We start from the raw sequence: 100,251 nt of genomic DNA, 5'->3' as shown, positions 1-100,251 counted from the left end.
AGCTGTCTTCTGACTGATGTTGTGGATCAGCTTCATGAAGATTCCAAAAAAATCAATGTCGTTGACCGCTTATCAAAGCATCTTGATAAAGGTACTCTGGCATCTGCGGCTGCTTCTTACCTTCAGCAGGTGAGAAATTGGGTGCCTGCCGACCCCGTGATTCATATCGATGACAGCGATGTGGTAAAACAAGATGTTCCTGAAACTTGATGATTTGGAACAGGATTACGTCATCCGCCTTACCTCTAAAAGAAAACTTTTATACCACAACAAATGGACTCCTGCCACAGAATTGCGCGACCGCAGAAAAGGCAAGATCAAGACCAGTGTTTTCTACAGGGGAAAAGAGCATGAAGCTTATCTATCACACGTTAGAGTGCAGATCACTGCATCCAGAAAGGACATTTATCTGGTCCTCGTTTATGGCATTACGGAACATCCGATGATGCTTGCCACCAATAAGGAGATCAAATCAAAGGAAGATGTGCTCCGGGTGGCCCGGATATATTTTTCCCGATGGAGAATTATGCCGATATCTGCATAATGCGCCATCTCAAATGATAATTCGTATGTTTTATCACTTTTTCGTGGAAGATAATCAAACACTTGATTTACAGGCATCCACTTATAGTCTGCATTTTTTGTGGTCTTTGTATTTTTCCTCGAAAAAATCTGAGTGATATCTATATCAAACTCATCATTTGGAGGAAAATTTAACCCAGATGCAATTCCATTACTATTTTTATCTTTGATACGTATAGCGAATTTCCATCCTTTTTCAATTGCATGTGCAAAAATGTTATAGTTTTCATATCCTCTATCAGCAACAAGAATAACATTCTCTAGTTTCGATCTGTCAATCATTGTTGCACATGCTCTAAACTCGTTGTAATCCGCTGCTGTTTGCACTAAAACATCGGTGTATATACGATTCAAAACATCATAAAAGGCATTTAGATGTAGTTTATTAACAATTGAACCATGCTGATTACGTTCTCAAAAAGTTTCTGGATCCTTTTGATTGGTTGCAATGGTCAAGTTACTTCCATCACATGCAATTAAACGATAACCATGATAATTATTAGTAGTTGGAAGGTTGTCATCCGTAAAAGATTTAAGCAAATATTCAAAAGCCTCTGGAAGTACTTTTGAACGTTGTTGCGTAAATGCTGACACAGACGGAGTATTTTTGTTAAAATCAAAGAAATCAAGTAGTTCTTTACTCATAGTAGCTCCACCCGAATTCATCATGATTCCAATAAAAGTTTTGAAATCAATTTTCCGTTTTCGAGAGAAATCGACATTGGGATTTCGAAGAAATAAACATGGATTGTTAGCTAATTCCGAAATATGATTCTTTAGAGAATCTGAAACTTGATTGGTCATCTTAACTTAATGACATTGCCCTGATGGGTCTTTTTCCCATCCGCAGATATGGTTCCTTTCTCACGAATGGAGGTTTCTGCTTCATTTAATCTCGTCATTAATTCAATCTATTCGCATGTAAATTTGCAACACATTCTACATTTGTATTACGTTTTTGGAACGCTCACGGAGATATTCTATTCCTTCTCTCCCATCACTCCGCCATTCTTTTTTGCCTCTTCCTGCATTTCCTTTTTCACTTGTTTAAATGTTTTTCCCGACACATCCACATCGGTTACCGTGACTTTGAGAGAATCATCATCCTCAAGCACATACTTTTTGTCTTTTTGCGCTTTTTTTTGCTCACTGGCATCTGTCTCTTTAATTGCATCTGTTTTTGCACTTGCCTTTGATATATTGGCATCATCGTTGTTTGCCCCCATAAAACTATGGGCAAAATATCCCCCTGTCAAAAACAGCAGTGCCATAACAACTATGGCGATATGTACTTTCTTGCTTTTAATTTTATTCATATTACCCTGTCTCCTTTCATCATGATTTAGTCAACGAGAAAGAACACACACCCTTCGGAGTACATTTCGCTGTAAATACCCGGTGTTTAGTGTAAGATTTTTTCTTTGCTGACCATTTTATGTCTCCCGAAATCCAATATTTAGCCAACGATCTGCTTTTACTCGCTGAAGATGTATACCCTGATTTTCTATTGACAAAAGATGCGCCATTATAACGATAATAAATGTATTCCTTATCCGAAACATACGCATATGTGCCATTATACTTAAATTCCGTAGATTGCTTTAGTCTTAATAATTTTTTCCCTTAAGATGATGACACCTCATATATATGAAAACTAAATCCCGTTTTGTATCCAGCAGCCTTCGCTTGAGCACTAACCATACTACTTGTTAAACTAGTCGGAAACAACTGTTGATATGTAATTTCCGTTTCAGTAATAACTAAATCATCCTCATGTATAACATTAGACCTTTTACTTGTTGGAACCATACCCTCCTGTACTATTTTACTCAACAACATATCACTGTTTGTTGAATAATTACTTGCCACCTTATCGGTTGATGTCTTTATGCTCTCAATAGTTATAACATCTCCTTTAGCAATTTCTGCCGCCGAAACATCTGTAACTTGAAGCATCGTCAATGCACACATTAGAGCCATTCCTATTACTTTTTTCTCATTCTTACTTATCCCTTCTTTATTTTTTGTTTTATTATAATACTTTTTTATTATTTTAACAAGAAATATTTTTATAGCCTTCCTTATCTATGAAATATTTTTATAACCTTCCTTATCACAAAATCCTAAAAAACATGTGGGAGCAATGTCATTAAGTTAAGATGACCAATCAAGATCTTAGCATCAGAAATGATGCTAGGGTCTTTTTATTTTGTAATAAATGCTTGACATATGATTCGAAATGTGCGGCCGCTTTCGCTATTGAATGATAATGAGGTAGCGAAAGCGGCCCTTGTAATTAAGAACATCTTGATTGCAAGGAGGTAACGCATATGAGCAATTACTTTTGTATAACTATTGTGAATTGATAACAACACATGTAATAAAACAAATGAAAGACAATGATAAAACAAAACAGGTGAACTTTACAATCGCCATTTATATTTGTAGAGAATATCTCCGTAATAAACGCAATCTTAGTCCACCTGATGTGATTAACCTAATAGAAAAGCATGTATTACCAGTAAGACCTGGTCGAAAAGACCCTCGCAAAGTCAACCCCCAGGCATCTGTAAGCTTTCCATATAGAGTGGCTTAATCATAGATAATTATAAGTTTTTTTGACAGATAAACAATCTGTCTTTTTGTTGTGCTGCAAAATAGACAAAACAAAAAAAGTGCAAACGAACACTTGCCACAAACTTATGCTATTTTTTTTGACTATTCTCCCACAAAATGATAAAATACAATTATATCTTTGTTTTGAGGAAAAAAACTATATACTTACGTCGGGAGGAGGTTACTTAAGATGAATTATGACGAGAGTATCTATAAAGAAAAAGCGAACAGGCGGGCGCGGAAAATCTGGCTTGTTTTCGCCATTTTACTATCAGCCAATTACGGCTCTGACACAGCAAACGGACTACGGACCGGTCCTTATTATTTAACCTTTTTACTTCTATGCTGGGTTCCCTTTATTATCGGACAAATTCTATTAAAAGTAAAAGGTATGTCAACCGATTGGTACAAATATGGAATTGCCGTTGGATATGGTATCTTCTATTCCTTTGTACTGATTACCAGCCCATCCAACATTGCATTTACCTACATACTGCCGGTAACCAGTCTTTTGGTTTTATACAAAAACCAGAAATTTATGATTCAATACGGCGTTGCCAATGCGTTAATCATCATAGCCAATGCAGTTGTTAAATATATGAACGGATTCAACACCGATGCCGATGTCAAAGAATTTACTTTGCAGCTTTCCTGCATCATTCTCTGCTACATCTGCTATGTAATGTCCATCCGTCATTTGAATGAATCGGACGGCTCCATGTTAAACTATGTAAAAGATGATTTGCACCGTGTTGTAACAACGGTTGAGCAGGTAAAAGACGCAAGTAATTCGATTGTTGACGGCGTTACCGTTGTCCGCGAGCTTGCGGTTGAAAATAAACACGGAGCGGATGTCGTTGTACTCGGCATGAATGAGCTGACCGCAAACAATCAGACCTTACAGGATAAAACAAATTCGTCACTCGATATGACAACGGATATCAACACGCAGGTAATCAATGTTTCTTCCTTAATTGAGCAGATGGTTGAACTTACCAAAGAATCCGGCGAACATGCTGCTACCAGCAGTAAAGATTTGGACGGCGTAGTTGAGACCACTTCAACGATGGCGTCATTATCCGCAGAGGTAGAAAATGTATTAAAAGACTTCAAATCCGAATTCAAGCGCGTAATTACAGAAACCGGAACGATTGAGGATATTTCAAGCCAGACAAATCTTTTAGCACTGAATGCTTCGATTGAAGCGGCTCGCGCCGGTGACTCCGGTCGGGGATTTGCTGTTGTTGCCGACCAGATTCGAGTGCTGAGCACTGAAACACAGACCTCTTCCGGACAGATTCGCGATGCGCTGACCCGCTTGTCAGAAACTTCTTCAAAGATGACTTCCGCAGTCGAGCAGACGCTTGAACTGATTCAGCAGTCGCTAGAAAAAGTTACGCTGACAAACAAAAGTGTCGAAAAAATCACAACCGATTCCAAAGAACTCGGTGACCACATTCAGGTAATCGATTCCGCCATAAAAGAAGTAGAAACATCGAATACACAGCTGGTTTCTAACATGGAACAGATTTCCTCCATTGTGGATAAGATGACAAAAAGCATTTCTCATTCAGATGGAACAACCCATGCAATGCTTAGTAAATATGCAGAAACAGCAACAAATATCAACAGCATTGAACATATCGTAGAGGGCTTGATGACAGAACTTGGTATCGGTGGCTTTATGGGTGTTGAAGATTTGCGTGCCGGCATGAAAGTTATGCTTTTGCCAAACGATAACAGCAAACATCCAAAAGAGTATCACGGTGAAATTGTAAAGCGTACAGACCAGAGTTTATTAGTCGCCATCAATCCGAAAAATCCTCTGCCAGTCACCAAAACAACCTGGCAGATGCAAATTACGGCAGGAAATATTTTGTACTGCTGGGAATCCGTAAACTGGAAAATGGTAGAACAAGATGGCAGGAATTTGTGTCTGATTGAGCTCCGCTCACTTCCAAAAATTCACAATCGCCGTAAATACCCTCGTATGGATTTATATAATTTCTGTCAGATCACCGTACTGGAAACCGGCGAAAGTTATATGGGTAAAATGGAAAATATCAGTGCCAATGGTTTTGCTTTTGTATCCGGCAATGAATTTTTCGCTGACTGCAAAGGTCAAAAAATCCGCCTTGAAATTGAAAACTTTGAATTAACATCAGAGAGCATTTTGGAGGGTCGTATTCTCAGAAGTTCCGACAACAATGGCATTTACATTGTCGGCTGCCAGATGCCGGAGGACAATCCGTCAATTATGAAATATGTAGCAGGCAAATTGGAAAAGCAGAAAAAATCTCCCCATCGCTAACGATAGGGAGATTATAAGGGGAGGATAAGTATTCAACGCTTTATCCGCTGAATACAGCAAATCAAGGCAGAGGGGGAATCGACCTCGATTTGCCGGTACTACTATTGTTGCCGCTTTTTAGAAACTTATACATATTTTTTGATTTTTTATAAAAAATGTGATATAGTCAGTAACGTACTATTTATATCAGGAGGAAATTAGCATGGCTTTATTACAGGAATGGCGCGAATACGCCTATAGCGAAGAAATGCAGAATTCAAAAGAAGGACAGAAGTTGTGGGAGAACTATTTCACTCTGGAAAAGGGTATCTATGAAAAGTTATTAGCAAATCCATCTGAAATTGTAGAAGGTACCGTACAAGAATTAGCAGACCGCTATGAAGTACCGCTTTCCATGATGGTTGGCTTTTTAGATGGTATTAATGACAGTTTGAAAGAAGCAAATCCAATCGACGAAATGGAAAAAGATACCAAGGTAAAACTTGACATTGATTTAGAAAAATTGTACTACAACATGGTTGAATGTAAGGCAGAATGGCTTTACACACTTCCACAGTGGAACGATATTCTGCCGGAAGATAAGCGCAAGGAGCTTTATAAAAAGCAGAAGAATTCCGGTACGATTCATAATGAGAACCGTAAAGTCGGAAGAAATGATCCATGTCCATGTGGTTCCGGCAAAAAATATAAGCAGTGCTGCGGACGCTAATTAAACCACACCAATTTATTTGAATGTTTTGTAATGAAAAGAACATGAAAAATTAATAGATAATACATTGACGATTGACTTAGAAACGAGTATATTAGGAATTCGAAATTTACAAAAAAAGTGAGGTATATTCAGTATGAAAGGAAATCGTTCGATGCAGGATATGACAGAGGGAAGACCAATTTCACTGATACTGAAATTTTTCTTTCCTCTTTTATTTGGAATGTTATTCCAGCAATTTTATAACCTAGTGGACACTGCCATTGTCGGAAAGTTTTTAGGTCCGGATGATTTGGCGGCAGTTGGTGCTACGGGTTCCGTGAACTTTTTAATTCTCGGATTCTGTATGGGTGTCTGCAATGGCTTTTCCATCCCCGTTGCCCAGAAATTTGGTGCAAAAGATGAGAGCGGTCTTCGCCGCTTTGTAGCAAACAGCGTTTGGCTTTCTGTCATTTTTGCAGCCGTCATGACCGTTGTTGTCTGTATTTTGTGCCGCCAAATTTTAATTTGGATGGACACCCCGGCAAATATTTTAGAAGGTTCGTACCGCTATATCTTTGTGATATTTTTAGGAATCCCTGTCACCTACTTATATAACCTGCTTTCAGGCATTATGAGAGCACTTGGTGACAGCAAAACCCCACTCATTTTCCTCATTCTGTCCTCGGTCTTAAATATTGTTTTTGACCTTGGTGCGATTTTGATTTTACACATGGGTGTCGCAGGGGCTGCATGGGCTACCGTTACAGCTCAAGGAATTTCGGGCGTTTTGTGTTTGATTTACATGAAAAAGAAATATACGATTTTGAAAATTTCAAAGGATGAATGGAAATTAAACGGAAGCTGTATTGCCAGACTCTGTGGTATGGGAATTCCTATGGGGCTTCAGTATTCGATTACAGCAATCGGCAGTGTCGTTTTACAGACTGCCGTAAACCGTCTTGGTTCCACCGCAGTTGCAGCTGTTGCCTCCGGCGGAAAACTTGCCATGTTCTTCTGCTGTCCGTTTGACGCAATGGGTTCCACAATGTCCACATATGCCGGACAGAACTTAGGAGCCCAGAAACTTGACCGTGTAGACAAAGGGATTTTTGCATGCAGCGGATTAGCTCTTGTTTATTCTGTGATTGCCTGTGCTGCCCTTTTGTTTACCGGACAATATTTAGCACTTTTGTTTGTCGACGGTACAGAAACCCGGTTAATTGAAATGATTGCTGCATTCCTTCGCTGGAACTGCATTTTCTATTTCCCATTAGCACTTGTAAACATTGTCCGCTTTACGATTCAGGGCTTGGGATTCGGAAAATTGGCTATTTTAGCCGGCGTGTGTGAAATGGCTGCCAGAAGTATTGTCGGATTCTATTTTGTTCCGGTATTCGGCTTCACCGCTGCCTGTCTGGCAAGCCCAATCGCCTGGATATTGGCAGATGTGTTTTTGATTCCGGCGTATTTTCTTGTGGTGAGGCATTTAAAGAAGGAACTTTGCATAAGCTAGGTTTTTAATTTCATAATTGTTTCTCCTAAATAAATTGGTATCTCTTGTGCCGCTCCCGCTTAGCAAACGCGTAAGGGTATCGACATGTAAACTACACATGTCTCATACCCACGTGTTTGCAGCACAATCAATACCAATTTATTTAGGAGAAACTATCAGAAATTAAGAACCTCTCCTCAAAGATTCCAGCCATTCAGCCATTTCTTTTTCACCGCAATTAACCTTCTAATATTTGGTTATGATGCCTTTGCGATCGATATTTGCAGATATTTCAGGATTCGAGTAATTTATCAAAAAAAAGATGGATGGAGAGTGGGTTTGAACGCGTCAGCAGGAGACACTGGTATTTTCAGTGTCCCTGCTGCTACGCAGTTCAACAAACGGGAGTGCCCACTCTCCATCCATCTTTTTTTGATAAATTACGGAAACCAAATATGTCCCTCTTATTCATAAATTGCCTTAGCAATTTCTACTTTATTCATAGAGTACAAATGGATTCCGTCTACGCCATGCGCAAGCAGATTCTCCATCTGACGTTTGGAGTAATCTAAGCCGGCTTTTTTCAAGTCAGCCGGATTATCTTTATATTTCTCAATGGCATCTGCTAATTCTTTTGGTATTTTGGTGCCTGACATTCCGATGATGTTTTTGACCTGTCCGGCGGATGTAATCGGCATTAAACCAGGAAGAATCGGTACTGTGATTCCGGCATTACGAGCCTCGTCCAAGAAACGGAAAAATGTTTCATTGTCATAAAATAGCTGTGTAATCAAAAAGTCTACACCTTTATCCACCTTGATTTTCAGGTTTGCAATGTCTTCCGAAAGGCTTGCTGCTTCCTGATGTACTTCCGGATAGCACGCTCCTGCCACACTGAAATCAAACATCTCTTTTACATCGGTAACCAAATCCGATGCATGGTCATAATAGCGGGCGTCAAACTGCTCATCGCTCATCCACTGCGGTTTATCGCCACGCAGCGCTAACAAATTGTGAATTCCATTGCGGTACAAATTTGTCAAGAAATTTTTCAAGAATAACCGGTCCGGAATGGCTGCACAGGTCAAATGGGTAAGTGCCTCAATCCCACACTGATTCTGAATATAAGAAGCTATGGCAAAGGTGTTTTCTGCTGTGTTGCCACCAGCTCCGTAAGTCACACTGATAAAACTTGGGTGAAGTGTTTTAAACTCATCTAATGCATCATAAATAACGGATACATCGGCGTCCTTTTTCGGTGGAAAAACTTCCAAAGAATAGGTTGGCCGGTTTGTATGAAATAAATCTTTAATCATGTCTTTTTTCCTCGCTTTCGAGACATTAGTATAACATAAAAAAGTGCGCCTGAAAAGCGCACTTTCTTAATTTTCAGCCATAGCCTTATACTAAATATCTATCACTTGGTATAGAATCTAACTATATTGTATGAATGAGGTTCTAAAATAACGACACCGTCTTTGACACCGGTTCCTTTTTTCGGCACTACATTTTCAGGATTTTCCGGTGAGTTTACTGCTTTCATATCGTCATTGTTAAGTACCATATGTTCTGCCAATGTCAGTTCGCCAAAGCCCTCAATATCAAGGGAAACCTCTGCCGCTTCATCCATATTACGGTTCACAGCAAATACAGTCAGTTCTTTCTTCTCTTCATTCCAGACAACAGAACTGTCCACATATGGAATCGCATCACGCTTGCCGGCTGCATAAGTGCCACACTCGACATCTGCCTTTAGTGCAACACCCTGTCCGTAACGGCAGGCATACATAAATGGATAGAAAATCGTCTGAAGCCACATTTTGCCACCATTTACTGTCATAATCGGTGCAATTACATTGACAAGCTGTGCCAGACAGGCAATTTTTACACGGTCCGAATTATTAATCAGCGTGTTCAATAGACATCCGACTGCTAACGCATCTTCCATCGTGTAAATATCCTCTAACAGTGGTGGCGCAATCTGCCATTTCTCCTGTTTTTTATCCTGCTCCTGTGAATGGAACCAGATGTTCCACTCATCGAAAGAAAGGAAAATATCTTTATCACTTTCCTTTTCTTTCTTAATCCTATCGCAGATGGCTCCGACTTTTTTAATAAAATCATCCATATCCATCGAGCAGCTTAAATACTTCTTTGTATCATTATCCGGATTTCCGTAATACTCATGCATCGACAAATAATCAATGTGGTCGTATGCCTCGCGAAGCACCGTTTCTTCCCATTCGCCAAAGGTCGGCATGTTCTGATGAGAACTTCCGCAGGCAACCAGCTCAATGGAGTCATCGATCCATTTCATGATTTTTGCTGCTTCACATGCAGTACGTGCGTATTCAGTCGCTGTTTTATGTCCAATCTGCCAAGGACCATCCATCTCATTGCCAAGACACCAGGTATGAATGCCAAAAGGCTTTTCAAAGCCATTCGCGCGGCGCATATTAGCATAATAAGTATCGGTTACGGAATTGCAGTATTCTACAACATTACCGGCTTCTTCCGGCCCACGTGTTCCGAGATTTACTGCCATCATAATGTCCGTTCCCACACGTTTTGCCCATTCCTGAAATTCATCGATTCCAACTTCATTTGTCTCCACAGAACTCCATGCAAGCTCCATTTTCTTCGGACGCTTTTCTTTTGGCCCTGTTCCATCTTCCCAACGGTAACCCGATACAAAGTTACCACCCGGATAACGAACCATAGGAATGTTCATCTCACGGATAACCTTAAGAACATCCTGGCGAAATCCCATATCATCGGCAGTCTCATGTCCCGGCTCATAGATACCATGATAAACGGCTCTTCCCAAATGCTCAATAAATGAGCTGTACAATCGTTTGTCAATCGCACTGATTTGTTTTTCTTTGTCTGCTTTAATTACTGATTTCATACTTACCTCCATCGAACTCTTTTTCCCTATTGTATATCAGTAGTTTATCTTTTACCATGTACTATTCTAACCTAACACTGGACAATCATTTCTATTTTGATTCGCCTACTTCCCGCACACGATAGAACGATTCCTTAGGTTTTGCATTCTTATCCCAAAGGTACAAACACTGTACTAAATCATCATACAGTGGATAATCATCACAGATACCAAACACCGTCACACTCGTAATATTACATGGTCCGCCACTCGCCGTATCCATCTTTTTCAACAGCTCAAACATTTCCTGATAGCGGTCTGCCTGGCGTTTTAAAGATTTTTCGTCTCGCTCACCTGTCTCCTCATCAATCTTGAAACTCAATTCCGTAATCTGGATATCAACATTCAATTCAGCATATTTTTTCAAACAATTTTCAAAACTGTCGTAAGAATCGCCCTTCAATTCATCCGGATTATACAAATCTACCGTTGGCTGCAAACCGATTCCATCAATCAGATTTTTCTCTTTCAGTCCCTTTACAAGATTGTAAATATTCTGCTCTTTTGCAGGAACATAAACATTGTAATCATTGTAAATGAGTTTCATGCCCTTCTCTGCATATTTTCTTGCGTAAGTAAATGCTTTTTCCACATAGTCGGTTCCCATTGTGGCATACCAGAAATTATCGCCGCCGTTAAATGTAGTCCGGCAGTTCCAGTTCACAGAATCATCGCCCGTTCCGTCATCCACACACTCATTCACAACATCAAAACAATAAACAACACCCGGATAATTTTTCTTGCAGAACTCCAAAACACCCTTGATGTAGTTCTCCATGCGCTTTGCCATCACTTTTTTACTGACGTAGCCCTTCTTTGCATCATAATTCTTTTTAAAGAACCACTCCGGTGTCTGATTATGCCAGACAAGCGTGTGACCACGCATTTTAATTCCATTTTCTTTGCAGAAATCAAGGCTTTCTTTGCAGGAATCAAAATTCAGTGAAACATCTGTGGCATTTGCATTCTTTTTGCCCTTTTTCACACATGCCTTTTCGTCCAGTAAATAACATGGCTTCATCAGATTACTTAAGGTTGTTGAATTGTAATGTTTCTTCAAAATATTTGCCATGCCCTCATGGTGAATTGCTGCGGTACTCTTATCACTGCCGTTAATTGCGGCACCCATCATAAAATATTTTGCGTACAAATCTTTCAGTGCCGGACCGTCCACATCGCTTACATCACGACTTGTCTTTTTATTTCCCGTGACCGCAGAACCGGAAGCTGCTTTGTTTGAATTTGTCTTATTTTCTGTACTATTATTGCTGCCACATGCTGTCATGGACAACATCAGGCAAAAACACAAAATTAATGCTGTTATTTTACTGCTTTTCATTTTCTAGCTCCTTTTTTTCTCTTTTCTTCTGATACCATTTTTTTATTACCTTCGCTGCCGGAAGTTCAACCAGATACGTCATAGCAATTGCCACCACCAGAGAAAGCACAAAACACAAAATAGTATACTGCCACTGCCATTTAATATCTCCTGTCATATTTGGCAGTTCATCTCCCGACCAGTTCGGAATCCGAAACTCCTTTAATTTGACGGCAATGTACTGATGACAGATATAAAATTGGAACGAAATTCCTGCTAAAAATTTCATGACGCGGTTGTCAAGAATTTTGCGGAAATACTTGTGGGAAAGAATCATTCCAATCACAAATAGGGCAAACACAAGGGACAACAGAAAGCGGTTATCTAACTGCCACTGTGTTTCTCTGCCACTTGTCGAGCGCGCTATGCACATCTGATAAAAGAACATGACGGCACCAATTGCCATCACAATCCCGGCAAGACCTTCTGCCAGCGTTTGCTTTTTCCTCATTTTTGTATATTTCATATACAGCCAGGCTGCCATCATACCGTTAGCAAAAACGGAAAAGAACGTAAGCGTCTGATTCACTACTAAATTCTGGTCAATCGAATAGAATCGGCTGCTAAAATACCACGCACTTCCCACACCGATTGCCGTCATTCCAAGATATGTACCCACCGGACATTTGCGAAACAGCCACACAAGCAGTGGGAAAATCAGATACAGCTGCATTTCTACCGCTACCGTCCACAGAACGCCGTTTAGATGCGTCATACAATTTACATCTCCAAATAAATTGTTCGTAAATGTCAGATGCGTAATCAGATCTTTCATCATAAAACCGGTATCGCCGCCGTACTCCGAGAGTGGAATAGCAAAAGCAAACAATACGATTAACACCGACAAATAATACGATGGAACAATACGCGCCACTCTTTTTACGTAAAAGCCGGAAACCGTATCCGTTTTGTCGCCATACACCATGTCTCTGGCATATGGTAAAAAAAGACAGAATCCTGAAAGCAAAATCATCATATCTACTAAAATACTTCCGTTTCTTACAAGCCAGTCCAAATTTACATGTTCTGTAAGTGGCTGCAACCAGGACTGCTGCCAGATATGATACCACGCAACTAGAAAAATTGCGATTGCCCGAATTCCATCTAACACACCAATGCGATAAATTTCATAGTCACCTGCCAGTTCGGCAGGTGACTGTTTTCTTCTTTTTTTGTGTTGTCTTTTTCCCATAAAAACTCTCCGCTAAGCTAACGCAGCTGTAACGATTGCCATCGAGTATACTTCCGATGCGTTACATCCACGTGACAAATCATTAATTGGAGCATTCAAACCAAGCATAATTGGTCCGTATGCATCAAAACCGCCAAGGCGCTGTGCAATTTTGTAACCAATATTTCCTGCATTGATATCAGGGAAAATAAAGGTATTTGCAGAACCGGCAACCGGGTCTCCCGGACATTTTGTACGGGCAACTCGTGGTGATACTGCTGCATCAAACTGCATTTCTCCGGCAATCAAAAGATCCGGTGCAAGGTCTTTTGCTTTCTGTGCAGCATTTCTCATCTTGTCCACATCCTCGCCGGCACCTGAGCCGTAAGTTGAATAACTTAAGAATGCAATTTTCGGGTCAATTCCAAAAATCTTAGCACACTCTGCACAATCAATTGCAATTTCTGCCAACTCGCCCTCATTTGGCTTAATATTAATCGCACAATCACCCATTGCAAGTACCGTGTTACCACCGGTAGCGGACTCACGAACCAGAATAAAGCAGGATGCTACAATATTTTTACCGGGTTTTGTCTTAATAATCTGCAATGCCGGACGAACCGTATCCGCTGTCGAGTAGGTTGCACCGCCAAGAAGTGCATCCGCTTTACCCATCTTCACAAGCATCGTACCAAAATAATTTGCCTGCTGACAGGTTGCTTTTGCTTTCTCCAATGTCATACCTTTATTCTTACGAAGTTCATACAGGCACTCAGCCATCTCATCAATGCCTTCATACTCCATCGGGTCTATAATTTCAGCTCCACGAATATTAAATGCACTCTCTTCTGCTGCCTTTGCAATTTCATCTTTGTTTCCAACCAAAATCGGTGAAAGGAAAGTACTTGCCAAAAGGCGGGATGCCGCTTCCAAAATACGTGGGTCACTGCCTTCTGTAAAAACAATCTTCTTCGGATTTTCTTTCAAGATATTAATCAACTTGCCAAACATACTACACGTTTCCTCCTAAATATTATTCTCTCTTAATCATACTATTTTTTGTACAAAAAACAAGGGGGTAATTAAGAAAAAATGTTAATAATTTTTTTAATTACGTAATTTGGTTCAAAAAGTTTCCGTCACATGGGCGCTCCCGCTCAGACAACTACGCAGGGGTATCGACATGCACAAAACGCATTGTCTGATACCCGCGTAGTTGTACCCATGTGTCGTAAAACTTTTTGAACCAAATTACTGCAAATCAAAAAATTAGTAACTATTCTTACTTATTATGAAAAACTCCTCCCTACATTATACCAAAAAGCACCAAAAAGCGTCGGTTCGTTTTGATTGGTGCACTTTTCTTTTTCTTATTTTACACAAAAAAAGATTTGTATCTCATGGGTACGAACACGCGGGTATCAGACAATGCGTTTTGTGCATGTCGATACCCCTGCGCGTTCGTCTAGCGAAAGCGCCCATGAGATGCAAACTTTTTTATGCAAAATATTAGAAAAGAAAAACCTACTCCAGACGATACCCCACATTCCTAACGGTATGTATCCGTTCTCCCGCCTCTCCCAATTTCTTGCGCAATGTTTTGATATGCATATCCAGTGTGCGGGATTCCCCCTCAAAGGTTGTTCCCCACACACGATCCATCAAAAGATTTCTTGGCATAACATTTCCGGCGTTACTCAAAAATACACGGAGCAGTTCGAACTCTTTATATGTCAGTTCAATAAGTTCATCATCCACATAAACACGGTGTTTCTCTACGTTCATCCGAATGTTTCCTGCCGATAATTCTTCAACAGATGCTTCCTGCGATTTGCTGCGGCGCAGTACGGCCTTCACGCGGGAAATCATCTCCAAAATACCAAACGGTTTCGCAATATAGTCGTCAGCGCCTGCGTCTAGCCCTCTTACCTTGTCAATTTCCGTGCCCTTCGCGGTTACAAGAATCACAGGAACATCGGAAAGCCTTGCATTTTCCCGCATTTTTTTGACAATCGAAATACCATCCTCATCCGGAAGCATAATGTCAAGAAGAACAAGTTCCGGAACTTCATTTTCACACAATTTCCAAAACTCTTTGGCACACGATGCTTCTTTCGTCTCCATATGACAATCTTTCATTGCGTACACTTCGATTTCCCGGATATTCGGGTCATCCTCTACAACACAAATCATTCCGGAACACCTCCTGCCTCATTTTCCTGCTCACTCACTAAACTCATGGCAATGTTTTCACAATGATCTGCCATTCTCTCATAATTAATCGCAAGTTCGTTGACATAAATTCCAATTTCCGGCGATGTTTTTTCTTTTTTTACCCGCTTCAGATTCTGCTTCTTAATGCGTTTGTTAATATCATCAATCTGTGTTTCTTTTTCTTCAATTACATTGGCAAGTGTGCCATCATCTTTTATAAAAGCAGAAACCGTTGTGCTTACAATATCATGCACCTGCTCCGCATAGAAATTCATTTCCTCCCTTAATTTCTTCGGCCATACGGCTTTGCTTTTTGAAATTTTTGCCGCTTCACTCATAATATTTATCGTATGGTCAGAGATACGCTCTAAATCACGAATACAATACACAAGCAAATTCCATTTTGCATACTCTTCCACAATCACGTTGCGGTTTGCAATCTGACGCAGATATTCACCTATTTCCTCTTCATAGCGGTCAATTTTTTCTTCCATTTCAATTACCTGATTACGCTTTTCTTCCGAGTAATCATGGATACCTTCTAAGGCAAGCGTCACATTTTCCAAAGTTAGATAAGCCATCTCATTTGCCGAGCGCTCACACTGCTCAAGAGCAAGTGCCGGACTATCTAAGAAACGGGAATCCAAACGTGCAAATTCCGACGTTGTTTCCTCCTCATCCTCTCGAATTGTAAGAGTTGCCAGTTTTTCAAGCATATTTGCAAATGGGAACAAAAGAATCGTTGCCCCAATGTTAAACAAACTGTGAATCACAGCAATTCCTGCGACTCCTGCTGCATCGTGCATAAAGGAAAAATCAATAAATGCATACAAAGAGTAAAATACAATCATAAATACCGTTGTACCGATTACGTTAAAATATAAATGAACAAGTGCGGCACGCTTCGCATTTTTGCCGGCACCGATTGATGACAAAAGTGCCGTCACACACGTACCGATATTCTGTCCCATGATAATCGGAATTGCTGTCGCATAAGGAACACTTCCGGTCAGACAAAGTGCCTGTAAAATACCAACCGATGCGGAAGAACTCTGAATAATCGCAGTAAGAATTGCACCTGCCAACATTCCTAAAATCGGATTGGAAAACATCGTTAAAACATGCGTAAACTGTGGCACATCAGCAAGTGGTTTTACCGCAGCACTCATCGTATCCATACCAAACATAAGGATGGCAAAACCAATCATGATTGCTCCGATGTCCTTACGTTTTTCCTGTTTGGATGCCATAATCAAGAAGATTCCGATAATTGCAAGAATTGGAGTAAACGATGTTGGTTTTAATAAAGTAACCAGTAAATTGTTTCCCTCAATTCCCGTCAGACTCAGAATCCATGACGTCACCGTAGTACCAATATTGGCACCCATAATTACACCAATCGCCTGATTTAATTTCATGATTCCTGAATTTACAAAACCGACAACCGTTACCGTTGTTGCAGATGAACTCTGAATCACTGCTGTAACACCGGCTCCAAGTAAAACTGCCTTAATGCGGTTATCCGTCAACTTTTCTAATATTCGCTCTAATCTTCCCCCGGATAATCTTGTCAGTCCGTCTCCCATCACATTCATACCGTAAAGGAAGAACGCAAGGCCGCCAATCAATGACAATGCCTGCAGCAAAAATTCTGTGTACATTTTTCATACCTCCATCTTTTTTCATTTCTTTCTACCAGTATTTACAATAACGTATCAAAGTAAAATTGAAATAGACGTTATGTAAAATTTATGTAAAAATTGAAAAATTTCTTTTCTTGTGCTAGGATAGGGCATGGAAAACAAGAATTGGAGGCATTATTTATGAATACATTAAAGAAATTTATTTCTTATTACCGGCCTTACCGTGCCGTCTTTTATTTTGATTTATTCTGCGCCGCCGTTATCAGCGTGGTCGATTTAGCCTATCCGCAGCTTTTGCGTAGTCTCACAAAAACACTTTTTACCGGGAACAAAAGCGCAATTTTAGGAGCACTGCCCTGGCTCTTCCTCATTTTGCTTATGATGTATACCATACAAAGCCTGTGCAAATACTACGTCACCTGCCAAGGACACATTATGGGAGCGAAAATGGAACGCGATATGCGAAAACAGCTTTTTGAACACTATGAAAAACTGTCCTTTTCCTATTACAGTACACACAACTCCGGCCAGATGATGAGTAAACTAGTCAGCGATTTGTTTGACATTTCCGAGCTTGCCCACCACGGTCCGGAAAACTTGTTTATTTCCTTAGTAAAAATTATCGGCTCATTTGTATTTTTGTTTTTGATTAATCAGAAACTCGCCCTGCCGCTTTTGCTGCTCGTCATTCTCATGATTTTATTTTCCATTCGGCAGAATAAAAAAATGCAGCAGACCTTTTTGGAAAATCGAATCCGCATTGGTGACATCAATGCCAGTCTGCAGGATACGCTCTCAGGCATCCGTGTCGTTCAGTCCTTTGCCAATGAGGATACGGAACTGCACAAATTTAATCACAGCAACGAGGCGTTCTTAGAGTCCAAAAAAGATAATTACCGATGCATGGGAACTTTTATGAGTTCTAACCTGTTTTTTCAGGGAATGATGTATCTCACAACGTTAATTTACGGCGGCTATCTGATTGCCATGGGACAAATGCAGGCGGCTGACCTTGCGATGTACGCTCTTTACATTGGTATTTTCATCAGTCCGATTCAAATCCTTGTCGAACTTGTTGAAATGCTGCAAAAAGGTCTTTCCGGATTCCGCCGCTATCTCGAAGTCGTTGAAACCGAGCCCGAAATTCAAGATAAAGAAGGTGCCATTGATTTAGAAAATGTAAAGGGTGACGTTTGTTACGACAACGTTTCTTTCCACTACAGCGACGATAATAAAACCGTTCTCTCGCAAGTGTCCATTCACATTCCTGCCGGAAAATCCGTTGCACTTGTCGGTCCTTCCGGCGGTGGCAAAACAACAATCTGCTCCCTGCTGCCTCGTTTTTACGATGTGACAGCCGGAAAAGTTACAATTGATGGCAAAGATGTGCGTGATCTCACGCTCAAAAGTCTGCGAAACCAAATCGGAATGGTGCAGCAGGACGTCTATTTATTTGACGGAACCATCCGGGAAAATATTGCTTACGGAAAACCGGATGCAACCGATGAAGAAATCAAAGAAGCTGCCAGACGAGCCAATATGGATGACTTCATCATGCAGCTTCCAAAACAATATGATACCTATGTTGGTGAAAAAGGCACCCGCTTATCCGGCGGTCAGAAACAGCGAATCAGCATTGCCCGCGTCTTCTTAAAGAATCCACCGATTCTTATTTTGGACGAAGCAACAAGTGCCTTAGATAACGAGAGCGAACGCTACATCCAGAAAAGTCTGGAAGAGCTGGCAAAAAACCGTACGACCATCACCATCGCCCACCGTCTCTCAACCATCAAACGTTCCGACGAAATCATTGTCATCACAGAAGATGGCATCGCCGAGCGCGGTACACACGAAACTTTACTTGCGAAAAATGGCATTTACGCCCGTTATTACAATTTATAATTATGCTGTCTGTTTTGTCTGCCGTTTCGCTCTTGCTAAAGCAAGTCCGAGGCAGACAAAACAGGCTGCAAATAACACTTCAATTCCCATATATCTCCACAGCAAGTCCGGTGAACTTTGATAATTTCCACTGTCAATCAGCCGTGCTCCCATGATATACCAGTAGGCCGGAAGAAAATGAGCAATTTTTATAATTCCATCTCCTAGAAATTCAATTGGCACAAATACGCCGGACAGAAAACTCATTCCCAATGCAATGACATTTGATACCATGCTGACAGTCTCCGCCTTTTTCATAACCTGACCAACTAAAAATACAATACCAAGTGCCACCATCAAAAATGCAAGCAGGTTTAAGCAGTGTAATCCGCCCTGCACGGTAAACACCTTTTCCCTTGCCCCAATCACGGCACACACAAGATATAAAATTCCAAACAACAATCCTGCCGATAAAGTACCTAAAATGGTTTCACGGTTTGTTTTGGCAAACGAGTACGAGGAGCACTGAATCCGTTCTCTAATCTGCGGTTTATGAAGCACTACCAAAACCGGTGATATTCCCACAATACACAAGCACAAAAGAATATACGGAACATACGCAAAGAAATAGTACACATAACTGTGTGTCGCTTTTTCTCCCGTTTCCAATACGTTCACATCAACTGTTTTCCCATCTGTCTTTCCCGCTTTTGCAAGTGCCTCCTTCACAGAAAATCCGCCGCCAATATATCCTCTTACCAGATTCATATATTGTGTAATCATCTGCTCAAACGATTCCTTGTAAATGGTTCCCGGAACACCGATAACTTCCATTTTTTTATTCTCGCTGCCACTCAGATAGGATTCAAAAAAACCGCTTGGAATCCGAAGGACACACGATATACTCCGGTTGTAAATCTCATCCTGAATGACTTCTTTTTTGTCCTCGATATGGACTTTTTCATTTCCCTGCTCCAAATAAGCAATAAGCGCCCGGCTGATTTCCGAATTGTCTGCATCCATCACAGCAAATTTATAAGTAGTTGGTGAAAATGCTGCTTCTCCTGTCTTTCCGCCCTGTGAAGCAGCCGCTAATGCTACCGACAAAAAGATAACTAAGTACATAATAATCTGCCCTTTTTGCTTGCGCAGCACTTGAAAAAATAGTTTATATACTTGCATAACGATTCCTCCTTACACGCCAGATACAAATACCGCCAAGAAGCACGGTTAATCCTGCCAGTGACAATACATCTACAAAAAAGCGCTCATATGTGTCATAGACGTTTAACGCGTAAAATGCATCCGTGATTAACGCTGCCGGACTGATATCATTGACAATCGGTGCTGCTTTTTCAATGACTCCTTTTATCCCGGAAATCATCAAATCACTCATCGCACAGAGCACTAAGTTACTGCTGACTAATACACCGATTTTTCCACCTTCCGACAAGTGTGCAATGCTTCCAATCAACATACCAAACACAATACCAAAACTGGTTCCTACAAACAAAAGCAGTACAATCGCCGCATACCGCTCGCCAATTTGTAAATTCAAAACAAAACGCATATAGATGAGAAGTGCACATGCCAGAACAAACTGAACCAGCTCTGTCGCAGCAAAATCAGCTACAAACATGGTACTTTTTTTCATTCCGCATACATTACGCCTCTGTCCAAGCGGTGTCAGATTCGCCTGCATCTGAAGAATTGCTGCACAGCCGGAAAAGGATGCAAACAAACAAGTCATCGCAAAAATCGCATAGAAATAATTGACTACATTATCCTGATTTCCCCTCGTATTTTCCTCCTTTGTAAAATACGACATTTCCTGCTGCATCGGTTTCACTGCCTGCTCAATTTTATCCGGATTTTTTTGTGCCGTATCCTGAATTAATGTTTCATATTTTGTAAACTGTTTTAAAACGCTTTGCAGCATCGTCTCATCCATGCCGCTTTCTTTCACCGCGAGAGAAAGCTTGTTTCCCATATAAATGATGCCTTTTACCTGATCTTCTTCTAACAGTTTTTTTGCTTCCTTTTCTCCGGTATAAGTCGTAATAAGAAGTTTTTTGTCTCCCTCTGCCGACACTGCATTTAACATCGCCGTAAGTGTCATGTTATCCTGCTCTTTCACAATCGCAACCGGAACCGGTTCAAATTTTTCTGTCCGGTCAAAGATATCGCCAAGCGCCATATACATAAATGTGGTCAGTGCAAAAGGAAATAACAGCGTCCAAAAAATGAGTTCTCTGCTTCTCAATGAACTAAGAAGCATATACTTAAATTCACGAAAAAACATGAAATCTCCTCCTCTCACACATCCCGAAGTTCTTTTCCGGTAATCTCTAAGAATACATCATTTAACGTTGGCAGTTCCGAATATACTCTGCCAAATACAAGGTTTTTATCCTTCAGATAATCAAGGACATGAATCAGATTATGTGTACCGCCGCTGAAGTTTAACGTAAGTTTTCCTTCATCATATTCCGTTTTGTACACATGCTCCATACTTCCGAGTGCCTCTAAATTTTCTTCCTGAAGTTCCGGAATCTCAATCGAAACCGTCTCCGTATTTTTAATCATTTTTTTCAGTTCATCTTTCGTTCCAATGGCAATCTGCTGTCCCTTGTCCATAATGGCAATCCGGGTACAAATCTGCTCTGCCTCTTCCATATAATGAGTGGTGTAAACAATCGTTGCCCCCTCCTCATTTAATTTCTGGATACCCTCTAAAATTTTGTTCCGGCTCTGCGGATCAACTGCCACCGTTGGCTCATCAAAGAAAATGAGCTTTGGTTTATGGGCAATTCCACAGGCAATGTTTAACCGGCGCAAAAGACCTCCTGACAATTTCTTTGGATAAAATTTGCGAAATTCATCAAGACCGACAAAGGCAATTGCATCTTCTACATACTGCTTGCGGAGTCCCTTGTCTCTGATATACAAACCGCAAAAATAATCTACATTTTCATAAACTGTCAATTCATCAAACACGGCAACATCCTGCATGACAACACCAATTTCTCTTTTAATGTCATAAGAATCCGGCTTCATCTCCCTGCCAAATACTTTTACCGTTCCCTTATCGTATTTAAGCAGTGCAAGAATACAATTAATCGTTGTCGATTTTCCGGAACCGTTTGGGCCAAGCAAGCCAAAGATTTCTCCTTCTTCTACTTCCAGATTCAAATGGTCTAATGCCACTAGTTCCTTATATCGTTTTACTAAATTTTCAATTTGAATAACAACAGCCATCCTTATCCCTCCTCTTTGTGATGTTAAACACATTGTATCATTTTATGTCAGCCACAAAAAGTGTCATCCATCATTTTTGAATTGTGACATTTGTCATTTACTTTTTTTGTTTTTTTCCTTTATAATAGAACATATCAAATGATGGAGGTTAAAGAGCATGGTGCATTTGGGAAATAAGGCAGTTCTTTTTCTGCTTTGCAGCTGTTTTTTTATAAATAGTCAGAACATCACACAAACAAGCATTCTCTTTTTGTTATGCGCCTTTATCATCGGATGCCTTTTTTCCTATTGGGAGGGTTCAAAAGGAGGAATTCTTTTTCTAACCGCTCTCGTCTGCCTGTTAATGCTCTGTTTTCCTGCTTTCGGTTTTTATCTGCCTGTCTTTATTTACGATATCATTCAGGCTAAAGATTATTTTTTACTGATACCGGCAGGAATTGGTTTGATACGTTTTTGCCCTGCCTTTTTATCCTCTGCTTTTATTCTCGTTCTACTTATGATGCTGTCAGCAATTTTATCGTATGCTTTTGGCAGAATTTCGGATTACAAAGAAAAACTGCACCATATTCTGGATACCAGCAAAGAGCATGCCATTATGATGCACGAACGGAATCAGGCATTGATTGAAAAGCAGAATGCAGATATACACGCCGCCACACTCTCGGAAAGAAACCGCATTGCCAGAGAAATCCACGACAACGTCGGCCATATGCTGACGCGTTCTCTCCTGCAGGTCGGGGCACTGAAAGTAATTGCCGGTGATGATGCTTTAGATGAACCATTGACTGAACTGCAAAATACATTAAATACCGCTATGACAAATGTTCGCACAAGCGTCCACGATTTACACGACGACGCAATTGACTTAGAAAGTACCCTCTGGGAAATTATCGATGGGGTGAACACAACAAAAATATCCTTGGAATATGATGTAGAAGGAACGCTCCCAAATCCGATTAAATATGCCTTTATTGCGATTGTAAAAGAGGCGGTAAATAATATTCAAAAACACAGTAACGCAAAAAATGCTTCCATCCGAGTCTGTATGCATCCCGGATTTTACCTGCTCTCGATTGCTGACAACGGCACCAAAATTTCCACAACGGATTCCCGCGGAATTGGACTGAGCAATATGGAAGAACGGGTTCGTGCCTTAAATGGCGTAATACGATTTGATACGGAAAATGGATTTAAAATAACAATTATCATACGGAGGTAGTTATGAACATTATAATTGTAGATGACGACAAATTAGTTTCTTTATCCTTAAAGACCATTTTGGAAGCCTCCGGCGAGGTTAATGTCTGTGCCATCGGAAACTGTGGGGAGGAGGCTCTTTCTCTTTATCCGAAATTCAAACCGGATATTCTTTTGATGGATATCCGAATGGATGGAATGAGCGGACTGACTGCCGGAAAGCAGATTCTCGAAACTTACCCGGATGCCAAAATTTTGTTTCTCACTACGTTTTCAGATGATGAATATATTGTGCGGGCACTCCGCATGGGTGCAAAAGGGTATCTACTGAAACAGAATTTTGAAAGTATTCTTCCTGCCCTTCAGGCGGTTCAGAAAGGACAGACGGTTTTTGGCGAGGAAATCACGGATAAAATTCCGGATTTAATTAATAAGACAACGGCACAGAGAGACTTTGCCAAGTATGGCATTACAGAAAAAGAATATGCCATTATTGAACAGGTAGCAAATGGTCTCAACAATAAAGAAATTGCTGAGACCCTCTACTTAAGTGAAGGCACGGTCCGCAATTACCTCAGTTCCATTTTGGAAAAATTGGAATTACGCGACCGCACCCAGTTAGCTATTTTTTATTACCGGTAATTTTTTGGTAACTTTTATCAGTTATTTTTATTTGTAACTTTCTGCAAGCGCCTTAAATGCCGGCAGTGCTTTTTCAATCTGCTCGGTGCTTACGCAGTAAGAAATACGGACAAAGCCCGGTGTTCCAAAACTGTCTGCCGGAACTAACAAAAGTTCATGCTCCTTTGCACGCTCAGAAAATGCATTGGCATCCTTTTCGAGTGCTTCAACAAAAAGATAGAAGGCACCGTCCGGTTTAATGCAGCGGTATCCATATTCCGTCAAAGCACGGTACAAGATGTCTCTGTTCTTTTCGTAAATCGAGATATCCGATGTTTGTCCAATGCATCGTGCTATAATTTTCTGGAACAGACTCGGAGCACACACAAATCCAAGGGCACGGCCTGCACCGCAAACTGCCGCATAAATCTGTTTCCAGTCTTTTGCTTTATCCGAAACCGCAATATAACCGATTCTTTCACCCGGTAAGGAAAGCGATTTGCTGTACGAATAGCAGACAATTGTATTGTCATAGTAATTCATAAGATACGGAACTTTTACATCCGAATAAACCAGTTCACGATATGGCTCGTCTGCAATTAAAAAGATTTCTTTTCCATATTCTTTCTGCTTCTTTTCCAATACGGCACAAACTTCTTTGATGCACTCCTCAGTAAGAACAACGCCGGATGGATTGTTTGGCGAGTTTAAAATAATTCCCTTTGTATGCTCTGTAATTGCATCTTCCAACAATTTGGTATCAATCTGAAAATCTTCTTTTCTGCTTGGTACAACAACGAGTTTTGAGCCTGTCATTTCAACAAACACACGGTATTCCGGGAAAAATGGAGCAAAGGTGATAAACTCATCGTCCGGTTCTGCCAGTGCTTTTAATGAAATCGTGAGCGATGCGGCTGCTCCAACGGTAACATAAAAATTGTCCGCCGTAAGATTTGTGCTATGCTGCTCATTTACGTAAGAAGCCAGTTTCTCACGAAGTGCTGCGTCTCCCTGTGCCGATGTGTAACCATGCAAGGCAACCGGGTCTCCGTTTGTGAGCAAATCAATAGCCGCTTCTTTTACACATTCCGGTGCCGGAACACTCGGATTTCCAATACTGAAATCAAATACATTTTCTGCTCCGATTTCTGCCTTTCTCTTATTTCCATACTCAAACAAATCACGGATTACCGAGCGATTTGTTCCTAACTGTACCATTTTTTCTGATAACATATCTATGTACTCCTTTCAATTTTTACTTGGGTTAAAGCGGAATGCATGGTTGAGCGGACCACTTCCCTGCCCTAAATCCATTCCATCCGCCAATGCGCCTGATATATATTCTTTGGCTTTTATAACGGCATCTGTTAATTCACAGTTCTGCGCCAGATAAGAGGCAATCGCACTGGAAAGCGTACAGCCGGTTCCATGCGTATTTTCATTATCAATGCGCTTACTCTCAAGCCAATTTCCACCATCCGCCCCATAGAGGTAATCGTTTGCATCCTCAATGCTGTGACCGCCTTTGCATAAAACTGCTGTCTCATATTTGTTATAAAGTGCCTGCGCCGCCTGTTCCATTTTTTCTTTGGAATCAATCTTCGTTCCCGTAAGCACCTCAGTTTCCGGAATATTTGGTGTAATCACAGAAGCCATCGGCAAAAGTTCATTTTGCAGTGCCGCAACGGCATCCTCTTCAATCAGCCTTGAACCGCTGGTTGAAACCATAACCGGGTCGACCACAATAAACTTTGGCTTGTAAAAAGACAACCGTTCCGCAATCACATGAATTAATTCCGCAGAAGCCACCATGCCGATTTTCACAGCATCTGGTTTTATGTCAGTAAAAACTGCGTCCAACTGCTTTTTTAAGAATTCAGGTGTTACTTCCATAATACCGCTTACTCCCATCGTGTTCTGCGCCGTCAATGCGGTAATGACACTCATGGCATAAACACCATTCGCCATCATCGTCTTTAAATCTGCCTGTATTCCGGCTCCCCCACTACAATCACTTCCTGCTATCGTTAATGCCGTCCTCATCTGTCATTCCTCTCTTTCATTGCCTTTACTATTGTAGCGGAAAGGAAGGTTGTTTGTCAAATTTTTAGGGTTCCGTGTTTGTGTCAAGTGTTCGCTGGCACTTTTTTGTTTTCCGTAATTCCGTAGAAAAGCTTTGCGTCTCGTGGGCACTTTCGCTTAACAAACGCGTAAGGGTATGGGCATGCAAAATACGCAAGCCTCATACCCACGTGTTTGTACCCACGAGTCACAAAGTTTTTCTACGGAATTACTGGAGTCCAAAGGAACTGACAACGAACATTTGTTACAAACACGGGAATCTAAAAAATTGGCATCAAATACTTCATATAAAGTTAAAGTAAGCCTTGCAATATAACTCTTCCAATGCGAGTAAGTGGCGTATGCAACCTTTTTCCTCTTAAATAGCACATAACGTTGCATATGTTTTATGAAACAGCCACCCAAAAGCAACCAAACAGGGAAAACTCAATCAAAAGCGTTGCATTGCCGTGTGATTTTCTCTAATGATAGCCGAAAATATGACAAAAATGCAACCTTGTAAGGCAAAACAAGTAAATAACGTTGTTTTAGAAGGTGAGCGGTTATGATGGAGGGGATTAGCTTTGATATGCATTGGAACACGTGGGTAACTGGCATGCGTGCTATGCATGCCGTTACCCTTACGTGTTTCTCAGTGAGAACGGTGCATATCAAAGCTAATCCCCTCCATCATAACCGCATATCTTCTAAATCACTTTATCATTCTCTTCCTCTTAACAACAAGCGGAACAGAAAACAGCACTGCCTTGCATACATTGTCTGCTATCATGCAATACCACACAGTTTCCAGACCAAAGTGCCAGATTTTGACGCAGAAAAAGGTAAACAAAATACGGATTCCCCACATACAGAAAGTTTCTACATAAAAAGCGTACTTTGTTTTCCCAAGCCCATAAAAGATTCCTTCGGTGACAATCATCAACCCATAAAACGGCTCAGAAAACGCGACAATACGCAGCATGCCGGCACCAATCTCAACCACACGGCTGCTCTCGGTAAGAAGTCCCATCAAGGGTCTTGCCACAAAAAACAAGATAACACCGCTGACACACATTAGGATCATTGTCAATTTTACACTCACTGACGCAACGGCTTCCATTTGCTTCTCATCCTCTTCACCAAGAGAAATGCCTATCAGGGTAGAGGTTGCCATTCGGAGTCCGTAACCGGAAATATAAAAAATAGTTTCGGCGGTAACGGCAATTGAGTGAGCAGCAAAGATGGTTGTTCCCATCCCGGAAACAAGACCAGCAAACACAACATAGCCAAAACAGGACGCAATGCTGCTAAAAAGGACTGGCAGACCAATTCGCATACACTCTTTCATCACTTTACCATCTACAGCAAAATGTTCCCACTTCCAGTGGAGATATTCATTTCTCCGGTACGCAGCAAACATCAGCAATCCGGCTGCCGTATAAGATATTGCGGACGCAATTGCCGCTCCTCTGACGCCCAAACCAATTCCATAAATAAAGACAATGTTAAAAAGGATATTGGTTCCATTAGCTCCCAGATTAATTAACATAGGCGTTTTTGTATCTTTTGTTCCCCGAATCGCAGCGCCCATAATCATCGTTGCCGAGCGGAAAATCATCGGCAGACTGACAATCAGGAAATAATCGGAAGCATCCTGCCAAATAGACGGCTCCGCCCCCATCCAAATCGGAATGTAAGGACTTAGGATGACAGAAATTCCACCGGCAAGAAGTCCACACGCAAAAACTAAAATTAAAATCTGCTTTGCGATTTTCTGCAAATACTCTCTGTCGCCGCTCCCCAGTGCCTTTGCTGTCATTGACAACACCGCCACACCAAGTGCCGCCGGAATACTGTTCACAAGCCATGTCACCGTTGTTGTAACACTAACAGATGCTGTCGCTTTTTCTCCCAGGTGTCCAACCATCGCCGTATCCACATACTGCAATAACGTCGATAAAATTTCCTCTAAGATGGTAGGAATTGACAACATAACTAACGTTTTTAAAATTTCACGGCGGTTAATTTTTTGTTCCTGCATTCCTTACACCTCGTTTCCTGATTCCAGCATAAGCATAAGTTTATCATATTCTATTAACCGATTTGTTTTTCTTACCTTTTTCCATACTTTTTTCCCGTTCGGGTACCAGTTTACGAGATAAGACCAGATTTCTTTCATCTTAAATAACACCGGCAGATCCGGCATACACGCCTGATAATCTGCTTTTAATTCTCGCAAAAATACGTGTAATTCATCTTTCTGCATCTTCTCCCCAGTCTGAATTTCACGGACAAGCCCCGGATTTGCAATCAACCCTCGTCCAATCATAATTGCCTCAATTGTCGGAAAACGCTCGCAAAAACGTTCATATTCTTCTACCGTTGTGATATCACCATTATAGCAGAGCGGATTCTTACTGTGTTCCACTGCATATTCAAACATATCAAGGTTCGGTGTATTTTTATAATAATCATCCCGAATTCTCGGATGAATGGTTAATTCCTCAATCGGATACCGGTTATAAATCTCTAGAAGTTCCGGAAACTCATCCGGTGAATATCTGCCCAATCTCGTCTTGACGGAAATCGGCACCTCACACTGTGAAAAAATATCATCTAAAAAGCGGTTCAGTTCCTCCGGTTTCGCCAGGAATCCCGAACCTCTCCCCTTCGACACAACTGTCCCTGACGGACAACCTAAATTCAGATTAATTTCATCATATCCATATTCAATCAGACGACTGGCTGTATAAACAAACTCATCACTGCGGTTACTGAGAATCTGAGGCACAACCGGTATTCCCTGATTATGCTCCGGTATCACATCCTTTTTTGCCCGGCTCTTAAAATCATGATTCGAAGTCGGTGACACAAAAGGTGTAAAATATTTATCCATACTGCCAAATTTTTGGTGATGTAAATTTCGATAAATATACGTTGTAATGCCCTCTAAGGGAGCAAAATAAAACTGCTTCATTCTGATTCGCTAAACTCCTTCATATATTTACGAAAACGAAGTGGCAGCATTTGTCTCTGCAATTTGGGATTTACACGCTCTTTAATCGCAATTGTGTCAACAAACAATTTCCATAATTTCTGAAGCTGCTTTTCGTCCTCGGAATAAGTCAGAGTAAGTTCATCCATATCTACTTCATCCATGGATAAATACACCGTTTTGTAATTTGCTTTATGAAGCAGCACCGTACGGTGCACGGTATCTGCAATCACCCACTGCTCACCGGCAAAGCGATCCGCAAAGTGGTCGGCTAAATATGGCAGAACTTCACTCTTAGGATTTATTCTACCAAATAATGTGCCATTTTCCAATTCCTCAAAACGAAGTATTTCAATAAAAAAATGTGATTCATTTGTAAAATTCCGCTCAATCGCAAATAAGGTCTGCATATAAGGGGCTGTGAGATGGCTCATAACCGCCCTTCCCATCCGAAGTCCTTCCTGCACAAACCGGTAAATAGCATCCGCCTTCTGCACCTCATAAGAGCCGCAGCAGCGATGAATAAAATCATATGCCTCCTCTGAAATTTTGCGACGGATGGTGCGCGCTACTTTCACCGCATGCTCAAAATTTGTCACAACTGTGTGATATTCGCAAAAAAGCTCCATATTCCGCCCCTCTGTATCAATCACAACTTCATTATGCTCGTGGGGATAACCCTCCTCATAGGCACGGTATATCGCCGAGAAAATCCCTTCTGCACTGTTTTCACACAAATAAATATGTCTTACCATCCCTGCATCACATCCTCTAACATCATCTGTCTTCCGGTTCCCTGCGCCTCAATTTCCTTTGGAAGACGTTCCTTCAAGCCAAGCAGGTTAGCAAGAATAAATGTGCGGTTTAAGCGGATTGGAATCATCATATGCCCGTGACAAGTGATAAAGTACATCGCCCGTTTTAATACAACACCAAATTTCTTTAACGCATTAAAATCGAGCGTTCCTCTTCTTCGTGCCATTATAATACGCCTTGCCGATTTCACGCCAATCCCCGGCACACGTAACAATGTATGATAGTCTGCCTTTTCCACCTCAACAGGAAATGAATCCAAATGATACAGCGCCCAGTTACATTTGGGATCTACGGAGACGTTTAAATTCGGGTTTTCTTTTGTAATAATCTCATCCGCTCGAAACTGATAAAACCGCATAAGAAAATCTGCCTGGTACAGCCGGTGTTCACGCAGAAGCTCCGGTCCCCTCTCTTTCGTATCGGGCAAACGAGAATCCCCTGTTGTATTCACAAATGCCGAATAGAATACACGCTTTAAATCAAACTGCTGGTATAACGCCTGTGCCATATGGACAATCTCATAATCCGTCTCCTTTGTAGCTCCAATAATCATCTGCGTACTCTGCCCCGCCGGCACAAACCTTCCATCCTGATGAAACTCCTGCAAAGTCCCACCGGAAACCGCCGGTAACACAGTCTGGCTTTCCGACTGATACAGAGAAAGACGCCGTCTTTTTTCAATTCTCGCATCCTGCAGTAAAAGGCTCTCACTTCTGCCAACCTGTATCTGGCGCATTGGTGTCAAAATTTTCTTCCGGCTCTTCTGCGGTGCCAGCAAATCAAGCCCCTTCGCCGTCGGCAGTTCCATATTTGCGCTCATGCGGTCAGCAAGCCACCCGGTCTTCTCAATCAAAAGCGGATCCGCTCCCGGAATCGCTTTGACATGAATATATCCATTAAATTTATACTTCGTGCGGAGCAGATAAATCGTCTGGTACATCTGTTCCATCGTATAATCCGGATTCTTCTGAATGCCGGAACTTAAAAACAATCCCTCAATATAATTGCGGCGGTAAAAGGAAATCGTAAGTTCCGCAATTTCCTCCGGTGTAAAACCGGCGCGTTTCACATCATTGGACATGCGGTTCTGACAATATTTACAATCATACACACACTCATTGGTCTGCAAAATCTTCAAAAGAGAAATACACCTGCCATCTGCTGCAAAACAATGGCAGATTCCCCCGGCCACGGTATTTCCCATCATCCCCTGTCTCCCTTTCCGGCTGCTTCCGCTCGATGTGCAGGCAACATCGTACTTTGCCGCATCTGTCAAAATTTCTAACTTTTCAAATATCTCTTGTGTCACTGCCATACCTGCGCCTCCTTCTATATCGAACGTTTGTTCTATTATAGCGCAGCTTTTTATTTTTGTAAAGTATATCTTTTAAATTTTCTTCTCATGTACGCAAAAAAGCCCCCTCGTCTCGTGAACATATCTCATCACAAAACGAGAGGGATTTCTTTTCTACATCATCAACAAATCGCCATATCGAATAAAAATGACAATCATTGAAATCAATACAACAATCAACGTCGCCGGTACTGCCGCTTTACAGTATTTTCCCCAGCCAATTCTATGACCTTCTTTTTCCGCCACGGAAATACCTACCACATTTGCCGAAGCGCCAATCGGTGTAGCACTACCGCCGATATCCGTCCCCATCGAGAGTCCCCAGGCAAGAACCGGCAAAAATCCAGCCGGGCCGCCGGCACCTAAACTCTTAATTACCGGAACCATCGTTGCTGCAAACGGAATATTATCCACAAGGGCACTTGCTACCGCTGACAGCCAGATAATAATTCCTATCATTAAGAAACTATTTCCACCGCTGATTGTTTTAATCGCATCGGCAATTAATTCCAAAACACCGGTTTCTTCCAGTCCACCAACGACAACAAACAAACCAATAAAGAATAAAATGGTCTCATAGTCCACTTTTTTCAAGATGGTAAGCGCATGTTTTCCCGCTGCCAAAAGCGTAAGAACCGCAATCAAAACACCAATAAACGCAACCGTAAGTTTCGTCTGCGCATGTGTCACTAAAAGAGCAACTGCCAGCAAAAAAATAGCAGTGCTGATTACAAAACCTTTCTTATCATGAATGGCTTTTGACGGGTCTAAATCCGCTTCCGTAACTTCAATTTTTCCTGTTTTCACTTTCAAATCCTTGCGGAAAACAAAGTAAAAATAAATCACAATTACAATCAGGGAAATACCGGCAATCACACCGGTATTCGACACAAAATCCGCAAAACTGTAATGAAGCGCTGTTCCAATAATAATATTCGGAGGGTCTCCACACATAGTCGCCGAACCGCCCAGATTTGCGCAGAAAATTTCTGCCATAATCATCGGCACCGGATTGAATTTCAAAAGCGATGACAATTCAATTGTCACAGCCGCCAAAAACAAAATCACCGTAATACTGTCGATAAACATAGCAAGAACTGCGGACATAATCATGAATGTAATGAAAATCGGAATGGTGTTGAAATGAACCATCTTTGCGATTCTCATACAGAGCCAATCAAAGAAACCAACTCTCGCCATACCTTCCACCATAATCATCATACAGGCAATGAAAATAACGGTTTCCCAGTTAATTCCAATCCCGGATTCCGCAGCCCCTGAACCCTGATACCAAAAGTCCGGTGTAAAAATGCTTCGCAGATTAATAATTTCCCATATTGCATTTACACTTCTCATGCAAATGCCAAACACCCCAATCAGGGTAAGTGCGCCGCAGCCAAGCGTAATATACTGCCTGCCGAATTTGTCCATCACAATCAAAACAAACATAGCGACAAAAATGGCTACCGCTAAGCCCTGTGCTACCATCTTCTTTCCTCCTAGTTTTTGCTTTCCCCAAAGTAAAAATTAAGCCTTCTCTTTTATCTCTTTTTTATCGTGGAACACCGGTTTCAAAAGAATCGGTGCAACAATTGTCGTAATAATAACAACGATAACGACCGGTCCCATCAGCTGCTCACTCATAAGACCAAGTGCTTCACCTTTGCTGGCAACAATCAACGCAACCTCACCACGCGAAATCATACCAACACCAATCTGTAACGATTCCCTTCCGGAATATTTACATAGTTTTGCGCCTAATCCACATCCAACAACTTTTGTCAAAATAGCTACAACTGTAAGCACAATGGCAAACCAGACAATTGTTGCTGACATCTGTGGAATTACCACTTTCAAACCAATGCTGGCAAAGAAAATCGGTGATAAGTACAAATACGACAAAGTTGAAAAACGCGATGCCAGATAATCTTCTTTCTGAATCATCGAAACAACCAGTCCGGCTACATACGCACCGGTAATATCAGCTACGCCGAAGAACTCTTCTGCCACATATGACATCAGCAGACAGAAAACAAAACTGATAATTACATATCGCTGCAAACCGTTTTTTGTACGGTTGCTGTAGTAATTGAAAAACTTGTAAAACAGAAAACCTGCCACAGCAGCAAATACAAAAAATCCAACAATTTTTACAAGTACAACCCAAAGTTTAACGGTCGGGTCTGCCATACTGGTAATAACTGTCAAGGCGATAATACCAAGAATATCATCAATGACCGCTGCACCAAGAATCGCATTTCCTGCTGCCGAATTTAATTTACCAAGTTCTTTTAATGTCTCAACGGTAATACTAACCGATGTTGCGGTAAGAATAACACCGATGAATACGTTCTGCAATACTAAACTGGTACTTACATTCGACTCAATCATACCCGGACGGTTAAAGAACCATGCAGTAGCAAAGCCTCCTGCCAATGGAACCAACACACCAATCACGGCGATAATCGTCGCTGCTTTTCCACATTTTTTTAATTCCTTTACATCTGTTTCCATGCCGGCACAGAACATCAGGATTACTACACCAACTTCTGCTGTCTGCGTCAAAAACTCTGTCTGTGGAATAATCTTAAACACAGCAGGTCCAAGCAGCAAACCGGCTAACAATGCACCAACAACCTGTGGCATACGTGCACGTCTTGTCAAAAGTCCTAAAAACTTCGTACACATCAAAATCAATGCCAGATAGAGTAAGTAGTTACATGTTTCCATGATAAAACCTCCTTTGACCATAAAAAAGGGGACAAATGTGACCACTCACCGCTGACCACATTGCCGCCTCATTCTGACCATAAAATTTTTATTGCTATTTTCTCATGTCAACATTATTATACTCTCAATTTTCGAAAAAGCAAGCACTTTATTTTTTTTGTTTTTTGGGTCAAAAATGTCCTCTTTTATTTAGTTTAATCCCGGTACTTTTGGAAGTTTTGCAATGCTTGCCGCAATTTCTTCATCCGTCAATGTATAGTTTTCCATTTTACCATCATTGAATTTCTCATAAGCATACATATCAAAATATCCGGTTCCGGTAAGTCCAAACAGAATCGTTTTTTCTTCTCCGGTTTCACGACATTTAATTGCCTCGTCCATTGCTACACGAATTGCATGAGAACTTTCCGGTGCCGGAAGGATTCCTTCTACTTTGGCAAACTCTTCTGCTGCCGCAAATACATCGGTCTGTGATACGCTGACTGCTTCCATCAATTTATCATCATAGAGCTGGGACAATACCGAACTCATACCATGGTAGCGAAGTCCTCCGGCATGATTTGGTGCCGGCATGAAGCTGCTGCCAAGTGTATACATTTTTGCAAGCGGACAAATTGCTCCGGTATCACAGAAGTCATACGCATAAGTTCCTCTTGTGAAACTTGGGCAGGATTTTGGCTCTACTGCAATGAAACGGTAATCTGCTTCTCCGCGAAGTTTTTCACCCATAAATGGTGCAATCAAACCTCCTAAGTTTGAACCGCCACCCGCGCAGCCAATAATGATATCCGGCTTTTCACCATATTTATCCAGTGCAATTTTACTCTCCAAACCAATTACCGACTGATGAATCATAACCTGGGCAAGTACTGAACCAAGTACATAACGGTAGCCTTCCTGTGTCGTTGCCGCCTCAACCGCCTCTGAAATAGCACAGCCTAAGCTTCCGTTTGTATCCGGGAACTCTGCACGGATTTTTCTGCCGACCGCTGTTTTTTCGGATGGTGACGGAGTCACATTTGCACCATAGGTACGCATAACTTCGCGTCGGAACGGTTTCTGCTCATAAGAAACTTTTACCATAAATACCTGACAGTCAAGTCCAAGGAATGCACACGCCATGGAGAGTGCTGTTCCCCACTGACCTGCACCGGTCTCTGTCGTAACACCTTTCAAGCCCTGATTCTTTGCATAATAAGCCTGCGCAATTGCAGAGTTGAGCTTGTGGCTTCCGGATGTATTATTTCCTTCAAATTTATAATAAATCTTTGCCGGTGTCTTCAAATATCTTTCCAAATGATAAGCACGTACAAGCGGTGCCGGACGATACATTTTGTAGAACTGCAAAATTTCATCCGGAATGTCGATGTACGGTGTTTTGTCATCCAATTCCTGCTTTGCTAATTCTTCACAAAAAATACCGCTTAACTCTTCTAATGTAACCGGTTTGCCGGTTGCCGGATTCAAAAGCGGTGCCGGTTTGTTAATCATATCGGCACGAAGATTGTACCACTGTTTTGGCATCTCGCTTTCATCCAAATAAATTTTGTAAGGGATTTCCTTTTTACTCATTTTGTTTCTCCTTCTAATTATCATTTATTTACAGGCTGCCTAAGCAAGTTACGCAAGCTGTCGGGCTGCCCTGTTTTCTTCTATTCAAACAAATATTGGTACTTTCTCATCTGTCTGCTTATCAAATCATAAACGCGTTCTTTTACATCGTTTGAATAATTCTGTTCCTCTGCAATGATTTTTTCTACAATTGCTCGATCAAAGTGAAAACGAATTTGTCTTCCATATAATTCTTCCACAGTATCTAATTGTTCATCAAAATCATCATGAAATGTCTTGGCTTTCACTCTTTTAACCAAATCTTGTATTTTCTCTTCCATCGGATAATCCTGTATCGTATCCGAAAGAAGTGATGCACCATTATCAAAAATAGGGCAATAATGAAATTGGTCACAATCATCTAACAAAACAGCAATATTATGGGTATGTCTATCTTCATTCAAAAACAACGCATCAATCGTCATCAATTTACTGATATACACACCAAATTCTCTCAATCCCGTCAACTGTTCTGTCTGTTCAACCATATAACGAATCCGTTCACGCACATCCGGCATATGATAAACGCTTTTTGTCAGACTTTCGCCCTTCATTGTTTCAAACAATCGTTCCAATGTAATTATCTTCCAGCCATCCGGCAGAAAATTTTCACTTTTACACCCAAGATAATCCTTGTATTTATAGTGGATTTTTTCTGTCTGGTAAAAAACATATTCGTTTTTTTTCAAGGAAGAATATCCTAAAAGACAGGAAATAAGATACTCAACTAAGCCCTCATAGCCTGTGTAATCTGCCTTATACCAAATGCCATTCTGACTTTGCCACTTTAATTGATTTCCCTTTGAGGACTGCCTGTCATTTAACAATATGTCCTGTTCAAAAAGTTCAATCATCTATCCTGCCTCTCAATCTCTAACCAAAAATCGTCATCAGCCATTCGCCCTTTTGTCTTTTCAATTATCAGCATCGGGTCATAAAATGGCAGTTCCAAATGCCTCAACATCAATTTCATTTTATCTCTGGTTCTAGGAAAACAACGAGATTCCAAAAATTTTTCATACTGTTCATAAGTTGGTTCTTCCACACAACCAAACGCACGATACAGTAGATTTTCCGCATAATTGTGAAGTCTAACCTTCCGTGAATGCTCATCCACATCAATAATAGTACATACCCCTTTCGGACACATATACCAAAATCGCAATGGATATTCTTTTTTCGGCGCAATGATTTCCTCACCGGATACTGCTATTCGTTTCTTCTCCATCATACACGCCCCCTTTTGTTTTCCTATATAATAAGTATACCCCAGAAATAGGGCAAACGCAATTATTTTACATATTCCTCCTGCTGGTACATCGCAAGCACCCGATTATAAAATGTTCGCACTGCCGGTGCCATGTTATCCGGATTCAGTGCAGCAATTCCAATAATGCGGCAGGCATCCGGTTTTACCGGAAAACAATCCACTTCATACGGAATATCTTTCATAACCATTTCCGGCATCAAACAAATTCCGAATCCATTTGCCACCATTACAACCGTAGACAAATCGTCAACCACATGGTAACTTGACCGGACATCCAAATGATTTTCCTTCATAAAATTCTGAATGTCGGCATCTGTACTTTCACGCTGTGTAACAAACTGGCAGTTTTTCATTTCCTCAATGCTCATCGGTTCTTTCGATGTCCTCCGCCCCTTTTGCACGACACATAACAGAGGGTCTTTGTACAACGGCTCAATTGGAATATCGGCGGCACTGGATACCGACAAAAATCCTACATCCACCACGCCGTTTTTTATCCAGTAAACAACATCATCATACGTTCCCTGAAAAATTTCCATACTGATATCCGGATATTCTTCATGGAAAGAATGAATCAGCTCCGGAATCCAGTTCGTACAGACGCTGGAAAAACATCCGACTTTTACTTTTCCCTGTTTTAATCCGTTAAATTCCGATATCGCCTGCTGTAAACTTTCATCACTGTTCAAAACTGCATTTACATAAGGAAGAAGCCGCTCTCCATAATTGGTAAGCGTCACGCCGCTTTTGGCGCGGTTTAATACGCAGAAACCAAGTTCTGCCTCCAGCGAAGATACCGCATGACTGACTGCCGATGGCGTAAGCCCCAGCAAATCCGCCGCCTTCCGAAAACTTCCCTGCTCCGTAACGGTTTTGAACACCTGGTAGGTAAGTAACGTCATTTACCTGCCTCCTCTCTTATCCTATCATACCAAAAGGCAGGGCAGGATGCAACTATGCAATAACGGCATTGTCCTTGATTTGGTTAATAATTTTCACGAATTCTAACTGCTCCTCACGTGTAAATATCACGCTGAATTTATAAGGACGATCAAATGGTGCTTTCATCAAATCCAGTACATTATTCACATATCCATTCTCAACCACATAGTCCACAACCTGTTCAATAAAATGAATCTGTTCCGCATTCGGCCGCTCTTTCGCAATAAACGCCGCAAACGCTGCATATGCTGCATCCCGGTCCATTTTTGCGATTTTACGAATCAGCAAGCCAAACGGCGTATCCTGATAATTCATTTCGTAATCCTCTACCGTTCCCAGTTCCTCCGTGAAAATTCTTTCCAATTCCTTATAATCATCCGCTGAAATTGGCTTATTATAAAGAAGTTTATTAATAGCCGGCTCATTTCTATGCGCTGCTATGTACTCATTTACTTTTTCTCTATAATCTTCAAAATCAGAGGTTCCCATATCCACCTTGCCGCCCTCACTCCAAAGCGTTTTTTCATCCGCAAAATTGGTATAGTGAATATCCACTTTCGCAGGCGGAATAAATTTCATAATATCACGCAGCGATTTCCTCGTTTTTTCAAACTTAAGAATATCCTTCTGATTCCAATAAGTTTCCTGCGTAAGTTCAGTCAGTTCCGGTATTTTCGCTTTTACATCCGGAATAGTCGCACTATCCTTCAACAGTATATTAGCATTTTTCACAACATAACGTTTTAATCTACCAAGCGACTTTGCTCCCGTCATTGTCTCCAACATGATACCATACATACTCACGTCAAACTGAATGGCGGCCTCGTCTTTTTCTCCTGACACAACAAGTTTTGCAAGGTGGTTGATAATCTCTTCTTTATTCATATCATCCAAACACTCATATTGCTGTCTGGCTTTATACTGCTCCACATAACGAGCCTCTAAACGCACTTCCACACGCTCTGTACTCATCGCCTGAATATCACCAACCACATGATCAACCAAATTCTCACGGATAATCTGATATTCTTCCTGTGCATAATTTGCATTCTGAAGCTGTCTAATAATCTGCACCATACGTATAAATCTTGCCGACACGGGAGCAATACTTACTCCCGGCTCTTTTCCCTTTGGATTCTCGCCAAAAAATTGGAAATTACGCATATAATCAAAGATATAAAACTCCTTCTTGTCTCTGCCCTCTCCAAAAAGATTCTCGCAAAGTCTGGTACCTCGTCCAATCATCTGTTCAAACTTAATTCTGCTATATACCTTTTTTGCAAATACAAGATTCGTAATCTCCGGAACATCCACACCGGTCTCCAGCATATCAACCGTCACCGTAATAAAAGGATATTCATCCGGCTTTTTGAAATCCTCCAAATTTTTCTCTGCATATGGCTCATCACAAACAACTAATTTACAAAAAGCTCCTTTGTACTGCGGATACAGTACATCGAACCGCTCAATAATATACTTTGCATGTCTTTTATTCTGTGCAAAAATAATCGTTTTGCCAACATGATTTCCATTTTTATGTTTGATTCCATGATTCATCAAATCTGAAATCATGATATCAACCGTATCCCGATTAAATATATAGGTATTAATTTTCTCCGGCGGAATATGGTCAACCAAGCCGTCATCTTCGCAGAACTCATCTTCATACTGCTCCCGCTCTTCTTCGTCAAGTTTCTCATAGGTCAATCCATCATCAGCAATCTTAGTCGATGTTTCAATCAAATGATATGGCACCAATACATGGTTCTGATAAACCGCCTCATTGTATTCATAAACATCCGTTGGCATATTATTTTTCATATCAAAAAACTCATACGTTGACTGATGAATCGTGTTTTTCGGAGTTGCTGTCAATCCCAAAAGACACGCATCAAAATACTCAAATATCGCCTTATATTTATTAAAAATACTTCTATGTGCCTCATCAATCACAATTAATGAAAAATGTCCCGGTGAAAAAAATCGCGAACCATCCGAATTTTTCATGTTATCAATCGCATTCAACATCGTCGGATATGTAGAGAACACCATATTTGCATTTTTCTCTTCTTTATTTACAAGCAAATTACACATCGTCATATCCGGCAAGCACGATGAAAATGAATTTTTCGCCTGCTTAACCAATTCTTTCCGGTCTGCCAAAAACAAAACCCGCCCCATAATCTGGCTTCTTGTCATGACATCCACAACAGAAGCCGCTGTTCTTGTTTTACCGGTTCCGGTTGCCATAACAAGCAGACATTTACGAATTCCTTTTTCGTAGTTTTCACAGCATTTGGTAACCGCCCGCAACTGATACAAACGATTCGTAATGTCCTCATTAATAGGAATTGTACTAACCGGCTTAACAATTGTTCTCCGTGAAATCATGGCATCAATATCTTTTTGCGGAAAAATACCACTGACCACTCTTGGCGCACTTGTTACATCATCCCATAGATATGTTTCAAATCCATTTGTATAAAAAATAACCGGCCGTGACCCCTGCATATTTTGGATACAGTCTGCATAAAGTTTCCCCTGATTGCGTCCCTTATCCGCACTTTCGCTTGCTCTTTTTGCCTCTATTACGGCAATAATTTTTCCGGTATCGCCCCAGATTACATAATCAGCATATCCCGTTCCTGTTACATTTGGCATCCCGGTAACCGGGTACTCTTCTTCAACACAATTACGTTTAGCAGTTTGGTCAAACACATAACCATTTGCTTTCAAATCCGCATCAATATATCTTTTTCTGGTCGTCCATTCTGACATATCCGGATTATAACTATATTCGCGCGTTTTCAAGTTCTGGGATTTCTTTTTCTGCATCTCCTGCTGAAGTTCCTCATTTGCCTTTAGGAGACGAGCAATTTCTTTGTCCTTTTCATCTACAATCTTGTCTGTATTTTTCTGGACATCTTTTAAAACCTGTTTGTAACGGTCCTCTATATTTTCTGCTACTTTTGTCTTGTTTGGAATTTTATTCTCTGCAAATTCGCGTTCTTCATAATCACGTCCATAACAATAATCAATCCACTCTACAAAATCAAACAAAATATTTAAAGAAAGAATGGCATCATCTTTGGAAAGACCTTTGGATGTATGCACGGATTGATTTCCGTTGCGGACAATGTACTGCAATCGTTTCCACAAAGTATAATCCATCAACGATGGAAACCCATTATTGTGCAGCAAAGACTGTAAACCTTCCCGATACCCAATTGGTTTTAATGCAGAATCAATCGAATAAACCCACTTCACCCCAAGTTCCAATGCTTTTCTCGATGCCACGGCACTCATAACCGGCGAAGATTCTAAAATGCACTCTGCATCAATACACGCCCCTGCAAATAATTCATATTCTTTTTTTGATTCAAGAAAAGAAAAATTTGTCTCCATTTGTAAACTCCTCCTCTCGGAATTTTATCCATTCCGTCCTCTGCTTTTGACTACCTTATTCGGATATCATAACTTGTTTCCCTTTGTGTCATTACTATCTCTTAAATTTTACCATTTTTTAGGGTATTGTCAATTATTTGGGTGGATTTTATGAGTATTTTGTGAGCTTAGTTTATTATAGATTTTGAATAAAACTATATAGATTGTTGATTTTTATTCACATGTTTGATAAAATATTGTCAGTGCTACCCTATTCGGTAGGCGGTTCGCCTTCGTCGCAAGAGTATTAGCTTGCGTTTACATAGAAATCCTTTGCGGAAATCTCCTGAGGAGGATTGTGCTTATGCTTACAACGGAACTCTTTATAGCCATAATCAGCTTATGTATTACTTGCTTTGCTCTTGGTTATACCGTTGGTTCTAAGAGCAATGATAAAACACAAAAATAACCGCCCAGTCTGATGAACTTGCAGTTATTTTTGACGAAATAATATCAGGCTAACCGTCTATCGGTAGCACTTTTTCTATCACCATATTAACATCAAACTATGTTTATGTCAAACATCTGTATTCATTTGTTTGTGTCAAGTGTTCGTTGGCACTTTTTTGTTTTCAGTAATTCCGTAGAAAAACTTTGCGTCTCGTGGGCACAAAGTTTTTCTACGGAATTACTGGAATCCAAAGGAATCGGCAGCGAACATTTGTCACAAACCCAATCCTTCCAAACTTAGTTTTTCATTGTATTTGAGAATATAGAACCGCTTACTTTCGCACACAAAAAACAATTTGTATTGCATCTATCAAATTATATGACTACAAATTTTGATTTGTACTTAAATATTTCCTGCTTTTTGCCGTAAAATGTTTAATTTTTGATGTAACTTTTGAAACATCAATTTTGATTTGTCGACTTGGCGAACGAAGTCGGCAAATTGGTTTTGTAAATCCATCGGCGGAACATGCACATAAATCTGTTTTAATTTGGTAACATTCACTCCCGCCATAATTGCACCAGAACTCACTAATTCAATCTGTCTTGTAACAAATCCGCTAAAATGTAGCTGACACACCATAAATGCAGGATTTAGTCTTTCACGATCCACACGAATTCTCAAAACATCTGAATGAATAATTCCATCTGGATAATCATTAGGAAAAAGTGCACATTTTCCAACATTTCCCTTTCGTGACATCGCAATATCTCCAGGAATGATTGTATATGAATTTAACTGCTCGGCCTTCTCTTCTGTTAAAAAATGTGTCGGCTCAGACAAAAACGCTGTGTTAATCTGTGGAATCTCCCATACAGCAATTCCAGATGTCGTATATTCATCCTTGCTTAATTGAGTACCAAATGGTCCACATTTTATATCATCTTTATCCGCACAAGCATCTACAAATTTACACTTATCCCATGAACATTCTGGATTTGCCAGATCCCCAAACATCTCGACAAATCGGGCTTTGATAAGGTCGTCAAGTAGTTCTAATTCTCTTTTCCGACATGCAATTACATTCTCTACCCTTGATAATGTTGCAACGATTTCATTTTGCTTTTGCTCGTTAATATCAAATTCAAATTCAAACTTGCCCAAATCAGACTTTTTAATATTGGGCATGCAAGCACCAGAACGAATAGCTAACAGTCGATCTTGTTGACTTTTCAATGCATAATACAGGTATTTTGTATTCTTTGGTCCGTTGAACAAATAATAACAATGTGCCCCACACCAAAATGGTTCAGTAATATAATTTATATAACCAGAAGAATTACCACCTTCAGAAATCGTTACTGTATTGGCACCAACATTGGATTCCGTCCATCTTCCAGATGGATTAATTCCGCCATTTAAATAGATATAATCTCCATTATCTACAAGTTCGTCACCATTTATCTGGACTCCCTTGGAATATTGTGTTATATCGCTTAACTTAACTCTCATCTACACATCCCTGCAAACCTCAATTTGTCTCTTGCAGCTAAAGGAACTTCTCATTATTAATCTAAAAACAAGCGTGACCGCCAAACAGACCTATATTTGTGCGGTCACTACTTATCAAATACTTCTGCCCCCCACTTCCCCAGATTTCCATTTATCCCATATACTTCTGGTGTGATGTCTTCACATTGCTCTGATTCACCATCGCGTATTGCATCGTTGTATCAATTTGCGAATGTCCCAAAATTTTCTGCACCTGTTCAATTGGCATTCCTTTGTCAATTGCTCTCGTTGCCATAGTCCGCCTAAATTTATGTGGGTGAATTCTTTCCAAATCAAGCCGGCGTCCGAGTTTGCGAAGCCGGATTTCTACACCACTTATTTTCAATCTATCATGCGGCGCATCAAGCGTCACAAATAATGCCTCATTTTGGTCGGTTCGCCTCTCTATGTATTCCTTCAAATGAACCTTCGCCTTTGCATCAAAATAAACTTTTCGCTCTTTGTCTCCTTTTCCGTACACAACACATTCCCGCCCTTCCAAATCAATATCATCAATATTTAAATTAACAAGCTCTCCCACTCGAATCCCCGTTGAATACAGCAAATCGATAATTGCCAAATCGCGAATTTCTTCACAATTATCTCTTAGTTTTTCGATTCCTTCATCTGTTATTACATTTTTAACAACAGTCTTGGTTTTAATTTTATGTATCCTTCGCATCGGACTTTTCAGAACATAATCCTCTTCTTCCAACCACGAAAAAAAGCTGGATATATTTCTTCGGATATTGTCAATTGTTACATTAGAGCAACTATTTAATCGCTGATAATCTGCCAAATACGCTCTTATTTCTTCTGTTGTTATTTTACGCACTTCTGTTTCAATGCAAGACAACATATGCTCCACCGTCACACGATAATATTGAATTGTCCGCTCTGAACACCCCTCAATCTTTTTTGCATCCAAAAACATCTGCAAAAATTCTTTGTTCTCAATTTTCTTGGTGTCTGCATGATTTTCCGCAAATGTGTTAACCATTACTTCCTGTAGCTTTTTCATCTGCGGTATCGATAGATACTCCGACATCTCATTTAAAATTGTAACTACTTTCTCTTCCATATTGGTACCTCCTTATTTTGGTACCCACATCCATCCCCTGCACTTACAATTCATATTTGAAATTCCATGTTTTGCGCTTATATTATGCGCAAAATAAGCACGAAGGTCAAGTATCCAGAAAAAACAAATGTGCTAATATTACAAATAATATTAACACACTTGCATAATTCCAGAATTTAACTATTTTATTTTCTTATACTCATCCAAAGTATTCCTGCATTAATGAATCAAACAATGTTTGCGTTTCATCCAATGCCTTTTGCACTGCAACTTTTGATTTGTCGACTTGGTGAACAAACCTAATATAATCTCTTTGCAACTCAATAGGTGGAATAACCTGCATATATGCTTTCATAATTGCAGTATTCAAATTAGGCTGTGTTCCTGCTGGAGCTATTGTTCTAAAATACTCTGTCATTTGATTTAAAGCTTGCAATAAGAAGACTCTGTCAAGTCTTTCATCTATATCTTCCATTGCTAGCCAACCATCGTGAATGCAACCTTCAAATGTAATTATTCTTGCAAATCCTAATGAAACTCCGCAGTTTGCAAATATCAAGCTACCAGGCTTAACAAGTCTGCTCTTCTTTACACCTTCTTGAATAATATGCTCCTTTGTTGAATTTAAATAAATATTGTCTCCATCAGTAGCATCTCCTATCTTTATCCACGGAACATCTCCACCTAAAAATTGTTCTATCGGTCTTGGCGAACCGCCTCTAACAATAGTACAAAGTTCTCCCAATGGCTCACAATTCCAATTCTTATCGTTTATATTTATATCCCCAAACATCTCGACAAATCGGGCTTTGATAAGGTCGTCAAGCAGCAAGAGTTCACTCTTTCTCCCAGCCAAACTGCCCATTATTTTATCTAATACCTTTACAATTTCCTTTTGTTTTTCTAGAGAGCACAACTCTATTTCAATCTCCGACAATGTAGCCTTATTTAAAGTTTTTCCCATTACAGCTTTATTACTTCCTTTATCCCAATCTCTGTACTTAAACAAATAAAAAATGTATTTAGGTAACATATCAACAACATGCTTGTCATGAAAAGCCATTATTGCTTCGTTAGAATACATATCCTCTGCTGTTATCGCAGTTTTTCCAATAGATAATTTAAAACTCATAACTACTGTATTTCGAGGAATTAATTTTATTCTACTTTCCTGAACAGCTTTTTCAGAAAGATGTTCTTTAGTATTTGAAATATACATTTCGGTTGTAGATAAATCTCCAATTGAGATCCACTTATAACCATTTGTATTCCAATAATCTACATTATCCCTTGATGGCGTTTTTCCCATCTGCAAATCAAATATATCTTTCAATTTATATTTCATCTTCCTCATGCCTCTACAGGCTACGAACAATATTCTTTACCGTTTTATCAAATTGTATTGTAAACAGAACATATGTTTGTTATAATATAATTGGTGCTACCTTTACGGTAGGCGGTTAGTCCTTTTGCAGAGGACTGTGACCTCTGATTACATAGAAATCTTTTTACAGAAATCTACCAAAGGAGGATTTTATTATGCTTACAACGGAACTTTTTATAGCCATCATCAGCTTATGTATCACTTGCTTTGCCCTTGGTTATACCGTTGGTTGTAAAAGCAATGATAAAGCACAAAAATAACCGCCCAGTCCAGTAAACTTTGGCGGTTATTTTTATAAAACCAAATTGATATTGGGCTAACCATCTATCGGTAGCACCTCTATGTTTATATTAGCATCTAACCGCTTTTATGTCAAACATGTATTCTGTTTTTTAACTTTTTTGATAACTACTCGTAGCACTGCAAACCTCAATTTGTGAGGTCCTTTCTTTCTTATTTTGCAAGCATTTCGCGCAATTCTTTCGTTTCCTTCGCAATCTGCTCGTTCAACTGTTCAATCTCAGCAAGAATCTCCTCTGTCGGCGGATATTCCACTGGGATATACTCAATTTTCTTATATTTATTAATCGATAAATCATAATCATTGTCGGCAATTTCCTGCTTGTCAACCAAGAAGCTCTGCTCCGTTCTTTCGCGAGTTTCCTCGTTATCTTTATGATGGAATCTCTCAATAATATCCGGAATGTCATTTTCCTCAATTGGCTGACGCTTATCATCCAGCGAATGACCATCAGCCTTCATATCGTAAAACCAAACTTTTTCGGTACCCCCGGCATTTGTTTTCGTAAAAATCAAAATAGCGGTAGACACCCCTGCATACGGCTTAAATACACCGGATGGCATGGAAATAACACCTTCCAAGTATTGATTTTCCACCAATTCTTTACGTAGATTTTTATGAGCCTTTGAAGAACCAAACAAAACACCATCTGGCACAATGCAGGCACATCTGCCACCTACCCGAAGCAGACGAATAAACAGTGCAACAAACAACAATTCAGTCTTCGTTGTACTAGTAATTGCAGACAGTGATTCACTAATATTTTCCTTGTTTAATGTTCCCTTAAAAGGTGGGTTGGCAAGGACTAAATCGTAGGTATCTTTCACCATGTAATCTTTTGACACACTATCCTGCTTATTCAACTGTGGATTCGTAACCGAATGAAGCATCAGATTCATGCAGGACAAACGACACATAGTTTCATCCGTATCAAATCCCGTAAATGTTTCCGTTGCGTATTTTTTCCATTGCTCCTCGGTCATTTTATTTCCATAGTGAGTTCGTATGTATTCTGCCGAAGAAATCAAAAAACCTGCCGTACCACACGCTGGGTCACAAATTTTCATATCCGGTGTTGGCTGCATAAGATTTACCATCATATCACGAATATGCTTCGGTGTTCGAAATGCACCAAGCCGCCCCGCAGAATTTAATTTTCCAAGCATATGCTCGTATAAATCTCCCTGCATATCTAAACCTTTAATGTCATTTTCAAAGAGGTCATCTAAGCCAATAATAACTTTTTGTAATGCCAATGGTTCATTAATTTTGAATGTTGCATGTTTCAAATATCTTGAAAACGCGGAATTTTCATCCTGATTCAAATTGATTAGAAAAATAAAGACATGTTCAACAAAATGTTTGTGAAGTTCTCTAGCTTCCATCCCTTTAAAATTTCTCCACCGCAATGCCTGTTCTTCTTTAGAATCCCCAAAAATATGTTTCTGTGGTTCCCCTGAAAGCAATTCGGCAGTTTCAATATCTGCTTCATGCTCATCAAGTTGTTTTGCAAACATAAGATATGTTAACTGCTCAATAACTTCGGTCGGCTGTGATACTCCTCCCGCAATGACATCAAGCCATATCTGTTCAATTTTGTTTTTCACTACTGCTGGTAACATGTTTTCCTCCTCACGTGTTCTTTCGCTTTACTCGATTTTTATACTACTATATTAACGATTTTTAACAGTAACGTCAATTATTACTTCATTTTCGTCGCAAGCTACAGTTATCTCATATTATAAATAGAATCACACAAAGGATTGATTTTTATTCACATGTTTGATAAGATATTGTCAGTGCTACCCTATTCGGTAGGCGGTTCGCCTTCGTCGCAAGAGTATTAGCTTGCGTTTACATAGAAATCCTTTGCGGAAATCTCCTGAGGAGGATTGTGCTTATGCTTACAACGGAACTCTTTATAGCCATAATCAGCTTATGTATTACTTGCTTTGCTCTTGGTTATACCGTTGGTTCCAAGAGCAATAATAAAACACAAGAGTAACCGCCTGGTCTGCAAACTTTGGCAGTTACTCTTGTAACCAAAAAATCAGGCTAACCGTCTATATGCGGTAGCACATTTTCTATCACTATATTAGCATCAAATTATATTTATGTCAAACATTCCTGCAAGACAATTCTCCACCCAAAGCAACGCTTTTCCCAAACTTTCTGCCTTATGGTTGCTTTGCTTACAACTATTTTTCCATTTCATGCAACTCTTTCTTAAAAGTCCAGAAAAAAGCGTTGTTTTTCTCGGAAAAATTGAGATAAATCCGACAAAATGGGGGTGAATATGCAACGTTTTTTGGCTTTGGAGCAAGTTAGCGTTGTTTTAGCAAGTTGCCAGCCCTTCTTCCGGCGAACATGCCTTGTAATGACCGCCAGAATCCTTCTTAAGCCGTGCAGCGCCTATCTCTTCGCGATAGGCGCTCACGGGCTGCGCCACCTGTTTTTCCTCGCCTTAAGCCGCATAAGGGATATCGCTTCGCGATATCCCTTATCACGGGCTGCGCCCTATGCTAGATGAAACGATCCTTCTTAAGCCGTGCAGCGCCTATCTCTTCGCGATAGGCGCTCACGGGCTGCGCCCTATAATAATAAAAATACCGACACCTACACATTTTTGTGCAAGCACAAGTATGCAGGTGACGGTATTTTCCTTATTGCACGGCTTAAGCCTAACGTGCACATTTATACTGTAGGTCTTCCCAGCGGCGGTCTACTTCTGCCTGGAATTGCTCGATTAGGTGTTCGTTGCCTTTTTTGAAGAGGTGTTTGAAACGTCCCTGAACACGAAGGAAGTCTTCGATTGGAAGTTTCTTCTTTGGCTCATAGGAAAGAATCCATTTGCCATGGTCTACCTCAAAGAGTGGCCAGTAGCAGGTTTCTACGGCAAGTTTACAGATGTTCATGATATCTGCTGTGTCGTAACGCCAGCCACGTGGGCATGGTGTCATTACATTCAGAAAACTTGCGCCTTCTGTGTAGATGGCTTTTTCGGATTTACGATGCAAATCTTTAAAATCCGTTGTCATTGTTGTCTGTGCAACATAAGCAACGTCATGGTCAGCAATGATGCTTGCCAAGTCTTTGCGGTTCTGCATTTTACCTACGGACTGCTTGCCAACCGGCGTTGTCGTTGTGTCCGCATACATAGGTGTTGCCGAAGAACGCTGGATACCGGTGTTCATATAGGCACCATTGTCATAGCAGACATAAACCATGTCATGTCCACGCTCCATCGCACCGGACAAGGACTGGAAACCGATGTCGTAAGTTCCGCCATCTCCACCAAATGTAATAAATTTAAATGTTTCGTCTTCCGGCAGTCTGCCGCGTTTTTTCAAGGCACGGTAAGCAGTCTCAACACCACTCAATGTGGCACCTGCATTTTCAAATGCATTATGTATGTAACTGTCCTCCCATGCGGTGTATGGATACATAAAAGAAGAAACTTCCAGACATCCGGTCGCATTACCAATGACTGCGTGGTCTCCCTCATGCAGAGCACGAAGTACGGCACGTACAGCGATTGTTGCACCACAGCCGGCACACATACGATGTCCCGGAGCCAATCTCTCTGGTTTTTCCATCATAGTTTTTAAACGATAATCACTCATACTATCCTCCGTTTATCCTCTCAGTCTGATATACTGGTACTGTTCTACTGTCTTGCCATTTTCAATCATATCCTCTAATTCCGCGAATACATCTTTTACATCTTTGATGGTAAAATCACGTCCGGCCAGACCGTATATGTAATTTACTGCTTCAATCATAACTTTATTTTTGAACAAGGCTGCCGGCACCTCACTGCCAAGCGGTCCGCCATTGCCATTGTAGCTCTCACAACGGTCCATAACGGCAACTGCTTTGCAATTTGCTAAAGCTTTTGCAATTTCCTCTGAAGGGAATGGACGGAATACACGAAGTTTGAGTACACCGACTTTTTTGCCTTCTGCCCGAAGTTCATCCACAGCCTCTTTCGCAGTTCCTGCTGCCGAACCCATAATTAACATAATGTAATCGGCATCTTCCGTTTTATATTCCTCAAAAAGCTCAAAACCACGTCCGGTCAGCTCTTTGTATTTCTTGGCAACTTCCTTGATAACTTCTTTTGAATTTTCAAGAGCCACTTCCTGATTTTTCTTTGCTTCCATCGCATAATTAGAAATGGAATACGGTCCTACCGCAATCGGTTTGCCGGGATTTAACAAAAATTCTTCCGGATGATACTCACCGACAAAATTTTTGACCGCTTCATCTTCCAAAAGCGTAATATTTTCCACAGCGTGGCTTGTAATAAATCCATCCTGGCAAATCATAACCGGAAGATGCACTCTCGTATCTTCCGCAATCGGATATGCCTGAATAAAGTTGTCATACGCTTCCTGATTATTTTCTGCGTAAATCTGAATCCAGCCGGTATCTCTTGCGCCCATACCATCGGAGTGGTCGCAGTTAATATTAATCGGACCGGATAATGTACGGTTTACCAACGCCATAACAAGTGGCAGACGATTCGATGCGGCAAGAAGAAGTTCTTCCCACATAAGTGCGAGTCCTGCAGAAGAAGTAGCCGTCAAACTTCTCGCACCTGCTGCCTCGGCACCAATCGTTGCACTCATGGAAGAATGTTCACTCTCCACCGGGATAAACTCGGTATCCATCTCACCATTTGCAATATAGGTAGAAACCATCTGTGGAATCTCCGTCGAAGGAGTAATTGGAAATGCCGGCATGACATCCGGATTAATCTGGCGGATTGCATACGATACCGCTTCATTTCCTGACATACGTTCTTTAATTGCCATTAGATATTTCCCTCCTTCATCTCAATTGCGCCAAATGGGCATACTTTAGCACAAATGCCGCAGCCCTTACAATGGTCATAGTCAAATTCGCCACGCTTTCCATCTTTAACCGGAATACTGCAGTCCGGGCAAACCGGGGTGCAGAGCAGGCATTGTTTACATTTATCTGCAACATAAATCGGGGTATTCGTGCGCCACTCACCGGTATTAAAAAGTTTTGAAGTGCCACCCGCAAAAACCATCAAGCCTTCTGTCAAATCCTGATGTGGTGTTTTTTCGTTGATTTTTGTAACATCTGTTCTCACGCCATTGCCTCCTTATCTTTCTGAATATCGATGGAAACAACGTCAAAGGCACGCTCCAACGCTTCCATATTACCGTCAATTACTTCCGGTTTCTTTGCAAATTTATGTTCATAAGAAGCTCTCATTTCATGAATAAAAGTCTCTTTTTCCATTACTTCACTGACCGCTACCGTTGCTGCTAACATCGGTGAATTCGGAAAATTCTTTCCTAATGTCTCCACGGAAATATGTCTGGCATCAATCGCATAAACACGACCTTTGTAGCCATTGAGTTTCGGAATCATGTCCTCTCTCTTTTTCGGTGTATTAATAATAATTGCACCGGTTTCCTTCAAACCGGCTGTCACATCAACCGAATCCAAAAGCGTCTCATCTACAACTACCACATAATCCGGGTGGTAAATGTTTGAATGTACGCGAATCACATCGGAACTGATGCGGTTGTACGCCGTAATCGGTGCTCCCATACGCTCCGGACCATATTCCGGAAATCCCTGCACGTTCTGACCCGTTTTGAACGCTACATCCGCAAGCAAAAGTGCTGCCGTCTTGGCACCTTGGCCGCCGCGGCCGTGCCATCTGATTTCGATACCGTTCTTCATCGTTCTCAAATCTCCTTCTATCCTTCATCCATTGGGTGCAAAATTTTCTCAATAACGTTTTGACCCAGCATATCCTATTATATCGTAGGAAAAACAAATGTAAAGCGAAAATGTTTAATTTTGTTCACTTTTGAAGTGAATTATTTTCATTATCTGTTTTTTTCAACTTTCTCCGGGCAAACAGTTGGAACAAGCCCCCATTTATGTTATACTACTAACAGAAACATTAAAGGAGATTGGATTTCATTGATTAAGCGATTTTATGTACCAACTTCCAAACTAGAAGAGGGCATGCAGATTGACCAGGTTATCAAAGACAGACTGGACCGTACACTCATTGCCCGTGGCTCTGCTTTGGATGCTTATTTGATTGAAGGCCTGAAAAAACGAGGCATACACGGAGTATACATAAAGACAGGTGAGGAAGACCCGGAGGAAAAACCGGAGGAAGAAACACTCACCCCTTTTGTACGCAATAAAATCGAAAAATACCGCACAGAAGATCCAAGAAAAGTTTATTTATCAGAGAGTGTTAAAAAACGCGTGTCCGAGGGAATCCAGTATTTATATAACAATTCAGACTCACCGGAATTCACAAACACTTCCGCAAAAATTACAAATGACTTAATTCACGCCATTGACCACAACGACGCTTTGGCGGTTGATATCAGTGCACTCAAAACAAGCGATGAATATACGTTTAAGCACAGTGTGGATGTCGCTACCATCTCCATGATTATTGCCAGAAACTTGGGCATGTCAAGCAAAGATGTTTATAATATCGGTATCGCCGGACTTTTACACGATATGGGAAAATCAAAAATCCCATCCGAAATTTTAAACAAGCCGGCTCGCTTAACCGATGAAGAATTTGCTATTATGAAACAGCACTCCGAACTTGGCTATAATATCTTAAAAGAGAAAAAAGAATTTCACGGTGCTATTTCACTTGCCGTACTGCAGCATCATGAAAAAATGAACGGAACCGGATATCCATTTGGATATGCTTCTGATAAAATTGTACCTTATGCAAAAATTCTGTCCATTGCGGACGTTTACGACGCTCTAGTAACCGAGCGTCCTTACAAAAAATCATTTTCCCAGCGCACCGCCGTGGAAATGATTATGTCAATGACCGCCGAGTTAGATATCACTGCCATGCGCAGTTTCATGGAGAGCGTCATTCTCTATCCGGTTGATACAACGGTTTCACTGAGCAACGGCGAACAGGCCCGCGTTGTCGAAAATAAACCAAATGCCGTCCTTCGTCCCACCGTCGTAGGACTAAAGAGCGGCATTGTTTACAATCTTTCGGAAGACTTAACCTGTGCTTCCATCGTTATTCAATAGACACGATTTTATTTAATCCACCATACGAATACTTTCAATGACCGGCTGGTCTGCTTTTTCAATCGTGCCGTTACCGTCAGTCGGAGTGGCATCTTCACAAATCTTATCGACAACTTTCATTCCCTTTGTCACTTTTCCAAAAGCAGCATACTCACCATCCAAATAGGTTGAATCCTGATGCATAATGAAGAACTGGGAACTTGCGCTGTCCGGGTCTGACGAACGCGCCATGGAAATCACACCTCTTTTATGAGATATGTTATTCTCTACTCCATTGGAAGAAAATTCACCTTTAATCGTCTCATCTGAACCACCGGTTCCGTTTCCTAACGGATCACCACCCTGAATCATAAAGCCTGAAATAATGCGGTGAAATGTCAATCCATCATAGAACTTATCATTCACTAATTTGATGAAGTTAGCTACCGTAATCGGTGCTGTATCACCATCCAATTCCACTTCAATCGTGCCATAATTTTTTACTTTGATTTTGGCATGATGTTTACCTTTTGTATCCGTTGTTTTCGATTCCGGCTCTTTTGTTACCTCGGCTGTCTCCGTAGCTTTTGGGGCCTTTTTCGCCTTTGTCTCGCTCGTTGTGTCAGATTTTGAACCTCCACATGCACTAAGCCCCATTACAAGAACTGCCAATACAAGCAGAAAACTAAATTTCTTTTTCATGTTACTAAATTCTCCTTTCAAACGTCATTGTCCCCATTATAGCGAATCGATACCTTTTATGCAAGTTCGGAAAGCATGTTATGTTCTTTTGCTTTTCCTTCTTACGTGTCATCTTCTCTATTCACTGACGATATCGCCACATAACCGGTCAGTCACAATTTCCTTGCATTTTTCTCTATGTGCCACATGAAGTGGGTGGTTCATAAACTTCTTTAACGATTCCTTATCTGCAAATTCTGCATAAAAAACAAGGTCATAGCCACCGGCAAAATTGTGGTTTATCTCTGCATGCAAAAGTCCCTCTATATTTCCATTCATCGTAGCCACTGACTGCTGCATAAAACGAAGGGACTCCTCCTGTGTATGCTCCTCTTTCACTTTCTCCGTGTAATTCCAAAATAAAATATGTCTTATCATCGTTCTGCCTCCTTATTTCCTAACTCCCAAAAAGCGACTGCGCTAGCCGCGGCTACATTCAGCGAATCAACGCCATGTGCCATCGGTATTTTGATGGTGTAATCACTTTGTTTTATTGTCTGCGGCATAAGACCTTCTCCTTCGGTTCCTAAAATGATGGCAAGTTTTTCTTCTTCTTTCAGTTTCTCATCCGCAATTGAAACCGTATCCTCACACAGTGCCATTGCCGCCGTTTTATAGCCGATTTTCTGCAGCTTACTCACATACGTTTCATCATCCGGTAGAAAAGTCCACGGAATCTGAAATACGGTTCCCATACTCACTCGTATTGCACGGCGATACAAAGGGTCGCTGCATGCGGGGGTCAGTAAAACAGCGTCTATATTAAGTGCTGCCGCCGAACGAAAAATCGCCCCCACATTCGTCGGATTCACAACGTTTTCCAAAACCGCTATCCGGCTTGCCATCCGACACACACTTTCAATAGATGGAAGTTCTTTGCGATACATCGCACAAAGCATCCCTCTCGTGAGTTTAAAACCTGTAATTTTTGTCAACACATCAAACGGTGCTGTAAAAATTGGAATCTCCGGGTATTTTGCAATAAATTCCTGCCCCTGCTTTCCAATGTGCGCTTCTTCCATGAGAAATGATACCGGCTCATACCCAGCTGCCAGTGCTCTCTCAATGACAATCGGACTCTCCGCAATAAACATCCCCCTGCCATGCGCCGGGCGGTGTTTTAACTGCGCCTCTTTTTCACGCACATAAAAATCAAGTGCCTCATCTGAAAAATCCGCAATCTTAATTATGTTTGCCATCGTTTCTATGTGCTCCTTCTTATGCGTAAGTTCGAATCAGCCAGCGTAAACGCTTCTTGGTCTCTGTAATCAACACCATATTACGTGCCAACGGCTGTCCGCTTCCGCCAGCCCATTGTGCCGCTTCCTTGGCTGCTTCCTTTTCTTTTTTCTTTATCCAGCGAATCTGTTTTTTCTTTAACACTTTTTTTTGCTTTGCCGACAACCCTTTATAAAGCAGTTTGTATACGCGATTAAGTTCTTTGTCCCAGATTTTGAATTCTTTGTAAGAATCTTGATTCATTTCAAGCTGCGAACCATCATACTTAAAGTTCTTTTTGCATTTGCGGTATATTTTATTGTAGCTTCGAATCAATGTCACCTGTCTTTTGCTCTGCTTTTTCACCGCCGCCGATGCAGGAACCGCCATAGAAACTGCAGCCGTTGTAATTAACATCGTAAATATCATAACATATGTGATTATTTTTTTCATAAGTCAAGCACTCTCCTTTTTCTATTGATATTTCTTCTTTTATCATAGAATGTTATGTGCGTGACGTCAAGGTCAAGTGTTCTCTGCATGCCAAACGGCAGCCTATTACAGACTGCCGTTTGCTTTCCCTCTCTGTTTGCCTTCGTCTTTCCCTTTCGTGTTTACCCTTGTGTTCACATATCCTCCTGTTATGTCTTTAGCCGTAACACAAATCTTACCCGAACTTTTTACAAATAGCAACCACTTTGGCACAAGCGGTAAAAAAATTACACAAACGGTAAAAATATTCTTTTATGCTTCTTTGTTTTTGTGTCAAAATATGCTACAATAAGGAAAATTTGTAAAACTTTTGGATTATAAGGAGATTAACTTTGAGAATTGCGATTGTGGATGATGATATACAAATGTGTGAACAACTGAGCACTTTGTTAAATGAATTTCTCGGAGATTCTTCAGAAATATCGGATTATCGAAGTGGCGAAGAGTTTCTGACCGCTTGGGAGACTGCGGATTTTGACCTTATTATTTTAGATATTTTTATGGACAAACTGACCGGCGTGGATGTTGCCCGTAAAATCAGGGAACGAGACAGCAATGTAAAAATTGTTTTCAGTACAACGAGCAATGAATTTGCCAGTGAAAGTTATGAGGTAAATGCCTGCTATTATCTGCGCAAACCATTTGGGCGTGACAAAGTAAAGGTTATGTTAGACCGGCTTAACCTCGCAGAAATTGAGAAGATGCGTACGGTAAAACTTCCCGATGGCACCAGTGCCATCCTGCGCAATATTATCTATGTTGATTTTTCTTCACACCGGGTCACCCTTCACTGCAAATACGACGTTGACACAATTGTGCGGACTTCTTTTTCCGAAATTGAATCGCTCTTATGTGCCTATCCGTATTTTTCCAGCCCGACAAAAGGTATGTTGATTAATTTTTATGAAGTTGCTTCCCAGACCAATGATGTTTTTGTCATGAGCGACGGAAAAAGTATCCCAATTAGCAGACGTAAATCCAAAGAAGTTTTAGATGCCTATTTTACGTTCCGGTTTGAAATGTTACGAAATGGAGGTGGCAAATGATGCTGTCTTTTTATCGATTGGCGGAAGTCGCCATTTATTCCCTGCTGAATTTTCTTCCTTTTCTTGCCCTGGCACTTTATCCGTTCCGGCACAGTCTTCGTTTTTCGATAAAAACAACATTTTTTTTGATTGTTCTTGTGACAATTTTGCAGCTTTTTCTCGGTGCATGGGCTGCCTTTGCTCCCGGAAACAACACCGGAACCATCAGTGCAGTAAGCACCATCCTGTATGCTGCTTTTTATTTTCTTGCCATAAAAAAACACTTTGGCAAAACGTTTTTTACACTTTTAATGATTTCAAATCTTGCGAACCTCGCTGTAATTTCATCAAAGACCATAGAAAATCTTTTCTTCCCTGACCTCGCCGTACAAAATTACCGCTGGTCTTTTTCTCTCATGCTTGCTGTGGTAGAAATAATTCTTGCTATTCCTCTGTTTTTCTATATGAAAAAAGTGTATACACCGGCAGTAGAAAAGGAGCCATCCGGCTTTGAGTGGCGGTATTTGTGGGTAATTCCTGCCACCTTTTATGTGATGTGGTATTATGCGTTCTACGGAAATGCTTCCAAATCAAGTCTTGAAATTGCCCTGCGTCCGAAAAATACGCTGTTTTTATTTATTATCAATGTCGGCGCCATTTTCATTTACTATGTCGTTACACGCCTGATTTTGGAGCAGACCAAAACCCTCCTGCTGACGGAACGCAACCATGAATTGACCATGCAGACGGTACAATACGAAAATTTGCAAGAGAAAATCACAGAGGTGCGCCGAGCCAAGCACGATGTCCGCCACCATATCACACTTATGCAGGAATACCTGAATACGAGAAACTATACTGCTCTAAGTGAGTATCTAAAACAGTACAGAATGAGTTTACCAGACGATACGCCGGTACAGTTCTGCGCAGATCCTGCCGCCAATGCCGTACTTGTATATTTTGCACAACAGGCTAAAGAGCAGGGTATTACCTATCTCGTAAAAACAGAAATTCCGGAAAAAATCAACATTCCGGAAACCGACATTTCGGTTCTCCTCGGCAACCTATTGGAAAACGCTGTAGATGCCTGCAAATCGGAACAAACACCGGACAAAAAAATCATCGTCCGCGCAAATACTGACGGCGGCTCACTCTGTATCACCGTAGATAACACTTTCACCGGAACACTTGCACATACCCCAGATGGAAATCTTGTTTCCACCAAACATAAAGGGCTTGGGCTTGGAACCCGCTCCGTGAAAAATATTGTGAACCAGCATGGCGGCATATGCCGGTTTGAGGCAAAGGATGGGATGTTTTACGCTTCTGTGCTGTGCCAGATAGGGGAGTGAGGGGGGCTATAACTTTTTAATAAGCAATTCTTGTTTTATTAAATTAACACATTCATCTATCTTATTAATGACCGTTTCACAACTAGATGGCACAGCATCAAAATATAAATCTCTTGTATCTTTTTGACATAAAGCAATACCAAGGTTATTTAATGTTTCTCCTTGCGCTAATGTATCTTCAACTTTATTCTTCAAATCATCACTTATAAACAACAGATTTTTATTGTACTTTTCCCTCATTAGCGTATTTGATTCTAGCGGAGCAAACTTCTCTAAATCTTCATTTTGCTTGTATTCATTTCCTCCATCCACAAATAGCATAAAATAATTTCTATATTGCAACAATGCACTATACATATCCTGATATGCCAATACCTTATAGTTTAAAATTGCCATCACTCGTTCTTGCTTGTTTGATTGCCTATCCCTTACAAACTGAACAACCGAACTAATTATTAGTGTTACAATAGCTGATACAACTGGCAAAATGATTGGCATAATGTCTGTTATAAACTGACATTTATCTGTTTCCATTATAAGTATTCCCCCTCTGTTTCTAAATTGCTGTTTTCATCTAAAATTCTGGCATATTAACAAATACTATTTTTTCTCCATCAGCAATTCCTGCATATATATCATGATTTTTACAGCCAATTTCTAAATAATGTTTTACCACATACTTTGATGTAAATGGCATTTCTAAGGAATTCAATTCTGACAAGTCAAACCACCTGCTGATTCCTTCACTCGAATGAAAATTGACATCAACTTCGTCTTTAAGGTCTGCAAAAAAATAATAATTCTGTCTGATTTCTCCGTTGCATCTTCGTAATGTTACATACCGCAGTGCCAGATGAGATAAATCTTTTTCCGCAAGTTCTAATTCTTCATTTAATTCCCGCAACACGCATGCTTTTGCATCATTTAATTCTTCTGGTTCAAAATGTCCTCCAGCAGATCCTATCCACATATCGTTAACAACTCTGCTGCCCTGTCGATACAAAAGCAGCACCTTATCACCTTTAAAAATGTACAATGATGTCATATTTCTTAGTTTTGCCGTCACACTATCACCCTCCAGTTATTGTCTTTATTACTATTTTTAATTAAAGTAGCATACCAAGCATATCGGGTCAAGAACAAAACCACCTCTACACCAAATATTTTTCCACCAGTTCTTCAACAATCTGAGAATTCAAAACTTTCAACTCTGTTTCAAAAGTAAGTATCAGACGTTCTCCCAGATGAATTCCATTTCTCTGATAAGATTCTATTTTCTTTACAGCAGATTTGGCATACTCCGGTTTGTCCATCATACCTTCATGCTCCCAGTAAATTTCTTTCCGCGTTTTTTTCGATAAAAATGTAAAATCCGGGTATACCGTACCATATCCTTTCAAATATAGGGGTTTTTCATACTGATATAAAATGTTGTTTCTGTAGAAATAATCCGCAAGAATCTTCTCTGACTTTGACCTGACACGCTCACCTTTTTCTGTCACAATTTCAGCAGTTCCCTCGTAAAATTCTTTGCCATGATATTCGCTGTCATACCACCGAACAAGTTCTTTCTCCCATATTGGCTCAATTGGTGTAACTAATAACTGCCTTTGTGTATGCATCGATGTATAAATCTTTTCAATTTCATCATCGGAATAGTCCCTCGTTATCCTTTCTATCTGCCGAAGTCTTGCTTTAGCTTTTTTCAGCACACTCTGATTATACTTCTTTTGAGCAAGCAGCTTTGGCAGTTCGGAATCTATTTTTGAAATATAAGTTCCTTCATTATCTTCTACACAATGGTAATATCGAACCTTATTTTTGTCTTTCGATATCCGCAGATTTCCTTCCGGTACAGATTTCAATTCGTTCTCTACCTTGCTGCAAATCATTTCTAATTCTTTTTGCTCCTTTAATAACAATTTTTTCAATCCTTGCATTTATCCACCTCTTCCATATGACTTTATTTACAAAATACTTAAATCCAGTCAACTCATATATCTATTTTTGTTGACCTTTTTTTGCTTTTCTATTATTTTAGTCAACTATTTTATTAACTAAAATGACTTGTTTGGGAAAAAATATGATTCCAGTCAACCATTTTACATCCAAAAGTTGACCGCTATCGCAAATATGCAATTCTAAGTCACCGCATCCATCCAAAACGGTTGACCGCTATCGCAAATATACAAATTCCAGTCACCCCATCCATCCAAAATGGTTGACCGTAATACAGAAAATTAGAATCTAAGTCACCTAAGACCAAAATATAGAAAAACACCGGGAACAATTCTGTTCCCGATGTTGTAATAATCCTGTTTCCAAAAACTAACGTTTGGAGAACTGTGGTGCACGACGAGCTTTCTTCAAGCCGTATTTCTTTCTTTCCTTCATACGTGAATCACGAGTAAGGAATCCAGCCTTTTTAAGAATCGGTCTGAAATCAGCATCTGCTTCATTCAATGCACGAGCGATACCATGACGGATAGCGCCTGCCTGACCTGTGAAACCGCCACCTTTAACAGTAACTTTTACATCGTATTTGTCAGCAGTGTTTGTAGCTTCCAAAGGCTGACGAGCAATGATTTTCAAAGTCTCAAGACCAAAATAATCGTCAATATCTTTTTTATTAATTGTCACTTTACCGGTACCTGGTGTAAGGTATACACGAGCGATACTGGATTTTCTTCTTCCTGTTCCGTAAAATGTTGAACTAGCCAATGTTATCTCTCCTTTCTACACCTCATTAAATGTCCAATGTTTCCGGTTTCTGTGCTGCATGGTTGTGCTCCGGTCCTGCATATACGTGCAGTTTCTTAAGCATCTGGCGTCCCAAAGGTCCCTTTGGAAGCATACCCTTTACAGCGTGAGTAATTACAAATTCCGGTTTCTTCTGCATCATTTCTCTCAATGTAGCTTCTTTCATTCCGCCTACATATTCAGAGTGATGATAGTAAATCTTCTGATCCAGTTTCTTACCTGTAACCTGAATCTTCTCTGCATTTACTACGATTACATAATCGCCTGTGTCAATGTGCGGTGTGTAAGTTGGTTTGTTTTTACCTCTTAATACATTCGCAACTTCTGATGCAAGACGTCCCAAAGTTTTTCCTTCAGCGTCTACAACATACCATTTTCTTTCCACTGTGGATGGACTTGCCATAAAACTTTTCATCCTTGGAATCCTCCTTATTTAGTTCTTGCTTACTAGGTTTTGCAAAACAAAACTGGTTCGGCTGTTTTCCTTGTTACATGCGTATTCTCGTTACCGGGGCATGGAACGACAAAACACGCCATACTCGTATAGTATACGATACCAAAGTGCCTCTGTCAAGATTTTTTTCTTGACGCAGACCATTTCTTAAGGCCATAATAAAAACAGTATAAAAAAATGAAATAAATGCAACACTTTGACACCAAAATCAATCTAATTATTAGCTGTGAGGGATTTCACAGAGAACTGTATACAGTATATTCGCACAAATGTGCAGATTGGAGGCACCCGTGACAAAGACAGACTGGATTTTCGTACAGCAGGCAAAAAAGGGCGATTCCCATGCTTTTGCCAGACTTTACGAAATCTATTACAAAGACTTATACCATTTTGCCCTTTATTATACGAAGGACAGTATAACCGCCGAGGACGCCGTCAGTTCAGCCGTTTTAAAAGCATTTGAGCAATTACATAAACTGCGGAAAAATGACGCGTTCAAGAGCTGGCTGTTCCAGATTACGGCAAACGAATGTAAAAAATTATTAAAACAAAAATCCATTTATTTGAGTGATGCGTCATGGCAGGAACCGGCTGCCGCCGAAGATGGCTACCTGACACCGGAAATTCAAGACGAACTTTCGCAGCTTAGTGAGCCGGAACGGCGCGTCATCACCTTATCCGTGTTTGGCGGCTATACCAGCAGAGAAATCGCGGGTATTCTAAAAAAACGGGAAGGCTCCATCCGTTCCATCAAAAGCCGGGCACTTGCAAAACTCCGCGAGAAAAATGCGGACTTATAAACATAAGGAGGTCAATTATGAGCGATAAAAATTTTGAAGAAAAACTCAAAAAGCATTGGCGCGAAGAAGCGGATTCCATTCCGGTTCCGGATTCTCTGCACCCTGCAAAAATAGAAGAAATGATAGATAAAAAAATGGAAGTTCCTAAAAAACGCACCCACAAAAAATTGTATGCCGGCATTACTGCGGCAGCTGCTTGTCTTGCGCTTCTTATTGCCGGCACAGCCTATTACTTCAACACCGGACGGCAATCAGAAAAAGGAACCCCTGTTGCCAATTCGAAGCCAACCACCTCGGACCGACACGAGTTTGTCGGCAATACCAGTTATTCAGAAATTTATAGCCTGATTCAAAAATATCATGACAAGCAATCCATGTCCGATATTGCCGCAGAAGATTCAGCATCCACCGGAGCAAAATCCTCGACAGGAGCTGAAGACACAACAGTCACCCACGACTATTCAGAAACGGATCTTCAAGTAAAAGATGTCATGGAAGGCGACATCGTCAAAACAGACGGTTCCTTTATCTATACCATGTTAAATAACAACAATTGTGCCAAAATCCGCATATATTCTGTGGAGGGAAAAACTATAGAATTAGTTAAGCAATTTACCCTAAAAAAAAGATGGGTAGAGGAATTGTATTTAGAAAACAGTAAATTAATTATACTTTCCTCAGACAGCATTGAAGATAATTCAAATGCCACTTGCGGCGTTGCTGATGATTGCATTACTTTGAATGAAACCACCTATATAGATATTTACGATGTCAGTACACCGCAAAATGCAAAAAAAATCAAAAGCCTGTCGCAAAGCGGAATTTATAAAACTTCCCGCTTTACAAATGGATATCTCTACACCTTTTCTGCCCACCTAATCATGGGTGAATGCAAAAGCGAAAAAAAGATATCTGAATATATACCTTCCGTAAACGGCAAAACAATGAAGGAAAATAAGATACAAAAAATTGTAGATGACCCTGTAAATAGTTATGTTGTCATGACAAGTGTAAATCTTACCAAACCGGATAATTTCTCCGACACCGCGGCCGTGCTCTCAGATTACACCACATACTACATGAGCACATCCCATTTATACCTTGCCAACACCATTTACGAACAATTTTTATGGAACAGCAGCACAAAAACTGCCATCAGCAAATTTGAATACAAAGACGGCGCATTTTCCTACCAAACAACAAAAAAGGTAAAAGGCCAAATTAATGATTCCTATTATATGCATGAATATAAAGGAAATTTTGCTTTCGTCTACACTGACTGGAGGAACGAAACATCGACCAATGGTATCTGCATTTTAGACAAAAACATGAATACTCTTGGCAAAATTGATAATTTAGGTAACGACGAAACCATTTATGCATCGTATTACATTGGTTCCATGGCATACTTTGTCACCTACCGCCAGACAGATCCGGTATTTGCCGTCGACATCAGCAATCCGAAAAAGCCGGTTGTTAAAGCAAAATTAAAACTGCCGGGCTTCTCCTCTTACCTTCATTCCTTCGGCGAAAACCAACTGATTGGCGTTGGAATGGCAGGTGGTGATAATAACAAAGTAAAAATTTCTCTCTTTGCCTTAGGAGAAAATGGTTCCGTGACCGAACAGACAAAACTGCTCCTGCCAAAATACAGCGAAACGGAAGCAGGCAGTAACCACAAATCGGTTTTCATTGATGAGGAGAGGAAGCTTGTCGGCTTTGCCACGATAACTGACACCACACTGCGCTACAAGCTCTATCATTTTGATGGAACTGAATTTAAACAGGTATTAAATGTTCCAATTAAGGAAATGTCAAACACACGAGGTATACGAATCGGCAATTACTTCTATGTCGTTGACAACGCAAAAAAAATCCATGCTTACGATATGCAAACATGGAAATAAAATCTTTATTTAAGGTACTTCACGGATTTCCACAAGTACCAGTCCTTCCGGCGGGGCCGTAGGCCCCGCTTTTTTACGCTCTCCGGTAGAAAGTGCCTGTTTGACATCCGCTAAGCATCTCCTGCCCTCACCGATTTCAACCAGCGTGCCGGCAATAATCCGAACCATATTATATAAAAAGCCATTCCCGCGCACACGAATTCGAATCACTTCACCGCCATTGCACCCCATTGCCTTTTGCCTATCAAGGGATACCTCGTAAATAGTACGAACTTTTGATTTCACCTGACTGCCCGCTGAACAAAAGGCTGAAAAATCATGCTCACCGACAAGAAGGGCTGCCGCCTCTTTCATTGCCTCAAAATCCAAAGGATGATATACATGATACGAATACCGGCTGTATGTGGGAAGATTGATTTTCGTATTTAAAATTGTATACTCATACGTTTTTTCTGTATTGCGGTATCTTGGATGATAATCCGATTCCACCTCATCTGACTTTTGCACCCGGATATCTTCCGGCAGATAATGATTGAGACCAATCGCAAATTTCTCCGCCGGAATCCGGCTGTTTGTGTCAAACACAGCGATATTTCCATACGCATGCACACCGGAATCCGTGCGGCTCGCTCCAATTATCTCTATGTCTTCTTTCAGCCATTTTCGCAATGCGTCTGTAAGCGTTCCCTCCACAGTCACCGCATTTTCCTGAATCTGCCACCCACAGTAATTTGTTCCATCATAAGAAACAATCAATCGTATTCTCCGCATTTTCTCCTCCTACCATGGAATAAAATGAGTAATGCCAATCACACAAACCAGATAACCGAGAAGAACCCCATACGAAATCCGGTCAACCGCCCGGTACTTAAGCGGTTTCATCTTTGTACGGCCTTCTCCGCCGTGATAACATCTTGCCTCCATTGCGTTGGCAAGTTCATAAGCACGTCTGGTCGCAGATACTAAAAGCGGCACTAGAATCGATACCATGGCACGCATACGCTGCCACAATCTGCCCTCTTCAAAATCCGCACCGCGTGCACTCTGTGCATTGATAATCCGGTTCGCCTCTTCGAGAAGAATCGGGATAAAACGCAGCGCCAAGGACATCATCATCGCAAAATCGTGAACCGGCACCTTTATCTTTTCTAACGGCTTTAACAATTTTTCTATCGCATCTGTCAACTGATTTGGCGTCGTCGTATATGTCATCATCGAGGATCCGACAATCAGGTAACTCAAACGCATGGACATAAAGACAGCCTTTCGGATTCCCTGCCATGTAATGGTGATAAATTTCCAGTGAAATACCACATCGCCGCTTGTTCCAAACAAGTTAAACAATGCCGTCACAATAAGCAGAAACAGAATCGGCTTCATACCGCGTACAATGTAGCGGAGCGGGACTTTGGAAAGTACAATCACCGTTCCTAGAAATACGGTAACAACAGCATATCCAACAAAACCGCGAAACAAAAAAAGTGAAATCAAATAAGCAAGTACCCCGACCACTTTCACACGAGGGTCCAGACGGTGAATCACCGACTCTGCCGGATAAAATTGTCCGATTGTCATATCACGTAACATAATTCAATCCCCTTTTCTTATCTTGCCTGTAAAATACTGTCGACTGCTTCCTGCACAGTTATTGCATTGTGCGGCAGCGTAACACCACGCCTTGCCAGTCCTTCCATCACATATGTCACCTGCGGTGCCATCAATCCAATTTTCTCTAACTCTTTATAATGAGAAAATACTTCTCCCGGTATTGCGTCAAACGCCACCGTTCCATGGTTCATCACAATAAGACGCTCTACATACCTCGCCACATCTTCCATACTGTGGGATACTAAAATCACCGTCAGATTCCGCTCTTTGTGCAGTTTTGCAACCAAATCAAGAATCTCATCTCTTCCACTTGGATCAAGTCCTGCTGTCGGCTCATCTAAAATCAACACCTCCGGCTCCATTGCCAGAACACCGGCGATGGCTACACGGCGTTTTTGTCCGCCGGACAATTCAAGTGGTGATACATCTAATAAATCCTCACCAATACCTACCTGTTTGAGTGCCTGAAAAGAGTTCATATCGATTTTCAGTGAATCCATACCGATATTCTTTGGTCCAAATTTCACATCATCAATCACCGTACTCTCAAACAGCTGATACTCCGGATATTGAAATACAAGTCCAACTTTACTGCGAAGTTTCTTCTTGGAAAAGTCACTGTCATTGATGTCCTTTCCATCGTAAAAGACCGCCCCGGAAGTCGGCTTCAAAAGGCCGTTCAAATGTTGGATAAGCGTTGATTTTCCGGAACCGGTATGACCGATCAGACCAATCATTTCGCCTTGTTCAATTTTTATATTCACATCGTGAAGCGCCACTTTTTCTCCGGCACTTCCATCCTCATATCGATGCTCCAATTCATGAATAATAATCGCCATCACAAGTTCCTACTTTCCCAATTGTTTTGCAATCACATCTACCAATTCGTCTGCGGACGTAATTCCAACAGGAATTGTCATCCCCCTCTTTTTCAACTCATGCGCCAAAAGTGTTACCTGCGGCACATCCAGATGATATTTCTGCAGTGTTTCCACCTCGGCAAAAATTTCTTTTGGCTTTCCTTCCATCACGATTTCGCCCTTATTCATCACAATTACCTTGTCTGCCTCGGTAACTTCTTCCATGTAGTGCGTAATCCACAAAATCGTAATATGTTCTTCCTTATTTAATGTCTTTACGGCGTCTAACACTTCTCTTCGCCCAACCGGGTCAAGCATTGCCGTCGACTCGTCTAATACAATACATTTCGGATGCATCGCCAGAATACCGGCAATTGCTACCCGCTGTTTCTGTCCACCGGACAAATGATTCGGGGACGATTTTCTTTCGTGAAGCATGCCTACTTTTTTTAGAGCTTCCTCGACACGCTCCCAGATTTTTTTAGTCGGTACGCCGATATTCTCCGGTCCAAATCCAACATCTTCTTCGACAACATTCTGCACAATTTGGTTGTCCGGATTCTGGAACACCATGCCGGCCCTTTTTCTAATTTCCCAAACCATATCCTTTTCTGAAGTGTCAATGCCATCCACATACATCGTTCCTTCTTCTGGAACTAAAAGGGCATTGATATGTCTGGCAAGCGTGGATTTACCGGAGCCATTATGCCCCAGTATCGCAACAAACTCGCCCGTTTTCACTTCAAAGGAGACATCGTTGACAGCAGTTTCCACAGCTATCACATTATCTTCTCCATCCCGCCGGATGTAATCAAACTTAATATGCTCTGCACGAATCAATAGTTTGTCTCCTTTCAAATTTCTCCATATGCACAAAAGGGACTGTCCGAAGGCAGTCCCCATATTTGCAGTATCTTTATACTAATTCGATTACAACTTCCATTGCAGCATCACCTTTACGTGGTCCAATCTTAATGATTCTTGTATAACCACCGTTGCGGTCTGCATACTTAGGAGCAATCTCGTCAAACAGAAGATTTGTAATATCTACTTCTTTTGTTGCTTTTTTCTTACCGGCAGTTTCTGTAGGAACTTCGGTAATTGTGTAAAGCATCTTCTTCATCTGACGTCTTGCATGAAGTCTGGAAGGATTGTCTTTCTTGATTTCCTTGTCTACAGTATCGTAAACAGTTACTTTCTTTCCGTCAACCACTTCTTTGACTCTCTTGCCATCTTTATCTTTCTGAGCAACTTTTGCTTTTACAGTAACAGTTTCATAATTATCTTTCTCTTTTACTGCCATCGCAATAAGCTTTTCAGCAATTTTACGAATTTCTTTTGCTTTCGCTTCCGTTGTAACAATCTTGCCATGATACAACAAGTTGGTTACCTGATTTCTCAGCAAAGCTTTTCTCTGGCTGGATGTTCTTCCAAGTTTTCTGTAGCCTGCCATGATATTTCCTCCTTGTTAATACTATTATTCAGATTCACCTGTACTGAGAGACAATCCAAGTTCTTTCAACTTAGCAAGTACTTCCTCAAGGGATTTACGACCCAAGTTACGAACTTTCATCATATCCTCAGCAGTCTTATTCGTCAACTCTTCTACTGTGTTGATTCCTGCTCTCTTCAAGCAGTTGTAAGAACGCACAGACAATTCCAGTTCGTCAATGTTCATATCCATAACTTTCTGGGAATCATCTTCCTCTTTCTCGACAATTACTTCAGCCATTTTCGCTTTCTCGGAAAGGTCGATGAAAGAATTCAAATGCTCACTCAACACTTTAGCAGCAAGGCTGACAGCCTCATCCGGCTCCAATGTACCGTTTGTAAATACATCTAATGTCAGCTTATCAAAGTCAGTAATCTGACCCACACGAGTATTCTCAATTTTGATATTTACTCGCTCAATCGGTGTGTAAATAGAATCAATCGGAATTACATCAATTGGCATGTCATCCCTTTTATTTCTATCCGAACTTACATATCCACGACCACTTGTTACTGTCATTTCAATGTAAAGTTTGCTGTCGGCACCGCCGTTTAATGTAGCAATGACCTGGTCGGAATTAACAATTTCGATATCCGAGTCACACTTGATATCCGCTGCGGTCACAACACCCTCACCGGTTGCATCAATATACATCATCTTAGGAGTGTTCAAATCCTCGCTGTTATTCTTAATTGCAAGGTTTTTAATGTTCATTACAATTTCTGTAACGTCTTCTTTTACTCCCGGAATTCCGCTGAACTCATGTACCACACCATCAATCTTAATCTGGCTCACTGCGGAACCTGGTAAAGATGAAAGCATGATTCGTCTCAAAGAATTACCCAAAGTAGTTCCGTATCCTCTTTCAAGTGGTTCTACTACAAAACGTCCATATTTTTTATCTTCCGAAATTTCGGCAATTTCAATTCTAGGCTTTTCAAAATCAAACACTACTGGACCCTCCTTTTGGGTTTACTTAATTACTTAGAGTACAACTCGACAATAAGCACATCGTTTACCGGTACATCAATCTCTGCTCTTGTAGGGATTGCTTTAACAGTTCCCGACAGAGCCTCATGATCAGCCTCCAGCCAAGCAGGAACTAATCTAGCGCCTGTTACTTCAAGGATGTCTTTATATCTCTGAGCTCCTTTGAATTTCTCTTTAATCTCAATTACATCGCCAGCTTTCAACTGATAAGATGGGATGTTTACTGTTTTACCATTTACAAGTACATGTTTATGGTCAACAATCTGGCGGGCTTCTTTTCTTGTACGTCCGTATCCCAAACGGAACATAACGTTATCAAGTCTCAGCTCCAAAAGAATCATCAGGTTATCACCTGTTGTTCCATATTTCAACTTCTGTGCGCGTGCAAAATAGTTACGGAAAGGTTTCTCCAAAACTCCGTAGATGAATTTTGCTTTCTGTTTCTCACGCAGCTGCTGTCCATATTCACTTAATTTCTTTCCGGTTCTAGCATTTCTCTTGGATTTCTTGTCAATTCCCAAATATACCGGGTCAAGATCAAGAGATCTACATCTTTTCAGAACAGGTGTCATATCTCTAGCCATTCTAATTTCCTCCTAAAATTCTTGATTATACTCTTCTACGTTTTGGTGGTCTACAACCATTATGTGGAACCGGTGTAACATCCTGAATACTTGTTACTTCAATACCGCATGCCTGAATCGCACGGATCGCTGCTTCACGACCAGTACCCGGTCCTTTAACCATTACTTCTACTGATTTCAATCCATGAGGCAACGCAGCCTTTGCTGCTGTCTCTGCTGCCATCTGAGCTGCATATGGAGTGGATTTCTTAGAACCTCTGAATCCAAGTCCACCTGCGCTTGCCCAAGAGATAGCATTACCCTGCATATCTGTCAGTGTTACGATTGTATTATTAAAAGATGACTGAATATGTGCCTGTCCGCGGTCAATATTCTTTTTGACACGCTTTTTTGTCACTTTTTTTGCAGTTTGTTTAGCCACTGTCTTACCCTCCTATATTATTTCTTCTTGTTTGCTACTGTACGTTTAGGACCTTTTCTTGTTCTTGCGTTAGTCTTTGTCTTCTGACCACGAACCGGAAGTCCCTTTCTGTGACGAATACCTCTGTAGCATCCAATTTCCTGTAATCTCTTGATGTTAAGCGCAACTTCTCTACGAAGATCACCCTCAACAGTCTGTGTACGGTCGATGACATCACGAATCTTCGATACATCCTCATCTGTCAAATCTTTACAACGGATGTCCGGGTCAACATTTGCCTCAGCCAGAATTCTCTTAGAACTGGCAACACCGATGCCGTAAATATAGGTAAGACCTATTTCAACACGTTTTTCTCTTGGTAAATCTACACCACTGATACGAGCCATGTGTGCTTTGCACCTCCATTAATCTTTTTTTGTTTTTTTCTGGAAAATGTCATGCATTTTCCGTTTCCCGGATGCTTCTGCATCCTTCGCGTGCCTGTCCTTTGCAGACACCTTGCAGCCGCTTTAAATCACAACAACAATACAATGCAAGAACCTTTTTTATCTCTCTGCCAAACCTAAGCATTCTTAAAACAAAAAAGGAGAACAAAGTACTGCTTACCGTTGCAATATCACAACATCGATAACGAATGGGGCCAGCCATTCTATGACGGTTGATGTTGTAACACAGAAAGCAAGAACTGGAATTTATAAACACGAAAACAACCCAAAGAGATTTCTTTAGGTATTCGATATATTCCTTATCCCTGTCTTTGTTTGTGTTTTGGATTCTCACAGATTACTCTGATACGACCCTTTCTTTTAATGACTTTGCATTTTTCGCAAATCGGTTTTACTGATGATCTTACTTTCACAGTAATACCCTCCTTTCAAAAAAGTCCGCTTACAAGTATAACATATGATTTTTCAAATTGCAAGCGGTATTTACAAAAAATTGGACTAGCCAATTATTTGTCACGCCAAACAATTCTTCCCTTTGTTAAATCATATGGGGACAACTCAAGTGTTACTTTGTCGCCTGGAAGAATACGGATGTAATTCATACGAAGTTTTCCGCTGATATGAGCCAATACTTTATGCCCATTTTCCAACTCTACCTGAAACATTGCGTTTGGTAATTTTTCAATAACTGTTCCCTCAATTTCAATAACGTCTGCTTTTGACATTCTTTACCTCCTAATTCAATGACAAAATCTCTGGTTCACCGTCTGTGACCAATATCGTATTCTCATAATGTGCTGCATTGGAACCATCCTGTGTCACGATAGTCCAGTCATCTTCTAACATCCATACATCATAACTGCCTGCATTAACCATCGGCTCTATCGCCAGTGTCATGCCTGCTTTTAACCGGATACCTCTTCCAAATCTCGGTTTAAAATTTGGAATTTCCGGTTCCTCATGCATCTCTGTTCCAATTCCATGTCCTACTAAATCGCGGACAACCGAAAATCCCTGACTCTCCACATACCTCTGAATTGCTGCGGAAATATCGTACAAACGATTTCCTGCTTTAGCAAAAGCAATTCCCCGAAAAAAACTTTCTTTTGTCACTTCAATCAATCGCTTTGCCTCAGCATCAATTGTTCCAACACCGTGAGTTCTTGCCGCATCGGACTGATACCCTTTGTAAATTACGCCGGCATCCAGACTCACAATATCTCCATCGAATAAATGATGTTCTTTCGATGGAATACCATGCACCACCTCATCATTAATTGACACACAGATTGAGGCAGGATACCCCTCGTATCCTTTAAAGGAAGGAATGCAGCCGGCATTACGGATAAGTTCTTCCCCTTTTCTGTCAATCTCAAGTGAAGTAATTCCCGGCGCAATGATTTCTGCCAGTTTTTCATGTACTTCGGCTAAGATTTTGCCTGCATCACGCATACACTGAATCTCCTCTTTCGACTTAATGGTTACTGCCATTGTCTGCCTCCATTTCTCTGCCTGCCTATGAAACCTTTTTAACCAAGAATTTTGGTAATCTCCGCGAATACATCCTCTAAGTCAATCGTTCCATCTACTTCTTTCAAAATACCCTCTTTGGTATAATAGTCAATCAATGGTTGAGTCTGTTCATGATAAACACGCAATCTCTGCTCTACGGTTTCCGGTTTGTCATCGTCGCGAAGAATCAATTCGCCACCGCATGCGTCACAAACACCTTCGACCTTTGTCGGATTATACTTAATATGATATGTGCCGCCACAGCTTACGCATGCACGTCTTCCCGACATACGGCGCACAATATTCTCATCCGGCACATCAACATCAATCGCATAATCCAGTTTCTCGCCAATTTTACTAAGTGCTTCTGTCAAAGCCTCAGCCTGCGGAATTGTTCTCGGAAATCCATCCAGAACATATCCCTTTTTTGCATCATCCTGAGCCAGTCTGTCAACAACAAGATCTACGACAAGCTCATCCGGAACTAAAAGTCCTTTGTCCATATATTCTTTTGCTTTTTGCCCCAATGGCGTATTTTCCTTGATATTAGCACGGAAAATATCACCGGTAGAAATATGAGGAACACCATATTTTTCAGAAATCATTTTCGCCTGGGTTCCTTTTCCGGCACCCGGAGCCCCTAACATAACAATTTTCATGACTTTATATCCTTTCCAATCATAGGCTAAAACGGCGCCAATTTGAATTTTTGTTATTCAATCAGCGCCGCTTAGCTGTAACGGTCATTCGACCGCGGTTACTTCATTATTAATTACCCAAGAAACCTTTGTAGTGGCGTACCAATACAAGAGATTCGATCTGCTTGATTGTCTCAATAACAACGCCGACTACGATGATGAGTGATGTTCCACTAAAGGATACATCCGCACCAAACGCACCTGAGAAAAAGATTGGCAACGCACATACGATAACCATTCCGATTGCTCCCAGGAAAATAATGCTGTTAAGTACTGTTGTCAAGTACTCTGTGGTAGGCTTACCAGGACGAATACCCGGAATGAAGCCACCCTGTTTTTTCATGTTATTGGAAATCTCCAATGGATTAAACGTTACAGATGTATAAAAATATGCAAAGAAAATTACCAATCCAATATAAATCAACAATCCCAATGTATATTTAAATTCTGCAAAGCTTCCAATTTTGCACCAGTCACTCTGGTTACAGAGTGTAAGGAACTTCTGGAAGAATGTTGCGTCCGGACCAGTCTTTGGCTGAATACCCGCAAAACTTGCAATAACAACCGGAAGAGACATCATAGAACTTGCAAAGATTACCGGGATAACGCCCGCCGTATTTACCTTCAAAGGAATGTGGCTGGACTGTCCACCGGATACTTTATGTCCCTGAATCTTTTTCGCATACTGTACCGGAATTCTTCTTTCACCATCCTGCAAAAATACGATGAATACAAACATGGCAACGATAATTGCAAGAATAATAACTGCAGCAATAATCTTGCTTGTTACATCCGTTGGTTTTGCAACATAGTTCTGATATAAGTTTGATAAATCATTTGGGATACGGGCAACGATGTTAATCAACAGGATAATGGAAATACCATTACCAACACCTTTTTCCGTAATCTGTTCTCCAAGCCACATCATAAATGCGGCACCTGCTGTCAAAGCGGCAACTGCGACAACAATTGCTGTTGTCATACTGCTCTGTGGATTATCCGTACCAAACAATCCCTGGTTTCTGAAACCAATTACGATTGCTGCACCTTCAATAACTGCGAGCGCAATTGAAAGGTAACGTGTGTACTCGTTAATCTTTTTACGTCCATCTTCTCCATCTTTCTGCATCTCTTCCAAACGCGGAATTGCGATTGTCAAAAGCTGTAAGATAATAGATGCAGTGATGTAAGGCGTGATGTTCAATGCAAAAATAGACATCCTTGAGAATGAACCACCTGTCATAACATCCAAAAATCCAAGGGACTGGTTGCTGCTAAACAAGTTCTGCATTACATCCGGCTTTGTACCGGGAATCGGAATATTACATCCGATTCTCACGATTACAAGACCAATCAACACATAAAGCAGTTTCATACGGATTTCTTTTGTTTTTAACGCATTTTGAATGGTTGTTAACATTAGATCACCTCTGCTTTTCCACCAGCAGCCTGAATTTTTTCAACAGCACTTGCGCTGTAAGCATTCACTTTAACATCAAGCTTTTTGGTTAATTCTCCATTTCCAAGAATCTTAACTCCATCTTTCGGATTGCTTACAATACCTTTTTCAACCAATGCAGCTACTGTTACTTCTGCACCGTCTTCAAAAGCATTCAGACGGTCTACACCAATTCCAATAATATTTTTGCTGTTGATGTTTGTAAACCCTCTCTTTGGCAATCTTCTATACAATGGCAACTGACCACCTTCAAAACCAGGTCTTGGAGCTCCTGAACGAGCTTTCTGTCCTTTATGACCTTTACCGGCAGTTTTACCATTTCCTGAACCATGACCACGGCCTCTGCGGAACTCATTGCTCTGCTTAGCGCCTTCGGCTGGCTTCAACTCTGATAAGTTCATTTTGTGCACCTCCTTGATTAGATTTCTTCAACCTTCACAAGATGTCTAATCTGCTGAATCTGACCACGTGTAGCAGCGTTATCAGGCATCTCAACTGTTTTGTTTAATTTTTTAAGGCCAAGAGCTTCTACCGTTTTTCTATGCTTTGGAATTGCACCGATGGTAGACTTGACTAATGTGATTTTCAATTTACCTGCCATTTGTTTGCACCTCCTAGCCCAAAACTTCGTCTACGGAAATTCCGCGAAGTTTTGCTACTTCTTCCGGAGTCTTCAACTCATTCAAACCGGCAATTGTAGCAAGAACTACGTTCTGCTTATTACGGGAGCCGAGAGACTTCGTACGAATATTTTTAAATCCTGCAAGTTCCAAAACGGCACGAGCCGGACCACCGGCGATGATACCGGTACCTTCTGGAGACTTTTTCATCAATACGGATGCACTGCCGAACTTACCAATGAAGTCATGAGGAATACTCTTGTTCTCATCCAAAGGTACTTCGATGAGTTTCTTCATTGCGTCTTCTTTTCCTTTACGGATTGCTTCCGGGATTTCCATTGCTTTTCCCAAACCTGCACCAACGTGTCCGTTGTGGTCACCAACAACAACGAGAGCTGTGAATCGCATGTTACGTCCGCCCTTAACAACCTTGGTTACACGTTTAATTGATACTACATTATCTTCTAATTCAAACTGACTAGCATCAATAATTTCACGTTTCATGTGTTTTCCTCCTTGCTTAGAATTCCAGACCAGCTTCTCTTGCTGCTTCTGCCAATGCTTTTACTTTACCCTGATAAATATAACCGCCACGGTCAAATACAACAGTCTTAATACCGTTATCCAATGCTTTCTTAGCGATTACTTCGCCAAGCTTAGCTGCTGCTTCGGTATTGTTTGTCTTTGTAAGACCTTCTTTTACATCTGCCTGAACAGTAGATGCCGATACGATTGTATTACCAGCGACATCGTCAATAATCTGAGCATACATATGATTATTGCTACGGAATACAGCCAAACGTGGTTGTTCAGGAGTACCAGACAAACGGCTGCGGATTCTTCTGTGTTTGTTTACGCGAACTTCGCTTCTATTTTTCTTGCTAACCATTCTTACTTACTCCTTTCTTATTTCTTACCAGTCTTACCAACTTTACGTCTGATTACTTCATCCACATATTTGATACCTTTACCTTTATATGGTTCCGGTGCTCTCTTCTCGCGGATTTCAGCCGCATACTGGCCAACTTTTTCTTTGTCAATTCCCTTTACAATAATAAGGTTCTGTCCGTCAACAGTTACTTCAATTCCTTCCGGATCTTCCATCTCAACCGGATGAGAGTATCCAAGAGAAAGTGTAAGTTTTTTACCCTGCTTAGCAGCACGGTAACCAACACCGTTTACTTCCAGTCTCTTCTCATAGCCTTCTGTAACACCGATAATCATGTTGTTAATCAATGTACGAGTTAAACCATGAAGGGATTTCATCTTTTTCAAATCGTTTGGACGAGTAACTTTAACTTCTTCGCCCTCTTTTGTAATGGTCATCTCTGCAGGAAGGACTCTTTCGAGTGTTCCCTTAGGACCTTTTACCGTCACCTGATTATTTTCTGCAATATCCACAGTTACACCTGCAGGAATCGCGATAGGCATTCTTCCAATTCGTGACATGCCGGTACCTCCTAATTTTTATTTTATGGGGTTAATTGTTTCTATTACCAAACGAAAGCTAATACTTCGCCGCCAACGTTCTCTTTGCGTGCATCTTTGTCAGTAAGCACACCTTTGTTTGTGGAAATAATAGCAATACCAAGTCCGCCGAGAACCTTAGGTAATTCTTCTGCACCAGCGTAAATACGCAGACCTGGTTTGGAAATTCTCTTAAGACCGGAAATGATTTTTTCATTCTTGTCTTTGCCATATTTCATTGTAATATGAATAGATTTGAAATTATCAACATCTACTACTTCAAAGTTTTTAATGTATCCTTCCTTCAAAAGAATCTCAGCAATCGAAATCTTCATTTTGGAGGCAGGAACATCAACTGTATCATGTTTTGCAGTATTTGCATTACGGATTCTTGTAAGCATATCTGCAATTGGATCGCTCATTGTCATTTCGTTTTCCTCCTTACCAACTTGCTTTGCGCACGCCAGGAATCTGTCCTTTGTACGCCAACTCACGGAAGCAAATTCTGCAGATTCCGTATTTTCTCAGATATCCATGTGGACGACCACAAATCTTGCAACGGCTGTATTCTCTGGTAGAGAATTTTGCATTACGCTGCTGCTTAATCTTCATAGACTTCTTAGCCATGAAATAACCTCCTAACTATTTCTTAAACGGCATACCAAACTGTGCCAAGAGTTCACGTGCTTCTTCATCGGTATTTGCAGTAGTAACAAAGATGATATCCATACCACGAACTTTGTCTACTTTATCATACTCGATTTCCGGGAAGATCAGCTGCTCTTTGATACCAAGAGCATAGTTACCACGACCATCAAACGCGTTCGGGTTTACACCACGGAAGTCACGTACTCGTGGAAGTGCAAGGTTAATCAAACGATCTGCAAACTCATACATTTTTGCACCACGAAGAGTAACTTTACAACCGATTGGCTGACCCTCACGCAGTTTGAAGTTTGCGACGGATTTCTTTGCTCTTGTAACAACCGCCTTCTGACCAGTGATAATCTCAAGATCACTAATTGCTGTATCTAACACTTTTGAATTTTCTTTTGCTTCGCCAACGCCCATATTGATTACAATCTTATCGAGCTTTGGTACCTGCATAACGTTTTTATACTCGAACTTTTTCATCATAGCATCTACGATTTCGTTCAAATATGTCTCTTTTAATCTTGCCATTCTAACAGTACCTCCTCTCTTTATTAATCAATCACAGCGCCTGTTTTTTTGGCATAGCGAACTTTTTCCTTACCATCCTCAACTTTGAAACCGATTCTGGTAACATCGCCATCAACAACGTACATTACGTTGGAAACATCGAAGAAAGCTTCTTCTTCAACGATTCCGCCCTTTGCATTTGACTGGTTAGGCTTAATATGCATCTTTACTTTGTTGATGCCCTCAACCTTAACTTTACCATCTTTTACTGCAAGGACTTTTCCTTCTTTTCCTTTATCTACACCGGCAATAACGCGAACGGTATCACCTTTTTTAATCTTTGATGTTGCCACTTGGGGACACCTCCTTATAATACTTCTGGTGCTAAGGAAACAATCTTCATGAATTGTTTGTCTCTTAACTCTCTAGCTACCGGTCCAAAAATACGAGTTCCTCTTGGAGTCTTGTCATCTTTGATGATTACTGCTGCGTTTTCATCAAAACGAATATAAGAACCATCCGGACGACGAATCTCCTTTACTGTTCTGACTACAACCGCTTTTACAACATCACCTTTTTTAACAACTCCGCCTGGTGTTGCATCTTTAACCGTAGCAACGATAATGTCACCTACAGCGGCATATCTTCTAACAGATCCACCGAGAACACGGATGCACAATAATTCCTTTGCGCCAGTGTTGTCAGCAACCTTTAATCTGGTCTCCTGCTGTACCATAATAAATACTCCTTTCTGGCCACAAATTATTTTGCCTTTTCGATAATCTCAACAAGTCTCCATCTCTTGTCTTTAGACAAAGGTCTTGTCTCCATAACCTTCACTCTATCACCAATGTTGCACTCGTTGTTCTCATCATGAGCCTTTAATTTATAAGTTCTTTTTACGATTTTTCCGTAAAGTGGGTGTTTTACGTTGTCAACTACTGCAACAACGATGGTTTTATCCATTTTATTACTTACAACCTTACCTGTACGGGTTTTTCTAAGATTTCTTTCCACAACAATATCCTCCTTTCCTCAGCTTAGTTTGCTTTTCTCTCTTTGGACATTGCTGTCTGAATACGAGCAATGTTTCTTCTAACTTCTTTGATTCTGCTGGTATTATCAAGTTGGTTTGTTGCATTCTGGAATCTTAAGTTAAACAGCTCTTTCTTAGCAGCCACTAACTCATCGTTTAATTCAGCCATAGACATGTCTGCAATTCCATTCATAAATTCCTTAGTCTTCACTGCCCGCACCTCCTTCTAAATCTGCACGAGAAACGATTTTACATTTGATTGGCAGCTTATGCATAGCCAAGCGAAGCGCCTCTCTTGCGGTTTCTTCAGGCACACCGGAAATTTCAAACATAACTCTTCCCGGTTTAACAACTGCTACCCAGTACTCCAAAGCACCTTTACCTTTACCCATTCGAGTTTCAGCAGGTGTCTTTGTTACCGGCTTATCTGGGAAAATCTTAATCCAAACTTTACCACCACGTTTTGTATAACGTGTCATTGCGATACGGGCTGCCTCGATCTGATTGGAACGAATCCAGTGTGGCTCTGTTGCCACAAGTCCGTATTCACCATACGTAATCTTATTTCCGCGAGTTGCTTTACCTCTCATGGAGCCACGGAACTGTTTACGACGTTTTACTCTTTTAGGCATTAACATTATTTATCGCTCCCTTCCTTTGAACTAGCCTTAGCTGGTTTTTTACCTTTGGTTGGAAGTACCTCACCATGGTAGATCCATGTCTTAACACCAATCTTACCATAAGTTGTATTTGCTTCTGCAAATCCATAATCAATATCAGCACGAAGTGTCTGCAACGGAATGTTTCCTTCACTGTAGAACTCTGTACGAGCCATATCGGCACCGCCCAAACGTCCGGAGCAGGAAGTTTTGATTCCCTTTGCGCCAGCTTTCATAGCTCTTCCCATGCAGGATTTCATTGCACGACGGAAAGAAATACGATTCTCAAGCTGCTGTGCGATATTTTCTGCAACCAACTGTGCATCGTTATCCGGTCTTTTTACTTCTTTGATGTCAACAAGCACTTTCTTCGTAGAATATTTAGCAAGTTCACCTTTCAACTTCTCGATTTCAGCGCCGCCTTTACCGATAACAACACCTGGTTTTGCTGTGTATACCAAAACTTTTACGCGATCGTTTGTTCTCTCGATCTCAATTTTGGAAATACCGGCATGATACAATTTTTTCTTTAAAAATTCACGGATTTTATAATCTTCTACTAAGTTGTCGGAGAAATTCTCGTCATCTGCAAACCATCTGGATTCCCAGTCTTTGATAACGCCGACTCTTAAACCGTGTGGATTTACCTTCTGTCCCATCTTAATCTCCTTTCATTATCTTTCATTCAAGATGATGGTAATGTGGCACATTCTCTTCTCAATACGGTATGCCATACCACGAGCTCTTGGTCTGATTCTCTTCATTGTAGTTGCCTTGTTGGCAAAGCACTCATCAACGTAGAGATTTTCCGGGTCCATGCCATTGTTGTTCTCAGCATTTGCAATGGCAGAATTCAATAATTTCTTAATTACTGATGATGCATATCTTGGATTGTATTCCAAAATACCAAGTGCAGTCTGTACATCTTTGCCACGGATTGCATCCAATACGAATCCTGCTTTCTGAGCAGAAATTCTGGCATGTGACAGTTTAGCAGATGGTCTTGTATCTTTGTTCTGGTTTCTTTCTTTCTTAATCTGTGATCTATGTCCTTTAGCCACTTTTCAGAAACCTCCTTTCATACATTCATACATTGAAACTTTCATTTCTCAAAAACGTCCGTCATCCGCAACGTTTTAACCTCTCTTCTCGTCTTTTCCATGACCTCTGTAAGTTCTTGTGGAAACGAACTCACCAAGTTTGTGACCTACCATATCTTCTGTCACATATACCGGTACATGTTTTCTTCCGTCATGGACTGCAATCGTGTGACCCACGAAGCTAGGGAAGATAGTGGAACGACGTGACCAGGTTTTAATTACTGTTTTATCTCCGGATTCGTTCATGGCATCAATTTTCTTCAACAGATGCGCATCAGCGAATGGTCCTTTTTTTAATGAACGTGACACTACGTTTTACCTCCTTTATTTCGGTTCTGCGCCAAATTACTTGCTAAGCGCTTTACCATCTCTACGACGGATAATCATCTTATTCGACTGTTTATTTTTCTTTCTTGTCTTGTAACCAAGAGCAGGTTTGCCCCAAGGTGTACATGGTCCCGGACGACCAACAGGTGCTTTACCTTCACCACCACCGTGTGGATGGTCATTCGGGTTCATGACAGAACCACGAACTGTTGGGCGGATACCCATATGACGTTTACGTCCTGCTTTACCAATGTTTACAAGGTTATGCTCTGTATTTCCTACCTGACCGATGGAAGCACGGCACACGATTGGCACCATTCTCATCTCGCCGGATGGCATACGGATAATTGCATATTTGCCTTCTTTAGCCATGAGCTGTGCACTAACACCAGCAGCACGAACAAGCTGTCCGCCATGACCAGGGTACATCTCGATGTTATGAATCTGTGTACCAACCGGCATATCTTTTAATTCCATGCAGTTTCCGACTTTAATTTCAGCTTCGGCACCGTTCATAACGGTCTGTCCTACTTTAAGTCCTACAGGAGCAAGAATGTATTTCTTTTCTCCATCTGCATAACAAATCAATGCAATGTTTGCTGTTCTGTTTGGATCGTACTCAATCGATTTAACGGTTGCCGGAATACCATCCTTATTTCTTTTAAAGTCGATAATTCTGTATTTTCTTCTAGAACCACCACCGTGATGTCTCACTGTGATTTTTCCCTGCGCATTACGTCCTGCATGCTTCTTCAAAGAAGTTGTCAGGGATTTCTCCGGAGTAGATGCTGTAATCTCTTCGAAATCGTAACCGCTCATGTTTCTTCTAGAAGGGGTATATGGGTTATAAGTTTTGATTCCCATTTGTTACACTCCTTTCGATTTAAAGTCCTTCAAAAATCTCAATATCAGCACTGTCCTCTGTCAATTGAACAATCGCTTTTTTCTTCTTTGCTGTCTTGCCAACTACCATACCACGTCTGCGTTTTTTACCATCCAAATTCATGGTGTTTACTTTCGCAACTTTGGTTCCAGGGAACATCTTTTCTACTGCCTCTTTAATCTGGGACTTTGTAGCTTCTGTATGAACATAAAATGTATATCTTTTATATTCCATACCAGCCATAGATTTCTCTGTGATAACCGGTTTATCAATAATGTCATAATATCTTAAATCTGCCATTATGCGTACACCTCCTCGATTGCTTTTACAGCGCTCTTGGTAATGACTACTGTGTCATACTTCAATACGTCGTAAACACTAATAGAATTGTTGTACACACCTCTTGCTGTCGGAATGTTTCTAACAGAAAGAATTGCGTTTGATGCATCACCATCAACTACTACCAACGCTTTTTCAGCTTTCAAATTACTAAGAATCTGCTTCATCTCTTTTGTCTTTGGAGCTTCCATATCAAGAGAATCTACAACGATAAGTTTTTCCTCATTTACTTTAGAAGATAAAACGGATTTCATCGCTGCTGCTTTTTCTTTTTTGTTCATTTTGAAAGAATAATCTCTCGGAACCGGTGCGAACACAACGCCGCCGCCTGTCCACTGTGGAGCACGGATGGAACCCTGTCTAGCATGACCAGTTCCTTTCTGTCTCCATGGTTTTCTACCACCGCCACGAACTTCAGAACGTGTCTTAGCTTTCTGTGTTCCCTGACGTTTATTAGCGAGCTGTAAAACAACCGCCATATGAACCAAATGCTCATTTACCGGAGCGGCAAATACGGAATCGTTCAAGTCGATTTTCTCTACTTCTTTGCCTTCCTTATTATAAACAGATACACTTGCCATCTGTGTCTTCCTCCTTTCCGAAAAGTTATGCCTTAACGGATTCTTTAATAATTACTGTTGATTTCTTCGGTCCCGGAACAGCTCCCTTAACCAGAATCAAATTATTTTCTGCATCTACGCGGACAATCTCAAGATTCTGAATGGTAACCTGTACTGCACCCATCTGACCAGGCATTTTCTTGCCTTTGAATACTTTACTCGGATCGGATGCCGAACCGTTGGAACCAGCATGTCTATGGAATTTGGAACCGTGACCCATTGGTCCGCGAGACTGTCCATGACGCTTAATTGCACCCTGGAAACCTTTACCTTTTGTCTTCGCAGTAACGTCAATTTTGTCACCGGCTTCAAAGATGTCTGCTTTAATTTCCTGGCCCAACTCATACTCTGCAGCATTCTCGAATTTAAACTCTGTGAGGAATCTCTTATTCTCGATACCTGCTTTTTCTAAGTGTCCTTTTACCGGCTTGTTCACTAATTTCTCGCGAACATCGCCATACGCTACCTGTACTGCTTCGTATCCATCGTTCTCAACTGTCTTAATCTGAGAAACATATACCGGACCAGCCTGAAGTACGGTAACCGGTGTCAACACACCGTCTTCGTTGAAAATCTGTGTCATTCCAACTTTTGTAGCTACAATAGCTTTCTTCATTTCTTCTTTCCTCCTATAAAATCTACAGCGGATTGATTTTCTCAAACCAATCATCCTAGATGGTTACTGTTTTGTCCTGAACCGTAGACCGCATCATAACCATAGGTTCTTATTTCATTTTGATGTCAATTGCAACGCCTGCAGGCATTTCCAAACGGGAAAGTGCATCTACAGTCTTCTGTGAAGGTGTCAATACATCAATCAGTCTTTTGTGAGTTCTCTGCTCGAACTGCTCACGGGAATCTTTGTATTTGTGTACCGCTCTAAGAATGGTAACAACTTCTTTTTTCGTAGGAAGTGGCACAGGCCCACTCACCTTTGCTCCCGTTTTCTTTACAGTATCAATCAACTTAGATGCTGCAAAGTCGATCAACTGATGATCGTATGCCTTCAGGATAATTCTCATTTTCTGACTTTTTTTACTTGCCATAAAAAATAGTCGCCTCCTTTTCGTACTTTATTTGGTAATAGTACGACAAGTGGTGACTGTACACTCATCCGTGTGTGTCATATCGGTTCATTCAAAAATCCTCCCTATGGAGGCTTGACTCACACGTTTATCTGCTCCTTGGCAGAAAATATGTTACTGTACAGTGACTTGCCGTCAGGGTTTCCGGCCGAATTTGCTGATCTCGGCCTCTTGACATTCGCTCCACGGAAAAACCCACCGGATGGTGGCAACCTCACGCTTCATCGCTATCATGTCACAGCAAATATTAGTCTACCATACCTTTTTCCATAATGCAAGCACTTTTTTCACGAAAACTACAAGCCATGCAAAAAAGGTAAAAACAAATTTTGTCGGGAGCTCGCTCACGTAAAAAAATTTGTTTTTTAGCTTTTTTATAGGGCGACAGCCCGTGACCGAGCCGAAGCGGAGCGGAGGCGAGGTTGCATGGCTTGTAGTTTTCCGGAGGAGGTGCACAATCCTCGGCGTTCCCCGCCAAATCCATGGCGTCCCACACCCCATGCAACGCTTTTCCCTCTTTTTTCCCCTAAGCGTTGTCTATTTCGCTCGTTTCACGCCTCTTATCTCTCTTATTTCGTCAAATTACGCCCCAAAAACAACTCTTTCTTCCATATTAATGCTCCAGCGTTGCTTTTGAAGCAACCTCTTTTCGTTCTCATGCAACTCTTTTTTACTTTTACACCAATTTAGGTTGCATAAGACAAGTTGCCAGCATTACTTCCATCTCTTTTACCCAGTAGCATCGCGCTCACCAGTGATGGCAACTTGCTTTTGGCAATTTTAGCAACGCCCCCTCACACCAAATATTCCTGAATATAACAATCCAACACCCTGGTGTTCAACGGTGCGCTTGAACTTTCATGGAGCAATAAAACATCCCTGCCAATCAGCAATTGGTTCATCTCAAAGGCATCCAGTTTTCGCAGAACCGCATTATAATAATCTTCATTATCCATCATTCCAAAATGCTCCAAATAATAAATCCTGCCGGTTCGCGAATTCATAACCGTAAAGTCCGGATAAAAGGTAACTCTCCGCCCATGCACCGTGAGTTCCAATGGCTTTTCATATTTATACACTACACCATAACGCCGTAGGTGGTCCGCTATAATTATCTCCGACTTCGAGCGCACACGCTCACCATTTGCCGTGAAGTATTCGCCAGTTACTTCCTCATCCATCGTTTTCGCAGCATAATCTTCATTTTCAAACATCTTAACTCTTTGTTCAATAGGAATAAAATCCGGAGTAAATAAAACTTGCTTACCTTCATGCATCTGAGAATACACATCTTCCAATTCAGAATCCGAGAAAAATTCAACTGCCTGTCTTCCAGCCTCAATCTTAGCATTTAATATAGGAAGTAACTTTTTATAATACCTGTCTTTTGCCAGCATCCTCAACTTATCTTTTTCGCTTTTTTTCACATATCCCCCATTAAGATAATATTGAAATGCCCCTCGCACTTTCCGACAGATAAAATTACCACCATTTGATATCATAACACTCTTTTCAGCCTTCCTGCGTACCTGTTCCAAAAACCATATACGCTCTCTAACAAGATTCTTTAATTCATTTTCCAAACATCCACATCCTTTCTACACCAAACTCTACCTAATAAAATACACTTTAACACACATTTCAGGCATTTACCAGAATTATATACGACAAAAATCAGCGTATAACGCTCGCATCAGAAAAATTTCACACGGTCCTCCCCTACAATAACCGTGCCGGTGCCTTTTGCAAGCCCATCCTCGTATAGATACAGTCCATTTTTGTAAACCTTTTCCACTCCATCCGGAATCACAAACTCATCGCCAATTAAGTATGCAAAATACATTATTTTACCATCCTTCGAATACAGCCATCCATTTTCATCGCTTTTATAATTAGGATTTGCCTCTGCCACATCAAATCCCATTTCATCACCATTTCCACTGTTTTCCCACACAACAGCATTTTTAGCAATATACTTCACGCTCGCCGATATTTGAACACGTCCTTCCTTATTGATTCGGATGCAATGCGTCCCAAGCCTTTCCAAATGTTCTGGCATATTATGAACATATTTATAAGAATCTCCCAGCGATTCCTCATCCAGCTGTTTCAAATTATCCGGCAGGGAACGCACAATGACACCGTTCAGACCATATTTTTTAACTTGCTGCAAACCACTCCCCAATTTTACTTTTACACACTCCCCTTTGTAAAAAGCATATTCATCAATAACTTCTATACTGTTCGCCAGGATTACTTCCGAATCGCTTCCATATTTCCCCATGCCGCGAAAAGCACTCTTTTCTACCATTTTTCGGCCTTCTGCAAGCGTCACCTTCAAAGGCCCGGCTCCCGAAAACGCATATTCATTTATCTTTACATCAGACGGAATTTCCAGTGTCGACGTCTTAAGTTTGTATATCATACACTTCTCTTTCTCACTCAGGGAAAACGCCTTCTTTCCAATCACCTTAACACTTTCGGGAAGAATAATTTTTCTTTCTGTCTGATAGCTTCCTTTGTAACGGATGAGTACACCATCTTTCACTTCAAATAAATCGCTGGTTTTATTTTTCTGTTCCTTTTGCTGAATCGAATCCGGCTTTTTCACCTGTGCTTCCTGTGAGGAGTTTCCACAGCCACAAACCGCCATAGCAGCAAATAATATAACAAACAATGTGTTTATTTTTTTCATACTGCAGTCCTTCCTATTTGTAATTAATTTTTGCCTCTATGTAGACAATACGATTGAGGCAGCGAATAAGTTGCATAACAAATTTTGTCAATGTTTATTATTTTGTTTTCGCCACCTTAACTTTCTTCGTATGCACTATTTCTCTTGTGTAATAATCATCCGTATCAATATTTTCTGTATCCTTTTTGAACTTCTTAGCAAAATTCGGACATACAAACTTTTTCATCTTCTTCCATGTTTTTGAACCTTTTTTACAATTTACTTTTTCTACAGAAATCATTTTTGCTCCCATGCCACTATCACCGTATAATACCGTCTTTTTCCCCTTTACCGTAATGCATTTTATATTTCTGCAATGCTGACCGACATATACCGCCTTAACGCCCTCCGGAATCACCAATGGTTTTAATGTAGACAGCGAATCATCCAGGCAATGTTTTGGAATATCAATTGTTTTCAGATTCTTTGGAAATACAATATTTTTTAAGGTTTTGCATCCACGTAAAAACCCTTCGTTATAGGTATTAAAATCACGCCATGTAAAAGAAGTTCCAACATAACCACAGAAAGCTCTTTCTTTTAAAAGCCCCTTATACTTATACGGCATAACAATCTTGGCGAGGTGACTTTTTTTTATGATTTTGGGGTTACCATTTGCATCATAACCATCCGTAACATCCGTAGAAAATGCTTCTGAGCCAATCGTTGCTTTACTCATCTTTAGCGTAACTTTTTTTAGTGCGGCACATTTCATAAATGCACCACTCCCAATCCCCTTTACTTTTTTCAGAATCGTAATGTTCTGCAAGGACTCACATCCGTTAAATGCATTGGAACCAATATGTGTTAATGCCTTCGGCAGAGTAACCTTCTTGATTTTTTTACAACCTTGAAATGACATCACACCGATTTTTTCTACTTTGGATGGTATCGTCAACTCTGTCACTTTTTCTGCATCTGCGGCAGAAAACAACTCTGCCTTTCCTTCCAATCGAAGAGTAGACGCACTGGCAAAATGGTAATTGTTTTCCTTCATAGTTCCCAATTGAACAATTGTATAGCCATCAATACTTGATGGAAGAATCACTTGTGTCCCCGGTTGCTCCACTTTGGTAAGCGCTGCTGTCTTTTGGGTACTATTTATGATTTCATAATGATATTTCCCCGACACCTTTTCTGCGGCCTTTGTTCTTGATGTTGCTGCAACCATGCAGCAAATTCCTAATGCCGTTAATAATATTGTTTTTTTCATACTAACAAACCTCCTCATATTTGTAATTTATTCGCTGCCTCTTTGTAAATAATACGATTAAGACAGCGAATAAGTTGCATTTTTTTATTATTCAGACAACACTTCTCCGTCTTTTATCTCAATCACCCTCTGGCATCTGGCAGCCACACCATTATCATGCGTGACTATGATAACCGTATGCCCATTTTTATTTAACTCCTCAAACACATCCATGATGTCATCTGATGTATTGCTGTCGAGTGCCCCTGTAGGCTCATCTGCCAAAATATACTCCGGAGAATTAATAAGGGCTCTGGCAATCGCTACTCTTTGTTTCTGCCCGCCGGACAATTGATTGACCCGTTTATCTTTCAATTCCGCGATGTTTACCTTTTCCAAAACATCCATAATCTTTTTACTTTGCTCTCTTTTTTTCACCTTACCGAAAATAAGCGGAACCAGAAGATTTTCCTGCACGGTATATTCTTCTATCAAAGCAAAATCCTGCATAACCATTCCAATACTTTTGTTTCGAAACTCCGCCAATTGTTTTTCCGACATCTGTCCCACATCTTGGTTTCCAACATAGTAACTGCCGCTCTCAAAGCTATCAATTCCTGCCAAAACATGCAGCAAAGTGGATTTGCCGGCACCGGATTTTCCAATAACCGCTACCAGTTCCCCATCCTGAACCTGAAAATCAATTCCTTTTAAAGCCTTATATTCATTTCCTTTTCCTTTATTATATATTTTCACTAAATTCTTAATCGAAATCATTTTATTCTCCTTTCCTATCCCGAAAAACTTCAACCGGCTGCTTTCTGCATAAAATAATATATGGAACAATCCAATGCACAAAACATAACACCACCAGCATAACCACCATAGAAACGACCGTTACCCAGTCCAACTTAATCAGTAAATATTCTGTCAAATTTAATTTTTGAACCGTTGCAAACAAAACAAAAAACATTACCACGGAGAAAAATGCGGTAAAAAAACTTTGTATTACCGAGAAAGATACACATCGTCTCCACGGAAGTCCAAGCAGACTAAATATCGCATTGTGATATAAATCATCTGACATATTTAAGGCGCATACATTAACAATACTAATAATCGTGATAATCAGCACACATATCAACACCGGCAAATACATCATCGATTCCTTTTGCAAATGATGTTTTGTATTTTTCATAAACTCTTGTAACGAGCTGTCAATCGTAGTTCCATCATTTCCCGTCCCCAGAGTTCTTTTCAAAGCATGACTATTGGAACTCATTTCGTATTTTGTTATATCATCCTGATACACGATAAAATGATCCTGATTAAATGTATAGGTAACACCATTTTCTTTTGCCTTTTGTTCCCCGATCAAAATCAGAACACTCTTCTCCTGCTCATAGCGGTATGTGGAATAAATATCTCTGTAATCGTTCTGCAAAATTTGCCCCTGACCAAAATCATGTCCAATTACATTTGTTCCTTCTTCCATGACGCCAACAACTTCCGCTTTTATGTTCTTTGTTTTTCCGCTTTCATCGATTTGTTGAAAATTCAACATACTCCCTGTTCTCCACCCATATGAATTTTCCGAAATCACGACCGGCAGAACACCTTTTTTATCGTCCGCATCTGTCAGCCACTTTCCCTCTGATAAATCGGGTGCATAATCATTTAAAACATCTTCCGGATAAACAGCCGTAATCATATCCGCATTTTCATCTTGATTAGCTAACGTGGTACTCCCCCACGAATAAACGGATTCAATCTTTTTCATGCCGTTTGCTATATCCTTTGCCTTTACTCCATGATAACCAAAAGATGTTACATAAATTCCTTTTTTATCCGCCATGTGCTGTACCGGTTTATATGCCCTGAATATTGTCGCCAACATGGTAACTGACACACACAATACAAGCAGCAGCACGGAAATCTGTATAACAACAAAAACATTTCTTTTCCAATGCTTGATATATTCACCAATTGCTAATATTCCCATTATAATTCCCCCCTTTTAAAATCCATGATACTTTTTCTGGTAATAGAAAATGACAAAGCATACCCAATAAGCAATACGACAAAAAGAAAAATTCCTATAATCGTGCCGTATTCTTTTATGCCGTATATTCGGTCCACATACTTAAACCAAGTAAGCATTTGTGGGAAAACCACAAACCGAAACAAGCCTGTTGCCACAATTACAACGCATAACATATTACATAAAATTTCAGTAAAAAATAACATCCGGGCACGTTTCTTGCTGCAGCCACATAACAAAAAAACAGCAAGTTTCTTTCGTCTTTTCTTAAAAATAAAACGATAAATCATATACATATTAACGCCTGCTAAAATTGCGAGTAACGCACTAACCACAAGCATCGAATACTCTTGTCTTAAATCCGCATTATTCGAGACATAAAATTCTGCCGGTTTACAGCCATACGACAAAAGCAAATCACGGAATGTTTCATACTGAGCCCGCGTCGGCAATTGAGCCAACCCAAAGTTTAATCGTATCCATACACAATTCTTAGGAAACGCAGTAAATGGAATTTCATACTCACCCGGATCATTTATATCATCTTTGCCAATAATATCAAATGTTTCCTCTCCTAAAACAATCGTATCTCCTACATCTTTTTTATCTTCTCCATTGATTACAACAACTTTATTTTTATTTCTGTAGTCTTTATCTTCATAATAGCTTCCCTGTAATCCGTACTTCATATTTTCATAGACCGAATCACTATAACCATATTTACCATTTTTATATTGAGCACGATCTAAAAATGACTTTTTCCCATCTTTGCTTTCCGCTTCCACATAAAAATAATCAATCGGTATTTCTTCTTCTACCATGGTCATAAAAATCTTATTTATATCATCACTCGTTATTTTTTGATTATCAATTGTCGCCTCTAAAGACTTCGAGTCATGATTATCGCATAACTCATACAAATTATTTTGAAAAACTCCAAAAACAAAAAAGATGCTAAGCAGCGTAAAAATCTGTGAAATCAGCAAAATAACAAAAAGCGCTGTATGCCTTTTCATCAAATCCGTTACATTCTTAAAAACCATTTATGCTCCCTCCTTTGGTTTTCCGTACGCATACTTAATTTTATGCTTTTTTGCCCATTTTTCTGCGTAAGAGTGTTTTTTTACATAAAGAGTAACTTTATCTTTGCAATCTCTGAACTCGTACTCGTCTAGTTTCTTTACACTGTCAGGAATTATAACCGTCTTTAAATTCGGACATGACACAAAACCATATTCAATCGTTTCAATTCCCTCTTCAATTTCTACATATGTAAGATAATTGGAAAATGTCCCCTCACTGCATGTAACATCCAACGACCGAACTTTCTCTCCTTCATAGACAGCCGGAACAACCAGTTTACTCTTTTTCTTTAATTCCGTATCCGAGAAAATACTTAAACGCCCTTCAATAACGGACCATCTGTCTGCCTCAACTTTTTTGTTTCCAGGCGCATCATTCTCCACTTCTGTCACAGTATTCTTTTGAGCGTTCTGCAAGTTCTGAGCACCACCTGAAAAATCAACAAAAAACAGGCAGCCAATTCCCAGCATCAACGCGATAACAACAAAGATTATTATGATTCGTGAACTTCTAGTCATATAAAATTCCTCCCTATAAAATATGTTTCAGAATAAAAACGCTTGCTTTTTGCAATATTTGTAACGGTAGTACTTGCTGTATTACCATTTCCTTCTGCTTCCATTTTCGCAATATTTTTTGATTTTGTGTATGTGTAATTCTTTTCGGTATTCCGCTACCATATGAAAAGAACGCTTTTTTCAATCATTACTCTGTAAATCATATCTGAATACATTCTGTCACCTCCCTTACACTCTTATCATAGCATATAACCCTTCGCAAAAACCAAAACCGGCACGAATGGTCATTTTTCATCCTTGAACGGTCAAAATCTTCTCCGTTTGAAGTATCTATTTACTATAACGTTCCAAACGGAGAAAATCTGACAAAATATTCGATTTATTTTTCACCAAGAAGTTTTTTCATTTTATCCGGCATTGCCGGCTGATGCAAAACAAATCTGCAAGCAGTACTGGATGAGATTACTCCTGCAATTAAAGCAAGAGATGCAAGATGATTTAAGAATTTTTTGCCGAAACCTTTTTTTTTCATAACTTTCGCCTCCCTTCTTTCCTATCATAACATAGAATCATCCTCAAAAACCAAAATCGGCGCAAACGGTCATTTTTCGTCCCTAAACGGTCAAATTTTTAATTTTTTATGCAATTCTATAAGAATTGTGGCACTAAAATACACTAAAATAAGCCAGATTTCCAACAAATACTCACTCATTTTCATAAACAAAAAAGCCATAAAAAGCGCACCGAGCAATAAAATAATTACTTTGGAATATGTTTGGCACCGTTTTTTCTGATTTCCTATAAATGGTTTATTCTTACATTCAACAGGAGCAATTATCCACAATAAGACTTCTAGAATAATAAAACTAAAGCTAACAATCCATACCGATATCCCTGTGAGATAAAAAGGGAGCAAAACACAGCCAAAAAGAACGCTTAGCGACAATACAAAACAAGCCCCTGCCGTTTTGGCATGACACCCACCTAATACACTTCTCCCCGGAATTACAACCATTAAAAACAATAGTGTCATCGGCAATTTATGAAAAAGCACGCCAATTAGAATAGAAAATATAATATTACCCGCCATTTCAAATAAAGCATTCAAAGAATATTGATATAACTCATATTCATCCACTGCTATAACATGATTTTTCTGCATAACATCGGCAAAATATTCACTTGGCTTCATTTTCTTCCTCCCCTTCGCTTACATACGGAATCAAAATCATATTTTCAAATTCTTCTTGTTTCTTATTATACTCTGCACAACCACCATATTGTTCCACCACAGATGTAACATTCTGCAATCCAAGCCCATGAAACCATGGATTCTTTTTCTTATGCCTTTCTTTGCTAACAGGATTTTTTGTATAAATCAAAAATTCATCTTCAGTCGTTTCAATTCGTATATATACATTCGCATTTTTCTGTTCTTTTACCGCCTCTGAAATATTATCTGCCAAATTACCAAGCACCGTAACCAAATCATAATCGTCCAACATAATTTTTGCTGAATCCACGTGCAATTCCAAGACAAGAATATTACCCTGCTCATCCAATTGATTTTTTAAATTACTCAAGATAGAATCAATTACCACGTTGCCGCAATTAACAACATGGAAATTTTTATACATAGCATCCTCAATACGTGCAATATAGTCCAATGCATCCTCCCATTTTTTTGCTTCAAGCAATGCTCCGACCTGACGCAAATGCTTATTCACATCATGCAAAAGTTTATTTCCCTGCTTAAATGATTGTGATAGTTTCTCATAATTTTCTCTTTGATTTCGAATCTGTTCTCCCAACATTTCATCACGTGCCTCATTGGCAGCAAAACTAGCCAGCAAATATAGCAAATAATAGGCAATTATATTTAGTGCCAATATTGCCAGAAGCGAAAAACTAAGAGCAATCCCCTGTCCATTCGCCAAGCCATAAACAACAAACAAACTCATAAATGGAACCAGCGAAAAATAAAGCAAAAATCGCGTCGGCATAATTTCTTGTTGTTTTCGAATTGTCAATACCAAAATAATAAACACAAAGAAAAATAGTTTTGAAATAACTAATTCGACCGATTGCGCTTCAAATTCCCCTTCTGGGAGCATTCCCGGAATCAACTGGCCGATAAAAACCGCAACAAGTTCAGACACCATAGCTAAAACCTGCGTAAATATTACATGAAAAATACGGCTTCCAAGCTTTCCCTCAAAAGCACAGGAAAGAAAAAACAGCGACAGAAGACTGGCTATTACTACTCCTATCTGTAAATGATAAACGGACAAAAAGTATGAAATAACAAACCAAATTGCAGACACCACACCAATTGAAACATAAGTACCCCGTGCCCATTTCTTTTTAAAAATTCCACAAAAATAAATTGCTATCACTAACGTATCAAAAATTCCAGCTAACGCAAACATTAATTCACTCATTCTCATCTCTCCAGTATCGCATATCTCATAAACTGCTGTTTCAACTCTTTTTCTTTCCGTCTGCTAATCGGAACCAAATTCCCATTGGATAAAACCAAATCATTTTTCTGAATTCTCCGAATATGTTTCATATTTACCAGATAGGAACGATGTGTCCGCATAAAATGCTGTTCCAGCAACTGATTTTCAATTGCACTCAATACCCCTTTTGCCACTACACATTTATCCTCCAAATACACCAGAAATTGTTTGGAACTTTTCTCTTTTTCAATATAATAAATTTCGTTTGTAAAAAAGACAACATTATCCTCATCTATTTTTAATACTACACGATTTTTATCATCTTTTTCCAAGTATTTTCTAGCTGCATTAAACTTTTTTTCAAACTCATCAAATTGAACCGGTTTAATCATATATTGAAATGCCCTTACATCAAAACTATTTTGCATATACTTCGGATAGTTTGTCAAAAACAAAATCAAACAGTCACTGTGATAATTCTGCCGGATTTCTTTTGCCAGATCCAAGCCGCTTTTCTCATCCATATCCATATCCAAATACACCAAATCAAATGGATTTTTTTCACTTTGAAACCTTTCCAGCATAAAATTTCCCGACAAAAAATATTCAACATTTAATTTAAATTATATATGTCTTTTTGACTATCTTTTTATATCTCCTTAAATGTCCGCAAAGCCTTATTTTATAGGCTCTACGGGCATTTTGCTTTTGTGGTAAACCTCACATATCTAGGTCTATCTTCTTATATTTTCGCTATCAAGCGTGGTTAAAATCGTGGTAAATACTTCTATGCGATTAGACGCTGAACCTCTGATTTTGCGGTATCTATGGACGCATGAGCGTACCAGTTCATTGTGATACTAATGTTTGAATGTCCCATGATATACTGTAAATCTTTTGGGTTCATGTTCTTGCTTGCCAGTCTTGTGCAGAATGTATGGCGTAGCGTATGCGGTGTGATATGTGGCAAGGGATTGTCCTTGTGGTGCTTGTTATATTTCTTTACCATACGGACAAATAAGGCGTTGTAATCAATCGCAACTTTGGGCTTGCCTTTATGATTGACAAATAAGAAATTGCTCTGTCCGTCTATCACAAATGGTTCTGCCTTTGGGCGTTTCTTCATAACCCGTTGAAATGCCTGTATTGTTTCTCTACTTAATGGCACTTGTCTTATTCCGCTTTTCGTCTTAGGCGTTTCAATATAATAGCCCTGTTCCTTGCTCTTTAGTAACTGGTGGTCGATAATTACAACTTCATTCTTGAAATCAATATCAGCTACTGTCAGTCCGCACAGTTCCGAGATACGAAGTCCAGTCTTTAACAGTATCAGCACATCATCATAATGCTTGTGATACACATTGTCTGTCTTGATAAATGAGAGTAAGGCTTGTTCCTGTTCCTCTGTCAATGCGACTTTCTCTTTGGTATCATTTTCTAGGACTTCACTTAACTTAAAATCAAAAGGGTTCTTCCTTACACAATCGTCTTGTATGGCGATATAGAATGACGCTTTTAACGAGCGTTTATGGTTGTTAATGGTGTTATAGGAAAAGCCTTTATCTTTCATGCGTAACGCCCATTCCTTAGCGTCAGAGGGTTTTATCGCATCAATGCTCCTAGCACCCAACTTGTCCTCTTTCAATAACCGCATGAGTTGTTCCCGTTGTTTTTGTGTGCTTTTCTTCACATTCGCCCTCTGTAAGTTCTGTTTGGCATAGAGTTGGCAAAGCGTCATTTTCTTGCCTGTGCTGTCGATACCGTCCTCAATATCCCGTCTTATCTGCTGTTCCAGTTCACGAAGTGAGGGTTTTTCCCGTTTTTCCTTTGGTGTCGGGTCTGTGGGTGTCAATCTCCAAGCATACACATATTTTGTGTTTCCAAATGCGTCTACATATTTATATAAGTATTTCCCGTCTGTTCGTTGGCTCTCTCCAGTATGCAGGATACGTCCTTTACTATCCCGTCTTTTTTCTTTCATGGTGTCTGCTCCTTTCCTTGTTGGAAAGAGCCTTGATATGACTTGTGTTCATCATAACACATACAAGGCTCATTTGCATTAGATTGCGTCCAATTTGTCAATAACCTGTTCAAACTGTCGGCGTTTAATCTGTATGCGGTTGCCATTCATAATGAGCCAGCCAGCGTCCTTGTTTTCCTCTGCTAAGCGTCTTAACTTGTTTTCTCCGATACGGAAATACTTTGACGCTTCTTCAATGGTAAGGGTATATTTTTCCCATACGGGAATATCCTGTGCATTACTCATAAAACACCCCCTCACTTTCGATTACATCTGCTATATCCGTACACATCTGTTCTACAAGCATTTCCTGTTTTTCGGAAAGGTTGGTACATTCATCAATCATTTTCATGTAGTTTGAGCCTGTCAGCCTGTCGATTTCCTCTATCATCACGATTGACGGCATGACCTGTCTTTCCAGCCATTGCAGAGTGCGTTCCATATTGACAGGTACGGGGTTCATTTCAAAAGGTAAACTGTCATGGGAAATGAATATCTCCCACAGCGGATAATCGGGAAATTGCACAAAATCAGTAATAAGGTAAAACACCAACCCATGAGGGTTATATGTCAATAACAATTCCTCAACTGCCTGTACTGCCTTTTTATCACGCAGACGAATTTCAAAACGGTTGATAATATCCGTATGTTTCTTTTTGGTTGCCTGTTCCTTTTGTTTTTCATACAGGCAGAAATATTTTGTGCTTGCCTTTGAGCCGATATAAAGGGTACTTGCTAAATTACGGTTTTTTCCGCTTAGTTTTCCACCTTGTACATTTTCATAGTTTTTACAGCGACAATCCGCACCGCCATTTTTGTATTTTTCAGACAAAACGGGAATATCCAGCAGACCGCACATATCATTGATTGCCAAGTCAAAACGTCGGATAACACCGCCACAGTCAAGACAGCGGTTTAAAAATGAATACCAATCCCTGTTCTGTGCCTGTAAGACATATTCCATGTTGCGTGAGCCTGCCCCTTTTAATTCTAAAAATACACCCATGTGTTCATCATCAGAAGCCATGACCTTGATTTCCCCGTAGGCATAATGCTCCTTATAGCCATAATACCCATAGTCATAATGGATAAAATAGTCCGCTTTCATGCCAAGCACCTTTCGGATAACTTCTAATGCGTCAGTCGTTGGAAAACGGACAGACAGATAATCAACGAGCAGATAAAAAGGCTTATCACAGACATAGTAATTCAGACAACGCAGGATAATGTTCTGTGTTTCTTTACTTGCGTTGGCTTTTCCGTTCTCAAAGCGGTTGATACTATATCTTGATACATGGGTAAGACTTGCAAGTTCTCCTTGTGAAAGACCGCTTGCAAGACGTTTGTTCTTCATTTCAAGTGCAAATTCTAAATTGTTCATTGTATTCCTCCAATCCCACAACAGCCTTGAAATACCTGTAAACCACTATTCAAAAGAATGTGAAATTACTATCTTCTTAAAACTTCTCATTACTACTCACAGGTTTGGGGTTGTATGGTTTTTGACTTGTCTTTTGTGAAATAGTGCCCCCCTGTTAGATAACGGGGGCACAGTCAAGGCTCGCAGGCTCGCCAGCCGACAAAGCATTTCTTCCCCTTGACACAAGGTGTCATGGCGGTAAGCCTGAGAGGCTTCCGCCACCGTGTCAGAAATACTTTGTCAGCAAGTCCTGTTTTGCCTTTTCTAACAAGTTCCATTTCAACCAATATTCATATCTACGGGTTTAATCAGATGGGTATTTCTTTTTGAATGTTTTTGTATTTCATGCTATTGTGCTTATTCACTCACAATAGCATAGTAATTCTTATATGCTTATTTGTCAATATCTTTTTTTGTCTTTACAAATCATATTAAGCATGATAGACTTATAACAGTGAAGATATAACGAGATATGGAGGGTTGTGCAATGAAAATAAGCCATTTAGGAAATAATATACAGACCATAAGAAAATTTAGGGGAATGAAACAACAGGAACTTGCGGACAAAATCGGTATCAATATGCAGAGCCTTTCCAAGATTGAAAGAGGGTTGAACTATCCTGCTTATGAAACGCTGGAAAAGATAATGGAAGTGCTGGACGTAACGCCGAATGAATTATTATCGGGAGAATGGAAGTATGTCAATCAGTCTGAAAAAGAAGTCTGTCAGTTTTTAAGAACAGAAGAACGTCTAAATGCAGAACTGAAACACGGACACTATGATAACTTCTTTGACAGCGAGGAAGAATGGCTGGAATATGAGTTGGAAAAGTTACGGGAATACATTACAGACTATATCAACGGGAAAAGCATTGAAGCGTCCGACCTTTACCCAATCAAAGAATTTATCCAGCATTTGAAGTTTCAAAAATTACTAGACCGCTATGATGATTTATACAGTATGGATATGTTTGGGGAAAGCATAGAGGGACATAAATATAGGACACCTTATCAAGTCGTGAAAATGATAAATCCGAACTCAAAAGAGGATATGGAACTGTTACGGGAAGTATTAAGGAATAACCATTTTGATGATGAGGACGAGTAATCTTTTTCCTCTTGCGAGAAGATACAGCAAACAAAAAGCCCGATCAAGAGTGCAAAGCACCACCAATGGTGGCAAGCTCTTGACAGGGCTTTTTCTTTTCTGTTGTGGGTACTCAAGAGGAAAAAAGGAAAAGTGTGATGTCTCAATTTTTTTATCTTGCACGCATAAAAAGATTGAAAGAGGTGTTTGTTTCCAGTATAATGTTTTTTGTATAGAAGCAAGGATTGAATTTTTTTGAAAGAAAGGGTTGACAGTCATGTTCACACATTGTTACGCTTGCGACAGACAGACAGACAGACAGACAGACAGACAGACAAGTAAATTCTGCCCTTTTTTCAATTCTATCAATAATAAACAGAACGCACAGATTATCCAGTTATAAGGGGGAGTTTGTGCGTTTTTCTATGCAAAGAATTTATGAAAAATAAGGAGTGAACAAACTATGAAGAAAAAACAAGTCCTTGCAGTAAGTTCCGCATTGATGATTGGAACAACAACTGCACTTACAGGGCTTCCTACTCCTGTCATGGCACAGGAAAACACAGAAGTTGTGCAGGAAGCCGTTGTAGAAGAAAACAAGACAGAGCAAGTTCCTGTGGAACAGAAAACAGAAAACGCAGAAGTACAAGAGAATATAACAGACAAGGAACAGGAAGAAACTGCTGAAAATGCAGAAACTTTAAAAGAAGAAAGTACAAAACAGGAAACACCTGCAACACCAGAAAAAGAAGTGGTTACCGAAGATAAGACCGTTGAAGCAAGCAAAAATACAGAAGTAAAAGCTGGAAGCATTGCTATTGATGAAGCACATTTTCCAGACAAAGTATTTAGAGAACAAATCATTGCAGAATTTGATAAAGACGGCGATAGTGTGTTATCTGTTGATGAAATATCAAAAGCCCAATTCTTAAACTTGCATGATATGAAAACGATATCTTCATTAGAGGGTATTCAATATCTAACAAATTTGCAGTCTTTAGATGTTTCTACGACTTCTGTTTCAGACTTAAGTCCGGTTAAAAACTCATCTTTAAAAAGATTAGATTGTCGTTCTTCAAAAGTAAGAAGCGTTGATTTAACACGTTATCCGAATTTGGAAGCTTTCGTTTGCGATAATACATCAATTAACAGTCTTGATGTATCTAAGAATGAAAAATTGAATACGTTATTTGCAGATAGTACCTCTATTTCCAATTTAGATGTAACAAACAATCCTAACTTAGAACAACTATCTTGTAGCAATACAGGATTAATGGAACTTGATGTCACACATAATCCGCAATTAGTCACTTTAGATATAGGAGATACAAAAGTAAAAACACTTGATATAAGTAAGAACCCTAATTTGAAACAACTATCATGTTATATGACAAATATAGCTGAATTAGATGTAACAAAAAACACAAAACTGACACGCCTTTTTTGTCATGATACAACTATTAAAAAATTAGATTTAAGCAATAATTTAGAACTTGAAATGCTACGTTGCGGTGAAATTTTTGAACAAGGGATAAGAGGTCTTGATATAAGTAAAAACACAAAAATTAAAAAATTAATTTGCGATGATTTATACTGGTTAAATGTCGGAGAGAATAAAGTTCTTGAAAATAATCATGCTTTTGTAGGCAACGGTTATATTGATATTAAAGGGAATAAAATCGACTTAAAAAAAGATGTTGAACAAGGAATAGATATTTCAAAAGTAAAAGTTACTGCAAATGGAACTTTAGATAAAGATACAGGAATTATAACGGTAGATGATGTAAAAAAACCAGTTACTTATGAGTATGATTGCGGTACTTATAAAGACGGAAACGTTGTTTTAAAAGTAGAATTATCGTTAAACTCACAAGGAGAAGATAATACAGCACCAACTATTTCTGCAAATGATGTTACATTGAATGTAGGCGATACTTTCGACCCATTGGCAAATGTAACAGCAACAGATAAAGAGGACGGAACTATCACTTTGACAAAAGATAATATTGTTGCAAATGATGTAGATACTTCTAAGGCTGGTACTTACCATGTGACTTATAAAGTAACAGATAAAAACGGAGCTTCTGCTAAAAAAACGATTACTGTAACTGTGAAACAAAATACAGGCGACCTTAACTCTGCTCCAATCATTTCAGCAAATGATGTTACATTGAATGTAGGCGATACGTTCGACCCATTGGCAAATGTGACAGCAACAGATAAAGAGGACGGAACGATTATTTTAACAAAAGATAACATTATTGCAAATGATGTAGATACTTCTAAGGCTGGCACTTATCATGTAACTTTCCGTGTAGTAGATAAAAATGGTGCAATTACTAAAAAAACAATTACAGTTACCGTAAAAGAAAAAGTAACAAATAAACCTGTAAGTCCACAACAGCCACAGAAACCGAGCAAGCCAACTACTCCAACAAAGCCTAGCGGACAAAAGAACCCTGTAAAAACAGGTGATATGACAAACGTAGGATTGTTTACTTCTATGTTTGCTGGTTCAACCGGTGTATTAGCTGTTTTATTAACGACAAAAACATACCCAGGAGGACTTTTACATGACCCAAGTACATTTTA

Annotated in this window: 105 protein-coding genes and 2 pseudogenes; 14 read left to right on the top strand and 93 right to left on the bottom strand. The window is 40.2% G+C overall.

What is annotated here, in order from left to right:
* Window positions 1–210: pseudogene (locus DW005_RS07430) on the top strand (hypothetical protein); the annotation flags it as partial.
* A gap of 210 nt (window positions 211–420) precedes the next feature.
* On the opposite strand, the gene DW005_RS13795 reads toward DW005_RS07430, so the two are convergent.
* From DW005_RS13795 to DW005_RS07410, 4 genes are all read right to left on the bottom strand, one after another.
* Window positions 421–975: a transposase gene (locus DW005_RS13795; RefSeq protein ID WP_278286509.1), complete on the bottom strand. Its 555-nt coding sequence runs from the start codon at window positions 973–975 to the stop codon at window positions 421–423.
* Window positions 976–996: 21 nt separating this feature from the next.
* Window positions 997–1,227, bottom strand: a complete 231-nt coding sequence (locus DW005_RS13685; protein ID WP_147324422.1) for a hypothetical protein — start codon at window positions 1,225–1,227, stop codon at window positions 997–999.
* A gap of 335 nt (window positions 1,228–1,562) precedes the next feature.
* A complete protein-coding gene (locus tag DW005_RS07415; protein ID WP_117478763.1) occupies window positions 1,563–1,898 on the bottom strand; it encodes a hypothetical protein in 336 nt (111 codons plus the stop codon).
* Between the two features lie 307 nt (window positions 1,899–2,205).
* Window positions 2,206–2,553 (bottom strand): hypothetical protein, encoded by a 348-nt coding sequence (locus DW005_RS07410; protein WP_117478762.1) that lies wholly within the window; start codon window positions 2,551–2,553, stop codon window positions 2,206–2,208.
* 835 nt (window positions 2,554–3,388) lie between these two features.
* Between DW005_RS07410 and DW005_RS07400 the strand changes: the two genes are divergently transcribed.
* The 3 genes from DW005_RS07400 to DW005_RS07390 all read left to right on the top strand — a co-directional run bounded on the left by DW005_RS07400 (window position 3,389) and on the right by DW005_RS07390 (window position 7,713).
* Window positions 3,389–5,509: a methyl-accepting chemotaxis protein gene (locus DW005_RS07400; protein WP_117478761.1), complete on the top strand. Its 2,121-nt coding sequence runs from the start codon at window positions 3,389–3,391 to the stop codon at window positions 5,507–5,509.
* Window positions 5,510–5,711: 202 nt separating this feature from the next.
* Window positions 5,712–6,218: an SEC-C metal-binding domain-containing protein gene (locus tag DW005_RS07395; protein WP_117478760.1), complete on the top strand. Its 507-nt coding sequence runs from the start codon at window positions 5,712–5,714 to the stop codon at window positions 6,216–6,218.
* 136 nt (window positions 6,219–6,354) lie between these two features.
* Complete coding sequence (locus DW005_RS07390; protein ID WP_117478759.1) at window positions 6,355–7,713, top strand: MATE family efflux transporter; 1,359 nt, start codon at window positions 6,355–6,357, stop codon at window positions 7,711–7,713.
* 443 nt (window positions 7,714–8,156) lie between these two features.
* On the opposite strand, the gene metF is transcribed toward DW005_RS07390, so the two are convergent.
* The 7 genes from metF to DW005_RS07355 all read right to left on the bottom strand — a co-directional run bounded on the left by metF (window position 8,157) and on the right by DW005_RS07355 (window position 17,063).
* Window positions 8,157–9,008 carry a methylenetetrahydrofolate reductase [NAD(P)H] gene (gene metF / locus DW005_RS07385; RefSeq protein ID WP_117478758.1) on the bottom strand — a complete coding sequence of 284 codons (852 nt, stop codon included), beginning with the start codon at window positions 9,006–9,008 and terminating at the stop codon, window positions 8,157–8,159.
* Window positions 9,009–9,109: 101 nt separating this feature from the next.
* Entirely contained in the window at window positions 9,110–10,600 is a 1,491-nt protein-coding gene (locus tag DW005_RS07380) for an alpha-N-arabinofuranosidase (protein WP_207658733.1), read from the bottom strand.
* 91 nt (window positions 10,601–10,691) lie between these two features.
* On the bottom strand, window positions 10,692–11,978 hold the full coding sequence (locus DW005_RS07375; protein ID WP_117478756.1) for an endo-1,4-beta-xylanase: 1,287 nt from the start codon (window positions 11,976–11,978) through the stop codon (window positions 10,692–10,694).
* A complete protein-coding gene (locus DW005_RS07370) occupies window positions 11,965–13,209 on the bottom strand; it encodes an acyltransferase (RefSeq protein WP_117478755.1) in 1,245 nt (414 codons plus the stop codon). The genes DW005_RS07375 and DW005_RS07370 overlap by 14 nt, the downstream gene beginning before the upstream one ends.
* 12 nt (window positions 13,210–13,221) lie before the next feature.
* Window positions 13,222–14,199 carry a phosphate acetyltransferase gene (gene pta, locus DW005_RS07365; RefSeq protein WP_022377318.1) on the bottom strand — a complete coding sequence of 326 codons (978 nt, stop codon included), beginning with the start codon at window positions 14,197–14,199 and terminating at the stop codon, window positions 13,222–13,224.
* A 513-nt stretch (window positions 14,200–14,712) separates the two neighbouring features.
* Window positions 14,713–15,381 carry a response regulator transcription factor gene (locus DW005_RS07360; RefSeq protein WP_117478754.1) on the bottom strand — a complete coding sequence of 223 codons (669 nt, stop codon included), beginning with the start codon at window positions 15,379–15,381 and terminating at the stop codon, window positions 14,713–14,715.
* Window positions 15,378–17,063 carry a Na/Pi cotransporter family protein gene (locus DW005_RS07355; RefSeq protein WP_117478753.1) on the bottom strand — a complete coding sequence of 562 codons (1,686 nt, stop codon included), beginning with the start codon at window positions 17,061–17,063 and terminating at the stop codon, window positions 15,378–15,380. The genes DW005_RS07360 and DW005_RS07355 overlap by 4 nt, the downstream gene beginning before the upstream one ends.
* 162 nt (window positions 17,064–17,225) lie before the next feature.
* On the opposite strand from DW005_RS07355, the gene DW005_RS07350 reads away from it, so the two are divergent.
* Window positions 17,226–18,947: an ABC transporter ATP-binding protein gene (locus DW005_RS07350; protein ID WP_117478752.1), complete on the top strand. Its 1,722-nt coding sequence runs from the start codon at window positions 17,226–17,228 to the stop codon at window positions 18,945–18,947.
* Here DW005_RS07350 and DW005_RS07345 read toward each other — a convergent pair whose 3' ends face one another.
* Genes DW005_RS07345 through DW005_RS07335 form a run of 3 tightly spaced genes read right to left on the bottom strand, consistent with a single transcriptional unit; the run spans window position 18,948 to window position 22,184 of the window.
* Window positions 18,948–20,108: an ABC transporter permease gene (locus tag DW005_RS07345; protein ID WP_117478751.1), complete on the bottom strand. Its 1,161-nt coding sequence runs from the start codon at window positions 20,106–20,108 to the stop codon at window positions 18,948–18,950. It abuts the gene before it with no gap.
* The gene (locus DW005_RS07340) at window positions 20,095–21,228 is read right to left on the bottom strand and encodes an ABC transporter permease (protein ID WP_117478750.1); all 1,134 of its coding nucleotides are present in this window, start codon (window positions 21,226–21,228) and stop codon (window positions 20,095–20,097) included. Before DW005_RS07340 ends, DW005_RS07345 begins: the two co-directional genes overlap by 14 nt.
* A 14-nt stretch (window positions 21,229–21,242) precedes the next feature.
* Window positions 21,243–22,184 carry an ABC transporter ATP-binding protein gene (locus DW005_RS07335; RefSeq protein ID WP_117478749.1) on the bottom strand — a complete coding sequence of 314 codons (942 nt, stop codon included), beginning with the start codon at window positions 22,182–22,184 and terminating at the stop codon, window positions 21,243–21,245.
* Between the two features lie 157 nt (window positions 22,185–22,341).
* Between DW005_RS07335 and DW005_RS07330 the strand changes: the two genes are divergently transcribed.
* Window positions 22,342–23,403 (top strand): histidine kinase, encoded by a 1,062-nt coding sequence (locus tag DW005_RS07330; protein ID WP_117478748.1) that lies wholly within the window; start codon window positions 22,342–22,344, stop codon window positions 23,401–23,403.
* Window positions 23,404–23,405: 2 nt separating this feature from the next.
* Window positions 23,406–24,023, top strand: a complete 618-nt coding sequence (locus DW005_RS07325; RefSeq protein WP_117478747.1) for a response regulator transcription factor — start codon at window positions 23,406–23,408, stop codon at window positions 24,021–24,023.
* 27 nt (window positions 24,024–24,050) lie between these two features.
* Here the strand turns inward: DW005_RS07325 and DW005_RS07320 are convergent, their stop codons facing one another.
* The 21 genes from DW005_RS07320 to DW005_RS07220 all read right to left on the bottom strand — a co-directional run bounded on the left by DW005_RS07320 (window position 24,051) and on the right by DW005_RS07220 (window position 51,657).
* Window positions 24,051–25,235 carry a pyridoxal phosphate-dependent aminotransferase gene (locus DW005_RS07320; protein WP_117478746.1) on the bottom strand — a complete coding sequence of 395 codons (1,185 nt, stop codon included), beginning with the start codon at window positions 25,233–25,235 and terminating at the stop codon, window positions 24,051–24,053.
* A 15-nt stretch (window positions 25,236–25,250) separates the two neighbouring features.
* Complete coding sequence (thiD, locus tag DW005_RS07315; RefSeq protein ID WP_117478745.1) at window positions 25,251–26,045, bottom strand: bifunctional hydroxymethylpyrimidine kinase/phosphomethylpyrimidine kinase; 795 nt, start codon at window positions 26,043–26,045, stop codon at window positions 25,251–25,253.
* Between the two features lie 730 nt (window positions 26,046–26,775).
* The gene (locus tag DW005_RS07310) at window positions 26,776–28,104 is read right to left on the bottom strand and encodes an MATE family efflux transporter (protein ID WP_117478744.1); all 1,329 of its coding nucleotides are present in this window, start codon (window positions 28,102–28,104) and stop codon (window positions 26,776–26,778) included.
* Window positions 28,105–28,107: 3 nt separating this feature from the next.
* Entirely contained in the window at window positions 28,108–29,040 is a 933-nt protein-coding gene (locus tag DW005_RS07305; RefSeq protein ID WP_117478743.1) for a tRNA-dihydrouridine synthase family protein, read from the bottom strand.
* The gene (locus DW005_RS07300; RefSeq protein ID WP_117478742.1) at window positions 29,037–29,813 is read right to left on the bottom strand and encodes a TIGR03915 family putative DNA repair protein; all 777 of its coding nucleotides are present in this window, start codon (window positions 29,811–29,813) and stop codon (window positions 29,037–29,039) included. Before DW005_RS07300 ends, DW005_RS07305 begins: the two co-directional genes overlap by 4 nt.
* A complete protein-coding gene (locus DW005_RS07295; protein WP_117478741.1) occupies window positions 29,807–31,189 on the bottom strand; it encodes a putative DNA modification/repair radical SAM protein in 1,383 nt (460 codons plus the stop codon). Before DW005_RS07295 ends, DW005_RS07300 begins: the two co-directional genes overlap by 7 nt.
* A 153-nt stretch (window positions 31,190–31,342) precedes the next feature.
* Window positions 31,343–32,716: an SLC13 family permease gene (locus DW005_RS07290; RefSeq protein ID WP_022377281.1), complete on the bottom strand. Its 1,374-nt coding sequence runs from the start codon at window positions 32,714–32,716 to the stop codon at window positions 31,343–31,345.
* A 39-nt stretch (window positions 32,717–32,755) separates the two neighbouring features.
* Window positions 32,756–33,958 (bottom strand): cation:proton antiporter, encoded by a 1,203-nt coding sequence (locus tag DW005_RS07285; RefSeq protein WP_117478740.1) that lies wholly within the window; start codon window positions 33,956–33,958, stop codon window positions 32,756–32,758.
* 189 nt (window positions 33,959–34,147) lie between these two features.
* Window positions 34,148–35,530, bottom strand: a complete 1,383-nt coding sequence (locus DW005_RS07280; RefSeq protein WP_117478739.1) for a TrpB-like pyridoxal phosphate-dependent enzyme — start codon at window positions 35,528–35,530, stop codon at window positions 34,148–34,150.
* Window positions 35,531–35,610: 80 nt separating this feature from the next.
* Window positions 35,611–36,423, bottom strand: a complete 813-nt coding sequence (locus DW005_RS07275; RefSeq protein WP_117478738.1) for a hypothetical protein — start codon at window positions 36,421–36,423, stop codon at window positions 35,611–35,613.
* Window positions 36,420–36,800 carry a hypothetical protein gene (locus DW005_RS07270; protein ID WP_147324421.1) on the bottom strand — a complete coding sequence of 127 codons (381 nt, stop codon included), beginning with the start codon at window positions 36,798–36,800 and terminating at the stop codon, window positions 36,420–36,422. Before DW005_RS07270 ends, DW005_RS07275 begins: the two co-directional genes overlap by 4 nt.
* Before the next feature lie 59 nt (window positions 36,801–36,859).
* A complete protein-coding gene (locus tag DW005_RS07265; protein WP_022377276.1) occupies window positions 36,860–37,741 on the bottom strand; it encodes a LysR family transcriptional regulator in 882 nt (293 codons plus the stop codon).
* A 52-nt stretch (window positions 37,742–37,793) separates the two neighbouring features.
* Window positions 37,794–41,186 (bottom strand): DEAD/DEAH box helicase family protein, encoded by a 3,393-nt coding sequence (locus tag DW005_RS07260; RefSeq protein ID WP_117478737.1) that lies wholly within the window; start codon window positions 41,184–41,186, stop codon window positions 37,794–37,796.
* 832 nt (window positions 41,187–42,018) lie between these two features.
* Window positions 42,019–43,128 (bottom strand): restriction endonuclease subunit S, encoded by a 1,110-nt coding sequence (locus DW005_RS07255; protein ID WP_117478736.1) that lies wholly within the window; start codon window positions 43,126–43,128, stop codon window positions 42,019–42,021.
* Between the two features lie 151 nt (window positions 43,129–43,279).
* A complete protein-coding gene (xerA, locus tag DW005_RS07250) occupies window positions 43,280–44,248 on the bottom strand; it encodes a site-specific tyrosine recombinase/integron integrase (protein WP_117478735.1) in 969 nt (322 codons plus the stop codon).
* 199 nt (window positions 44,249–44,447) lie between these two features.
* Window positions 44,448–45,602, bottom strand: a complete 1,155-nt coding sequence (locus DW005_RS07245) for a restriction endonuclease subunit S (protein ID WP_117478734.1) — start codon at window positions 45,600–45,602, stop codon at window positions 44,448–44,450.
* 483 nt (window positions 45,603–46,085) lie between these two features.
* A complete protein-coding gene (locus DW005_RS07240; RefSeq protein ID WP_117478733.1) occupies window positions 46,086–47,555 on the bottom strand; it encodes a class I SAM-dependent DNA methyltransferase in 1,470 nt (489 codons plus the stop codon).
* A gap of 1,059 nt (window positions 47,556–48,614) precedes the next feature.
* The gene (locus DW005_RS07235) at window positions 48,615–49,556 is read right to left on the bottom strand and encodes a thiamine pyrophosphate-dependent enzyme (RefSeq protein WP_117478732.1); all 942 of its coding nucleotides are present in this window, start codon (window positions 49,554–49,556) and stop codon (window positions 48,615–48,617) included.
* Window positions 49,557–49,568: 12 nt separating this feature from the next.
* On the bottom strand, window positions 49,569–50,750 hold the full coding sequence (gene porA / locus DW005_RS07230; protein WP_117478731.1) for a pyruvate ferredoxin oxidoreductase: 1,182 nt from the start codon (window positions 50,748–50,750) through the stop codon (window positions 49,569–49,571).
* Entirely contained in the window at window positions 50,750–51,055 is a 306-nt protein-coding gene (locus DW005_RS07225) for a 4Fe-4S binding protein (protein WP_022377270.1), read from the bottom strand. Before DW005_RS07225 ends, porA begins: the two co-directional genes overlap by 1 nt.
* A complete protein-coding gene (locus DW005_RS07220) occupies window positions 51,052–51,657 on the bottom strand; it encodes a 2-oxoacid:acceptor oxidoreductase family protein (protein WP_022377269.1) in 606 nt (201 codons plus the stop codon). Before DW005_RS07220 ends, DW005_RS07225 begins: the two co-directional genes overlap by 4 nt.
* A 246-nt stretch (window positions 51,658–51,903) precedes the next feature.
* Between DW005_RS07220 and DW005_RS07215 the strand changes: the two genes are divergently transcribed.
* Window positions 51,904–53,007: an HD-GYP domain-containing protein gene (locus tag DW005_RS07215; RefSeq protein WP_242989384.1), complete on the top strand. Its 1,104-nt coding sequence runs from the start codon at window positions 51,904–51,906 to the stop codon at window positions 53,005–53,007.
* A 12-nt stretch (window positions 53,008–53,019) separates the two neighbouring features.
* On the opposite strand, the gene DW005_RS07210 is transcribed toward DW005_RS07215, so the two are convergent.
* The 4 genes from DW005_RS07210 to DW005_RS07195 form a co-directional block, all read right to left on the bottom strand.
* Complete coding sequence (locus DW005_RS07210; protein WP_117478730.1) at window positions 53,020–53,688, bottom strand: peptidylprolyl isomerase; 669 nt, start codon at window positions 53,686–53,688, stop codon at window positions 53,020–53,022.
* A 117-nt stretch (window positions 53,689–53,805) separates the two neighbouring features.
* Entirely contained in the window at window positions 53,806–54,105 is a 300-nt protein-coding gene (locus DW005_RS07205; protein ID WP_117478729.1) for a Dabb family protein, read from the bottom strand.
* A complete protein-coding gene (locus tag DW005_RS07200) occupies window positions 54,102–54,926 on the bottom strand; it encodes an RNA methyltransferase (protein WP_117478728.1) in 825 nt (274 codons plus the stop codon). Before DW005_RS07200 ends, DW005_RS07205 begins: the two co-directional genes overlap by 4 nt.
* A gap of 19 nt (window positions 54,927–54,945) precedes the next feature.
* Window positions 54,946–55,398: a lysozyme inhibitor LprI family protein gene (locus DW005_RS07195; protein ID WP_117478727.1), complete on the bottom strand. Its 453-nt coding sequence runs from the start codon at window positions 55,396–55,398 to the stop codon at window positions 54,946–54,948.
* A 371-nt stretch (window positions 55,399–55,769) separates the two neighbouring features.
* Between DW005_RS07195 and DW005_RS07190 the strand changes: the two genes are divergently transcribed.
* Both DW005_RS07190 and DW005_RS07185 read left to right on the top strand, forming a co-directional pair.
* Complete coding sequence (locus DW005_RS07190; protein ID WP_117478726.1) at window positions 55,770–56,483, top strand: LytTR family DNA-binding domain-containing protein; 714 nt, start codon at window positions 55,770–55,772, stop codon at window positions 56,481–56,483.
* The gene (locus DW005_RS07185; protein WP_242989383.1) at window positions 56,480–57,814 is read left to right on the top strand and encodes a sensor histidine kinase; all 1,335 of its coding nucleotides are present in this window, start codon (window positions 56,480–56,482) and stop codon (window positions 57,812–57,814) included. The genes DW005_RS07190 and DW005_RS07185 overlap by 4 nt, the downstream gene beginning before the upstream one ends.
* A gap of 6 nt (window positions 57,815–57,820) precedes the next feature.
* Here DW005_RS07185 and DW005_RS07180 read toward each other — a convergent pair whose 3' ends face one another.
* The 5 genes from DW005_RS07180 to rplM form a co-directional block, all read right to left on the bottom strand.
* A complete protein-coding gene (locus tag DW005_RS07180; RefSeq protein WP_117478725.1) occupies window positions 57,821–58,348 on the bottom strand; it encodes a hypothetical protein in 528 nt (175 codons plus the stop codon).
* Between the two features lie 40 nt (window positions 58,349–58,388).
* On the bottom strand, window positions 58,389–58,880 hold the full coding sequence (locus tag DW005_RS07175) for an NUDIX domain-containing protein (protein ID WP_117478724.1): 492 nt from the start codon (window positions 58,878–58,880) through the stop codon (window positions 58,389–58,391).
* Window positions 58,881–58,965: 85 nt separating this feature from the next.
* Window positions 58,966–59,754, bottom strand: a complete 789-nt coding sequence (locus tag DW005_RS07170) for a hypothetical protein (protein WP_117478723.1) — start codon at window positions 59,752–59,754, stop codon at window positions 58,966–58,968.
* Between the two features lie 388 nt (window positions 59,755–60,142).
* Window positions 60,143–60,535 carry a 30S ribosomal protein S9 gene (gene rpsI / locus DW005_RS07165; protein ID WP_022377258.1) on the bottom strand — a complete coding sequence of 131 codons (393 nt, stop codon included), beginning with the start codon at window positions 60,533–60,535 and terminating at the stop codon, window positions 60,143–60,145.
* A 25-nt stretch (window positions 60,536–60,560) separates the two neighbouring features.
* Complete coding sequence (gene rplM / locus DW005_RS07160; protein ID WP_022377257.1) at window positions 60,561–60,989, bottom strand: 50S ribosomal protein L13; 429 nt, start codon at window positions 60,987–60,989, stop codon at window positions 60,561–60,563.
* 329 nt (window positions 60,990–61,318) lie between these two features.
* Between rplM and DW005_RS07155 the strand changes: the two genes are divergently transcribed.
* Entirely contained in the window at window positions 61,319–61,828 is a 510-nt protein-coding gene (locus DW005_RS07155) for an RNA polymerase sigma factor (protein ID WP_022377256.1), read from the top strand.
* 17 nt (window positions 61,829–61,845) lie between these two features.
* Window positions 61,846–63,735 (top strand): beta-propeller domain-containing protein, encoded by a 1,890-nt coding sequence (locus DW005_RS07150; protein ID WP_117478721.1) that lies wholly within the window; start codon window positions 61,846–61,848, stop codon window positions 63,733–63,735.
* A gap of 9 nt (window positions 63,736–63,744) precedes the next feature.
* Here DW005_RS07150 and truA read toward each other — a convergent pair whose 3' ends face one another.
* From truA to DW005_RS06895, 49 genes and pseudogenes are all read right to left on the bottom strand, one after another.
* Window positions 63,745–64,506 carry a tRNA pseudouridine(38-40) synthase TruA gene (gene truA / locus DW005_RS07145; RefSeq protein ID WP_117478720.1) on the bottom strand — a complete coding sequence of 254 codons (762 nt, stop codon included), beginning with the start codon at window positions 64,504–64,506 and terminating at the stop codon, window positions 63,745–63,747.
* 9 nt (window positions 64,507–64,515) lie between these two features.
* Window positions 64,516–65,322: an energy-coupling factor transporter transmembrane component T gene (locus DW005_RS07140; protein ID WP_117478719.1), complete on the bottom strand. Its 807-nt coding sequence runs from the start codon at window positions 65,320–65,322 to the stop codon at window positions 64,516–64,518.
* 17 nt (window positions 65,323–65,339) lie between these two features.
* Entirely contained in the window at window positions 65,340–66,182 is an 843-nt protein-coding gene (locus tag DW005_RS07135) for an energy-coupling factor transporter ATPase (RefSeq protein ID WP_117478718.1), read from the bottom strand.
* A gap of 9 nt (window positions 66,183–66,191) precedes the next feature.
* Window positions 66,192–67,043, bottom strand: a complete 852-nt coding sequence (locus DW005_RS07130; RefSeq protein ID WP_242989382.1) for an energy-coupling factor transporter ATPase — start codon at window positions 67,041–67,043, stop codon at window positions 66,192–66,194.
* 76 nt (window positions 67,044–67,119) lie between these two features.
* Entirely contained in the window at window positions 67,120–67,656 is a 537-nt protein-coding gene (locus DW005_RS07125; protein ID WP_022377250.1) for a L17 family ribosomal protein, read from the bottom strand.
* A 24-nt stretch (window positions 67,657–67,680) separates the two neighbouring features.
* Window positions 67,681–68,646, bottom strand: coding sequence for a DNA-directed RNA polymerase subunit alpha (locus DW005_RS07120; RefSeq protein ID WP_117478716.1), 966 nt, complete (start codon window positions 68,644–68,646; stop codon window positions 67,681–67,683).
* Window positions 68,647–68,675: 29 nt separating this feature from the next.
* Window positions 68,676–69,269: a 30S ribosomal protein S4 gene (rpsD, locus tag DW005_RS07115; RefSeq protein ID WP_022377248.1), complete on the bottom strand. Its 594-nt coding sequence runs from the start codon at window positions 69,267–69,269 to the stop codon at window positions 68,676–68,678.
* Between the two features lie 25 nt (window positions 69,270–69,294).
* Window positions 69,295–69,690, bottom strand: a complete 396-nt coding sequence (rpsK, locus tag DW005_RS07110) for a 30S ribosomal protein S11 (RefSeq protein WP_022377247.1) — start codon at window positions 69,688–69,690, stop codon at window positions 69,295–69,297.
* Between the two features lie 17 nt (window positions 69,691–69,707).
* Window positions 69,708–70,076: a 30S ribosomal protein S13 gene (gene rpsM / locus DW005_RS07105; RefSeq protein WP_022377246.1), complete on the bottom strand. Its 369-nt coding sequence runs from the start codon at window positions 70,074–70,076 to the stop codon at window positions 69,708–69,710.
* 359 nt (window positions 70,077–70,435) lie between these two features.
* On the bottom strand, window positions 70,436–70,549 hold the full coding sequence (rpmJ, locus tag DW005_RS07100; RefSeq protein WP_117478715.1) for a 50S ribosomal protein L36: 114 nt from the start codon (window positions 70,547–70,549) through the stop codon (window positions 70,436–70,438).
* A 93-nt stretch (window positions 70,550–70,642) separates the two neighbouring features.
* Window positions 70,643–70,861, bottom strand: coding sequence for a translation initiation factor IF-1 (infA, locus tag DW005_RS07095; RefSeq protein ID WP_022377245.1), 219 nt, complete (start codon window positions 70,859–70,861; stop codon window positions 70,643–70,645).
* A 10-nt stretch (window positions 70,862–70,871) separates the two neighbouring features.
* The gene (map, locus tag DW005_RS07090) at window positions 70,872–71,627 is read right to left on the bottom strand and encodes a type I methionyl aminopeptidase (protein WP_117478714.1); all 756 of its coding nucleotides are present in this window, start codon (window positions 71,625–71,627) and stop codon (window positions 70,872–70,874) included.
* Window positions 71,628–71,665: 38 nt separating this feature from the next.
* Entirely contained in the window at window positions 71,666–72,307 is a 642-nt protein-coding gene (locus tag DW005_RS07085; RefSeq protein WP_022377243.1) for an adenylate kinase, read from the bottom strand.
* A 109-nt stretch (window positions 72,308–72,416) separates the two neighbouring features.
* Window positions 72,417–73,766, bottom strand: a complete 1,350-nt coding sequence (gene secY, locus DW005_RS07080; protein WP_022377242.1) for a preprotein translocase subunit SecY — start codon at window positions 73,764–73,766, stop codon at window positions 72,417–72,419.
* Window positions 73,766–74,206, bottom strand: a complete 441-nt coding sequence (gene rplO, locus DW005_RS07075; protein ID WP_022377241.1) for a 50S ribosomal protein L15 — start codon at window positions 74,204–74,206, stop codon at window positions 73,766–73,768. The genes secY and rplO overlap by 1 nt, the downstream gene beginning before the upstream one ends.
* A 17-nt stretch (window positions 74,207–74,223) precedes the next feature.
* A complete protein-coding gene (gene rpmD, locus DW005_RS07070) occupies window positions 74,224–74,406 on the bottom strand; it encodes a 50S ribosomal protein L30 (protein WP_022377240.1) in 183 nt (60 codons plus the stop codon).
* Window positions 74,407–74,419: 13 nt separating this feature from the next.
* Window positions 74,420–74,929 (bottom strand): 30S ribosomal protein S5, encoded by a 510-nt coding sequence (gene rpsE, locus DW005_RS07065; protein WP_022377239.1) that lies wholly within the window; start codon window positions 74,927–74,929, stop codon window positions 74,420–74,422.
* Between the two features lie 16 nt (window positions 74,930–74,945).
* Complete coding sequence (rplR, locus tag DW005_RS07060) at window positions 74,946–75,314, bottom strand: 50S ribosomal protein L18 (RefSeq protein WP_022377238.1); 369 nt, start codon at window positions 75,312–75,314, stop codon at window positions 74,946–74,948.
* A gap of 17 nt (window positions 75,315–75,331) precedes the next feature.
* Window positions 75,332–75,874 carry a 50S ribosomal protein L6 gene (gene rplF / locus DW005_RS07055; RefSeq protein WP_022377237.1) on the bottom strand — a complete coding sequence of 181 codons (543 nt, stop codon included), beginning with the start codon at window positions 75,872–75,874 and terminating at the stop codon, window positions 75,332–75,334.
* Between the two features lie 44 nt (window positions 75,875–75,918).
* Complete coding sequence (rpsH, locus tag DW005_RS07050; protein WP_022377236.1) at window positions 75,919–76,320, bottom strand: 30S ribosomal protein S8; 402 nt, start codon at window positions 76,318–76,320, stop codon at window positions 75,919–75,921.
* Window positions 76,321–76,333: 13 nt separating this feature from the next.
* On the bottom strand, window positions 76,334–76,519 hold the full coding sequence (locus DW005_RS07045; protein WP_022377235.1) for a type Z 30S ribosomal protein S14: 186 nt from the start codon (window positions 76,517–76,519) through the stop codon (window positions 76,334–76,336).
* A gap of 15 nt (window positions 76,520–76,534) precedes the next feature.
* Window positions 76,535–77,074 (bottom strand): 50S ribosomal protein L5, encoded by a 540-nt coding sequence (rplE, locus tag DW005_RS07040; RefSeq protein WP_022377234.1) that lies wholly within the window; start codon window positions 77,072–77,074, stop codon window positions 76,535–76,537.
* Window positions 77,075–77,097: 23 nt separating this feature from the next.
* Window positions 77,098–77,406 carry a 50S ribosomal protein L24 gene (rplX, locus tag DW005_RS07035; RefSeq protein ID WP_022377233.1) on the bottom strand — a complete coding sequence of 103 codons (309 nt, stop codon included), beginning with the start codon at window positions 77,404–77,406 and terminating at the stop codon, window positions 77,098–77,100.
* Between the two features lie 14 nt (window positions 77,407–77,420).
* Complete coding sequence (gene rplN / locus DW005_RS07030) at window positions 77,421–77,789, bottom strand: 50S ribosomal protein L14 (RefSeq protein WP_022341223.1); 369 nt, start codon at window positions 77,787–77,789, stop codon at window positions 77,421–77,423.
* A 26-nt stretch (window positions 77,790–77,815) separates the two neighbouring features.
* Window positions 77,816–78,070 carry a 30S ribosomal protein S17 gene (gene rpsQ, locus DW005_RS07025; RefSeq protein ID WP_022377232.1) on the bottom strand — a complete coding sequence of 85 codons (255 nt, stop codon included), beginning with the start codon at window positions 78,068–78,070 and terminating at the stop codon, window positions 77,816–77,818.
* 23 nt (window positions 78,071–78,093) lie between these two features.
* Window positions 78,094–78,282: a 50S ribosomal protein L29 gene (rpmC, locus tag DW005_RS07020; RefSeq protein ID WP_117478765.1), complete on the bottom strand. Its 189-nt coding sequence runs from the start codon at window positions 78,280–78,282 to the stop codon at window positions 78,094–78,096.
* Window positions 78,283–78,289: 7 nt separating this feature from the next.
* Window positions 78,290–78,727, bottom strand: coding sequence for a 50S ribosomal protein L16 (rplP, locus tag DW005_RS07015; protein ID WP_022377230.1), 438 nt, complete (start codon window positions 78,725–78,727; stop codon window positions 78,290–78,292).
* Window positions 78,727–79,407: a 30S ribosomal protein S3 gene (gene rpsC, locus DW005_RS07010; protein WP_022377229.1), complete on the bottom strand. Its 681-nt coding sequence runs from the start codon at window positions 79,405–79,407 to the stop codon at window positions 78,727–78,729. Before rpsC ends, rplP begins: the two co-directional genes overlap by 1 nt.
* Before the next feature lie 15 nt (window positions 79,408–79,422).
* On the bottom strand, window positions 79,423–79,809 hold the full coding sequence (rplV, locus tag DW005_RS07005; protein WP_022377228.1) for a 50S ribosomal protein L22: 387 nt from the start codon (window positions 79,807–79,809) through the stop codon (window positions 79,423–79,425).
* A 75-nt stretch (window positions 79,810–79,884) separates the two neighbouring features.
* Entirely contained in the window at window positions 79,885–80,157 is a 273-nt protein-coding gene (gene rpsS / locus DW005_RS07000; RefSeq protein ID WP_022377227.1) for a 30S ribosomal protein S19, read from the bottom strand.
* A gap of 36 nt (window positions 80,158–80,193) precedes the next feature.
* On the bottom strand, window positions 80,194–81,039 hold the full coding sequence (gene rplB, locus DW005_RS06995) for a 50S ribosomal protein L2 (protein WP_022377226.1): 846 nt from the start codon (window positions 81,037–81,039) through the stop codon (window positions 80,194–80,196).
* A 19-nt stretch (window positions 81,040–81,058) separates the two neighbouring features.
* On the bottom strand, window positions 81,059–81,358 hold the full coding sequence (gene rplW / locus DW005_RS06990; protein ID WP_022377225.1) for a 50S ribosomal protein L23: 300 nt from the start codon (window positions 81,356–81,358) through the stop codon (window positions 81,059–81,061).
* Window positions 81,358–81,978 carry a 50S ribosomal protein L4 gene (rplD, locus tag DW005_RS06985; protein ID WP_022377224.1) on the bottom strand — a complete coding sequence of 207 codons (621 nt, stop codon included), beginning with the start codon at window positions 81,976–81,978 and terminating at the stop codon, window positions 81,358–81,360. Before rplD ends, rplW begins: the two co-directional genes overlap by 1 nt.
* A 25-nt stretch (window positions 81,979–82,003) precedes the next feature.
* Window positions 82,004–82,633 carry a 50S ribosomal protein L3 gene (gene rplC, locus DW005_RS06980; RefSeq protein WP_022377223.1) on the bottom strand — a complete coding sequence of 210 codons (630 nt, stop codon included), beginning with the start codon at window positions 82,631–82,633 and terminating at the stop codon, window positions 82,004–82,006.
* 109 nt (window positions 82,634–82,742) lie between these two features.
* Complete coding sequence (rpsJ, locus tag DW005_RS06975) at window positions 82,743–83,063, bottom strand: 30S ribosomal protein S10 (protein ID WP_022377222.1); 321 nt, start codon at window positions 83,061–83,063, stop codon at window positions 82,743–82,745.
* Between the two features lie 833 nt (window positions 83,064–83,896).
* Window positions 83,897–84,685 (bottom strand): hypothetical protein, encoded by a 789-nt coding sequence (locus DW005_RS06965; RefSeq protein WP_117478711.1) that lies wholly within the window; start codon window positions 84,683–84,685, stop codon window positions 83,897–83,899.
* Between the two features lie 110 nt (window positions 84,686–84,795).
* Window positions 84,796–85,797, bottom strand: coding sequence for a leucine-rich repeat domain-containing protein (locus tag DW005_RS06960; RefSeq protein ID WP_117478710.1), 1,002 nt, complete (start codon window positions 85,795–85,797; stop codon window positions 84,796–84,798).
* 97 nt (window positions 85,798–85,894) lie between these two features.
* A complete protein-coding gene (locus DW005_RS06955; protein WP_181974972.1) occupies window positions 85,895–87,049 on the bottom strand; it encodes a leucine-rich repeat domain-containing protein in 1,155 nt (384 codons plus the stop codon).
* A gap of 87 nt (window positions 87,050–87,136) precedes the next feature.
* Complete coding sequence (locus DW005_RS06950; protein WP_117478708.1) at window positions 87,137–87,805, bottom strand: ABC transporter ATP-binding protein; 669 nt, start codon at window positions 87,803–87,805, stop codon at window positions 87,137–87,139.
* Between the two features lies 1 nt (window position 87,806).
* Window positions 87,807–89,030, bottom strand: a complete 1,224-nt coding sequence (locus DW005_RS06945; protein WP_117478707.1) for an ABC transporter permease — start codon at window positions 89,028–89,030, stop codon at window positions 87,807–87,809.
* Window positions 89,030–90,112: an FtsX-like permease family protein gene (locus tag DW005_RS06940; RefSeq protein ID WP_117478706.1), complete on the bottom strand. Its 1,083-nt coding sequence runs from the start codon at window positions 90,110–90,112 to the stop codon at window positions 89,030–89,032. Before DW005_RS06940 ends, DW005_RS06945 begins: the two co-directional genes overlap by 1 nt.
* Window positions 90,113–90,670, bottom strand: coding sequence for a leucine-rich repeat protein (locus DW005_RS06935; RefSeq protein ID WP_117478705.1), 558 nt, complete (start codon window positions 90,668–90,670; stop codon window positions 90,113–90,115).
* Window positions 90,671–91,049: 379 nt separating this feature from the next.
* Complete coding sequence (locus DW005_RS06930) at window positions 91,050–91,202, bottom strand: cyclic lactone autoinducer peptide (protein ID WP_117478704.1); 153 nt, start codon at window positions 91,200–91,202, stop codon at window positions 91,050–91,052.
* Between the two features lie 90 nt (window positions 91,203–91,292).
* Window positions 91,293–91,862 carry an accessory gene regulator B family protein gene (locus DW005_RS06925; protein WP_117478703.1) on the bottom strand — a complete coding sequence of 190 codons (570 nt, stop codon included), beginning with the start codon at window positions 91,860–91,862 and terminating at the stop codon, window positions 91,293–91,295.
* Window positions 91,849–93,111: a GHKL domain-containing protein gene (locus DW005_RS06920; protein WP_181974971.1), complete on the bottom strand. Its 1,263-nt coding sequence runs from the start codon at window positions 93,109–93,111 to the stop codon at window positions 91,849–91,851. The genes DW005_RS06925 and DW005_RS06920 overlap by 14 nt, the downstream gene beginning before the upstream one ends.
* Before the next feature lie 2 nt (window positions 93,112–93,113).
* Window positions 93,114–93,734 (bottom strand): annotated as a pseudogene (locus tag DW005_RS06915) (LytTR family DNA-binding domain-containing protein); the annotation flags it as partial.
* Between the two features lie 185 nt (window positions 93,735–93,919).
* Window positions 93,920–95,113 (bottom strand): site-specific integrase, encoded by a 1,194-nt coding sequence (locus DW005_RS06905; RefSeq protein WP_021361840.1) that lies wholly within the window; start codon window positions 95,111–95,113, stop codon window positions 93,920–93,922.
* Between the two features lie 78 nt (window positions 95,114–95,191).
* Window positions 95,192–95,398 (bottom strand): excisionase, encoded by a 207-nt coding sequence (locus DW005_RS06900; protein ID WP_002341493.1) that lies wholly within the window; start codon window positions 95,396–95,398, stop codon window positions 95,192–95,194.
* Window positions 95,391–96,533 (bottom strand): XRE family transcriptional regulator, encoded by a 1,143-nt coding sequence (locus DW005_RS06895; protein WP_021361841.1) that lies wholly within the window; start codon window positions 96,531–96,533, stop codon window positions 95,391–95,393. Before DW005_RS06895 ends, DW005_RS06900 begins: the two co-directional genes overlap by 8 nt.
* A gap of 526 nt (window positions 96,534–97,059) precedes the next feature.
* Here DW005_RS06895 and DW005_RS06890 point away from each other — a divergent pair.
* Window positions 97,060–97,680 (top strand): helix-turn-helix transcriptional regulator, encoded by a 621-nt coding sequence (locus tag DW005_RS06890; RefSeq protein ID WP_009242236.1) that lies wholly within the window; start codon window positions 97,060–97,062, stop codon window positions 97,678–97,680.
* Between the two features lie 442 nt (window positions 97,681–98,122).
* A partial coding sequence (locus tag DW005_RS06885; protein ID WP_117478700.1) for an immunoglobulin-like domain-containing protein occupies window positions 98,123–100,251 on the top strand: 2,129 nt, incomplete at its 3' end.

Origin of the sequence: Clostridium sp. AF36-4 (genome assembly GCF_003435975.1) — a bacterium.
GTDB lineage: Bacteria > Bacillota > Clostridia > Lachnospirales > Lachnospiraceae > Eubacterium_F.
This window is presented reverse-complemented; position numbering and strand designations above follow the sequence as displayed.

Coding starts and splice junctions, on each gene's coding strand:
- metF (WP_117478758.1), bottom strand. CDS start 9,008: ATGATTAAAGATTTATTTCATACAAACCGGCCAACCTATTCTTTGGAA.
- DW005_RS06960 (WP_117478710.1), bottom strand. CDS start 85,797: ATGAAAAAAATAAACACATTGTTTGTTATATTATTTGCTGCTATGGCG.
- rplM (WP_022377257.1), bottom strand. CDS start 60,989: ATGAAAAGTTTTATGGCAAGTCCATCCACAGTGGAAAGAAAATGGTAT.
- DW005_RS07240 (WP_117478733.1), bottom strand. CDS start 47,555: ATGTTACCAGCAGTAGTGAAAAACAAAATTGAACAGATATGGCTTGAT.
- DW005_RS06890 (WP_009242236.1), top strand. CDS start 97,060: ATGAAAATAAGCCATTTAGGAAATAATATACAGACCATAAGAAAATTT.
- rplF (WP_022377237.1), bottom strand. CDS start 75,874: ATGTCACGAATTGGAAGAATGCCTATCGCGATTCCTGCAGGTGTAACT.
- rplW (WP_022377225.1), bottom strand. CDS start 81,358: ATGGCAGATTTAAGATATTATGACATTATTGATAAACCGGTTATCACA.
- porA (WP_117478731.1), bottom strand. CDS start 50,750: ATGGCAATTAAAGAACGTATGTCAGGAAATGAAGCGGTATCGTATGCA.
- DW005_RS07125 (WP_022377250.1), bottom strand. CDS start 67,656: ATGGCAGGCTACAGAAAACTTGGAAGAACATCCAGCCAGAGAAAAGCT.
- DW005_RS06955 (WP_181974972.1), bottom strand. CDS start 87,049: ATGAAAAAAACAATATTATTAACGGCATTAGGAATTTGCTGCATGGTT.
- DW005_RS07295 (WP_117478741.1), bottom strand. CDS start 31,189: ATGGCAGTGACACAAGAGATATTTGAAAAGTTAGAAATTTTGACAGAT.
- rplP (WP_022377230.1), bottom strand. CDS start 78,727: ATGTTAATGCCTAAAAGAGTAAAACGTCGTAAACAGTTCCGTGGCTCC.
- DW005_RS07150 (WP_117478721.1), top strand. CDS start 61,846: ATGAGCGATAAAAATTTTGAAGAAAAACTCAAAAAGCATTGGCGCGAA.
- DW005_RS07310 (WP_117478744.1), bottom strand. CDS start 28,104: ATGCAGGAACAAAAAATTAACCGCCGTGAAATTTTAAAAACGTTAGTT.
- DW005_RS07390 (WP_117478759.1), top strand. CDS start 6,355: ATGAAAGGAAATCGTTCGATGCAGGATATGACAGAGGGAAGACCAATT.
- xerA (WP_117478735.1), bottom strand. CDS start 44,248: ATGGAAGAGAAAGTAGTTACAATTTTAAATGAGATGTCGGAGTATCTA.
- DW005_RS07245 (WP_117478734.1), bottom strand. CDS start 45,602: ATGAGGAAGATGAAATATAAATTGAAAGATATATTTGATTTGCAGATG.
- DW005_RS07350 (WP_117478752.1), top strand. CDS start 17,226: ATGAATACATTAAAGAAATTTATTTCTTATTACCGGCCTTACCGTGCC.
- DW005_RS07200 (WP_117478728.1), bottom strand. CDS start 54,926: ATGGCAAACATAATTAAGATTGCGGATTTTTCAGATGAGGCACTTGAT.
- DW005_RS07375 (WP_117478756.1), bottom strand. CDS start 11,978: ATGAAAAGCAGTAAAATAACAGCATTAATTTTGTGTTTTTGCCTGATG.
- DW005_RS06950 (WP_117478708.1), bottom strand. CDS start 87,805: ATGATTTCGATTAAGAATTTAGTGAAAATATATAATAAAGGAAAAGGA.
- rpsM (WP_022377246.1), bottom strand. CDS start 70,076: ATGGCTCGTATCAGTGGTGTAGATTTACCAAGAGAAAAACGTGTTGAA.
- DW005_RS06895 (WP_021361841.1), bottom strand. CDS start 96,533: ATGAACAATTTAGAATTTGCACTTGAAATGAAGAACAAACGTCTTGCA.
- rplC (WP_022377223.1), bottom strand. CDS start 82,633: ATGAAGAAAGCTATTGTAGCTACAAAAGTTGGAATGACACAGATTTTC.
- DW005_RS06940 (WP_117478706.1), bottom strand. CDS start 90,112: ATGGTTTTTAAGAATGTAACGGATTTGATGAAAAGGCATACAGCGCTT.
- rplR (WP_022377238.1), bottom strand. CDS start 75,314: ATGGTTAGCAAGAAAAATAGAAGCGAAGTTCGCGTAAACAAACACAGA.
- DW005_RS07335 (WP_117478749.1), bottom strand. CDS start 22,184: ATGGCTGTTGTTATTCAAATTGAAAATTTAGTAAAACGATATAAGGAA.
- rpsE (WP_022377239.1), bottom strand. CDS start 74,929: ATGAAACGTGAAATTATTGATGCTAGTCAGTTTGAATTAGAAGATAAT.
- DW005_RS07180 (WP_117478725.1), bottom strand. CDS start 58,348: ATGGAAACAGATAAATGTCAGTTTATAACAGACATTATGCCAATCATT.
- DW005_RS07370 (WP_117478755.1), bottom strand. CDS start 13,209: ATGGGAAAAAGACAACACAAAAAAAGAAGAAAACAGTCACCTGCCGAA.
- DW005_RS07170 (WP_117478723.1), bottom strand. CDS start 59,754: ATGCAAGGATTGAAAAAATTGTTATTAAAGGAGCAAAAAGAATTAGAA.
- DW005_RS07320 (WP_117478746.1), bottom strand. CDS start 25,235: ATGTTATCAGAAAAAATGGTACAGTTAGGAACAAATCGCTCGGTAATC.
- DW005_RS06925 (WP_117478703.1), bottom strand. CDS start 91,862: ATGAAGCCAAGTGAATATTTTGCCGATGTTATGCAGAAAAATCATGTT.
- truA (WP_117478720.1), bottom strand. CDS start 64,506: ATGCGGAGAATACGATTGATTGTTTCTTATGATGGAACAAATTACTGT.
- DW005_RS07235 (WP_117478732.1), bottom strand. CDS start 49,556: ATGAGTGATTATCGTTTAAAAACTATGATGGAAAAACCAGAGAGATTG.
- DW005_RS07360 (WP_117478754.1), bottom strand. CDS start 15,381: ATGATTTGTGTTGTAGAGGATGACCCGAATATCCGGGAAATCGAAGTG.
- rpsD (WP_022377248.1), bottom strand. CDS start 69,269: ATGGCTAGAGATATGACACCTGTTCTGAAAAGATGTAGATCTCTTGAT.
- DW005_RS06930 (WP_117478704.1), bottom strand. CDS start 91,202: ATGAAAAAAAAAGGTTTCGGCAAAAAATTCTTAAATCATCTTGCATCT.
- DW005_RS07330 (WP_117478748.1), top strand. CDS start 22,342: ATGGTGCATTTGGGAAATAAGGCAGTTCTTTTTCTGCTTTGCAGCTGT.
- DW005_RS07260 (WP_117478737.1), bottom strand. CDS start 41,186: ATGGAGACAAATTTTTCTTTTCTTGAATCAAAAAAAGAATATGAATTA.
- DW005_RS07210 (WP_117478730.1), bottom strand. CDS start 53,688: ATGAAAAAGAAATTTAGTTTTCTGCTTGTATTGGCAGTTCTTGTAATG.
- map (WP_117478714.1), bottom strand. CDS start 71,627: ATGGCAGTAACCATTAAGTCGAAAGAGGAGATTCAGTGTATGCGTGAT.
- infA (WP_022377245.1), bottom strand. CDS start 70,861: ATGTCAAAAGCAGACGTTATTGAAATTGAGGGAACAGTTATTGAAAAA.
- rplN (WP_022341223.1), bottom strand. CDS start 77,789: ATGGTACAGCAGGAGACCAGATTAAAGGTTGCTGACAACACTGGCGCA.
- DW005_RS06900 (WP_002341493.1), bottom strand. CDS start 95,398: ATGAGTAATGCACAGGATATTCCCGTATGGGAAAAATATACCCTTACC.
- rplO (WP_022377241.1), bottom strand. CDS start 74,206: ATGAACTTATCAGAGTTGAAGCCAGCCGAAGGCGCTAAGCAGAGCAAT.
- DW005_RS07355 (WP_117478753.1), bottom strand. CDS start 17,063: ATGTACACAGAATTTTTGCTGCAGGCATTGTCATTGATTGGCGGCCTT.
- DW005_RS07305 (WP_117478743.1), bottom strand. CDS start 29,040: ATGAAGCAGTTTTATTTTGCTCCCTTAGAGGGCATTACAACGTATATT.
- rplB (WP_022377226.1), bottom strand. CDS start 81,039: ATGGGAATCAAAACTTATAACCCATATACCCCTTCTAGAAGAAACATG.
- DW005_RS13685 (WP_147324422.1), bottom strand. CDS start 1,227: ATGAGTAAAGAACTACTTGATTTCTTTGATTTTAACAAAAATACTCCG.
- DW005_RS07400 (WP_117478761.1), top strand. CDS start 3,389: ATGAATTATGACGAGAGTATCTATAAAGAAAAAGCGAACAGGCGGGCG.
- DW005_RS07205 (WP_117478729.1), bottom strand. CDS start 54,105: ATGATAAGACATATTTTATTTTGGAATTACACGGAGAAAGTGAAAGAG.
- DW005_RS07270 (WP_147324421.1), bottom strand. CDS start 36,800: ATGATGGAGAAGAAACGAATAGCAGTATCCGGTGAGGAAATCATTGCG.
- DW005_RS07280 (WP_117478739.1), bottom strand. CDS start 35,530: ATGAGTAAAAAGGAAATCCCTTACAAAATTTATTTGGATGAAAGCGAG.
- DW005_RS07395 (WP_117478760.1), top strand. CDS start 5,712: ATGGCTTTATTACAGGAATGGCGCGAATACGCCTATAGCGAAGAAATG.
- secY (WP_022377242.1), bottom strand. CDS start 73,766: ATGTTAACAACCATTCAAAATGCGTTAAAAACAAAAGAAATCCGTATG.
- DW005_RS07045 (WP_022377235.1), bottom strand. CDS start 76,519: ATGGCTAAGAAGTCTATGAAGATTAAGCAGCAGCGTAATGCAAAATTC.
- DW005_RS07085 (WP_022377243.1), bottom strand. CDS start 72,307: ATGAAAATTGTTATGTTAGGGGCTCCGGGTGCCGGAAAAGGAACCCAG.
- DW005_RS07220 (WP_022377269.1), bottom strand. CDS start 51,657: ATGAAGAACGGTATCGAAATCAGATGGCACGGCCGCGGCGGCCAAGGT.
- pta (WP_022377318.1), bottom strand. CDS start 14,199: ATGTTTGGCAAGTTGATTAATATCTTGAAAGAAAATCCGAAGAAGATT.
- rpmD (WP_022377240.1), bottom strand. CDS start 74,406: ATGGCAGGTAAATTGAAAATCACATTAGTCAAGTCTACCATCGGTGCA.
- DW005_RS07345 (WP_117478751.1), bottom strand. CDS start 20,108: ATGCAAGTATATAAACTATTTTTTCAAGTGCTGCGCAAGCAAAAAGGG.
- DW005_RS06945 (WP_117478707.1), bottom strand. CDS start 89,030: ATGGGAATATTAGCAATTGGTGAATATATCAAGCATTGGAAAAGAAAT.
- DW005_RS07140 (WP_117478719.1), bottom strand. CDS start 65,322: ATGTTACGTGATATGACAATCGGACAATTTTATCCGGCAGAGTCGGTG.
- DW005_RS06920 (WP_181974971.1), bottom strand. CDS start 93,111: ATGAGTGAATTAATGTTTGCGTTAGCTGGAATTTTTGATACGTTAGTG.
- DW005_RS07135 (WP_117478718.1), bottom strand. CDS start 66,182: ATGGCGATTATTATTCATGAATTGGAGCATCGATATGAGGATGGAAGT.
- DW005_RS07340 (WP_117478750.1), bottom strand. CDS start 21,228: ATGTTTTTTCGTGAATTTAAGTATATGCTTCTTAGTTCATTGAGAAGC.
- DW005_RS07195 (WP_117478727.1), bottom strand. CDS start 55,398: ATGAAAAAAATAATCACATATGTTATGATATTTACGATGTTAATTACA.
- DW005_RS06905 (WP_021361840.1), bottom strand. CDS start 95,113: ATGAAAGAAAAAAGACGGGATAGTAAAGGACGTATCCTGCATACTGGA.
- DW005_RS07265 (WP_022377276.1), bottom strand. CDS start 37,741: ATGACGTTACTTACCTACCAGGTGTTCAAAACCGTTACGGAGCAGGGA.
- DW005_RS07275 (WP_117478738.1), bottom strand. CDS start 36,423: ATGATTGAACTTTTTGAACAGGACATATTGTTAAATGACAGGCAGTCC.
- thiD (WP_117478745.1), bottom strand. CDS start 26,045: ATGAGGACGGCATTAACGATAGCAGGAAGTGATTGTAGTGGGGGAGCC.
- rpsH (WP_022377236.1), bottom strand. CDS start 76,320: ATGACAATGAGCGATCCAATTGCAGATATGCTTACAAGAATCCGTAAT.
- DW005_RS07415 (WP_117478763.1), bottom strand. CDS start 1,898: ATGAATAAAATTAAAAGCAAGAAAGTACATATCGCCATAGTTGTTATG.
- DW005_RS07300 (WP_117478742.1), bottom strand. CDS start 29,813: ATGGTAAGACATATTTATTTGTGTGAAAACAGTGCAGAAGGGATTTTC.
- rpsC (WP_022377229.1), bottom strand. CDS start 79,407: ATGGGACAGAAGGTAAATCCACACGGTTTAAGAGTCGGCGTTATCAAA.
- DW005_RS07255 (WP_117478736.1), bottom strand. CDS start 43,128: ATGAGAGTTAAGTTAAGCGATATAACACAATATTCCAAGGGAGTCCAG.
- rpmC (WP_117478765.1), bottom strand. CDS start 78,282: ATGAATGGAATTGCAGACATGTCTATGGCTGAATTAAACGATGAGTTA.
- rplD (WP_022377224.1), bottom strand. CDS start 81,978: ATGGCAAGTGTATCTGTTTATAATAAGGAAGGCAAAGAAGTAGAGAAA.
- DW005_RS06935 (WP_117478705.1), bottom strand. CDS start 90,670: ATGACTAGAAGTTCACGAATCATAATAATCTTTGTTGTTATCGCGTTG.
- rplE (WP_022377234.1), bottom strand. CDS start 77,074: ATGGCAAGATTAAAAGAGACATATTTGAACGAAATCGTAGATGCTATG.
- DW005_RS07185 (WP_242989383.1), top strand. CDS start 56,480: ATGATGCTGTCTTTTTATCGATTGGCGGAAGTCGCCATTTATTCCCTG.
- DW005_RS07325 (WP_117478747.1), top strand. CDS start 23,406: ATGAACATTATAATTGTAGATGACGACAAATTAGTTTCTTTATCCTTA.
- DW005_RS07285 (WP_117478740.1), bottom strand. CDS start 33,958: ATGGAAACATGTAACTACTTACTCTATCTGGCATTGATTTTGATGTGT.
- rpsJ (WP_022377222.1), bottom strand. CDS start 83,063: ATGGCAAGTAAAAAAAGTCAGAAAATGAGAATTATCCTGAAGGCATAC.
- DW005_RS07410 (WP_117478762.1), bottom strand. CDS start 2,553: ATGTGTGCATTGACGATGCTTCAAGTTACAGATGTTTCGGCGGCAGAA.
- DW005_RS07290 (WP_022377281.1), bottom strand. CDS start 32,716: ATGGTAGCACAGGGCTTAGCGGTAGCCATTTTTGTCGCTATGTTTGTT.
- DW005_RS07380 (WP_207658733.1), bottom strand. CDS start 10,600: ATGAAATCAGTAATTAAAGCAGACAAAGAAAAACAAATCAGTGCGATT.